The organism is Amycolatopsis sp. NPDC047767 (genome assembly GCF_040704195.1).
Lineage (GTDB): Bacteria > Actinomycetota > Actinomycetes > Mycobacteriales > Pseudonocardiaceae > Amycolatopsis.
This window is the reverse complement of sequence record NZ_JBEYSJ010000010.1, coordinates 224,587-306,771: the sequence shown is the minus strand read 5'-3', so window position 1 is coordinate 306,771 and position 82,185 is coordinate 224,587. Positions and strand designations below refer to the sequence as shown.

Below are 82,185 nucleotides of genomic sequence, written 5' to 3'. Positions count from 1 at the left end.
GGGAGAAAACTTCCGCCGCCGTTCCGGCATTGCACATCCTCCAATCCAGACCAGACCTTATTAGGCCCACTGTCCGAAAAGTGGGAGGCGCGCCAGGTGAGCTTCTGGCCGCCGAGGAAGGGTGGGTTGCCGACGACGGCGTCGAAGCCACCGTTGTCGATCATGACATCGGGGGCCTCGATGATCCAGTGCAGTGGCTTCCAGCGCTCGTAGTCTGTCTCGACCGTCGGCCGGAGACCCCCCTCGATGAGCGATGCGAGAAACGTGCTGTCCGCTTGGCCCTTGTCTGGGTAAGCGGCACGGGCGGAGAGGCGAAGGTTCTCGTACGCCTCGTCGAGTGCCCTGCCCGGCTTTCCACCGAGCGGAAGACCGGCGGCGATGACGCCGTTGGCGAGCTCGACAAGGTCGGAGGTCACCTCGCGGAACTGAGCGAGTTGGCGACGCTTCGCAGCGCTGTTACGGGCCGGGTCACCCTCGTCGATCTCCTCCAGCAGCCGGCGGCGGATCTTGGCGGCTCGGTGAAGGATCGCGTCGACGTCAATGAGGCCGCCGAAGAAGGTCTCAGCGTGGGCCTTGGCCGGATTGATGTGTAGTTTGCGAAGTTGGTCAAGGCTGGTGAGGCCGAGGAGCGAGTTGCCGTGGAAGACCTTGTCATCCACGAACGAAAACGGCAGATCGCGGTCGAGTGATACGAGCCAGAGGGAGAGCTTGCACATCTCGACGGCCATGTCGTTTATGTCGGCCCCGTAGAGGCAGTTCGCAACGACCTGGCGGATCGCTCGGACGTGCAGGTCCTTGCGCTGCGCGTTGGCGGGATCTTCGCTTGTCCAGGCTTCGACTACGCGGTCAGCGAGGTAGCGGGCGGCGGCGACGAGGAAGGCACCAGAGCCGCAGGCGATGTCGGCGACCTTGAGGCCAAGCAATTCGTCGGAGGACTTGAGCCTCCAAGCCGAATCGTCGGCGGACTGGTGCGGGCCTGGCGAATAGCACAGAGGCTGGAGGGCGTGGTGCACGACCTCCTCGGCGAGAGACTTAGGGGTGTAGTGCGCGCCGGCGTTCTTCCGCGAGGGTGTCTCCTTGACCAGGAGCCCGCCCTCCACCACGACGAATGGGTGGTCGCGCAGGTCACGTCGGACGAGTCCGAGCCACGGTTTGATTAGGTCCCGCAAAATGTAGTCGTCGCCGACGGCCTGAGTGAGCGCGCTCACCGCACTCGAGTCCGGGGCAGCACCGACCGCCTTCGCGTACGCGGCCACGGATGATGGGCTCGCCGAGGGTTGGTCCTCAGCAACCCACACGCGGATTGCTGCGGCCAGCTTCTTCGGGTCAGGGTTAGCTGACGCTAGTGCTTCGAGCTTGGCGAGCGGGATCTCGGGCTCGGATCCGGTGGTTCCCTTCAGGCCGAGGTAGGCCTCGTCGACGGTGACGCAGGTGTAGCCGAGCAGTCCTTCGTAGATGTAGCCGATCTGCTCGACGTCGATGTCGCGGAAGGAAATTTGGCGAGCTTCGCCGTTGATGTAGGCGATCTGCACAGAGCGGAGGACGTGGAGCATGACGCGGTCGGACACCGTGACCGCGAGTGTGCCCTGTTCGTTGGTGGCGGTGAGGAACGGGAACCGCGACGGGTCGAACAGGGAGCCCCCATATGCCGGCATCCGGAGGCTCTCGAACGTCGCGCCGTTGTACAGGGCCTGGCTGGTGGCCAGCAGACGATGCCAGGCAAAGAACGTCGAGTCCAAGCCTTCCTGGCCTTCCGACGCGTCTCGATCGGTGAGGTGCCGCAACGAACCTGCGATGCCGTAGCCCTGCTCGAACAGCTCGCCCGAGGGCAGGAGGCCGCGTTCCTCGGCGAAGAGCAAGAACACCACGCGCATCATGACCGTGACGGCCGCCTCGTAGGTGTCATGGGTACGAGCCGGGAGCGGGTCTGGTACGCCGCGACGTTTGGCGTCAGTGGCGGACTCGGAGAAGGACTGGATGAGCAGCTCGACGGCGCGGCGCACCTGGCCACCGAGAGCTTCGGTGATGTCCTCGGCCTCGGCGATGGAATCCTCGAACAGCACCGGCAAGCGTTCGATGGGGTCGCCGCCGATGATGTGCTGGCGACCGACGAGGATAAGGAAGGCGTCTCGGGCGCGGGGTTCCTCGACCCAGGTGAGTGCGTCCACGATGCCGGATGCCGTCAGCTTGCCCTCGCGGGCACAGACCAGGCCCCACCAGCGGCCGTCGGTGACGATGCCGATCTCGACACCGTTCTCGCGCAGCAGCGCTTCGAGCCGATCGACCGGGGTCGCTGCCCACAGGTCGCCGGGAGTCTGCCGCAGTGAGTCGGTCGGGTCGACGACGTGCACGAGCGCCCCGGTGCTGTTCGCACCGACGAGCGTGCCTTGGGCGGTGACCGTGATGGCACGGTTTGGGGACTGCGCCTGCACGCCGGGCACGGTGCCCCATCGAAGCGACTCGTCCCAGCCCACCACGTCGCGCAGGACCGTTTCGACCCAGCTGTCGCGGACGGCGCGGTAGGCATCGAGCCTGGCGTCACTGTCGGGGTTGCGGTCGAGTGCTTCCCACGCCGCCTCGAACTCTTTCCGCGCGTCGACCAGTAACTCGAACCGCTCGGGGTGAGCATTGCGGAAGTCGGGGATGCCGTTGGGCCAGACTCGCCTCAACGGCGGGATCGCGAGGAATGGGCCCTCGATATCGACGAGTTCGAGCCATTGCCGGTGCAACTCGGCGGCGTCTGTCGTGGGGCCGGTGCGGCGTGCGAGGCGGGCCATCAGTTGGTCCATCCTTCGGCGTCGGCGCGGGTGAGTGCAAACACGACGGCGGCCGCGGTGGTGTGGGGTTTGACCTCGGCGTACCGGTCGGTGATCGCGGCGATCTCGCGGGCTTCCTCGTCATCGAGTTCGTCCAGGCGGCGTTCCATCGCGTCGATGTCACGGCGGCGCTGGCGCTGCTGATCGTCGGGCAGCAGCATCGCGGCCGCTTCTTCTTCGGCCTGGCGAAGACGTTGGAGGGAGTCGCGGAGGTTTGTGCGGAAGGCCGCGAAGATCTCGCTTGCACGCTGGATGTCGGCTTCCTGCCGCCGGGCGAGCTGCTCGATCACCAGCTCGTGGCGTCGGGTGGCGCGGGCTTGCATGGACTCTTCCAGCCGGGCACGCAGTGGCGCGTCGGGCACGTTCCACATGTCGCACAGCTGATCACGCACCCGCTCGTGCGCCAGCTGGAGCGTGTCGCCGTCGAGGGCGTGGTCGAGTGCAGCTTCGGCCTTCTCTTCGGCCATTGCCCGACGCCCGCGGAGGCGGACACCGGCGAGGAAGACCTCCTCGTGGAGGCGGATGCCGCCGCGGCCGACCAGCACCATGCGCGTGACAGCGGCGACGAATGACTCAGGCAGGTCGTCGACCACGACAGCGCTGACGCGGCTGAGCGGTGAGTCGACGCTCCACAGCGACCGGCGCAGCAGCCGCTGTGCCTTCTGCACGATCGGGTGCCCGAGATGGACGTACACGACGTCGTTCGTCTTCGCTGCGGCCTCGGGGTCGAACGTGATCGGGCGCACCACACCTGGGTTCAGGCGCGTGTCCAGGCCCTTGAGGGTGGCGTGCCAGCCCGGTGACAAGGTCGGCACGTCAAAGATCTCGGCGTCGGTGTCCTGCGCGAAATCATAGTTGCGCACAAGCGGCGACTGGTGGTTGATGCGCAACGCGGTATCCACCACGCGGCGCAGGTTTGCCGGTTCCAGGTGCATCTCGGTGCGCGAAGCGTCGTACCCCTGCTCCAGCCGGGTCAGGCGGGCGTTGAGTTCCATCCCGCCAGCCAACGCGGTGTTGATGGCCTCGTTCGCGTCCACGCCTTTGGCCTTCGCCCTTACTGGGCCGCGTTTGGCGAAGTGCTGCTGGATGTCGTCACCGATGACCTGGTTGACCGAACCAAGGTCCTGCTCCACATTGGCGACCTTCTTCGCCACGCGGGCCATGAACCCAGCGTCGGCAGCATACGTGGACGACTCGGCGTCGGGCAGGAAGTGGAACACCTGCGGCTCATGGGTCTGCCCGTACCGGTCGACACGGCCGATGCGCTGTTCGAGGCGCGACGGGTTGAACGGGATATCGAAGTTCACCAGGCGGTAGCAGTACGTCTGGAGGTCAATGCCCTCTCCCGCGGCGTCCGTCGCGAGCAGCACGCGCACCGGCTCCTTGACGGGGTGCTCGGTGAACTGTGAGCGGATGTACTCGCGGTCTTCCGGTGACGTAGAGCCCTGGATCACAGCGAGCACATCGGTGTAGCCACGCTGGTTGAGCACACGGGCGAGCCAGTCGACGGTGTGGGCGTACTCGGTGAACACCACCACGCGTTCGTTCGACCAGTGCTTGCCGTCCGGGCAACAGACCGCGTCGAGGAACTTCAGCAGCTCGTCCAGTCGGGAGTCGGCCCGGCTCTCGTAGCTCAGACCCCACTCCATCAGCTGTTCAAGCTGACCCGACTCGGCCGCGACCAGCGGGTCGGAGCCCTTGGACTCACGCAGCCGCTCAGCCTCGTTCTGTTCCCACAGGCCCTCTTCCTCGTCGGCCTGGCCTTCGCCGAAGACGTCGTCGTAGTCGTCCTCGGACAGGCCGCGACCGGCCTTCGAACCCAGATAGTGACTGATGGTCTGCCCGAACGCGAACGGGCTGGACAAGAACCGCTTCTTCAGGAGCATCGTCACGATGTCGCCGCCAGGCTTGGTGCCGTTCAGCTTGGCGCTCTTGACGACGATCTGATCGAGCAGCGCGAACATCTTCTGCTCGTCGTCCCGCGGAGTGAACGGAAGGCTTCGGACGCTTCGAGTTTTGAAGCCCTTGCCCGTCAAGTCGCGCTTGAGGCGGCGGACCGTCACGTCCTTGAGTGCGTTGGAGTCGAGCAGCGCGCCGCGAGAGAACCGGCGCGGGTCGATCATCTCCAGCAGAGCGGTGAACGACTCCGGGTGCCCGTTGTGCGGGGTCGCCGACAGAAACAGCCGGTGCTCGCACTTGTCAGCCAACTGCCGCGCGGCCACCGTGCGCTGCGTGTCGACCGCGTACCCGCGACCGCCCGCGATCACTGACGGGCTCGACGGCGCGACATGGTGCGCCTCGTCGACGATGAGCATGTCGAACGCGAACCGCTTGCCCGTCTTCGGGCTGCTGGCCTGCGCGTACACATCGCGCAGCAACCGCTGCGCACGCACCTGCGGCAGCCAGGCCATCGACACGATCACTCGCGGGAACATCAGGAACGGATTGGCGTGCAGCCCGTGCGTGCGGCGCACCTGCGCCATCAACTCGCTGTTGACGATGACGAAGTTGAGACCGAACTTGTCCCGCATCTCGTCCTGCCACTTCAGCGATAGGCTCGGCGGACACACGATCACCGCCGTCCGCGCACGGTGCCGAAGCAACAGCTCTTGGATCACCAAACCTGCTTCGATCGTCTTGCCCAGACCCACGTCGTCGGCCAACAGCAAGTTCGTACGGGGGGCGCCCAGCGCGCGGCGAAGCGGTTCGAGCTGGTAAGCCTCCACATTGACGCCCGACCAGAATGGAGCCTGATACCGATTCGGGTCTGCCGATGTAACCGCACCCCAACGCATCGCGTCTACAAAGCCCGCAAGCGTCGTCGGGTCGTCAAACTGCTCGGCATAGATCGCCTCTGGCAGCCCTTGCGCAGGTGTGACGGTATGACCGACCTCCAACTCCCACACGACCGAGAGCTGCTCGCCCAGACGGTCCTCATCAAGCGACTGGAGATCGACTACGTGTGAGAGCTGGGCCATCGCCTCGTCCGCTGGACTACGTGGCAGGCCTTGCGCCTGGACGTTGGCCACTGCCCAGGTGGAGCCGCGAACTTCGACAACCAAGCCGGGCTCGGGCAGTAGCGGCGCGACTCCGGACATAGCCGTCACAGACTGCTCTCCTCAGTTTAATGGTCTGAAGGAGTGCATCCTATCCAAATCTGGCCAGTCGAGGCCCGGTTTCAGCACCTGGAGTCGGGCGATCAGGCAAGGAGGGCCCAGGACGCCCTCGTGGCCAGCGACGCAGTCACCGGACATCAACGCCATGGCTGTTCCGGCGGACGGCAAGCAGCCAGAGGCACCTCGGCTGAGAACCCACCGCGATTCGGGCAAAAAGGATGTGATCGGATGACCAAACGGGTTGCACGGTTTGACTACCCCGCTGTGAGTGATCGGTTACTGTGACAGACGGAGTAGCCATCGGATGGGCGGCTCCGACGTGTGGCTGACGTGTGTCAAAACGAGGGGTGCACCATGGCGCAACAGGCGCCTGCGCCAGGTAGCTGGCTGGCAGGTCTGGACTTCAATATCAGCGATGCTTTCGGCGCGGCGGCGGCCGCGGGTGCGGCGGTGGGCGGTGGTGCGGGCGCCGGCGGCGCCGTGGCATCGAGTGGGCAGGGGTTCACGCTCAACCACGATGAAGCGATGACCATGCTCAACAGTGCCCGTGAGATTCGAGACGACCTGTGGAACCTTATCCCCAAGGCCGAACGCCTCACCTCGCTGAAGCCCCCAGCCGACGAGCCTGCAAGCAACGGCTACAACGCGCTCCTCGCCAGCAACGGGGGAAAGCCTGGAGCGTTCGACTACGGGCTGGGGCACATCAAGCTCGAACATCAGTATGTCGTCGAGTTGATCGGCCGGCTTGAAGATGCGCTGCACCTGACGCACTCCAGCGATCAGAGCGCCACTGGTGACATTCAGAAGACCGCGGGTAACGGAGGAGTTCTGGGATGACGGCGCGATCAGCTCTTGTGATCTTCGGCGTCGCGCTAGCAGCTGGGCTCACCGCCTGCAGCTCTGGAAACTCCCCATCCGCACCGAGCTCGTCAGCAAGTGCACCATCGAGCACTTCGCAGGCGTTGCCGCATAGCGGCGCGCCCAAGGTGCCGAACCCAGTCGCGTCGTCGATCCTCGACAATCAACCGTGCCAGAGTGGCCTGACCGCAGCACAGCTGACCGACCTTCTGGGCGAGGCCCCGCAGGGCTCGCCCGACACGACCGCCGGGCTTGGGCCAAGCTGCAACTGGACGAACAGCGAAAAGGGCTCGCACGTCGACGTGGCGTACGACTCTGAGTCGCACGAGGGCTTGAGCGGCTGGTACGAGAACACGAAGCCGAAGGCTGTGGTGTGGCGCGAACTACCTGCTATTCAGGGGTTCCCCGCGGTCGCGCACGTCACGTCAGCCGGTGACCCCAGCACGTTCTGCCAGATCAGCATCGGCATCAACGATCAGACGACGGTCGACGTGTCGGTCGGTCTCGGCCCCGCGAAAAAGGGCACCGATCCGTGTCAGGCGGCCACGATCGCGGCGGGCATGGTCGTCACGAACCTGAAGCAGAAGGCCGGCTCGTAATGGGGTTCTTCGATTGGGTTGGCGACACCGCCAAGGCGGTCGGGCACGGCCTGGAGGATGCAGCCGACTGGACGGGTGACCGGTTTAGTGACGCCGGCAACTGGTTCGGCGATCTTTACCACGGGAGCCTCGGCGAGCAGACCGTGCCAGCGTCGGACCTGGTGCAGAAGGTCATGGCCAGCAAAGGCGCGCCGGACTGGCACAACGGCAGTTCTGACGCGTCTGACCTCGCCTCGGAGCACAGCCAGATTAGCGGACGCGTGCAGCAGCTGAGTTCGAATCTGGAGTCGGTGTGGACTGGAGGCGGAGCGGATGCCGCGCAGGCTCGGATCAGGCCGCTCGCGGACGTATCTCAATCGGCGTCGGAGACGTTTACGTCCAATTCGCAGAACGTGAGCGACCTGGCACACGGGTTCGACGAGATGAAGCAGTCGCTGCAGCCGATGCCGCCGACTCCGCCGCACAAGAATTTCTTCGACGAAGCGGCCTGGTGGCAGACCGACACCGAGAAACAGATCCAGGACTACAACAACGTCGGGCAGCAGAACCTTCAGAAGTACCAGGGGTATGCGACGCACGCGCAGACCAGCGGTCAGGGGCTGAAGATCGACTACGGCCAGCTTGCCGCGTTCGACGGCGGCAAGGTCACGATCGGCTCGGGCCTGCCTGCCACCAGCAAGCAGGCCGAGATTGGCGGCCGCAGCAGGACTGGCAGTGGGCCGGGCAACGGCGGGTCGTCGCCGGCATTCACACCTGGACCAGGTTCGACGGTCCCGGTAACCAACGGGCCTGGCGCGACCACGCCCGTTAGGTTCCAGCCCGGCAGCGGGCCGGGTGACGGGACGACGACCTCGGGGTGGACTCCGCCATCCACGAATCCGACTGGCGGGCCGAGCTGGACTCCCCCGTCGTCGCTGCCGCCCGGCGGCGGCAGCAGCGGCGGCAACTCGTGGTCGCCGGGTGGCGTCAGTGGGTTCGGCCCGACCAGCGGGTTTGGTGGTGGCGGTTTCGGTGGTGAATCGGGCGGCGTGAGTGGTGGTGGCCGCGCGGGCGGCTCTGCCGGCCGGCTGGGCGCCGGTCCCGGAGCCGGTGCAGGTGCTGAGGAATCGGTGGGGCGTGGAGGGGCCGGTGCGGGGGCGCGCGGTGCCGCCGGCGCTCGGGGTTCGTCCGGGATGGGCGGCATGGGTGGTGCCGGTAAGGGCGGCAAAGGTGAGGAGGACAAGGAGCATCAGCGCAAGTACGTGCTGGAGGACGAGTCCGCGTTCGACATCGTCGACGACGAGGACGGCCGGCTGCGCGACCCGTGGACCGGGCTCCCGCCGACCCCACCGACAATCGGCGGCTGAGACACGACGATGACGATCATCGACAAGCCGGTCCGGATGCCACGATCGGCGTTCTTCGTCGCGTGGAAGCTGGCCGAGCTGGGCGATCTCCCGGCTGCGGTCGACCCGGACGACAGTTACTCGACAGCTGAGTTCGCCAAGGAACTCACGAGGCGCTCGCTGTCCCGGTTCACCGCGCTGCGCCTGGCCACAGGTGACGGTCGGCTCACCCCGGAATTCCGCGCGACGCTCAGGCTATTGGCCGTGCCGAAGCGGGAGTTCTACTCGTGGACCGCGTTTGGAAGCCATCCGGAGGACAACGGCGCCGTCTTCGTGGCCACGGCCGGCCCGGACGCGGTGCGGCTGATCACCGACAACCGGTCGATCCAGCTCGACCCGATCCGGCCCCGCGACGTGGCGGCCAGCCTGGTGGACACCTTGCCGGGCTGCGCGCCCGCCCGCATCCAGCAGCTGAGGGTGCCGACTGCCTATCTCGAAGGCACGCATGCTGATCCGATGTCGGAGCTGTCCGGAGTGGCCGACGAGATGCGGTACCTGATGCGCGCCGAGCGCGTAGCGGTGCACAAGCTCTACGCCGCGATCCGCGACGGGGACGGCGACCGCGTCCGCAGCACCCCGTTGACCGTGTACGACCTCGCCCACACGGGCCGAGTCCTGGCATTCACCAGCGACACGAACGACGGTGAGCTGGAAGCCAACATGTGTGCCGGCAGCCGTACCAACCTGATCGACGCGCTCAACCTCACCCGCGACGGCCTGGCCACGGCCCGGTAAAGCCAGCATCCGGCCGGCGCAGTCAACCTGTGCCGGCCGGACCGGCTCGGCTGTTCCGCTCGGATGGTCGCGAGGGGCGCAACGCCGGAACAGCCAAGACTCAACGCCGATTACCGGGCCATAGTGGCGGTCTCCCGTCCCGTGCAATCTCGGCTATCGCAGTCCGAGTTAGCCGTCACGGCCGTCACACGGCCTGTGACAGCGACAAATGCGGGTTGACCTGCGAGAACGCCTGCGTGACGGCTGTGACAGCTCGGTTGGGGTCCCGTCACAACCGTCACGAGCAGCCGTCTTCGGACGGTTCAGCGCATCGGGCCACACCCGTCACAGCGCACCGGATCGGCGGAGCGCGCCGGGCAGTGACGAGTTCAGCGGCTGTGTTCGCGACTGACCGGACTGCCGTCACGTGCTCGGTCAGCCGGTCGAGTCCGAGCGGCGTCAAACGGAGCACCAGGCTAGCTCTCTCGAACCGGGTCTCCACGTATCCGGCGGCGCGCAGGGTCACCAGGTGTGGCGCGAGACTCCGCCCATCCACACCCAGAGCGGTCCCGATCACGACGGCCCTGTGCCAGCGCATATCTACCAGCTGGCACATGACGAACAGCCGGACCGGCAGGAGCAGCAGCGGGTCCAGCTCGCGTTGAAACGCCGGCGCGAGCGGCGGGCTCGGCGTCATCGCTCGATCGCCTGCCGGGCGGCGTCGCCCGGGGTGGGTGCGAGGCGGAGGCAGGTCACGCACGGCATCCCGACCGGGCGTTCCAACAACTCAAGCTCGCCGCGGCCGAACGTTGCGCCGCAATACGCAGTCAGCCGTTCAGGCGCCAGGCCCTCTGCTGAGAGCGGGAAGACATGGACGACGCGGCGGGATTCGCCGACCGTGCCGGGCAGCGGGCGCGCGATGTAGACGGTCATCGGGTCGGCCGCCGGCGATGGTGGTCGGCGGGAGCGGGCGCGCTCGGGGTGCTGCCCGTTCCCGCCGACGTAGTGGTCCGGCTGTCCTGCTCGGGAATGAGCCGCGCGCGTTGAGGCGGGCGCGGCAGCAGGGCGGCCGGAGTCTGGAGACGGCCGAAGACCCGACGCCAGCACGACGGCTTGCGATGGGACGCGGGTTCCGGCGACGGCGTGGCCGTACGGAGCCAGACCAGCGACTTGCAGGTAGCGCACGGCCGACCGGGAGGCATCAGGCAGGAGTGGAACAGCACATCGCGGCCGCAGAGCGTGCGGTAGCGGCCTTCGTGGCGCGCGATGCCATCGGCCACAGCGTCGTCAGTGACGGCGTGGTCCAGGTTGTCGGCCACGCAGCGGTGCCAGGTTACGTACAAGCGCGAGCCGTGTTCGCCGCTGGTCACATCCGCCCCCTGGTCTTTGGATCTGTTGAAATCATCCAAACCGGAGAGGCGGGCATGACCCAGAGCGGAAACGTTGATGTTTCGTGGCGGGGATGCCGCAGTCAGGGCCATTACCTGCAATGACGGCTGCTACGCTGTGATCACGTCAACCGGGGTGAGGTGGTCGAGTGGTCAGCATCCGTCGACGCGAGGAGCTTGTTTCAGCGCGTAAGGTGGCCGGGCTGACTCAGGAGAACCTTGCCGAGGTGATGGGCGTCGACCGCTCGACGGTCATCCGGTGGGAAGCCGGCGACTACGCGCCCCTGCCGTACCAGTGGCCGAAGCTGGCCAAGGTTCTCGGCCGCACCGCGGACGAGCTGCGCGAGCTGATCGGCCTGCGGACGCTGGATGGAACGGCGGAGCTTGGCTCGGCGCTTGAGCCTGCGTTCGGCTGGCTGGATCGGCACGCTGGGTGGTCTCCCGGTACTGCACGCGGACGCGTGGCAACCGCCGCGCCGGTGAAGCCGCATTTCGACGCGCCGGCTGGTCGGAGTCGTGTTGCAGCTGCCTTGGCGAGCTATTACAGCGACTCGGTTCCCGGGCATGTGCTGTATACCGCGCGCTGCGGACAGGTTGAGGTCGCGACCAGTGTCCTGACCCGGCCGGACTGGCTGGACCTTGCTTGCTCGTTGACGGCCGAGAACGACCGGATTGTGTTGTCTGCCAACGAGGATGCGGCACGTAAGCCGGTCGACGAAGTTGGGGCGGTTCGGCGGCTGGCCGAAGCCGCGGCCGACGACGTGCGCATCGCGGACGTGCCGCTGTATCGGCTCACGGACGTGCAAATCCGACCGGAAATGGTCGGCGGCGACGTCCAGGTGGTGCCGTTCGTCGAGTACGCCCTGAGCATGGATCTTCTCGAACGGGAGCTATACGACAGCCGCGCGGTACAACCAGGTCGGATGCCGCTCCGGGACCGGTACCTGCCGGATCTTCAGGCCGTGCTCGACCTTCCGGGACGGCTTTGCGCTGGTGGCGTGCTCGCGTTGACGGCGATCGCACGGCCCGCCGATCCGTTCCGCGGTGAAGCGGACTACCTCCTGTTGGTGCAGGAGCGTTCACGGCACGTGGTGAACGCGGCTCGCAGGCTGGCCGTCATCCCGAAGAGCTTCCACGGGCCGCTCGCCGATCAACGCGCCGACGCGAGGATCGGCGCCACGCTGCGCCGCGAGCTGGAAGAAGAGCTGTTCGGCCGGGGTGACGTCGACCGGACAACCGGCGTCCAGCGGGCCGCCGATCCCATGCACCCGTCCCGGCTCTCGGCGCCGATGCGCTGGTTGACCGAACAGCCCGGCCGGTTGCGGATGGAGTGCACTGGGTTCGGGTTCAACCTGGTCAGCGGGAACTACGAGTTCGCCAGCCTGGTCGTGATCGAAGATGAGGATTTCTGGCCACGGTTCGGCGGTGACGTCGAAGCGAACTGGGAGGCCGCCGGGCTGCGGCAGTACTCGACGCTCGACGGAGACCTGATCACCGAACTGATCGGTGACGAAACCTGGAGTAATGAGGGATTGTTCGCATTTCTCCAGGGCCTGCGTCGACTCTCCGATATCGGCGGTGAGCGGGTGAGGATTCCCGCGGTCGAATTAGGTCGCTGACGGCCAGCGGACGGTCAAGACAACCGAATCCGCCAATGCTTCCCAGGAATGGTCGATTCCCGGGCCCCACATGAGGTAATCGCCCGGGCGGTTCATGACCTTGCTGCCGCCGGTGACCTCGACGCGAAACTCGCCTGAGACGAGCATCACCAGCGTGGTTCGCTGGTCGTCTGAGGTCCACTCGGGACGCTTGTCTCCCACAGGATGGTTGGCCCACTTGACTTCCACGTCTTTGGACGAGCGAACGCCCTGTGACGGATCGATGAAGTGACCGACCAGCCAACCGCGCGTGTCCGCCGCGTCTTCGTTGGCGTTGCCGGCGGTCCAACCGTCAGTCACTGGCTGATCTCCCATTCGATCACAGGTAGTTTCACGCGCTCTCCGCCGATTTCCGCAAGCCGCCTGAGCCCTTGCGACATGGCGAACAATCCTTCGTTGCTCCACGCTACATCACCCAGCAACTCGGTGACGAGCTCGTCGTCGGTAGTCGAATACTGACGAAGAGTTGCGGATTCCCAGTTTGCTTCGACCACTCCCCCGTAGCGTGCCCAAAACTCTTCGTCGTCGATGACGATCAGGCTGGCGAACTCGTAGTTTCCGCTGACGAGGTTCAGGCCGAACCCCGTGCACTCCATCCGCAGCCGGCCGGGCTGCGCCATGAGCCAGCTCATCGGCTCCGTGAGTTTGGTTGAGTGCAGCGGGTCGGCCGCCAGCATGTCGCCCAGGGTGTTGTCGATGTCGGGCCGGCCGAACAGCTCTTCTTCCATCTCGCGGCGGAGTGTCATGCCCACCTGCGCGTCGCGGCGGAGATCGGTCAGCGGCTGATGGAAGCCCTTCGGGATCACCGCGAGCCGACGCGCGGCGTTCAGCACGTTGCCGGACCGTTCTTGGACCAGCAGCAAGTAGTCGGCGTCTCCGCGGTACAGGTCGGCAGGCCGGGCGATCGCTGTCAGCGCGAGGACGCCGCCCGCACAGAGCCGCTCGCCGACGTCGAGCACCGAGCGGAGGTCCGGCAGGTAACGGTCCCTAAGCGGCATGGTCGTCGAGCCCGCGGCCACCGCGTCGACCAGTTCACCTTCGAGAAGGTCGGCCGTCAGCGCGTAGTGCACGAACTGGGACACGCCGAACGTGCCGCGAAGCTGGTGTTCACGGATGTCCGTGCTCGTGAGCCGGTAGATCGGGCTGTCCGTGAGCCGGGTGTTCATGGACAGCGTCTCGGCGAGTCGCTGAACAGCGCGGTCGGCGGCGCGGTCGTCCAGGTCGAGGTCGGCTTCCGGCTGTGCGCTCGGCACCCGGAGCCGGTCATACGGCGGACGAAGCTCGCAATCCAGGTCGAGCCAGTCTGCGCAGGTCAGAACGCTAGTGTTCATGGCGAGATCACCACATTGCGCGGTGTACAGGCCGTGGTCGTCGAGCCGGCTGCCGTAGTAGGCGGTCAGCGCGGCCGCGAGGTCGCGTTGGCTGACCCAACCACGCCGCGTCCCACGGTCTTGAAGCTCTTGGACGTCGATACCGGCGAGGCGATCGGCGACGGCGCGACGCGCGGCGCCCGGCGTCCAGTGCGCGTGACGGTCGAGCCACTCCAGTGCGGCGCCGATGTGAGGGTCGGCGTCCAGGCGTTCGTCAGCCTCGCTCGGTGTGGCCGTCGAGGCGCTGGCCGGCGCGTCGCGGGTCAACGCGCCGAACCGGTCGCGCTCGGCGTCCGACGCCTGCGCCAACGCCGTGTCCAAGACCTGTTGCATGTCTGACTGCGGTCGAAGATCCGGTTTCTTGTGCCACGACCCCACCGTGCGCGCGCTGATTCCCAGGCGTTCGGCGAAGCGCTCTTGACTCAGCCGCAATGCCGACTGCAATGCCGTCGCCGTGCGTCCCGTCCATCCCCCGGCCGGATTCATTGCGCTCCCGAATGTCGGTGATCTGCGGTGGTTGTGCGGTGATGCTGCGGTGCTTGTGCATGGGTTGCGAGGCCGTTCCAGCCTTGAATTGAAGGCATGGAAAAGACCTCGCTAACGCTTCGGCCGGATGTGCTCGACCACGGTTGCCAGGCTCGTTTGAACATCTTCGAGCCGGTCTGTGATCTCGGCCAGCCGCTGTTCAAGCGCGTCCAATCGGGACGCGAGCTCGTTGCCGTCGTCGGCCGGCTCGTCCGGGTGCGGCGGCGTGCGGTTCTGCAGCACGGCCAGCAGATGCCGCGGGTGCCAGCCCAGCGTCGTCGACAGCGCTTCGAGCGTCCGGGCACTGCGGCGCCGCTCGACGACATGATGCTGAAGCTCGCGCACGGTCGCTTGCGACACGTGCGACCGCTCGGCCAGCTCGCGTTGCCGCCAGCCCAGTTCCCGCACGCGCATGTCGATCGCCTTCGCCACCGCCGCCCAGTCCTCCGTCACGTATTCCTCCGCGCTCCGCCTCAGCGCCGAGATTAGCGGCTTTTCAACCGTTCATTAGCGCCGCGGGTGCGTGTTGCCGCGGCGCGCGGACAAACACGTCCGCATAACAGCTGAAATAAACAACATAGTCTTGAAATCAACAGAATGGTTCTCTCATGAACACCAAAACGACCTTTCACACCATTCCCGAGTCCGCGTGGATTCTCGGTGTCTCCCGCAACACGGTCAGCCGGGCGATCCGGACCGGCGCCCTGCGCGCCACCCGATGCCGGACCGGCCTGCGGGTCTCCTCCGCCGAGCTGGCCAAGGCGCTTCAGGACGGAGGTGCGGCATGGACGACCTCCAGCTGATCGGCATCGCGTGGCGGCTGGATCGCTTGCGATGGGTGCCCACCGATGTCCTGACCACCATCGTGACCAGCGATGGAGCCTGCATGAACCCGGCGGCGGGCCGGCCACCCGACGCTCGCGATGATCAGGAGTTCGCCAAGCGCTTGTGCGGTGGCTGCCCGGTCCAGGACGAGTGTCTTGAACTGGAGCTTCGGACGGCCGGCGCCGAGACGGTCGGCGTCTGGGGCGCGATGACCGACGACGACCGGCGCGCGCTGCACCCGCACTGGCTGCGGCGCGGCGAGCGGATCGATCGGGGTGAGCGATGAACGGACTGACCGTGACACCCACGCAGATCCTCGCCGGCGTCGGCGTGCTGCTCGTGCTGTTTTGGGTCTGGCGGGCCGGTGCCCGCCGGGCGAAGGCTGCCGCCGAAGCCGCACGGAGCGGGGCACGGCTCGTGTCGCTGGTCGGGCGGGTGCTATTCAACGCCGGCTTGATCGTCGCCGTCCAGTGGGTGGTGATCGCGCACCCGGGCAGCCCGTGGCTGCTGGTCGCCGTGCTTGCCCTGCCGGCGCTGTTCGCGTCCTACGCGCTGACCCGGGCCATGACCGTGACCACCGTCGACACGCGGAAGCGGGGCGGTCGGCGATGAACCGTGCTCAACGGCTCGCGCAGGACGCGGCCGAAGCCGCGGAGGTGCGCGCCTACCAGACAGATCCGGACGTCGTCGCGCTGCGGATCGAGCGGGTCAGGCGGCAGGTCGATTGGATGTGCTGGACCGGGATCGTGCTCGGACTGGCGTTCACGATGACCAACGTCCAGGGCTTCGCGTCCGCCGGAACCCGGCCGGGCTCGCTGTCGTGGCTGGCCGCGTGGGTGCTTGACCCGACGGTTTCATTGGTCCTGCTCGCGATCCTGCGCGCGGAGCAAGTGACCGCGCGATATCAGGTCCGGACGGGTCCGTGGGTGCGGCGGGCGAAGTGGTTCACCCTTGCGGCCACGTACACCATGAACACTTGGACGCCGTTCGCGGCCGGCGAGCCCGCGTCGATCGTGCTGCACTCGGTGCCGCCGCTGGTCGTGTTCGTCGCGGTCGAAGCGATCACCGATCTGCGCGACAAGCTCACCGACGCCGTGCTCGTGGCTGCTGAACGGCGCCCCGTTCAGCAGGAGGAAGCCGGCCGACGCGTGTTGTTCGCCGACTACCTCGCGATCGCCCGGGAGAGCTGGACGCCGGACGTCGAGATCACGCCGGCGTGGGTGCGGCGGGCGACCGGCTGTTCGCGCGGGCTGTCACCGCGGCTTGCGCGGGCGCTGCGCGCGGAGGTGGCCAATGGCTGACTCATTGCCGGTCAAGGCCGATCCCGTGCTCGACGGCGAGCTGGTCGACGACACGTTGCCTCAGCCGCGTCGGCGTGAGCGACGTCGGAACCGATTCGCGTTGTGGTGGTTGCACTCGCCGCGGGTGCCGTTGTGGCTAAAGAACAGGCCACAGGCGGTGCAGGCGCTCAAGGATGCGGTGGTGTGGCTGGTGCTGTCGCCGTTGCGGTTCCTCGGTGCGGTTGTACGCGGTGTCGTCGTTGGTGCGCGGTGGTGGCGCGGGTGGGTGACGGTCCGGGATTATCGGACGGCCGCCGAGGAGTCGGAGAAGCTGGCAGACAAGTTCATCGAAATCCGAGCGCTGACGTTGTTCCGGTGGAAGGTCAGCGGTGCCGTCACGGTTGTTGTCGCCTTTGCGGTGGCCGCTGTCGATCTGGTGTATGGGGACGATCCACTGTGGATCGGCGGGGTAGCTGCGTCGGTGGCACTCGCCGTTCTCGGGCGCAGGAAGGACGGCAGTCCCGGGCGTAAGCCAGCACTCGCCGGACCACGGACGCTCACGTGGACGATGGACCCACAGGTTTTGGTGGACGCGTTCCGGGACGCGAAGCTGATCGGCAAGGACGAGACGTTGCGGCTCGTCGAGCGCGCGACGCGCGTCGGTGACGGCTGGGCAGTCACCGTCGACCTTCCTGCAACGCGCAAGGCGGCCGACGTCGTGAAGAACCGGGACGCACTCGCATCGGCGCTCGCCGTCGATGAAGTCCAGCTGATCGTCGAGCGGGTGCGCGGCAACGGCGGGCACGCCGGTCGAGTAGCGATGTGGGTGGCCGACGAAGACCCGTACGCATCACCGCCGTTGCGGACGCCGCTGCTCGGCGTGACGCAGTGGGACGCGTGGCGGCCGATTCCGTTCGGACGGGACGCGCGGGATCGGCGGATCGACGTTCCGCTGGTGTGGACGTCACTGCTCGTCGGCGCGATTCCGCGGCAGGGCAAGACGTTTTCCGCTCGGCTCGCCGCTGCCGGGCTCATCCTGGACGCGTGGGTCCGGCTGTACGTCGCGGACTTCAAAGCTGGGAAGGACTGGGACGCGGCCGGTTTGGTGGCGCACCGGTTCATGTCGGGCGACGAACCCGAACACGTACTGGCCTTGGTGGATTGGCTGATCGAGCTGGTCGGCGAGGTTCAGACGCGATTCCGGCGGATGCGCGACCTGGACGACCTCACCTGCCCGGAGTCGAAGGTCACGCCGGAGATGTCCCGGGACAAGGCGTTGAACATGCCGATCACAGCGATCTTCATCGATGAGGTCCAGGTTCCCTTGGAGGACCGCACACCCGTTGACGTGCAGGGAAAGAAGCTTTCCGCGGGTGAGTATGTCGGTGAGCTGCTGACGTGGCTGGCGAAGAAGGGGCCGGCCGCGGGGATCGTGCTCGTGCTCGCGACGCAGCGGCCGGATTCGAAGACGATCCCGTCAGGGCTGCGCGCGGTGCTCGGCTCCAGGTTCGCCTTGCGGGTGATGGACTGGCGCGACTCGAACATCGTGCTCGGCGAGCAGATGAACACGCGAGGATTCGACTCGTCGCGGCTACTGCCCTCGCACAAGGGCGTCGGCATCCTGCGGCCGGACGGCGACACCGCGGCCGGCGCCGACGTGCTGGCCATAACGGTCCGGACCTATTACATGCCGAACGAGGACTGGCGAACCATCTGCGAGCAAGGCCGTGCGCTGCGCGAAGCGGCCGGGACCCTGACCGGGCACGCAGCCGGGCAGGACACCATGCCGGTGCTCGACCACGCCGCGGCAGTCAAGGCAATCAGTGCAGGTCAGCCGGTCGACGCGGTTGAGCTACCCGCGCTGCTCGCGTCGATCGTCGACTACCTGGGCGACGATCTCAGCGAGGACGGCCGGGACTTCGTACCGACGGCCGAACTGCTCGACGCGCTGGAGATGGACCGGCGGACGTTCGCCCAGGAAATGACCGACCTCGGATGTCGGCCGACCCGGGACCGGGTGACCAGCGAAGACGGCGAGATTCGTCAGGTGCGCGGGTATCTGACAGCTGAAATCAGGGACGCAGTCAGCCGAGCGACCAGCGGCGACGAACCGGACGTCGAAGAAGATCAGCCATGAGTACCGATCACTCCGAGCATCGACCGATCCGAGTTATTCTACCTGTGGGATTGCCAAACCTGACGCCTGCTGTCGCGCGCGGCTTGCTGGCCATCCTGATCGAGCTTACCGAGGTGCCGGTACTGGACGGACCGGCGGAGGAGGTGGACCGTGACGGCTGAAATCAGCAATGACCCGTGGTCGACGCTGGACGACATCTTGGGTCTCGAAGTTGCCGACCCGGTCGACGACGGGATCGGAGAGCTGGCCGTCTACGGCCGGTGCTCTACCGAGGACAACCAAGACCCCGAGACTTCCCGCGGCTGGCAGTTCGGGAACGCGCGAAAGTTCGTCGAACCACTCGGCGGCCGGGTCGTGGCCGAGTTCTTCGACATCGGGCAGTCACGTTCGGTGCCGTGGGACCGGCGGACCGAAGCCGCGCGGCTGCTGGCCGAGCTGAAGAACCCACGGCGGACGTGGAATGCCGTAGTGGTCGGCGAGGGCACCCGATGTTGGTTCGGCAACCAGTTCTCGCTGATCGCGCCCCGGTTCGCTGCTTACGGGGTGGACTTGTGGGTGCCTGAACTCGGCGGGAAGTTCGACGCACGGAACCCCTCTCACAAAATGCTCATGAGCGTGCTCGGTGGGATGAGCGAGTCGGAGCGGCAGCACGTCCAGGCTCGTGTCCGCGCGGCGATGGACGCCCAGGTTGTGAACGAAGGACGGCACCAGGGCGGTCGGGCGCCGTACGGATACGTCGTGGTCGACGGCGGGCCGCACCCGAACCCGCGGAAGGCGGCCGAGGGGTTCCGGTTGCGAATACTGGCGATCGACGACGAAGCGGCCGACGTTGTGCAGCGGATCTTCGCCGAGTACCTGGAAGGTGTGGGCGACCGCGCGATCGCGAAGGGGTTGAATGAGGACGGGGTGCCCTGCCCTTCTGAACGTCGACGCGACCAGAACCGACACCGGCTCGCGGATGGCTGGCAGGGCAGCACCGTCCGATCCATTCTGGAGAATCCGCGCTACACCGGGTACGCGATCTTCGGCCGCTGGACCAAGCACGAAACTTTGCTGAACCCAGACGATGTGAGCGCGGGCCATGTCGTGCGATTCCGCCGCGCGGAGCCGGAACGCGTCGTTCGATCGCGCCGGCCCGCCCACCCGGAGATCGTCTCGGTGGAGACGTTCACGCAGGCACAGCTGGTGCGCCGGTCCCGTGCGGCCGGCGGGATGCGTGGCATTGCGAAGCTTGACCGGGATCGGTGCGCCACCAAACACACCTACTTGCTGAAAGGGTTGGTGCGCTGCGAGATCTGTACGCGGAAGATGCAGGGCGCGGCGATTCGCAAAGGCGTGTACTACCGGTGCATCGCGCGGACACTGGCGCCGGGCTCTGCGGCGCTCGCCGACCACCCGAAGACGGTGAATCTGCGAGAGGACGTCGTGACTCCGCCGATCAACGATTGGCTGTGTCAGGTCTTCGACCCGGCCAACCGAGACGAGACGGTGGCCGCGCTGGTCGGAGCGCAGGGCGGCCAGCCAGGCACGGGCCGGGACGCCGTCGAGAAACGGCTTAAGGACGCGGAAGCACGGCTGCGCAGGCATCAGGCGGCGATCGAAGCCGGAGTGGACCCGGCGGCGCTGGTCGACGCGATGAACATCGCTCAGGCCGAGCGACAAGCCGCGAAGGAAGAGCTTCAGCACCTGCCCGAAGCACAGACGCTCGACACGGCGGAGGTCTACGCGATGCTCGACCAACTCGGCGACGTCGAGAGGCACCTCAACTCGCGTAACCCGGACCGGATCATGCAGGTCTACCGAGACCTGGGCCTGCAAGTGGTCTACGACAACAAAAAAGAGGCGGTCGTGGTGACCGCCTCTCCCCGTGTGGGTAACGTGTGTGTCCGAGGGGGGACTTGAACCCCCACGCCCGTTAAGGGCACTAGCACCTCAAGCTAGCGCGTCTGCCATTCCGCCACTCGGACTTGCTGATGAAGAGAGTATACGACCCCTGGAGCGCTGTTTTCAGGGGGGTGTCACCTGATGTTCAAGGGGCGGATGGGATGATCATGTGTTTTGCCCACGACGGTGGCGGTTTAGCGTATTGCCAGGTCAGTGCACCTTTTAGAGAGCCTGTGGGCGGCTCAGCTGGCTCGTGCACCGGGTGATGCTGACGTCCGGGGTGGGTATCGAAGATGATCTACTCGGCGATGGGGACTTCCGGAAGGCATCTTCGGTTTGAGACCTCCCGGCGAAGGCTCCCGGGCGAGGGCAGCGTGCCGGGTGGAGCGATTCGATCCCGGTGTGGGCGTCAAAGGTCTCCACTAACCGGGAGTAGCCGTTGTTGCGAGGGAAGGGGAACGGCCTGCCAGGGTCGCATCGACTCGGTTGGCGCCCTTCTAGCTGCACCCGCGATCCGCCAGCGTCGTCATCCATCGCAACGTTTGAGCAGGTCAGATCAGGGGTCATCAACTGCCGGGACCTCCCCCACAACTGCCTGACTCTCCCCGAAAGTTCCCACTCCCCTGTGTTACTCAGCGTCGCGGGCGGTGAGCGCCTGAGTGACGTCGTCGCCACGGATGACCATCAAGCCGTGCGACTTGGCACAGCGGACGCTGTGCTCGGCCAGGCTGCAGGCGAGCCGGCTGGGGGGCGACCGTCGTATTCGGAGGCGTTGTGGTCGGCGAGCCGCCAGAGCACCTCCGGCGTACGCACCCGCGGCTCGCCACGCGAGACTGGGCGACGTCGGCAAGGTGATCGATCGAAGCTGCTCGGCAGCGGCGGGCTCTCTGCCGTCTTCGGCTACGGGCTCCACCGCGTGCGCGACGACTGGTGATACCTGGTCGATCCCATCTTCGAACGGTGTTTTGAAGGTGCGGATCAGCTCGAACGCGGCGTCCGTGACACCGACGGCGACGCAGGTTCCGCGGTTGACGTTCGGGCGCAGTTCCGTGGCGTGGATGCCGGCCCGGTACTTCCCGGAGCCGAGCGACCCGTCGTTGGCGATCTGGTCGGCGTGGCCGGCCCACCGCCGCCTTCGAGACTGCGGGGCGGATAGCCCAGGCAGGTAAGAGGTTCCGGGCTTCTCGTTCGGAAGTCGCGGGAACCAGAGTGCTCCTAACTGGTCTCAGGCTGGATCCAGGAGCAGGTTCACGTTTTCGCGGACGTCGGGTCTCGGAGCAGTCCGGCGCGGTCGCGGATCGCTTCGAGGGCGGTCGCGGCGTGGGACGAGAACGGGTCTGCAGGGTCGCTGGTGTTGATCCATTCGCGGAGGCCTGCACTGAAGGCCAGGATCAGCATCTCGGCGGCGAGGCGCGCGGTCAGCTCGTCGACGCCGCGGTCTGCGAGCGCGTCGGCCGCCGCGGTCGTGGTCCGTGCGATCTTCAGCAACCCGCGTTCTTGCACGTCCATGTTCGCGTCGGCAATCCGGCGCCGCGCGATGGCCCTGGGGCGCTGGTCGGCTGTCATCCTCGCGTCCGCTGCGTGCAAGGCGGCCAGGAGACAGGTGGGCACGTCGGCTTCCGCCGGTGCGGAGCGGATCGCGTCGGAGAACAGGATGGCGAGCTCGTCCTCTCGGCCGAAGAGGATCTCGCGCTTGTCGGCGAAGTGCCGGAAGAACGTCGCGCGATTCAGGCCCGCGCGCTCGGCGATCTGCGCCACCGTCGTGTTCTCGTACCCCTGAGCTGAGAACAGCTCGAGCGCGGCATCCTCCAGTCGCTCACGCGCATCCGGCGCCCATCGGCTCATGCTCACACGATAGACGATGCGACAGCATCGCATCACGCCATTGACGCGACTGTGTCGCATCAACTAGCTTCGATGCGACACAGTCGCATCACTTGCAGGGAGCATCACATGCGCATCTTCGTCACCGGCGCCTCCGGCTGGATCGGATCCTCAGTCGTCCCCGAACTCATCGGCGCCGGCCACGAGGTCGTCGGCCTCGCCCGTTCCGACACCGCCGCTGCCGTGATCGAGCAGCTGGGCGCCGAAGCCCGCCGTGGCGGCCTCGACGACCTGGGCATCCTCCGAGATGCGGCGGAAGAGAGTGACGGCGTCATCCACCTCGCCTACGCCCACGAACTCGGGCAGATCGGCGGCGCCCCGGCCGATGCCGCCGCCATCGACACGTTCACGAGCGCGCTCGAGGGCACCGACAAGCCGCTGCTCGTCACCGGCGCGACCATCACCGTGCCGGGTCGAGCCGCCACCGAGCACGACGAACTGGTGCCAGAGGGGCCCATCGCCGCGCGCATCAAGAACATGCAGGCCGCCCTCGCCGCCGCCGATCGCGGAGTCCGCGCGAGCCTTGTCATGATCCCGCGATCCGCACATGGCAAGGGCGAGCAGCACGGCTTCATCCCCCAGCTCACCGCCCGGGCAAGGACAACCGGCTTCTCCGCGTATGTGGGCGACGGGATGAACCGCTGGCCCGCCGTGCACGTCAGGGACGCAGCGACCCTGTACCGGCTCGCGATCGAGAAGGCGCCCGCAGGATCGGTCCTGCACGCCGTGGGCGATGAGGGAGTCGCCTTCCGCGACATCGCCGAGGCGATCGCGCGAGGAGTCGGCGTGCCCGCGCAGTCCCGCCCCGCAGAGGAATTCGGCATGCCCCTCGGAGCACTCCTGGGCACCGACATGCCCGCGTCGAGCACGATCACCCGGCAACTGCTCGGGTGGACACCGACGCACCCCGGCCTCATCGACGACATCGAAGAGGGGCATTACTTCGCCTGACGACCCGCAACCGGAGGAGCCGAGGGGCTGGCGCCCCTCCGCACCAGCGCCACGACTTGCCCCTCAGGTGTGCCAGGAAAGCACTGCTGGAACTCCGTCACCGCCAACTGCTGTCCGATGTCCGGCGACCTTCCCGGCTGGGTCCGCACGCTCCTGGGCATGACGGTCGTTGTCACGGTAGCTGCAGGTCAACGGGGAATTGCAGGTGTGTAGACAGCGTGCAAGATCGTCCTCGGACAATCACCGTAACTCCATAAGCGCGGATCGAGCTCAGTCTCGATCCGCGCTGGTCGTTTTCCGGCGTAGTCGCCGAGTCGACGGTCGCTCGTGCTTGCGCTGCATCCGGCGGCCGCAGACTCCACGGTGCAAGAGGCCGCTGAGTGGGTCGCGCCAGTAGGCAAGTTTCATGGCGGGTCAGACCAGCGGGATCCTCGAAGGAATCGGGGCCGGACCGATTCCTTTCCAGACCCGGCCGAGTCCAACCACCCATGACGACGCACTCTTCGCGGCGCCTGGTGCTCAGCACCCTGGTGTCGCTCAACGGCGTGATCAGCGAACCCTTGGCGTGGGCCGGGCCCTACTTCGGCCCGGGCAGCGCGGCGGCTTCGCTGGCGGCGCTGCGCGGCTGCTCGGCGATGCTGATGGGCCGGCGGACCTACGACATCTTCTCCCGGCAGTGGCCGGACACCCCCGGCGACTACGCCGCCCACCTCAACGCCATGCCGAAGTACGTGTTCTCCTCGACCCTGCGAGACCCACACTGGACCAACACCACCGTGCTCGACACCGAAGTCGCCGGCACCGTCGCCGCGATGAAGCGGGAGCCGGGCGGGGACTTGATCGTCTACGGCCACGGCCGGTTCGGTCATACGCTCGCCGCGGCCGGGCTGGTCGACGAGCTGGCGGTGACCGTCGTGCCCGTGACCGTCCCCGGCGGCGCCTCGTTTTCCCACCCCGGCGACGCGCCGAGCAGCTGGGAGGTGCTCAGCGCGGGCCCGGGCGCCGATCCGGGGCTGGTTTCCTTGCGCTACCGGCCACGACGAGGATGACGGACATGCCGGAGACATGGGACGGTCTCGAGGAGTACCGGCCGGAGCTGGTCGCGTTGTGCTACCGGATGACGGGTTCGGCGCACGAGGCCGAGGACCTGGCGCAGGAGACCTACCTGCGAGCGTGGCGCAACCGGGCCTCCTTCGAGGAACGCGCGTCAGTGCGCACCTGGCTGTACCGGATCGCCACGAACGTTTGCCTCACGGCGTTGCAAGGGCGGGGCCGCCGGGTGCTGCCGGCCGGACTCGGCTCCCCGGGTGAAGATCCGGACGTCCCGCTGGCCGCGGCCGAGGTCCTCTGGGTCACGCCGTGGCTCGGCGACCCGGCCCACGTGGCCGAACGACGCAGGATGCTGCGGCTCGCCCTGGTCGCCAGCGCGCAGTACCTGCCGCCGCGGCAGCGCGCGGCGTTCCTGTTGCGCGAAGTGCTGGCCATGCCGGCCACCGAGATCGCCCAGGTGCTGGACACGAGCGTGCCCGCGGTCAAGAGTGCCCTCCAACGCGCACGCGCCCGGCTCGACGAACTGACGCCGGCGCCGGAGAACTTCGCCGAGCCGGACACCCCCGCGGCGCGCGACGTCCTGAACTCCTACATCGCCGCCTTCGAAACCGCCGACGTCGCGGCCCTGACCCGCCTGCTGCGCGACGACGCGACCCTAGAGGTGATCCCGTCCGGGTTGTCCCTGTCCGGGAAACGCTCGTGCGTTCCGTTCCTGGCCGAGCACGTGCTCACGGCGCCCGGGCTGTACCGGATGTTCCCGACCGTCGCGAACGACCAGCCGGCCGCCGTGGCCTACCACCGGGAGCGGGCCGACGCGCCATTCCGGCCCTTCGGGCTGGCCGTGCTGACCACGGACACCACGCACCTGGCTTCGATCACGACCTTCCTCGACCCGGACCTGGTCGGCGCGTCGGGCTTTCCCGACGACCCCGACCGGGTGCAGTTACCGCACGAGAACAGTCACGCCGCACGGGACAGCAGTCATCCGGCAGCGTCGGCGCGGTAACCGCCGGGGGTGGTCGCGTGCTCCCGCCGGAAGGCCTTGGCGAAGGCGAACGGAGAGCTGTATCCGGTGGCGGCCGCGACTTGCGCCAGCGTCTTGTCGGTGGTGCGCAACAGCCGAGCTGCGGTGGCCATCCGCCAGCGCGTGAGGTACGTCAACGGCGGTTCGCCCACCACGGAGGCGAACCGCCGGGCGAACGCCGCGCGCGAAAGCCCGGCGACCCCGGCGAGCTGCTCCACCGTCCACGCTCGGCCGGGCTCGGCGTGCATGGCCGCCAGCACCCGGGACGTCACCTCGTCGGTCAACGCGGCCGACCAGCTCGTTGCGGTGTCTTCGGAGCCGGACATCCACGCGCGGAGCAGATACACCAGCAGAGCGTCCACAAGCGACGGTGCCACGGCCGCGGCCCCGGGCGGCGCCTCGTGCAGCTCGGCGCCGAGCAGGTCCACCATCGCCCGCAGACCCGGATCACGTCCGGGCGCGGCGGGCAGGTGGACAACCTCCGGCAGATCCCGCAGCAGCGGATGAGGACGGCGGCGCACCAGCTTGTACGCGCCGCACACGATCGTCGACCGAGCCCCGGACCCGGGCAGCGCGAACCGCCCGAACGATCCGCCCGGCGTGTCACGGACCGGCGCGAACGGAGTGAGGTCCACACCCGGTGTGGAGACGATCGCGTGCGGAGTACCCCGGCCGAGCAGCACCACATCACCGGGCCCCAGCTGAACCTCGGCGAACGCGGCCCCGTCCAGCGAAACCAGCTGACAACTGCCTTGCAGCACAACGTGGAACGCGGCACCGAGGACCTGGTCGAAGCGCAGTCCCCACGGCGCGTGGACCTCGGTGAGAGCGGCGACCGGCCGGCCCGCTCGCATCGCCGTCAGGATGTCGGCCAGCACGTCCATGCCGAGCAGTCTACGTGTCCACGTCCGCGAGACGCTGAGACAAACAATGGCGACGATCAACCATTTTCCGTCTCTTTGACTCGCCATAACCTGGCGCCAGAGTTCATTGACCGCGAACTGGAGATGACCATGAAGACGGTATGGGTAGAAGGCGCCACAGGTAAGGCGGGCAAGCGCGTTGCGGCTGCGCTCGCCGCAGCGGGCGTTTCGGTGCGGGCGGCGACCCGGCATCCGGGTGCACCCACAGAGAACGTCACCCCGGTCCTGTTCGACTGGGCCGACGAGTCCACGTGGGCGGATTCGGTCGCCGGCGCCGACGCCCTGTTCCTCAAAGGACTCGACGTGCTCGACGACGCGGCCTCGTTGTTCGCACGGCTCATCGCCGCCGCCCCGCAGGCGGACCACGTGGTCCTCATGTCCGCTTTCGGGGTCGACAAAGCACCCGCGGCCGCTCCGCGGGCGCGAGTCGAACAGGTGGTGCGGGAGTCGGGCCGGAACTGGACCATCCTGCGCCCCAACTGGCTCATGCAGAATTTCGACGAGGACGACGCGGTGTACGCCAGGGCGATCCGCGACGACAACGAGCTCTACGCCGGAAGCGGAAGCCACCGCGCCGGCTTCGTCGACACCCGCGACGTCGCCGACGCGGCCGTCGCGGCCCTGACGACCGACGGCCACCACGGCCACAGTTACGACCTCACCGGCCCCGAAACCCTGACGTTCGCGGAGGTGGCCGACACGCTGTCCAGCGCGTCGCGGCGGACCATCCGCCACATCGACGCCGACCTCGAGACGCACCGGGCGCATTTCGCCCGCTCGGGACGCCCGAACGCGTGGGTCGACCACATGATGGATCTGTTCGTCTTCGTGCGCGCCGACTTGTTCGACGCCGTCACCGACGATGTGCAGCGGCTGACCGGCCACGCTCCGCGCTCTCTGGATGAGTACGCGCGGGAGATCTTCACGTCGACGTCTCCTGCGCCCTCGACGTCCATCGCCTGACCGGCACAGGTGTGCCCGGCAGGCGCGCGATCAACGCGGGCTTGCCGGGCGTGTCGTGGCAGGAGAAATTCGCTGTGGTGTGTTGCCGACGACGTGCGAACGCGTCGACCCCGTCCCGCGGCCACCGCTACACCTTTAATGATTCTTTACTTTCTCGAACGGCGAAGCCATACTGACCGTGAGGGGAGTACTTCCGCAGGGGCTGCCCGGTCAATACGGACATCCCGGTGATGTCCTCGGGAGCCCGCCCAGGTCGGTGACACGGGGGTGTCGGCGGCACAGGGTGAAGGAGACCTCGAACCCGCGCCGGCGTGCGCTCGTTCGAGGAGGTCCTGTGCCCGCGGAAGTTGTTGTGGCGGCTCCGACGGAGTCCGTCGGGTCGCTTTGGCTGTGGTTGATCAGCATCGCGGTCCTGGTTGTGCTTCTGGTCGCCGACTTCATGGTGACGCGGCGTCCGCACGAGGTGTCGATGCGCGAGGCCGTCGGCTGGTCGGTGTTCTACCTGGCGCTGCCGGTGGTGTTCGGGGGCTGGCTGTGGGTCGCGTACGGGAGCGGCCAGGCGGTGGAGTTCCTGACCGGCTTCGTCGTCGAGAAGTCCTTGTCGGTGGACAACCTGTTCGTGTTCATGCTGCTGCTGGCCGCGTTCGCGGTTCCGCCGGCGTTGCAGCAGCGGGTTTTGCTCTACGGCATCGTCGGCGCACTCGTGCTGCGCGGGGCGTTCATCGCGGCCGGCGCCGCACTGCTGGCGGCGGGAACCTGGGCGTTCCTCGTGTTCGGGCTGGTCCTGTTCCTCTCGGCGGTGAAGATCCTGCACCAGGCACTCACCGACGCCGATGCCGAGCCGGACCCCGCACGGATGCGGTCCGTGCGGCTGCTGCGCAGGTTCATCCCGATCACCGACGACTACCAGGGAGCCCGGTTGACCGTGCGCGAGCACGGGCGGCGGGTGTTCACCCCGCTGGTGGTCGTGGTGGTGGCGGTGTTCACCACCGACGTCGTGTTCGCGATCGACTCGGTGCCCGCGGTCTACGGCATCACCGAAGACCCCTACCTGGTCTTCGCCACCAACGCCTTCGCGCTGCTCGGCTTGCGCGCCCTGTACTTCGTGCTGCACACCGCGCTGGCGAAACTCCGCCACCTCAACCACGGCCTGGCCGTCATCCTCGCGTTCATCGGGGTGAAACTCGTGCTGCACTGGGCCCACGGTGTCTGGCCCGCCGTGCCGCAGATCCCCACCCCGATCTCGCTGGCGGTCATCGTGCTCGTCCTGGCCACGGTCACCACCACCAGCCTCCTGCCCCGCCGCACACCCGAGCCCGCTGACCACCGACGGGACTGAGCCATGGCAACCGAACTACTCGTCAACGCCCTGCTCGAATTCTTCCTCACCCTGCTCATCCTCGCCGCACTGGTGATCACCTGTGCGGCATTGACCCCACCACGCGGCCCAGGCTCCTGAACCCGGCGATCCACGCGGCGAAGCAGCGGGCAGAGGGCAGCGGGCGTGCCGACGGTGCGTTGTAGCGGCATCACGCCGTCAACCATGAGGACCCAGTCGAGGTCGAGCTCGCGTCAGGCCGGCGACGTCCCCTCGTCCAGTAGCGGACCGTAGAGCCTCATGAATATGCCGCCCACTTCGCGAATGTCTTCGTCGGGGCTGATCAGTGCGCGGTCGACTAACATGCGGAGCGGTTCCCATGTTTGTACGTGTGCGAGCATCTCCGCATAACAGCGGTAGAGATCGTACGGGGCGATGTCGGTGTCTGCTTCGTCCAGCAGCCGAGGCAGGAGCGCTACAAGCCGGGGTGACAATTGTTTTCGAGAGATCCACATCAGTGAGTCTCTGACTCGTGCGCGAGACCGAGGTCGGTTGCCAACCACATGATCTCCGGGAGCAATTCGAGAGCGTCGTCGGGAACGTAGCGCAGATAGGCCAATGCAGTTCCGCGGTGACTGCCGCGGAGTTCACGTTGCAGCACGCGTAACCGTTCTTGGTCGGGCCGCGCGCGCCTCAAATGATCTTGGGCGCGTGACTGCGCCACGCCAGCGGTGGCCAGTTCCGTCCAGAGAGTTTCGACGTCAGGTTCCATCTGACGTCACCTGATCTTCCCCCATTGTTCCCATCCCAGGTAGGCAAACTGCTCGGCAAACGCGTCGAAGGGTACATCGCAGGTCGGGTAGCGTTTCGGCCGTTACTCACCCGGAAGTAGCAGTCACTCGCCGAGCCAGCCGGGACGGACCAGTCCGGTCTCGTAGGCGAGCACGACAAGTCCCGCGCGGTCGCGGACCGAGAGTTTGCCCATGATGCGGGAGACGTGGGTTTTCGCGGTCAGCGGGCTGACGAGCAGGCGGGCGGCGATGTCCGCATTGGACAGTCCCGCGCCGGCGAGGGTGAGGACTTGGCGTTCCCGCTCGGTCAGGGCGGCGATGGCCGCCGCGGCTACCGGAGCCGGCTTCGTGCGCGCGGCGTATTCGGCGATCAGCCGGCGGGTGACGCCGGGGGCGAGCAGGGCGTCCCCGGCCGCGGCGGCGCGGACGCCCCGCGCGAGCTCGTCGGGTTCGCTGTTCTTCACCAGGAATCCGGCCGCGCCCCGCCGCAGTGCTTCGAACACGTACTCGTCGAGGTCGAACGTGGTGAGCATGACGACGCGGGTCGCGCCGCACGTCGGGTCGGCGGCGATCCGCGCGGTCGCGGCCAGTCCGTCGAGGCCGGGCATGCGGATGTCCATCAGGACGACGTCGGGCCGCAGCTCCCGCACGAGGGCGAGGGCGGTTTCGCCGTCGCCGGCTTCGCCCACCACGACGAGGTCCGGGCGGGTCTCCAGAAGCACTCGGATACCGGCGCGCACCAGTGCCTGGTCGTCGGCGAGGACGACCCGGATCGGGCCGGGCGCGGTCACGGGGCGCCGCCGATCGGCAGGACGGCGGCCACCCGGTAACCGCCGCCGGGTACCGGCCCGGTCGTGAGCAGGCCGCCGAACGCGGTGGCGCGATCCCGCATCCCGGGCAGGCCGTTGCCGCCTCCGGCGGTCCGGCTGCCGGGCCGTCCGCGTCCGTCGTCGGTCACGGTCAGCTCCAACCGTCCATTAGCGCAGGCCACGCGAAGCCCGAGAGTCGCGCCCGCGCCGGCGTGCCGGATCGCGTTGGTGACCGCCTCTTGCGCGATGCGGTATGCGGCCTGGTCGACCGGCGCAGGCAGGACCGGCAGCGGGCCCGCGGTGTCAGTCGTGACGCGCAGCCCCGCCGCGCGCGCTCCGTCGAGCAGTTCGGCGAGGTCGCCGGGCTGGGAAAGCCGAGGGCTCGAACGGTGCGGAGCGGCCCCGGCGCCGGGCGAGCGGAGTGCGTCCAGTGCCGCGCGCAGCTCCCCGAGCGCGGAGTTGCCTGCGTCCTTGATCGCCGTCAGCGCCTGCTCGACGGCTCGCGGATCGCGCGGGAGCAGAGTGAGCCCGGCGTTGGCCTGAACCGTGATCAGGGCCAACTGATGAGCGAGGACGTCGTGCAGATCGCGCGCGATCCGCAGGCGTTCGTCCCCGGCGCGGCGCAATTCCTGCTCCTGACGCGTCCGCGCCGCACCCGCCAGTTCGGCCTCCCGGGCGCGGCGCGCCTGCCGCCGCACCCGGACGAGTTCCGCGGCAACGGCCAGCACGAGGAACCACGCCGCCAAGCCGCCCCCCGACGCCACACTCGGCGGGTCCCAGCCCGGCACGGGAACGAACACGGCCAGCGCATACCCGGCGATGAGAACCGCGTAGGCGACCGGCCTGCTGCCGAGCACCACCGCGGCGGCGAACGTGACGATCAGCGGCAGGAACACCGGCGCGGGGGCCACGCCCGACGCCAGATCCGCTACGTACGCGGCGAATCCGATCACCACTGCGCGCGTCGGCCGCACCCGCGACCACGCCACAGCCGCACCGGCCGCCGCGGCCGTCACGCACCCGACGGCCCACGGCCCGCTCTGAAACGCGGCCGCCACTCCCGCCGCGGCCGCGGCGAAGGCCAAGCCGAGCAACGGGTTACCAACGCCCGGCAGACGGCGGCGCCCGGCGATTCCACGGCGAAGTGCCACCCGGCCATCGTCCGCGCGCCGGCGCGCTGACGCGTCCGCCTGGAAGCGCAAGTCGCGCTACGCCCCTGGACGTACTCCCGGAGGAGCAGCCGGAGATACGCCTGCGACGCGACGCGGACCAGCCACGGATCACCGCATGATGCCCGCCATGACCACTTTTCGAAGGATGTTCCGCGCCGGGCTCGCGGCAACCGCGGCCGCAGCGCTGCTCGCCTGCCTGCCCGGCTCGGCCTCGGGCGAGACGGCCGGCCCCGATCTGGTGCAGGTCCACGACGGACAACTGCGCGGCGTCGTCACCGGTGACCACCGGACGTTCGCCGGGATTCCGTATGCCGCACCCCCGGTGGGCGACCGGCGATGGCATGCCCCCGCGCCGGTCCCGCGCTGGCACGGGGTCCGGGCGGCCACCGCGCCGGGCAACCCCTGCCCGCAACCCGGATCCGATCCGGCAGGCGGGCCGACAGTCATCGGCGACGAGGACTGCCTGTATCTGAACGTCACGACGCCCGTCACGTCCGGGGACCCGCGCCTGCCCGTCCTCGTCTGGCTTCCGGGCGGCGGATTCGTCAACGGCGCGGGCAGCGACTACGACCCGTCCCGGCTGGCCGTCAGCGGCGACGTCGTGGTCGTCACCGTCAACTACCGGCTCGGCGCGCTGGGATTCCTCGACGAGCCCGCACTCGACGACGCCTGGGCCGGCAATTACGGGCTCGCCGACCAGCAAGCCGCGTTGCGCTGGGTCCGGGAGAACATCCAGGCCTTCGGCGGTGACGCCCGCAACGTCACGCTCGCCGGCCAGTCCGCGGGCGCGTTCAGCGTCTGCGCCCAGCTCGCCGCACCGGCAGCACACGGGCTGTTCGACAAGGCCATCGTGCAGAGCGGACCGTGCGGCAACAGCTTCGTGTCGCAGCCGGACGCGCAACGACGCGGTGAGCGCACCGCGGCGAGCCTCGGCTGCACCGCACCCGCCGACGTCGCCGCCTGCCTGCGCGCCATTCCGGCGGCCGACCTGGTCGGGCTGGACACCGACGTCGCCTTCCGTGCGATCAACGGGCTCCGCGACATGCCCTGGAGCCCCGTGGCCGGCAGCCCGGCACTCCCCCGGCAGCCGCTCGACGCGCTCCGCGACGGCTCCGCCGCGGGCATTCCGATCATCCAAGGCACCAACCGCGACGAGATGCGCCCGTTCGTCGCGCTCGACAACGACGCCCACGGAACACCCGTGACCGCCGCAGGTTACGCGGCCGCGCTGCGGGAGATCTTCGGCCCCGACACCGACCGGGTGCTCGCGGAGTACCCGGCCGACCGGTTCCCGACGCCCGGAATCGCGCTGGCCACCGTGCTGACCGACCGGGGAGCGAAGCTCGGTGCGTGCCCGGCGGCCCTCGCCGATCGGGCAGCCGCCCGGTACGCGCCCGTCTACGCCTACGAATTCGCGCAGGACGACGGACAGTTCATCCTGAACTTCCCCATGGGCGCGGCGCACGGCGCCGAACTGCCCTACCTGTTCGACGGGACTTTCGCCGGACCGCCCGCCACCCCGCCGAACGCCGGGCAAATCTCCTTGTCCCACCAGCTGATCGGGTACTGGGCCGCCTTCGCCAGAACCGGCGATCCCAACACCGACGGCACTCCGCGGTGGCCGCGCTACCAGCCGACCACCATGCCGGCCTTCTCCGCCGCCGGCACCGAGCAGATCGACTTCGCGACCGAGCACCACTGCGCGTTCTGGCAGACCGTCCGCCGGTAGCGCTCGGACCATCCGAGGAGCTCTGCCGCTCGGGATCCCGGTATCGATCTCCTGCGGCGTGCTTCCGGCAACCCGGAGACGTCTTTCAGAACACCGGCAACCGCCCACCGGAACCAAGTGGTCGCCATCTCGATGTGGAGTGCAAGAATCCTCCGCCTGAGACGAAGGATCGACACTGCGGGCTGCGACGTCGGCCCGCCTGCCGCGGGCTGAGGGGACGATGTGGGATCTGCTGCACGCATGGCGTGAATGGTTCGCCGGCCACGACACCACGCAGCTGCGGGTGTTCGGGATCGCGGTCCTGTGGTGGGGGCGGCTCGGGAAGACACTCGAGTTCGCGGGCGGTCTCACGGTCGTCATCGATCTGCTGGGCCGCACGAAAATGGCGGCATTCCACGCCATCCTGCGGACCAGGCGTACCCAGTTGATCTCGAGGTTGCGACGCTGGCTCACTCCCCGCCGGAAATCCCCCGTTCGACCGGTGAGGTCGACGCCCCTCCGTCCGCCTGGGCTTCAGGCGTTCCACCGCGCCGGCGCCGTTGCCGCGGCGGTGCTCCTCTTCATGCGGTATCTCGACGGCAGCGATGATCCCCTCGCATCGACCGTGGTCGCGCTGCTGTGCCTTTCGTTCGCCGCCTTCCTGGCCGGTATCGGGCTCGGCGAGGCCGGCTATCTGATCACCTTGGTGCTGCTCACAGCGCTGGTCGCGGCGACGCTCCACCTGCTCGGGCCCCGCGAAAGCCCGGCCGTCACCAGGATGGAGGCGTTCCACGCCACACTGCGAGACTGCCGCGCTCAGTTGCACGCCCGCTGGCACGGCGCCCGCACACCCGGCGAGGAACCCCCGGCGCCGCAACCAGACCCGCCGCGAGGCGACACTCCGGCCTTCCGGGCGTTCGTCATCGCGGGCACAGTGGTGATGGGCCTGTTCCTCTTCGTGTCAGCGCACTACCAATACGCCCCGCCCAACGACCCCATGCCCCTACCCGTCCTCGTGGCGCTGATAGCGATCCTCTCCCCCACCATCGGCGGTGTCGTCCTGGGTGGCGGCGGATACCTGCTCAGCCTGCTGGTACTCGAAGGCCTGGTGGTGACCACTCTTGGGCACCTCCGAACCCGCGCCGGCCTGGAGTCCCGGCTGAAATGGATCGGCCTGGGTGTCTTCGTCGTCGGCTTCTCGATGGACCTGCTCTCCTCGTGACCACCCACCGTCGCCACCATCTGGCACAACCAGGCGGCTATGGATGCGCTGAGGTTGACGATCGGGCCGCGGAGGGCCTATGCGGGTTTGCCGGCGTCGATCCAGTCGCGGAAAACGGCGACACGCTCGGCCGGCCATGCTCCGTCGCAGGGCATTGTGCCGGCCTCGAGCCGGCCGAGGATGGCGTCGGCGTGGGTGGAAACATCGTCGAGGGACCAGAGATCGAAAGCGAAGTTCATCGCGTCGCGGTCGCTCTCGCGAAACAGTGGCTTGATGTGATCCTCGAAATGCATGGGCTCGCCCTCCGTTGTGGTTGCGCCTGCGTCGCCAGGACGGTCAGGTTCCCCGCGGAGCTCGGCGGTCTTTCCGCTGGGCGAGCTCGGCCTCGTCCACCACGACCAGCATCGGCTTACCGGGTTCGCACAGCATCGTGACGGTGAACCGCAGCGGGACGTCCTCGCGGTTGTTGCCGTCCTGGTAATGGATGACATCGCCACCCGGCTCCCAGAACGCCTCTCCGGCGTGCACGACCCGCTCCGGTTCGCCTTCCACCTCAAGCACCATTTCGCCGTCCAGTACGTAGCCGAACGCCGGCCCGGGATGCCGGTGCGGCGGCGCACCAGGATCGCCGGGTGGATACTCGACGACCACGGTCATCGCGTGGGCCCCCGCCGGGATGAACGGCGGGTCCGCCTCCTGCAGCGTGGTGAACGCCGTCTGCCACGCGGTCGATCGCTGCTTCTGCCCGGCCGGATCTGTGTTCGTCATGTGAATCTCCTCCGCGTTGGATGGGCGGTCGAGTGGCGGCGTTGCTTCCCGGTCCGGCCGGGCCCTGGCCGACCCTTCTTCTCGCGGGCCCGCAGCCCAGCGTCCCGCACCCCCGCTCGGCGCTGAAGGGTCTTTCTTTCACCGTGGCCGCCGTCGCCGACGGCGACCTGCATGTCGTGCTGGTATCCGTCAATGAATCCGTGCACACCCCGGCACCTTTGCCTCAGGTCGGCTTCAACCGGACGATGAGAAGCGGTGACCAACACGAACAACGCCACGAGGGCAAGCAAGCCCCCGGAAACGCCCAGGAGGCACCCGCCATGACTTCTCCCGACTTTCCCTACCCGCAAGAGGGATTGCTGCTCACACACTTCCTCACCGTCTCCGACGTGGCCCGATCCAGGGTCTTTTACGCCGACATCTTCGGAGGACAGGTGGTGCTGGAAGAAAACCCGTGCATCGTCAAGGTCGCCAACAGCTGGATCATCATGAACCCCGGCGGCGGCCCCACACCGGACAAACCCGACATAGTCCTGCGTCCCCCCGAGGCCACCGACCCGGTCTCGACGTTCCTCAACGTGCGCGTGGCCGACATCGCCACCTTCTACGCCAACGCGCGCAGCAAGGGCGCGGAATTCCTCACCGAGCCGCTCGACCGCAAAGCCGAGATCCGGTGCTACCTGCGCGACCCCGACGGCTACCTCATCGAGATCGGCCAAGCCACCGGCATGGTGAAAGGCATCTTTGCCGATCCATCCCCAGGCTCGAAGTAACAAGACACCCGATGAACGCCGCGAGGGTGACCAGACTCGAAGCGATCCCGGGCAAGGTCAGAACTCGTAGTCCCAGTCGACTTCCCACAGCAGGACCGAGCCGTCCGAGGTGCCGGTGACCACGTGGTGGCCGCTGGGGGTCATGGCCGCCGAGGCGACGTAGGTCAGCTGGGCCTGGTGCAGGCAGCGGCCCTCGACCAGGTCCCACCAGCGCAACGTCCGGTCCTCGCCACCCGACAGGGCGTGGCGGCCGTCAGCGGTGATGGCGACCGCGTTGAGCTGGGCGGTGTGCCGTGCCGGTAGCTGCCGGACCTCGCCGGTGGGCAGGTTCCAGGCGAAGACCGCGCCGGTGGTGCTGCCGGACACGGCGTGCCGGCCGTCCGGGGTGACCGCGACCGCGCTCACGCCACCACTGTCCGGAGTGGACGTGCGGAGGCACTCACCGGTGGCCAGATCCCAGTAGCGCAGCGTGTGGTCGGCGCCGCCGGACAGGGCGTGCCGGCCGTCGGCGGTGACGGCCAGCGCGTTCACGTGTGCTTCGTGGCCGGACAAAGTGCGCACGGCCTCGCCGGCGCGCAGGTCCCACAAGCGCACCAACCGGTCGGTGCCCGCGGACACGGCCCGGCGGACGTCGGGCGTGATGGCGACGGCGAAGGTCATCACGTCGGCATCGAGTGGCAGCGCGGCCAGGAGCTTCCCGCGGTTGAGGTCCCACCAGTGCACTTTCTCGTTGCCGACGGACACGGCGTGCCGGCCGTCCGGGGTCGCCGCGGCGCTGAACGCGAAGCCGTCGCCGGCGTCGAGGGTGTGCAGGCACTGGCCGGTGGTCAGGTCCCACCAGCGCAGCAGTGTGTCCGCGGTCGAGCTCAACGCACGCCGTCCGTTCGCCGTGATGGCCACGGCCTTCGTGAGGTGGGCCGGGGTCGCCAGCCGGCGGATCTGGCGACTGGCGATCACCGTGGTGCGCCGTCCGCCGTGGCCGGACCGGCGCCACAGCTCACCCAGCTCCGGATCGTTCTCGAATCCGGCGACGGCCCGGGCCGCCCGCAGTTCCCGCGCCGCGGCGGGTGCGTCGCCCCGGTCGAGCAAGGCCCGCGCCGCCTCGATCCGGCCGTGGAACCGCTCGGCCTGGGCACCGAGGTCCATTGTGGAGCGTGGACGGCTGTACCGCCACGGCGCCGGACGGCCGGGGGCGAGGTCCCACCAGCGCACGGTCTGGTCGAAGCCACCGGACAGCGCGGTCCGGCCGTCGGCGCTCACCCGCAGCGAGTTGAGCGGGCCGCCGACGGCGACGGTCCAGAGGCAGCGGCCGGTGGCCAGCTCCCACCAGGTCAGCTCGCCGTCCCCGTTGCCGACGACCACGGTGCGTCCGTCCGGGGCGACGGCGACCGCGAAGATGGCGGTGGATAACATGTCCAGCACGCGGTGGTGGTAGCTGAGCACCCGCAGGCACCGGCCGGTGGCCAGGTCCCAGTACCGCACCGCGCCGTCGTGGCCGGCCGAGAGGAACCGGGTGCCGCCGGGCAGCGGCGCGAGTGCGTAGACGGCGCCGCGGTGGCCGGTGAACTCGCGCAGCTGATCGCCGGCCTCCAGGTCCCAGCAGCGCACGGTGCCGTCCTCACCCGCCGACAGGACCAGCGCTTCGGACAGCACCGTGATCCGGTTGATCCCGCCCTCGTGCCCGCCCAGGGTGTGCAGGCAGCGGCCGGTGGCGAGGTCCCAGCACCACAGGGTGCCCGTGGCGTCGCCGGCGAAGGCCCGCTGTCCGTCCTCGGACAGCGTGACGGACCGGAACGGCACGCCGTCCTGGCCGGTGAAGGTCCGCAGAGCGGTGCCCTCGACCAGGTCCCACCAGCGCACCGTGCCGTCCATGGCACCGGACAGGGCGCACGCGCCGTCCGTGGACAAGGCCACCGCACCGACCAGTCCGATATGGCCGGTCAGGGTCCGCAGGCACTGGCCGGTCTCCAGGTTCCACCAGCGGACGGTCCGGTCCTCACCGCCGGAGACGGCGTGCCGGCCGTCGGCGGCGAAGGCCGGCGGGCAGGTCTTGCCCTCCTGCGGGGGCAGGACCAGCGTCCGCTGCCGTACCGGTACGGCAGCGGCCACGGCCGCCCGCGCGGCGGCCACTTCCTCGTCACCGGGCGCGGCCTCGGCTGCTTCGGCGAGCTGGGCCTCGGCCTGCACGAGGTCACGGCGTTCCCAGTGGACCGCGCCGAGCGCGTAGGCCAAGCTCGCCCGTCGCGGGTCGGCTTCGGGCAGCGAAAACCGGAACCGCTCCAGCTCCTCCACCAGCTGGACGTCGGTCAGCCCGCCCTCGTGCCACTGTCCGAGCTTGCTGTTGACGGTGGCGTCGAGGTGCTGGGGGTCGGCTTCCAGGGCTTGGTCCCAGAACTGCCGGGCCTGGTCGGTCCGGCCGAGGTCCAGCAGGGACAGTGCCTTGTTGTTGAATCCGTCGGCCCGCACGGCTATCGAGCTGGTGTCCGTGCGCGGGTAGGAACGTCCGATGTGGACTTGATACGCGTCGGCCAGTCGATCGGCCAGCGCGCCGAGGTCCGACGGGCGCGCGGCCGGGTCAGCGGTGAAACACTCCCTCAGCAGGGTGACGACCTCGGGTGGCATCGCCGCGCGGCCCGGCGCGGTCCCCCGCGCGAGGTATTCATCCAGCGCCGCCGCGGCGAACGCGCCGAGCGTCCAGGTCACCCCGCCGGTGAACAGCTCCAGCACGGTCACCGCCCAGGACCACACGTCAGCGGCCCGTCCGGCGCGCTCACCGCGGTACTGCTCCGGCGACGCGTACGCGGGGGTGAGTCCGCGGTGGGTGACCAGGATCGACTCGGGCTCCGCCACTTCGTCCGCTCCGGAGGACCGCTGCTGAGCCCTGGCCAGCCCGAAGTCGGTGACCTTGAGCAGCCCGTCTGCGGTGAGCAAAGCGTTGCCGGGCTTGACATCCTGGTGCACCACCCCGGCCTCGTGCGCGGCCCGCAGGCCCCAGGCCAGCTGGATCGCGACGTCGAGGATGTCCGGCAGCTCCCGCAGCCGCCCTGCGGCCAGCGCCTCCGCGACCGTGCCGCCGGGCACAAGCTCGGCGAAGATCCGCGGCACGCCGCCGAGCACACGCACGTAGTGGCAAGTGCACAGGTGTGGATGCGGCGGAAGGCCGACCCACACCTCGGCCTCGTCGACGAACGCCTGGACGCCGGACAGCCACAGCCGCCGCAGCGGGCTCTTCACCGCGAGGTCCAGCCCCCAGCCCAGGTGCCGCACCCGGTGCACCACACCCATGCCGCCAGCGCCGAGCTTCTCCTCGACCCGGTACGTGCCGAGCACCGTTTCCCCGACGCCCCAGGAGGCCTCGCCGGGCGGCCGCTCGTCGGGGCCGACCAGCGTCGACCGGGCCTGCACGCCCTCGTCTCGCGGCGGGTTTTTCCTTCGCCACCAAGGCATCCTCGGCTCACCTCATCCGCGGGGCTCGTGGTCCCAGTCGATCGCCCAGACGAGCACCGTCCCGTCGCGGCTGCCGGTCACCGCGGACCAGCCGTCCGAGGCGACGGCAGCCGCGCAGACCTCGTCCTCGTGCCCGGTGAGCACGCGCAGGCACCGCCCGGACCGCACCTCCAGCCAGCGCAGCGTCCGGTCCGCGCCCGCGGTGAGCGCGTGCTCGCCGTCGCCGGTGAGGGACAGGGCGAGCATCGGCCCCTCGTGCCCGGCCTGCGCGTTGATCCAGCGGCCCGAAGGCAGCTCCCACCGCTGCAGATTCCCACAGTCCTCACCGGACAGTGCGGTACCGCCGTCCGCGGTCACCGCCACCGCGCGTGAGCCGCATTTGTGACTGCGCAAGGTTTCCACGCACTCGCCGGTGCCGATGTCCCACCACCGCGCGGTGGCGTCCACGCTGCCGGACAGGGCGTGCCGCCCGTCGGCGGCCAGCACGATCGAATTCACCGGGGCGGTGTGTCCGGAAAGGACTCGCAGGCACTCCCCCGTCCGCGGGTCCCACCAGCGCAGCGTGTGGTCGGCGCCGGCCGACATCACGTGGCCCGAGGCGGCCACCGCGACCGCGGTCACCTCGTCGGCGTGCCCGGACAGCACCCGCAGCGCGACGCCCGTGGCCGGATCCCAGACCCGGACGGTGTGATCGGCGCTCGCCGAAACCGCCGTCCTGCCGTCGGGCGCGAAGGCGATCGAGGTGACCGCCTCGGCGTGGCCGTGCAGTTCCCGCAGGCGCTCCCCCGTTTCGAGGTCCCAGTGGCGCAGCCCGTAGTCCCAGCCCGCCGTGAGCACCCGGCGGCCGTCCGGCGCGAGCGCCAGCGCGGTGAGCCCGGCCGGGTCTTCGATCGTGCGGACGCGGCGGAAGTCCATGAACGCGGTCCGCCGGCCGGACCGGCCCGCTTCGCGCCACAGGTCCAGCACCTCCGGATGCCGCGCGTAGCCGGGGATGGCCCGCACCTGGCGCAGCCGCCGGGTCGCGGCCGGGGCCGCCCCGTTGGCCAGCAGGTAGCGCACCTGGCTCAGTTCGGACCGGGTTTCCCTCGCCCTCGACGCGAGTTCGAGCGCCCCGCCGGTCGGGCTGAAACTCCACGGGGCGGCCACGGATCCGGCCTGGTCCCAGACCCGGAGCTTGCGGTCGGTGGCGGTGGAGACGACCCGGCGGCCGTCCGCGGACGAGTCCACCCCGAGGACGAGGTACTCGTGGTCGATCGTGCGCAGGCAGCGTCCGGTCGGCAGGTCCCAGCAGCGGACCGTGCGGTCCATGCTGCCGCTGACGCCCCGCCGTCCGTCGGCCGAGAGGCCCACCGAGGCGATCGTGTTGTGGTGACCGGTGAGCGTGCGCAGGCATTCGCCGGTGCGCAGGTCCCACCAGCGGACCTCCCGTTCGCCATCGGAAGACAGCGCGTACCGGGCGTCCGGCGTGACGGCCACCGAGTAGACGTCGCCGGTGTGGCCGGTAAGCGTGCGCACGCCGCGGCCGGACCGGACGTCCCAGCACTGCAGGAAACCATGGTTGCCGGCCACTGCGGCGAACCGGCCGTCCGGGGTCAGGGCGACCGAGATGAGGCCGACCTTCTCCTGGGTGAGCGTGCCCGTCTGCCGTCCGGTGGTCAGGTCCCAGGTCAGGACCAGGCCGTCCTCGGCGCACGAGACCGCCGTCCGTCCGTCGGCGCTGACCGCGACCCCGCGCACGCGCTGCCGGTGTCCGTTGAGGACATACAGGCACCGGCCGGTGGCCAGTTCCCAGCAGCGCACCGTGGTGTCGGCCGAGCCGGACAGCGCGAGCCGACCGTCCTGGGTCACCGCGACCGCCCAGACCTCGTCGGTGTGCCCGGTGAACGTGACGACCTCGCTGCCGTTGAGGTCCCACCAGCGCACTCCACCGTCGTCCGCGCCCCAGACGGTGTGGCGCCCGTCCGGGGTCAGCGCCACGGCGTACAGCCAGCCGGCCGGGGTACGGGCGGTCTGCGGCGGGTCGGCTTCCGGACCGGGCCGGGGCACGCCACGCTCGGCATCGGCCAGCCCGGCGAGCCGCGTGACCTGGTCTTTCTGGAGGCTCGCCTGTCCCGCGGCTTGCAGGCGGCGCATCATCTCGTCGTCGGGGATGCGGGCCGCGCGCCATTGCCGGAGGCCGAGGTTGAAGGTCGATTCCGGATGCCGCGGGTCGTCGCGCAGGGCCCGTTCCCAGTACTGCTCCGCCTCCGCGTGCTCGCCCGCCAGGGCCAGCGAGACCGCGCGGTTGTTCCACTCGTTCGCGAGCGGCTGCACGGATTCGGGGGCTTCACGGGGGTAGGCGGTGCCGGTCCGCTCGGCGTGGAGGGCGATGAGCCGGTCCGCGAACTCCCGGGCGGACGACAGGTTCCCGACGAGCGATTCGGGCGGGTCTTCGAGCAGTTCCCGCACGACGGATGCCAGTGCACGGAGGTCTTCGTCCTGGGTGGCGGGCTGGCGACTGAACCCGCCGAGCCGCACGACACCGTCCTCGGCGAGCACGGCGTTGGCCGCGGTGACTTCGCCGTGGGCCAGGCCGGCCTCGTGCACGGCCTGCAGGGCCCAGGCGAGTTGGACGCCGGCGTCGAGGACCTCGCCGGCGGTGCCGAGCCGTCCGTTCTGTGCGGCTCTCGCCAGGTCCTCACCGGGCAGGTCCTCGGCGACGACCTGCGGATGGCCGTCGACGATGTCGAGGTGGAAGCAGGTGCGCAGGTTCGGGTGCGGTGGCAGGTCGAGCCAACCGCGGATGCGCGACAGCAGGATGGCGGTTTCGGCTTCCCGATCGGCGGCGGGGCCGGCCGCCAGGACGTCGGCCGGGGTGTGTCCGGATCCAGGCGCGGCGTCCGGTCCGGCGTCGGCAGGCCGAACCCCGCCCCGGTCCGGCTGGGTGTTCCCCCGGCTCTTGCGGCCGAACAGCCGCCAGTCCCTGGACAACCCGGTCCTCCCCACCCTCGACAGCCGGCGCGGCCCGCTTCGCCGCGGCCCGGGAACGAGACTGCCATGCCGGCCCGGGACCGGTCCCGCCCCGGCTTCACTTGCTGTCCCCCGCGTCAGCGGAGCCCCGCCCAACAACACTGGCGCGACACGTGACCTCCGCCGTGCAACGGATTGAGCGCTGCGCTCCGTCTCCCCATCACCGGCGGCCCAGGGCTGATACCGACGGCGCCGGCGACGAGCCAACTCGCACGAACCTGACGGAGGGCGGAAGGCATGAACGTTCCCACAGCTGACGGCACGGTCCGCATGCTGCTGCTCGCCGCCGACGTCGACGAGCCCGGCACCGTCCAGCTCGACACCGTCATCCCCTACCACCTGGGCGCCGACGGCATCGTCTACTGGAACGCACCCTGCGAATCCGGGCTGACCTTCGTGCTCCTCAACCTCGACCCCACCGGCCTGCCCAGCGGCGTTGTCCACCAGCGACCCGACGGCTCCGAAGTACTGCGCACGATCGACGGCTACCGCCTGGAGGTCGACACCGGAAACGGAGTGGCGGTCTTCGCGCCGAACGGGCAGCGTCGATCGATGACCGGCATTTTCCTCGTCAAGCCCTAACTGCCGCTCGAAGGGGTCCGTCGACGTCGAGTAATAGCAACGGCCGGCTCATGGAACCCCTGGCTTCGCTCTCTCGATTTACTGCGTCGCCGCAGCGTATCCGGCTCTTCACAGACGGGGGTGTAGTTGCGGCCTGAAGCCGCCGGTCTCGAGCAGGGACCTGGCGATGTAGTTGGTGAGTTGCGGAGGCCGAGAACGGAAGCAGCCGGGACGCCGGCTCACTACTGTGAATTTGTATGACCGACACCGAGATCGGGATCACCGCAGACCTGGTCCGCGACCTGCTGCAGGAGCAACATCCGGACCTTGCAGGGCTGGCCATCCGTGAGGTGGCGGGCGGCTGGGGCAACCAAATGTGGCGCCTCGGGGACGAGCTGGCGGTGCGCATGCAGCGCATGCACCCCACCCCGGAGCTCCAGCTCAAGGAGCGTCGGTGGCTACCCGTGCTGGCCCCGCGCCTGCCGCTCCCGGTGCCGACCCCGGTGCGGTTCGGCGAGCCGTCCGAGCGCTTCCCCAAGCACTGGACCGTGATGACATGGGTTCCCGGCGAGCCGCTGGACCACGGCACGATCAGCCGCGGCGCCCACGCGGCCGACACACTGGCGGGCTTCCTCCAGGCGCTCCATGTGGAGGCGCCTGCTGAGGCGCCGATCGCCACAGACCGCGGAGCCCATCCCAGGAATTGCACGGGCGGCTTCGAGAACTTCCTCCGGGCCGTTGTCCCCGACGACATCGCTGCCGACGTCCGGGCCGTCTGGGACGACGCCGTTGCGGCCCAGGCGTGGGAGGGCCCGCCGATGTGGGTGCACGGGGACCTCCATCCCGCGAACGTCGTCGTCTCGGACGGAACGCTCTCGGGCATCGTCGATTTCGGTGACATGTTCGCCGGCGACCCGGCGTGGGATCTCGCTGCCGCATGGGTGCTGCTACCCACGGCCACGGCCGCACGGTTCTTCGACACTTACGCGCACGCAGACGAGGCAACGATCCGGCGCGCCCGCGGCCTTGCTGCTATGAAGAGCCTCTTCCTGATGCTCATGGGGAAGAACGGAGATCAGGGTCTCCCCGGCGGCAAGCCTCACTGGGGACCTCTGGGCCGGGCGGCACTTGATCGTGTTCTGAAGGGTGTTTGATGCACGCTTCTTCGGACTTCTCTGAAGTTGCAGCAAACATGATCTTGATCGAGCTATAACTGCAAGGTAGACGCGGCGCTGGGCTCCGGTGATGCGTCTTGAGGAGCCCGTGCGGAGCGTCTGCCGATTGGCTGGATTGGATGATCGCCCGGCGCAGTCGGTGGACGGGCCGCCGGCACGTCAACCGGCCACGGATGAACCCCGCTCCGCTGGGCCGGGGTGTGGCGTAGCCGGTGGCCCAGTTCCCACAGGGCCGTGCGGTTGGAATCCCATTGCACGGCCGCCGCTGCGTCGGCCACGGTGAACCACGCGAACTCCGTGTGCTCATGCGACAACGTCACCTCGGTGTCCTCGGCACGGACACCGAACGCGTACTCCGGGATCACCAGCACGTCCGGACCCCACGTGAACTCGCCCGTCACGTTGACGACCGGGATCGTGGCCCGCGCGTCCAAGGCGACGAACTCGCGGTCACCGACCAGCCCGGCCTCCTCGGAGAATTCCCGCCGAGCGGCCTGCACCGGGGACTCGCCCGCCTCACCACCGCCGGCGACACCTTGCCAATAGCCGACATCGGCCCGTCGGAACAAGGCGTACACCGTGCCCTGCGCGGTATGCCGGTACGGCAACACCAGGACCTGAAACGCGGCCCGACCATCCGCAGAGTCGCTCACCCCGCCAGCGTAAGAGGCGCGCGGCCGATCGCCGAACCGGCAGACGGCACGGGAGGATCTCGGTGGCGGGGTGGATCGCCATCATCATCGCCGTCGATGCGGGCCTTGCCGATCCGTCCGATCACGACGACCCAGCTGCCACGGTTCCTCTGTGGCGCCCACATCAACTCCGACGGCCGAGTGACCGGTCTCGACGGCCGCCACCACCGTCGCGCAGGGCGTGCGCAGGGACGGCGAGCAGGCGACGGAGCTGTTCCCGCCACGAGAACGCCCTGACCGCGGTTCCCCCGGCCACCTCTCTTGAAGCGCGTGCACAGAATGATGCGGAGAACGCAACAGATTTCCCGGATCAGTGCGTTGCGTATTTCAATCGCGGGCGCCAGTGTCGATGCGTGCGGACTTTCAGGGACTCGGCGGCCTCTCTCGGTGCCGCACGGTCGGCGGTCGAACCCGTCGGCGAGTCCGGCTGATTGATCGCCGGCCACGGCGGGACCCGGCCGGTGGCGAGTGTGCTCTGTGGATCGACGAACGCGGGTGTCCGCGATGCCCGCGGGGTTCCGTCGTGCCCGGAGCCGTGGATTCCGGCGGTTCGCGAGCGCCGCCGGTGAAGGACACCCAGGAGGATCAGTGACGATCGATCATCACCCGTGCGCGGTGGCGCGCCACCGCCGGTTCGACGGGATCCTGTCATGAGGCCGGCCGGACGAGCCGCAGTCGTGACGGGGGCGGCGCAGGGAATCGGGCTCGCGATCGCGACGCGGCTGATTGCCGACGGCGCCGCGGTTCTGCTCACCGATGTGAACGGAGACGCCGCGCAGCAGGCCGCCAAGACGCTGCGCGAGCAAGGCGGTACCGCGGAGGCGTTGCAGGTCGACGTGACCGACGAGGCTCAAGTACGTGCCCTTCTGCCCCGCGCCGAGGAGCTGCTCGCGCGACCGGTGGACATCGCGGTGGTCAACGCCGGGCGGCAGACGTTCAACGAGCTGCTCGACGTCACCAAGCAGGAGTGGGACGCGGTCTTCGACGTCAACGCCTGGGGCGCGTTCCTCACGGCCCGGGAAGCCGGACGGCACCTGCGCTCGGCGGGCCGGGGCGGCAGCATCGTGGTCATCGCGTCGCGCTCGGCGCGGCTCGGGACGCCGCATTCGCCGCACTACGCCGCGTCGAAGGCGGCGGCGCTGAACATCATGAAGTCCTGTGCGCTCGAGTTCGCGCCGGACGTGCGGGTCAACGCGATCGCGCCGGGGATGATCGACACGCAGCTGTGGGCGCGGGCCGATGCCTTCGAGTCCGAATTGGACGGTAGCGCGGCGGGAACCGCGCGGGCCGCCAGGATCCGGCAGATCCCGGCCGGCCGGCCCGGCAGCCCCGCCGACATCGCCTCGGTCGTGTCGTTCCTCGCCTCCGACGACGCGGGTTACCTCACCGGCGAGTGCCTCCACGTGTCCGGCGGCGACTACATGCTCTGACCGCCCACCCGACCACCGAAGAAACGGAGCTGACGGAAAGTTGACGAACACAGCCTCACCAAGCCTCACCGGCAGCGAGCAGCGAGGAGCGGCCTGATGTCCCACGATTCGCTGGTGCTGAGCCAGGGGTCCTTTTTGGACCTTTCCACCCCCGAGTTCCTGAAGGTCTGCGCAGACTCCGGCATGGCCGCGAGCGTGTGGGACATTCCGGTCCACCACGACAGCGTCGACGTGGTCGCGAAGGCCGCCGAAGACCTCGGCGTCGAGGTCTTCAGCCTCTGCCGGCTGGGCTACTTCACCGAGGACGACCACGACGACGCGCGGTGGCGGTCGAACCTGGCGGTGCTCGACACGGCCGCACGGCTGGGCGTCGAGACGGTCGTCGTCGTGGTCGGCGGTGTGACGACCACCTTCGCCGAGGCCGAAAGCCGCATCCGGGCGGGGCTCGCACGGATCCTCCCGGAGGCCCAGGCCCGCGGGGTGCGGCTGGCGATCGAGCCGTTCCACCCGATGCTGGTCGCGGAGCGCTCGTCCGTCTCCCGGCTCGCCCAGGCGACGGCGCTGGCCGAGGAGTTCGCCTCCGAGTGGCTGGGCATCACCCTCGACGTCTACCACGTGTGGTGGGACCCGGATCTGACCGAGTCCGTTCGCGCGGCCGCCCCCCACCTCATGGCGGTCGACCTGTCCGACTGGCTGGTCCCGACGACGAACCTCCTGCGCGGGCGCGGCCGCCCCGGTGACGGGGTGATCGACCTGCCGGGTTTCGTGCGGCTGGTCGACAGCGTCGGCTACACGGGCCGCTGGCAGGTCGAGGTCCTCAGCGACGAGCCGCGGCCGGGTTCCGATCTCGACTACGCCCTGGACCTGCGGGAGCGGACGGCACGCCTGCTCACGACCGCACGGTGACCCGCGGCCACCGCGTTTCCCTCATCAACCACTCCTCCCGGAAGGCAGTTCGCATGGCCGACTCGATCACCCTCAAGCTCCCGCGTCCGGACGGCACGGCGGAGCAGCACACGATGGGCCCCGCCCGCGAGTTCCCCGCGCCGGCCGCCCCGTTCGCCCAGCGTGACGTCTTCGCGGCGCCGCACGTCGTCGCCGCTGCGCTCGGCGAGTACACGCCGGGGGTCGAGCCCCCGGTCGACTGGGACGCCACGATCGCGTTCCGCCGCCACCTGTGGCGCTACGGCATCGGCGTGGCCGAGGCGATGGACACCTCCGAGCGCGGCCCGGGTGGCTTGACCTGGGCGCAGACCAAGGACCTGATCCGCCGCTCCAGCGAGGCCGCCACCGAGGCCGGCGGTGAGATCGTCTGCGGCGCGGGCACCGATCAGCTCGACGTCACCTCGCCGACGCTGGACGACATCGCCGACGCCTACCTCGAACAGCTCGACTTCATCCAGGGCCTCGGCCGCGGCGCGGTCCTGCGGGCCAGCCACGTGCTCGCCCACGTTGCGACGGGTCCCCAGGACTACGCCTACGTCTACGACCGGGTGCTGGAACGCGTCGAGACCCCCGCGCTGGTCCACTGGATCGGCGAGGTGTTCGACCCGGCTCTGCGGGGCTACTGGGGACACACCGACGTGGACGAGGCCCTCAAGGCGGTCGTCACGCTGGCCGAACGCCACGCGGAGCGGCTGCGCGGGTTCAAGTTCTCCCTGCTGGACGTGGAACGCGAGGAGCGCCTGCGCCGCGAGCTGCCCGACGGGGTCGTCGTCTTCACCGGCGACGACCACGACTACCCGAAGCTGATCCGCGGCGACGGCGAGCACCACAGCCACGGTCTGCTCGGGGTCCTCGACCCGCTGGCGCCGATCGCGTCCGTCGCCTTCCAGAAGCTGGACGCGGGCGATCCCGACGGTTTCACCGCCGACATGGAGGCCACGCTCACCCTCGCGCGCCGGCTGTTCGAGCACCCGGCCGGGGAGTACAAGACCGGGGTCGTGTTCCTCGCCTACCTCTCCGGGCACCAGGACCACTTCCGGATGGTCACCGGCCGGGAAGGCATGCGGTCGGTGAACCACCTCACCGACGTCTTCCGGCAGGCCGACGCCCTGGGTCTGCTGCCCGATCCGGCGCTGGCCGCCGAGCGCATGCGAGCGGTGCTGACCGTCGCCGGGTGGGACGCGGCGAGCTGAACGCGGCGCACCGAGACCGACCGCGAACCCGAATCGGATAGCCGCGAAGGAGCGACTTTGTCCACAGAATCAGCGATCACGTACGACCTCGTCGTCGTGGGCGGCGGCGGCGCGGGCCTGGCCGCCGCCACCCAGGCGGCCGAAATGGGCGCGAGTGTCGCGCTCCTGGAGAAGAACGCCGAGCTGGGCGGGACCACGAGCCGGTCGATCGGCTCGTTCTCCGCCAACGGCACCCGGCTGCAGCGCAAAGCCGGCGTGGCCGACGCGCCGAGCGAGCACTTCGAGGACATGGCGAAGTTCGCCGGTCCGCTTGTGGAGCGCGACAACCTCGCGTTGCGGCGGGTGTACGTCGACAACTCCGCGGACACCCTGCACTGGGTCCAGGACCACGGCGTCGCGCTCTTCGGCCCCATGCCCGAACCGCCGCACCGCAGCCCGCGCATGCACAACGTCCTGCCGAACTCCTCGGCCTACATCTACTGGTTCGAGCGAGCCGCGCGGAAAGCGGGCGTGCGCATCCTCACGAACACGGCGGCGCGCCACCTCGTCGTGGAGGAAGGCCGTGTCGTCGGGGTCGAGACCGAGACCACGAGCGGCGCCCGGCGCGTCATCCGGGCCCGGCGCGGAGTCGTGCTGGCCGCGGGCGACTTCAGCTCGAGCGTGGAGATCAAGACCAGTCAGTTCGCCACGGCCCGGGCGGCGCGGGTCGAGGGCATCAACCCGACCAGCACCGGTGACGGGCTGCGGCTCGGGATGGAGGTCGGCGGCCGCATCCTCAACGGCGACCTCGCGGTCGGCCCCGAGATGCGGTTCGTGGCTCCGCCGCGCAAGCTGCTGCTGCAGAAGCTGCCGCCGTGGCCGATCCTGACCACGATCATGCTGCTGGCGCTGCGGTGGCTGCCGGACGCGATCCAGCGGCCGTTCATCATGTCGTTCGCCACCTCCTACCTCGCGCCGTCGCCGAACGTCTTCAAGCAGGGCGCGATCCTGGTCAACGCCGACGGCGAGCGGTTCACCGACGAAAGCGCGAGCCCGGAGCTGGAGCTGCCGGACCAGCCCGGCGGCGAGGGCTACCTGGTGATGGACGAGGCCACGGCCACCCAGTTCAAGAAGTGGCCCAACTTCATCTCGACCGCGCCCGGTGTCGCGTATGCCTACATCGACGACTACCGCCGCAACCGGCGCGACATCTTCCACAGCGCGCGGATGGTGGCGGACCTGGCGGCCAAGATCGGCGCCGATCCGCGCAAGCTCGCCCTCTCGCTCGGGCAGTCCGCCGGCGGCGAGCAGAACTTCGTGGCGCTCGGGCCGCTCAAGAGCTGGATCGTGCTCACCGAGGGCGGGTTGGCGATCGACACGGACATGCGCGTCCTCGACCAGCAGGACGACCCGGTCCCGGGGTTGTTCGCGGCCGGGTCCAACGGACAGGGCGGTCTCCTGCTGGAAGGCCACGGCAACCACGTCGGCTGGGCGTTCATCTCCGGCCGCATCGCAGCCAAACGCGCCCTGTGGTCGGCGACGAAAGACGAGGAGTGACCCCGTGAGCACCTCCACCGAGCCCCGCCGCGGCACCCCGAAGCTCGCCGACCAGCTCGACGGCCACCGGATCCTGGTCACCGGCGCCGCCGGGGACATCGGGTCCGTCGTCGCGCGCACGGCCGCGGCCCGCGGCGCCGAAGTGCTGCTGATGGATCTCGACTCGCCCGCGCTGTCCGGGCTGTCCGCCGAGCTCGGCTCGGCCGCAGCCGCCGCCAACCTGCTGGACACCCCGGCGACGTGCGCGGCGATCGAGACCCTCGCGGACGGCAAGCCCATCACCGGGCTGGTCAACGTCGCCGGGGCCCACAACCGCGAAGCCGCGCTGGAGTTGTCCGCCGACGACTGGGACCGGGTCCTGGCCGTCAACGCGCGCAGCACCTTCGTGGTCACGCAGGCCGTGGCGCGGACGATGGCCGCCACCGGTGGCGGCGCGGTCGTGAACTTCGCCTCGATCGCGGCGTGGCAGCCGCGGGTCAACCTCGCCCACTACTCCGCGGCCAAGGCGGCGATCGTCGGTCTCACGTACTCGCTGGCGCTCGAGCTGGCCGAGCACGGGATCAGGGTCAACGCCGTGGCCCCGGGCGTGATCTCGACCCGGTTGACGGCCCCGACGCTGGAGGAGCCGGTGTCCCGGGCGGAGCGGCTCGGCAAGATCCCGCTCGGCCGGTTCGGCCGGCCCGAGGATGTGGCCGAAGCCGTGTGTTACCTGCTGTCCGACAGCGCGTCCTTCGTCAGCGGCCACGTGCTGACGGTGGACGGCGCCCAGTCGGTGGTCTGATTCCACCCGGCTGACGCCGCGCACCGGAAAGGCCGGCCGGACGGGAAACCCCCGTCCGGCCGGCCTTTCCCCGTGCCCGGTCGCGCGGTCGCGGCGCGGTGACGATGACATGCTGACCGGGGACAGGCCTGGACCGGGCAAGCCCCGGCTCGGTTCCCGGTGCCGGACACCCGGGGCGACCTGCGAGCGGAGTACGAAGGACCATGGCCGTCGACGACGTCACCCTGCACCAGATCCGCGTGTTCCGCGAGGTGGCCAGGACACGCAGCTACACCAGCGCCGCTCGTCACATGAACCTGTCGCAGTCGACGCTGAGCCGTTCGGTTTCGCAGCTCGAGCGCACGCTGGGGGTGACGCTGCTGCAGCGGGACACGCGCAACGTCGTCGTCACCGCGGAAGGGGAGGAGTTCCTCAAGGTCGCCGACCAGCTCATAGACACGCTGTCGGTGGGGCTCGAGCGCTTCGACCGCTACGCCAAAGCGCAGCTGGGCACGCTGGCGCTCGCCACCCTCGCGTCGTTCGCGGCGGCGGTCCTGCCGAGGCTGCTGAGCGCGTTCTTCAGCGGCAACGAGGCACTCGACTTCCACCTCGTCGACGGCGGGAACGACGACGTGCTGCGTCACCTGGAACAAGGCACGGTCGAGGTGGCGATCACCGCCGACGTCGAGGTGCCGCAGGGACTCTGGGTCACGCCGGTGCTGGAGGAGAAGTTCTACGGCGTCGCCCCAGACGACCACCCATGGGCCGACCGGGACGCGGTCACCTGGAGCGATTTCGACGCCGAGCGGTACGTGGCCGCGCGGCAAGGCACCAGCATCCGGGCCATCACCGATCAGGCGCTCGCCGACGCGGGAGCGGAAGTCCGCCTGCGGTTCGAGGTCGCCAACATCGCCACACTCGGCGGACTGGTTCGCGCCGGGTTCGGCGTGTCCGCCCTGCCGGCGCTGGAGTTCATGGGTTACCGGCTCGACGATCTGACACGGGTGCCGATCGTCGGGCCGGGCCCACATCGGGTGCTGGCCGTTATCTCCCGGCCCTACACCGAGCTGTCACCGACCGCCCGCCGTTTCCGGAAGGTCGCTGCTCAGGAACTGCGGAGAATGAGCCTGCCCACCGGGATCAGCGTGCTCGCCGCCGAGCCGTGAGCCTTGCGCCACGTTCAGCCGGCGCATCGTCAGCAGCGTGGCGATGCCGATCAGACTGACCCCGAGCACGAAGAAGTACGGCGAGCGCAGGTTGCCCGTGGAGCTGACCAGCCAGGTACAGATGTAGGGCGCCGTTCCGCCCGCGATGACCACCGACACGTTGGTCACGAGAGCGGTGCCGGTGTAGCGGACCTCCGGCCCGAACAGCTGGGGCGTGAGGGTGTAGTTGCCCGCCTGCGCCGTCGCCATGTTGACCGCGACGACGAAGTAGCCGACGCCGGCGAGGAAGAGGTTGTTGAAGTCCATGATCACCAGCGCCGGGTACGTCACGATCGCGTAGGTGGCCAGGCCGATGATCGTCACGTTCACCGAGCCGATCCGGTCGACCAGCCGGCCCGCCAGCGGTGTCATCAGCACGCCGAAGAGGGTGCCGCCCGCGGTGATCCAGTAGACGGGTGTCTTCGCGTAGTGCAGGCTGGTGATGAGGTAGATCGACAGGAAGGTCGCGCCGACGTACGCGGTGCCCTGGACGCCGATGCCGAGCAGGATGCCCTTGATGAGCGGGCCGGGGTACGACCGGAACGCGGAGACCAGGGGGAACCCGTGCCGGGGGCTCTTGTCGTCGTCGATGCGGGGCAGGAAGCGCCGGGCGAGGAAGCAGACGATGGTCAGGGGAAGCCCGGCCCAGAACGGGATGCGCCAGGCCCACTCGTTCATCGCACTGGTCGTCACCAGACCCGACACCAGGCCGACGGCGGCGGAGGCGATGGCGAACCCGCCGTTGGTGCCGACGGGGACGAACGACGCGTACCAGCCCTTTTTGCCCGGCGGTGCCGCTTCGGTGATGACCGTGGCCGCGCCGCCGACCTCACCGCCGGCGAAGAAGCCCTGCGCGATCCGGACGATCAGCAGGAGGATCGGCGCCAGCACACCGACGCTGGCGTAGGTCGGGAGGAACCCGATGGCCGTGTTGGCCAGGCCGATGCCGACCACGGTGACCAGCAGCGCCGGCCGCCGCCCGAACTTGTCGCCGAAGGCGCCGAAGAAGATCCCGCCGATGGGGCGGATGACGTAGGACAGCGCGAACACGGCCAAAGTGGACAGCAGCGCCGCCGTCGGGTCGTTCCCGGGGAAGAACAGCGGCGCGATGATGGCCGCGACGTACCCGTAGAGGGCCCAGTCGTAGTATTCGATCAGCGTGCCGAGGCTGCCCGCCAGCACGATCTTCCGGATGCTTCTCGCGTCTCCCTGCGACGCTGCAGGACTGTGAGCGCTCATCTTCCTACTTTCTCTGGTTCGACGGTGATGGCTACGGACAACTCAGGACCACTGGGGCCCGTTTCCCCCGCGCTCTCGATCCGATTCGGATCCGATCACCCCCGCGTTCTTCAGCGCCGCGATGCGCTCCTCGGCCAGGCCGGCCGCCGTGAAGACTTCTTCGTTGTGCTCGCCGATCTTCGGCGGGACCGCGCGCAACCGGGCCGGGGTGTCGGAAAGGGTGATCGGCATGCCGATCCACTTGACCCGGCCCACCCCGTCGACGTCGCCTTCGATCACCAGCTCGTTGTGCACGACCTGAGGATCGGTGAACAGGTCGTCGTAGTCGTTCACCGGGGCGACGAGGACGTCCTCGGCTTCGAAGCGCGCCATGATCTCCTCGCGCGGGAACTTGGCGACGGCTTCGGCGAGCAGCTGCCAGGTCTCGCGAGTGTGCTCGAGCAGTCCTTCGACGGTCTGGAAGCGCGGGTCGTTGACGTCCTTTTCGGACAGTCCACACGCGCGGGCGGCGCGCTGCCACGGATGATCGACGAAGTACTCGCCGATCAGGGTGAACCACAGGCCGTCCGCCGCCTCGTAGTAACCGTAGAGCGCGGTGTTGCCCGGGTGCGCCACACCGGCGGTGGGCCTCGGGAAACGCCGTCCGGTGTTCAGGTAGGTCGCGGCTTCCTGCAGGTGGCTGGTGATCGCGGCGTTGAGCAGGTTGGAGTCGACGACCTGGCCGCGGCCGGTGCGTTCCCGCGCGGCGAGGGCGATCATCATCCCCTGGGCGAACTGCATGGACGCGAGGTAGTCGATCATGAACGTGCCGGTCGGCACCGGGCCCGTGTCCTGGGTGCCGGTGAGCGCCATCAACCCGCTGACCGCTTGCGCGGCCAGGTCCTGGCCGCGGCGGTGCGCATAGGGACCCGACAGGCCGTAGCCCGTCGCGTAGGCGACGATGATCCGCGGGTTGACCGCGGACAGCTGCTCCCAGCCCAGGCCCAGGCGGTCCATGACCCCCGGGCGGAAGTTGCTGGCGACGATGTCGGCGTCCCGTGCGAGGCCGAGGATCAGCTCGCGCCCGGCATCGCTCTTCACGTCGACGGTGATGCTCTTCTTGTTGCGGTTGGTGGCGGACCAGTGCGGGCTGAACCCGGCGGCCAGCAGCGGCTGCTGGTTGCGGCCGATCTCGCCCACGTCGATGCGCTCGATCTTGATGACCTCGGCCCCGAAGTCCGCGAGGACCTGGGTGGCCGAAGGGCCCTGTTCCAGCTGGGTGAAGTCGAGGATCCGGATTCCCTCGAAGGCGTCTGTCACGGTTCCCCTTCGGTTTCGGTGCGGGCGGGTGGTGCGGGCGGTGGTGCGGATCAGGTCATCAAGTCGCCGCCGCACACCTTCAGGCACTCGCCGGTGATGTAGGAGGCGTCCGGTGAGGCCAGGAAGGTGATCGCGGCCGCGACTTCCTCGGGACGGCCGAGCCGGCCCAGGGGGTTGTCCTTGATCCGGCGTTCGAGCGCGAGGCCGGCGTCCTGCCCGGTCAGCCGGCCGATCTCGGCGTCGGCATGGTCCGACATGCCGGTGGCGATGCGGCCGGGGGCGACGGCGTTGACGCGGATGCCCCGCGGCGCGAGCTCGGCGGCGAACGACTTGGTCAGGCTCGCGACGGCGGCCTTGGACGCCGCGTAGTGCGCCGACAGCGCGTTGGGCAGGAACCCCTGGATCGACGCCAGGGCGACGATGGCGCCGCCGTCGCCCAGGCACCGCGCGGCGAGCTGGAGGGTCAGCAGCGTCCCGCGCCCGTTGACCTCCAGTACACGGTCCCAGTCCTGCGGGTCCAGCTGCGAAGCCGGGCCGAACAGCTGGATGCCGGCGTTGGCGACCACGACGTCGAGGTGTCCCGCGCGGTCGGTCGCGGTGGCCATCGCCTCCGCGGACGTCACGTCCAGGGGGAACGCCTCGGCTCGGCCGCCGTCCGCGCGGATGCCCTGCGCGGCCGCCGAGGCCAGGTCCGCGTCGATGTCGGCGATGAGCACGTCGGCGCCGAAGCTGGCGAAGCGACGGGCGGTGGCCAGCCCGATGCCGCGGCCGGCGCCCGTGACGAGCACCCGGCGGCCGGCGAAAGGAGTCCCGTTCATTCGGCCGGCCCCCAGTGCGCGACACCGGTTTCACGGTGCCGCCGGTTCTCGATCCCGACGACCCCGGTTTCCTGGAGCCGGGCGACTTCGGTGGACGTGAAGCCGAGGCTGGCCAGGACTTGCTCGTTGTCCTGCCCGACGGTCGGCGGGGCGTTTCGCACCCGAGCGGGGGTGGCGCTGAGCTTCACGGGCGGGCCGACCAGCTTCACGGTGCCGGCGTGCGGGTGCTCGGCGGTGACGACCAGCTCGTTGTGGAGGACTTGCGGGTCTTCGAACAGGTGCGGGTAGTCGTTGACCGGGGCGGCGAGGAGGTCCTGCTCCTCCAGCGCTTTCAGGGCCTGGTCGAGCGACAGGCCGTCGAAGGCGTGCTGGAGCAGCGCGTGGGTTTCCTCGACGTGCTCGGCCAGCCCGCGCGTTGTGGCGAAGCGGGGGTCGTCGCGGTGTTCGGTGAGTCCGAGCGCGTCGCAGACCCGTTGCCACGGCTGGTCCACGAAGTACTCGCCCACGAGCACGAGCCACCGGTCGTCGGCGGTGCGGTATCGCGCGTACAGGGCGGTCGAGTGGCTGTGTGCAATGCCTTCTGCCGGGCGTGGGTACTCCCGCCCGGTGTTCAGGTAGGTCGTGGCCTCCTGCAGGTGCAGCGCCACCGCGGAGTTGAGCAGGCACGAGTCCACGACCTGCCCCTCCCCCGTGCGCTCCCGTGCGGCCAGCGCGAGCATGATGCCCTGGGCGAAGTGCATCGCGGCGACGTAGTCGATGGCGTACGTGCCGGCCGCGGTGGGTGAGTCTGCGGATCCGGTCAGGGCCAGGACCCCGCCCATGGCCTGCGCGGCCAGGTCCTGCCCGCGACGCTCGGCGTAGGGGCCGGAGCGCCCGTAACCCGAGGCGTACGCGCAGATGATCCGCGGGTTGATCGCGCGGAGGTCGTCGTAGCCGAGGCCGAGCCGCTCCATGACCCCGGGCCGGAAGTTGCTGGCGACCACGTCCGCCGTTTTTACCAGGCGTTCGAGGACGTCACGCGCTCCCGGGGCCTTGAGGTCGAGGCTGAGGCTGAGCTTGTTGCGGTTGTTGGCGGCCCAGTGCGGGCTCATGCCGTTGACCCGCGGGCTGTGGTCGCGGCCGATCTCGCCGATGTCGTGGCGTTCGATCTTGATGACCTCGGCGCCGAAGTCCGCGAGCACCTGCGTGCCCGACGGTCCCTGCTCCAGCTGGGTGAAATCGAGAACGCGCACGCCCTCGTACACCTCACGCAGTCCTGCGCCGCCGCTCATCGCGCGGGTTCCACGGCCTGGTGCTCCGTCGAAAGCAGCGCATCCTCCGGTTCGGTGTGCAGGAGGATCGCCTTGCGCCCACTTTGGACGACCTGGCCGTGCTGGTTGACCAGCTCCACGGCGAAGGTGACCACGCCCTGGTCGGGGCGCTTGGTCCGGCGGCGCAGCTCGTCCACCACGAAGCGGACGTGGATGGTGTCCCCGAACCGGATCGGGGCCTTGAACGACCAGTCCGAGATTCCCAGGAACGCGATGGCGGTCCCGAACAGCAGGCCACCGCCCAGCATCAGCCCGTGCGCCATGGACAGGCCCAGCAAACCGTGGGCGATCCGTTCGCCGAACTCGGTCTTCTCGGCGTAGGCCCGGCTCACGTGGACTTCGGAGTAGTCGCCGGTCGTGCCGGCGAAGGTGACGACGTCGCCTTCGGTGATGGTCCGGGTCGCCGATTCGAACTCCTGGCCGACGTACAGCTGACTCCAGGTGAGACCACGTGCTGCCACGGTGTTTCCTTTCCTCGCGCCCTGGGGGTTGCCGTGACGCTAAGGCGAGGTGACGGCGGGCATCAATTCATCTGCCGCCTTCATCTGTTGAGTCTTGTGCGGCCACTGTTGCCAACGTCGCAAGAATTCCCTCGAACCAGTGCGTTGCATGCCTGGATGGCACCGGTCAGAGTCGAGTCACCCGAAGCACTTCTGGAGAAGGACGGCGATGGCGACTCTTCGTTCCCGGACCACCACCCACGGCCGCAACGCGGCGGGCGCGCGCTCGCTCTGGCGCGCGACCGGGATGACCGACAGCGACTTCGGCAAGCCGATCGTCGCGATCGCCAACTCCTACACCCAGTTCGTGCCCGGCCACGTCCACCTCAAGGACCTCGGCGAGATCGTCGCCGAGGCCGTGAAAGAGGCCGGTGGCATCGCACGCGAGTTCCACACGATCGCCGTCGACGACGGCATCGCGATGGGCCACTCGGGCATGCTCTACTCGCTGCCCTCACGCGAGATCATCGCGGACTCCGTGGAATACATGGTCAACGCGCACCAGGCCGACGCCCTCGTCTGCATCTCCAACTGCGACAAGATCACACCCGGCATGCTCAACGCCGCCATGCGCCTGAACATCCCCACCGTGTTCGTCTCCGGCGGACCGATGGAAGCCGGCAAGGCCGTGGTCGTCGGCGGCGTCGCCCAGGCCCCGACCGACCTCCTGACGGCAATCGCCGCGTCGGCCTCGAAGGACGTGGACGACAACGCGCTCACGGCCGTCGAAGAGGTCGCGTGCCCGACGTGTGGTTCGTGCTCGGGCATGTTCACCGCGAACTCCATGAACTGCCTCACCGAAGCTTTGGGACTGTCGCTGCCCGGCAACGGTTCCACGCTGGCCACCCATCGTGCCCGTCGAGAGCTTTTCCAGGAGGCCGGCCGGACGGTGATGGCGCTGTGCAAGCGCTGGTACGGCGAGGACGACGCCTCCGCCCTGCCCCGCTCGATCGCCACCCGCGAGGCCTTCGAGAACGCCATGGCGCTCGACATGGCCATGGGCGGCTCCACCAACACCGTGCTGCACATCCTCGCCGCCGCACAGGAAGGCGAAGTCGACTTCACCATCAGCGACATCGACGCCATCGGCCGCCGCGTGCCCTGCCTGTCAAAGGTCGCACCGAACTCCGACTACCACATGGAAGACGTCCACCGCGCCGGCGGCATCCCCGCCATCCTCGGCGAGCTCTGGCGGGCCGGGCTGCTCCGCGAGAACGTGCACACGGTCCACGCCGCGTCGCTGTCGGACTGGCTGTCCACTTGGGACATTCGCGCCACCTCGCCGTCGGCCGCGGCCGTCGAACTCTACCACGCGGCGCCGGGCGGTGTCCGCACCACACAAGCGTTCTCCACGGACAACCGCTGGTCCTCACTCGACACCGACGCCACCGGCGGCTGCATCCGCGACCTCGAGCACGCGTACACCAAGGACGGTGGCCTCGCGGTGCTGCGCGGCAACCTCGCCGAGAACGGCGCCATCATCAAAACCGCCGGCGTCCCCGAAGGCGTTTTTCATTTCGAAGGCCCCGCGCTGGTCGTCGAAAGCCAGGAGGAGGCGGTGTCGGTCATCCTCACCAAGACGATCAAACCCGGCGACGTGCTGGTCGTCCGGTACGAGGGCCCCGCCGGCGGCCCCGGGATGCAGGAAATGCTCCACCCCACGGCGTTCCTCAAAGGCACCGGCCTCGGCGCCCGGTGCGCGCTGGTCACCGACGGCCGCTTCTCCGGCGCCTCCAGCGGAATCTCCGTGGGCCACGTCGCGCCCGAAGCCGCCGCGGCCGGCACCATCGGCCTCGTCGAAAACGGCGACCGGATCATCATCGACGTCCGCGAACGCCGCCTCGAACTCCACGTCCCCGCCGAAGTCCTGGCCGAACGCCGCGCCAAGATGGACGCATCGGAGCGACCGTGGACTCCTCAGGATCGCGACCGTCCGGTCTCGAACGCCCTGCGCGCCTACGCCGCCATGGCAACCTCCGCCGACACCGGCGCGGTGCGCCGCATCCCCAGCCCCGCGCGGTCACGCTCCGCCGAGGCGCACTCCCCGGCACGGCAACCCTGATCACCGACGGCCGCGCCGCAGGACCGTTATTCCGCGGCCGCCGGTACCTCGGTGGACGAGCGGCGGCGTCTGGACCGCGACCGGCTCGCCCAGTAGACCCACCCGAAGATCATCAAGAAATCGACGAGTCCGATCACGAGGCCGACGATGAAGTCGACCTCATCGGGTCGATGCAGGTCCACCGCCGCTGCGGGGTCGGCGACTACGTCGACAACCGAGCTGGCTTGTCGCCGTTCACGGCCACGATGCCGTGCTGCCCGTCGGGCGTGACGACGGCCAGGGCGTTGCGCGTGTACCTGCTCGGTGGCGTGAACTGTTCGGCGGTCCAGTGGTCGGTGTAGCCGGTTGCGGTCGCCCGCACGTGCACGCCGCGCGTCTCCAAGATCAGCCCGTCGACGGCGGCGAGTCCGGCCATGAAGATCATCACGATGTGTATGCCGGCGACGAAGACGCTCAGCAGGATGAACACCCCGTCACGGGCGAGGATCGCCGGGATCACGAGGATCAAGGCGGCGCTGATCCAGATCAGCAGAGTGCCGCCGCCACGGTGGAACACGTCCAGCACGACACCGAGCCAGGTCACCGCGGCCAGCACCAGCGTGGCCAGCACCGTGCGCACCCAGATCATGGGCGAATGGTAACGGCGGGTGAACCGGGACGCCCGGCGTTTCGCCCGGTCGGGTTCGCGTGGATCTCGGGCGATTCGATCCGGTTGTCCCGTTCAGCGGGTTGGGGGCCTGCGGGAATATCGCCACTGTCGCCACGGTTCGAGCCGTCATGGGCGTTGCGGCGGGATGTGTCGGTCCGGGAGCGGGGCCGTGATGTCCGAGCGCCACGCGCCTTTCAGGGTGGGGCTGGTCGTCCCGTTGCAGGGGCCGGCGGGGATCTACGGGGCGTCCTGCGTGCTGTGTGCCCGGCTGGCGGTCGAGGAGATCAACAGTGCGGGCGGGGTCCTCGCTCGTCCGGTGCAGCTGCGGATCGTCGACGGCGGGGCGGGGGTGGATCGGGTCGCGTCCGAAGTGGATCGGCTGATCAGCGCCGGACAGATGGACGCCGTGGTGGGTTGGCATCTCTCCGCGGTGCGCCAGCAGCTGGCGCCCCGGATACGCGGACGGGTTCCGTATGTCTACACCGCACTCTATGAAGGCGGTGAGTCGACGCCCGGGGTGTTCGCGATCGGTGAGACCCCCGAAATCCAGCTGCTTCCCGCCCTGACCTGGATGGCCGACGAGATCGGCGTGCGGCGATGGTTCGTGATCGGCAACGACTACGCCTGGCCGCACCGCTCCACGGCACTCACCCGGCAGTTCCTCCACGACCAGGACAAAGTGCGGATCGACGGCGCCGCGTTCGTGGACCTCGGTACGTCGGCCTTCGACGCCGTCCTGCGGCAGATCGAGCGCAGTGCCTGCGACGGGGTGCTGATGTTCCTGGTCGGGCACGACGCGGTCGAGTTCAATCGGCAGTTCGCCCAACGCGGCCTGCACGACCAATGCGCCCGGTTCTCCACACTCATGGACGAGAACATGCTTCAGGCGATAGGTGCCTCGTCGGCGCAGGACATTTTTGTCGCCTCAGGTTACTTCGAAACGTTGCCCACGGCCGAGAGCCTCCAGTTCGGAGCCCGGTACGTCCGCCGGTTCGGTCCCGAGGCTCCGGTGCTCAACGCGCCCGGCGAATCCTGCTACGAAGGACTGTGGATGCTGGCCGAGCTGGTGAACCGAACCGGCTCCGGCGACGTCGACCAGTTGCACGCGACCGCCGAGCATTCCCGCTATCGCGGCCCCCGCGGGAACATCCTGGTCGATCCTCAACGGACCGAGCAGACGGTGTATCTGGCGACCGCGGACCACACGGGCTTCGACATCCTGGCCAGCATCTGACGATCCGCGCCCGACATCCGTGGCCTCAGCGTGGGTCGATCGGCGTGCAGGTACCGGCCCGGGCCTCGATCACGGCCGCGGCATCCAGAATGCCCTCTTCGTCGAAGCGTCTTCCCAGGAGCTGGACGCCGGTGGGCAGGCCCTCGACGACGCCGGTCGGCACCGAAACCGCGGGGAATCCGAGGAGGGGGATCGCCACCATCGAGGACTGTGCGGCCATCACGCGTCGCATGCTGTCGACGCTCGCGATGTCGGTGTCGTGCTCGAACGCCTGCTCGGCCGAGACGGGGAGGAGAACCGTCGGATACCGCTCGAGGAACTCGGCGAGCGCGCGGACGAGCGTGCCCCGCCTCGCGTAGCCGTTCATGTAGTCGGTGAGGCTGGGCTGCTGTCCCCACCAGGCAGCGGCGCCGGCGTACAAGCCGGCGGCGGCCTTCTTCATTCCCTCGTCACCGACCTCCTCGACCAGGGGCATGATCTGGCGGAACTCTTCCATGCACAGCAGGTACCAGAGCCGGTAGGCCTCGGCCAGAACGGGCAGCTCGGTCTCCTCGACGACGTAGCCCGCGTCACGAAGCCAGTCGGCGGCCCTGTCGAGCGCGCTGTTGACAGCCGCCGTCGGAGTCGCGACGCCGTGATCACGGATCAGCGCGACGCGCAACGGATTCGCCGCCGGCGGCGCCACCGGGGCACCCGGGACGTGGAAGGGATCACGGGGGTCCGCGCCGGCAAGGCCACGCAGTGCCAGGCGGACGTCGTCGACCGTCCGCGCCAGTGGCCCCTGCACCAGCATCGACTGCATCGAGAGAGCGGCATCCGCGTCAGGGGGACCGTAGAGACCGGCCACCTTCCCCACCGTGGGGCGCAATCCGACCACGCCGCACACGTACGCCGGATACCGGATGGAACCACCGACGTCGTTGCCGTGGGCGACGGGAACCATGCCGGACGCGACCGCGGAACCCGCGCCGCCACTCGATCCGCCGGGCGTGTGTGCGCTGCTCCATGGGTTCAGGGTGCGTCCGTGCAGATCGTTGTCCGTGAACCAGCGAAAGGAGAAGGCCGGGGTGTTGCTGCGTCCGACGAAGATCGCCCCGGCGCGTCGGAGGTTGGCCACGTGCGGGCTGTCGACGGTCGCGAGGTTGTCCCGGAATGCCACGACCCCGTCGGTGGTGGCGTGCCCGGCCTGGTCGGAGTTGACCTTGATGGCCACGGGGACGCCGTGGAGGGGGCCGAGCTCGTCTCCGGCGACGGTGCGACGGTCGGCCTCGTCCGCGGCATCGAGTGCCTCGGCGTGGCTCACCTCGACCAGCGCGTTCAGCTCGGGATTGACCGCGTCGATCCGGTCGAGGCAGCTCTGCACCGCCTCGCGGGCCGAGATCTGTCGCGTGGCAATCCCGTGGGCAATCCGGCCGGCGGACCAGCGCCAGAGATCGGCGGTGTCGCCGTCCGCAGTTGCCGGGGTCGTCGCGGTCATCGGAGTCCTCCGTCTGCCGGTCCGGGCTTTGCGGGGATCGCTTCCCGGAACTCTGATCGGCGACGCTAGGGCGGTCGTGGCGGGGCCGGTATCGGTCAGCTGACCGAACTTCGCGCCTGCTGCCGGCCCGCGCTCTCGGCGGCCCGGTCCGGCGACTCGAACACCGTCTCGACCGCCGTAGCCCGTGTAGCCTGCCCCGACAACGGAGGACGTTCGCGATGAAGCGGAGGAGGTTCGCGATGAGCGAGCACTATCCGGAGACGGACACGTCCCCCGCCAGGCTTCTGGACGATTTCCTCGATCAACTGCGCGTGCAGGTCCCCTACACCGGCGCGATGATCACCGTTTATGACGTGATCAAGCATCGACACGCCGCAGTCGTGAATCGCGGATACGCTCCGGAACTGGTGTCCTACGTCGTGAGCGATTTTCTCGCCCCCAGCCCGACCTTCCAGATCGTGGCCACCAATCCCGGGGAGATCTTCCACTGGGACACCCTGGCCGGGTTCCGGCACAGCGAAATCGCCGCGGAGTTCCTCGTACCGGCCGGATTCCGGCAAGGAGCCTCGATGGTCCTCGACGGCGGGCCCGGGAGGATTCTCGGTTCGTTCCATCTCAGCCTCGACGAATCAGTGGTGACACCCGCGAACCTCGCGGCACTGGGAATGGCCCGTCGTACGCTCGTCCCGCTCACCGCAGCCCATCGGATGCGGCTCGCCACTTCCCTCTCCCCGCGCGAACTCGACGTTCTCGCCCTCATCTGCGCCGGAATGAACAACAACGAGATCGCCGCCGAATTGTGGGTGAGCCGCCGGACCATCGCCACCCACGTCGAACGCATTCTCCGCAAGCTCGGCGCCACCAACCGCGTGCAGGCCTCCGTCCGTGCGGTCCGGCTGGGTCTGGTCGCCTCCGAACCGCAGCCCCGTACCGGCTGAAGCGCCGTAGGGCGACCGGGCGCGGCATGTAGCTCGGTGCCGATGAGTATCGTCTCAATGATTGAGAATCACCTTCAGGCTGCGTGAGCCGCGGCCGCATCCTCGTCGTACAGCCGATGACGAGCGAGGTGCATCGATGATGGCGGCTTCCCCGGCCACGACGGTCGAACTGGTGGTGGCGGACAAGCGCGACGTGGCCGCCGGCGTCACCGAGCTGACGTTGCGGCACCCGCGCGATCGGCGACTACCCGACTGGGCACCGGGCGCGCACATCGATCTCGTGCTGCCGAACGGCATCACCCGCCAGTACTCCCTGTGCGGGGATCGCTGGGACGCCTGCAGCTATCGGGTCGGGGTGCTGCGTGAGCCGCGGAGCCGGGGCGGCTCGTCGTATGTGCACGATCGGTTGCGCACGGGTGACCGGGTAGCGGTCGGCGGGCCCCGGAACAACTTCCGGCTCGTTCCGGCCCCGCGATACCTGTTCGTCGCGGGCGGGATCGGCATCACGCCGTTGCTGCCGATGGTTCACCAGGCGGAGCTGCTCGGGGCGGACTGGCGGCTGCTCTACGGCGGCCGGTCGCGCACCACCATGGGGTTCGTGGACGAGCTCGTCCCGTACGGCGACAAGGTCACCGTGGTGCCACAGGACGAGCAAGGCTTGCTCGACTTGCCGGCGTGGCTGCCGGAAGCCGGTTCGCAGGCGAAGGTCTACTGCTGTGGCCCGGAACCGTTGCTGGCCGCCGTCGAGCGCTCGTGTGCGAGCTACCCGGCCGGACAGCTGCGCACCGAGCGTTTCGTCCCCAAGGAGCAGCCGGCCCCGGTGCGGGACGAACCGTTCGACGTCGAGCTGCGCAGGTCGGGCAAGACCGTGCAGGTGTCACCGGGACAGACGGTGTTGCAGGCCATCAACGACGTCGGAATCCAGCTGCTGTCGTCCTGCCGGCAAGGCACTTGCGGCACGTGCGCGACGACCGTGCTGGCCGGGCTGCCGGATCACCGCGACTCCCTGCTGGACGACGACGAGCGCGCGGTGGGCGACTGCATGTTCGTGTGCGTGTCCCGCTCGTGTTCCGACCGGCTTGTCCTGGACCTGTGATCGCTCACCCGGAGGAAACATGACCACCACACTGACCCCCTCGGACCTGCCGACCTCGGCGGTGGATCCCTTCTCGCACGAGGTGCTGGAGGATCCGACCGGATTCCAGGCGGAACTGCGCGATGCCGGGCCGCTGGTCCACCTCAGCCGCTACGACGTGTTCGCAATGGGCCGGTACGAGCAGGTGCACGCGGCGCTGATCGACTGGCAGAGCTTCCAGTCCGGCGCGGGTGTCGGCCTGAGCAACTTCCGGTTCGAGAAGCCGTGGCGCCCGCCGAGCCTGCTGCTCGAGGCCGATCCACCCCGGCACGACGCACCCCGTGCGGTGCTGTCGAAGATCCTCGGGCCACTCGCGCTGCGCAAACTGCGCGAGCACTGGATGGCCGACGCCGACCGGCTCGTCGCGCGGGTGCTGGCCGAGACGGAGTTCGACGCGGCACGAGACCTCGCCGCGGCGTTCCCGCTTCGGGTGTTCCCGGACGCGGTGGGTATTCCCCAGGAGGGCAGGGAGAACCTCCTGCCCTACGGCGATCACCTGTTCAACGCCTTCGGGCCGCCCAACGATCTGGTCGAACAGGGCAACGGGCGGGTCGCCGAGCTGTCCGGCTGGGTCAACGCGCAGTGCGCGAGGGACGTGCTGGCCCCGACCGGGTTCGGTGCCGACATCTGGGCCGCCGCCGACCGCGGCGACATCACCTTCGAGCAGGCCCCGCTCGTCGTGCGCAGCCTGCTCTCCGCAGGGGTGGACACGACGGTGCACGGCCTGGCCGCCGTCCTCTACGCCTTCGCCACGCACCCCGATCAATGGCAGCGGCTGCGCCGGGAACCGACGCTGGCGCGGGTCGCGTTCGACGAGGCCGTGCGGTGGGAATCGCCGGTGCAAACCTTTTTCCGCACCGCCACCACCGACATCGAGGTCGGCGGGAAGACGGTGCCGGACGGTCGCAAGATCTTGATGTTCCTCGGCGCGGCCAACCGCGATCCCCGCCGCTGGGAGAATCCGGACGCCTTCGACCTGTCGCGCGACCCGTCGGCGCACGTCGGATTCGGCATGGGACTGCACCAGTGCGTGGGCCAGCACATTGCGCGGCTGGAAGCCGAGGCTCTGCTCGTGGCGCTGGCGCGGCGGGTGGAGACCATCGAGTTGGCCGGCGCGACGAGACGCCACCACAACAACACGTTGCGCGCCTGGGAATCGCTGCCGGTCCGGGTACGGCCCGCACGGTGAGCTGAGCCGACGTGACCTGGCCGGGGCGACGAGGACGCCGCTCCGGCCAGGTGGTGCGTCAGCGCGTGACCTGGGGTTGCTTCGCAGCGGGTACGGCGGCGACGGCGTCGGCGAGCTCCTCGATGCGCGAGGCGAAGGGCGAGTGGGCCGAGTCGAGTTCCACGACGTGGTCGGCCTGCTGCGCCATGCCGCGCTGGGCTTCGGGCGGAATCGCGCCGTCCTGGTTGCACACCACGTAGGTGCTGGGGATGGTGTGCCAGCCGGACGCCAGTTGCGGCTGCTGGAACGACGCGGTGGTCTGCGCGCCGAGACGTGCCGACCACTGCGTGGCCAGCTCTTCGTCGACGTCACCGTAGAACGCGGTTCGCGCGTCGTTCACGGTGATCAGGCCCGCTTCGTCATCGACGTCCCACCACGGCGGAATTGCGCCACCGAGCACACCCGTGAGGGACTGGCCGGTGTCCAGCATGAAGGCACAGACGTACACCAATCGCGTGACGTGGGCCAGGCCCGCGGTGGCCTCGGACGTCGGGATGCCCGCGTAGGAGTGCGCCACCACCACCGTCGGCTCGGTCGATCCCCGCACCGCCGCGCGCACCGCGCCGGCATCATCGCGCAGGTCGCCGGCTCCCTTGGTGCTGGGCAGTTCGACCGTCACCGGGTCGAACCCGCGGGCGCGCAGCGCGGGCAGGATCGGCTCCCACGCCCACGCGCCGTGCCATGCGCCAGGAACCAGTACCAACCGCTGTGCCATAACTCCTCCTTGAGTCTTGGACGGCGCGGAAGCACACGCGGGCCGCACGTCGCGGCGGCCGAGATCACCGTGTCCTCCCCCGGAATCGGGTTTCTCCGAGGATGCGGATTGCCTGCGTTCAGGAGAAGGACGTTCTCAATGATTGATACTACGGATGCGAACTGTCGGCGCTCGGTCCGTTCAGCGCGCGGGTGATGCCTCGCGCGGCGGTGCGCAGGACGGGGACGACCGCGTTGGCTTGCCTGTTGTTCGGGACGATCGCCGAGAGGGCGGCCACGACGGTGCCGTCGTGGCTGATCGGCACGGCTGTCCCGGTCGCGTCGGGATGAAGGTGTCCGTTGGTGATGACGTAGCCGTCTCTGCGGATGCCGGCCAGCACGGTCCGCAGGCGCCCCGGTCGGGTGATCGTGTGGGTGGTGAACTGCTTCAGCGGTCCGGTCAGGACTCGTTCCTGCAGTTCGCCCGGCGCGAATGCGAGCAGCACCAGGCCGGACGAGGAAGCGTGCACCGGGAGCCGCCCGGCGATCTGGGTGAAGTTGATGACGCCGCCCCGCGCCGAGAGCCGCTCGATGAACAGCACCTCGGTGCCGTCGAGCACACCGAGCTGCACGTGGTGCCCGACGATGTCGTGGACATCTTCCAGGAACGGCATCGCGGCTTCCCGCAGCGACAGCGTGGGCGATGCGCGCTGGGCCAGTTCCCACATCCTGATGCCGATCTGCACCCGGCCGTCGGGGGTTCTGACGAGCAGGCCGTGCTCGACCAGCTCGGCGACCAGCCGCGACGCCGTGGCGACGTGCAGCCCGGCGCGGCGCGCGATGTCCGTGATCGTCACCGCACGCTGCGCCGCGGTGAAGACATCGAAGATCCGCACGGCCCGCGCCAGAACCGACTCACCCGTGCTGACACGAGGCATTGCGCCAGTCTCGCACAGGGACGGGGAAGACGAAGGAAACCGGCGGCACCCCCTGCCGCGCCTCGTCCGAGCGAAAGCTGCGACATGCACGGCCTGGCGTTTGGGCACGGACCAGGCTTCAGCTTCGATGATCCCGTCCGGATCGTCGCAGCGACCGCAGGGAGATGATCGCGGTGACCGCAGGAAGCTCCACACCGGCGACTGCCGCGGTGACAGCGCTCGTCACCGACCTGGCCCGGCGGCTGGCGAGCGAAGGCCTGCCCGAGCACGCGGCCGACCTGCGCAATGCGCACCCGACCGCGCCGGTCAGGCCGGCAGCACCGAGCGCCGCCCTGCCCGCCCTGCGCCACCTGCCGAAGGCCCTCCGCATCGCGCGGGCGAACGACGTGACCGGACTGGTGCAGGCGCTGACGTCCGCGCGGTGGACGCAGACCAGCACCTACGTGAGCAATCCACCCCACGAACACTTCCTGCCCGGCTACGCGCACTGCACCCTGCTGGGTTCCGCCGCCGCGCTACCCGTCGCCGTAGACCCCGCCGGCCTGCTCACGCTCGGCGTTCTGCTGCTCGGCCCCCACCTGCACTACCCGCCTCACCGGCATCCAGCCGACGAGGTCTACGTACCGCTCACCAGGGCCCGCTGGTCCACCGACGAATCCCCCTACGTCGCACGCGAACCCGGCACAGTCCTGCACCACACCCCACCCGACCGCACGCCATCCACACCGACGCCATCCCCCTCCTGGCGCTCTACCTCTGGCGCGGCGACCTCCACACACCGGCCCGCCTCATCAACCCACCCGGCTGAACCCCGGCATCAACGCGGAACGGGGTGCGATGACGCGAACGAGACGCTGATGGACGCGATGCCCGAGGACTCATCCCTCCCCTCCGCAGTGTGACAGCTCGTCGACCCCGTTCGGTAGCGCTGCTCAAGGAGGGACGTCGAGGTGGGTTTCCTGCACCGGAGCTGAGCGGACGCCAGGCCTGTTAATCCAGGCGAAATCGCACGTTGCTGACCTGTGCCGGCGAGGGGACACTTGACCGTGGAAGATCCACACGGCTCAGCAACACGGCATGGGGAGGTGCGTCGCGTGGCGCCGGCCGATGGCGGTGGGTCGCGGCGTACCGTCATCCGGCGGAAGCTGGCGTCGCCGGTTCTCGGTGATCGTCTGGTCCGGCGGGAGCGGGTGACCGCCCGCGTCCGCGCGCTGCTCGAGCGGGCGAACGTGCTGACCGTGTATGCGGCAGCAGGGTCGGGCAAGACCACGGCCGTTGCCCTGGCGTTGCGGGACCTCGACCGGCCGGTGGCGTGGCTGTCGCTCGACGGTACGGAATCGGCTGCGGGACGCCTTCTGCTGTACCTCGAGGCGGCGGTCACGCCGCACGCCCCCGAAGCGAGTGGCGCGGCGACCGACGCGCTTGCCGCCGGGATCCTGGTCGGTGAGGCGGCGGGGCTGCTCGCCGAGAGCTTGCACGGCACCGGAATCGTGCTCGTCTGCGACAACGCCGAGCGGGTCTGCGGCAGTGACGAGGCGCTCGCCGTGCTGTCCGCACTCGCCCGGTACGCGCCCGCGGACGTCGGGATCATCCTCATTTCCCGGACGGCCTTGCCGCTGGACACCGGGTCGACCGGAGAACTGGGCCGGATCGCGGAGCTCACTGGTTCGGACCTCGCCTTCGATCTCGACGAGGCCGCGGAAGCGTTGCGCCTGGCCGGGCGATCGGCGTCGGACGCGGCTGAGGCCATTCGCGTCACCGGCGGGTGGGTGGCGGGAATCCTCTTCGCCGATGGGACCCTCGCCGACGCGCCGCACCGGCTTCGTGACTACCTCTCCACGCACGTCCTGTCCGGACTGTCCGAACAGGAGCGCCGGTTCCTGGTGTACACCAGCCTGCTGGACGAGGTGACCGTCGACGACGCGCTCGCGCTCCGGCTCGAAGACGCACCCCGGATCATGGCGGCGCTGCGCCACCGTCACCTTCCGGCGACCTGGCCCGACGACCGGACGTTGATCGTCAGCCCGCAACTGCGTGACCACCTGCGCGAACTCCTTGCGGAGCAGGAGCCCGGCGAGCTGAAGCGGATCCGCCTGCGGCACGCCCGGCTGCTGGTTCGCCGCGGCGAGCAGGAGGAGGCCGTGGACGCGCTGCTCGGCGTCGGTGCGGTCGACGAGGCGTGGGTACTGGCGGCCGAACTGCTGCCGCGGCTGATCGAGCGGATGGACTTCGGGCCCGCGGCGCGGTGGCTCGACGAACTGCAGGCCTCCGAGCGTCCGCTCAGCCCTGCGATCGGCGGGATCGTGCTGCGCGTCGCCTTCGCCCTCGAACAGGCCGGGCGGGCGGTCGAGCTCTACGACCGGCACGGCCGGGGCTGGATCACCGAACTGGCGGCCGACGGCTCGGGGGAAGCCCTGGTCCTGCTGGTGTGGTGTTTGTGGCACGCGGGCCGCATCGCCGATGCCGGGCAAGTAGCCGAGGTGATGTCACCGGGGCGAGCCAGGGACATCGCCTTGACCGTGCTCGCACTGAGCCGCGACGAACCCCCTCCCCCGTTCCCGGCGTTCGCGACCACCCCGTCGGGACCACTGGACGGGATGCTGATGCGGCTGGCCTTCATGCGCGGGCGGCTGGCCGGCCTGGACGACCCCGGAACACACGGCCCGTGGCGCAGCGTTCTCGGTGCGCCGTGGGTCATCGCCGGCCTCCGCGCGACGGGGCGGATCGAACAGGCGATGGCGCGCTACGAGGCGCACCGCGAAGCACCTCAGCCCCTGTGGCTGCACGCGCTGGACGCCGTGGAGCTCATGATCGACCTCGGGCGCGCCGAGGACGCGTGGCAGGCCCTGCAGCGCGGCCACGAACTCGTGGCGGCGACCGGATCCCAGATCTACCGGGTGCTGCTGCACCTGATGGAGGCGAAGTTGTGCCTGCGCCTTCATCACGATCCGGAAGCCGCGCATCGCGCGCTGGACGAGGCGGAGACGAGCGGCTCACGCCGGCACGCGTTCACCCGCGAGCTGGCCTTGCTCTGGCGAGGGCTCGCGTTCCTGCTGCGCCACCGTGACACCGAGGCCAGCGACGTGCTGCAACGGAGTCTGCGGAGCATGCGCGCCGCAGACCGCATGCTCGAGATCCCGACTGTGGCGTGTTACCTGGCCGAAGTCCAGTGGCGGATGGGCGCGGAGGATGCCTCCGACGAGTCGGCGGCACTGGCGATCGGTATCGCGGAGGAACGGGGTTCGGTGCATCTGCTGCTCAACGCACTGGCGGACGTACCGGCCGTGGCCGTACGCGGCGCGGACACCGAATCGGACCGGCTGTCGCACTGGCACGAGCTGACCGCGTCACTCGCGAACGGCCGCCGGATCACCGCGGCCGGCCGGGCGCCGAGGCTGGTGCTCGAGGATCTGGGTGAGCCGGAGCTGCGGGTGGACGGCTCGCCGGTGACGCCCCGGCTGCGCAAGAGCATCGAGCTGCTCGCCTACCTGTTGGCCACCCCCGGTCACGAGGCCAGCCGTCAGGAACTGCTCGGCGCACTGTTCGACTCGAACAACGAAGCGGCCGGGCGCAGCTACTTGCGGCAGGCGCTGTATCGCCTGCGTGAGGTGGTGCCGGACGAACTGTCGCCCGTCGTGCGGGAAGACCGGTTCCGCCTCCCCGGTCCCGACTTGGTCAGCAGCAGCGCGGCCGAAGTCCTGGAGGCGTTCGCGCAGGCCGATCACCAGAACGGGGAAGCCCGGCTGGACACGTTGACCGCGGCGCTGGCCCGGACCGAGCGAGGCAGATATCTCGGCGACCTGTCCGGTGCGTGGGCGGACGCGCGCCGCGTCGAACTCGACGAGCGCATCGTCCGGGCCCGGCTGGACGTCGCCCGGGTCGCGTTCCGGCTCGGCCGGTATCGGGATGCGGTCGCCAACGCGGACACAGTGCTGCGCCTCGATCCGTACCGCGAGCAGGCTTGGCTGCTGCGGATCACGCTCGCCCAAGCCAGCGGCAACGACGACGACGTGCTCGCGCTGTACCAACGTTATGTGGCGACCATGCGAGAGCTGGCCGTCCCGCCGTCGGCGGAGGTGCACCGCCTGGTCACCCGGCTGCGGAGCTGACGCACCGATTTCGCGGGCGATAACGAACCCGGTGGCACGCTGGTTTTCGGCCGACGTCACCCGCGTGCTCCCCTGGAGGTAGCAATGGACAGCGTGAAGCATCTTGCCGTTCCTGCTGATACGGAGAATGGGGTTTTCCGTTTCCGCCAGGCCATTTCCCGGTTCAGCACGGGGGTGGCCGTGATCACCACCCGCACCGCGGACGGGCCCGCCGGGATGACCGCGAGCGCGGTGGCCTCACTGTCGATGGACCCGCTGCAGCTGCTCGTGTGCATCGGCTCGAATCTTCCGACCTGCAAGGCGATCACCGAGTCCGGCAATTTCGCCGTCAACGTCCTCGGCGAAGACCACGAACACATCGCGAAGCACTTCGCGACCCGCCGCAAGGACAAATTCGCCGGCATGAAGCTGCGGACGGACAGTGACGTCCCGGTTCTGACCGACGCGATCGCGCACTTCGTCTGCTCCGTCGCGGATACCTTGCCGGGCGGTGACCACACGATCGTGGTGGGCGACGTGCTGAAGTGCGATCATGTCCCGGGCACGAACCCCCTGGTGTACTTCGCCAGTGCTTTCGGCAGTCTCACCGGCCCGGCCACTCCCAGCGGGACGACCGGGAGCTGGCACTTCGCGTCGGCGATGTGACCGCACCCCGAACGCGGTCGGCCGTCGTCGTCCGGACCCGGCTGCGGCCGCCTCCCCCGCACCCGGACGACGTGCGCCGCGCGCGGCTGCTGGCCCGGCTGGACGCGGTCAGCGAACCGGTGATCCTGGTGGCCGCGCCTCGCGGCGCCGGGAAAACCGTGCTGCTGGCCCAGTGGGTCGCCTCCCGGCGGTGCGCCTGGGTGAGCCTGAGCAGCCATGACGACACCCCGGCGGGCGTGTGGTCCGCGGTGCTCGAATCGGTACGGCCCTACTGCGCCGACGTCCCGGCTCCCCCGGCGGCACTGCTCGACGACGAGCCGACCCTGTTCACGGAGATCATCCCCGAGCTGCTCAACGCTCTGGCTTCGACCGGGTCCTTGGCGCTCGTGCTCGACGGGTTGGACGTCGTCGAGCACCCGGTGACCCGGGCCGCGCTGGACGAGTTCGTCCGCCGGGCTCCCGACACAGTCCGGGTCCTGCTGGCCACCGCGCGCCCGCCGAGTGGGCCGATCGCCTCGCTTCGCGCGGCCGGTCGCCTCGCCGAGTTCACCGAAGAGGACTTGCGGCTTGACCTGGCCGAGACCCGGCAACTGCTGTCGGCCACGGCCGGCTGCCCGGTCGACCGCGCGGAAGCGGCCGCGCTGCGGCACGGGTACGCGGGCTGGGCGACCGGTCTGCGGCTGGCCGGCATGGCCCTGCGGAACCAGCCGCTCGGCGCTGCCCTGCCCCATCCCGTGCCCTCGGTCGAGGACTTCTTCCGCGCCGAGGTGCTCGAACGCGTCACGTCGCGCCAACGCCGGCTGCTGTTGTACAGCAGCGTGCTGACGGAGCTGACGCCCGAACGTTGTGCGGAAGTGACGGCGCTGCCCGCTGCCGGCGAGACGCTAAACGCGCTGGCCGAGTCCTCGCTGCTGCTGCGGCGCACCCGGGCGGGTCTGCGATGCCACCCGGTGCTGCGGCTCGTGCTGAGCTCCGTGCTGACGGCGGAACAACCCGATGCCGTCGCAGCTCTGCACGCCCGCGCGGCAACACGCCTAAGGCAGGAAGGCGATCCCGACGCCGCCTACGAGCACGCCCGAATGGCCGGGCTGCCCGACGTCGCCATCCGGACAGCACTCGAGACGTGGCCGGCGGCGCACCCGCGGACCCTGCTCGCACGCCTCGACGAGGCGCCGACGATGCCCGCCGAGGCGCACGCGATTGCCGCGGCGGCGGAGCTGGCCTGCGGGCACCCCGCCCGCGCGGCGACCCGGCTCGCCGGGCCGGACGATGGCCCGGCGCTTGCCGTGCGGGCGTGGCTGGCCCTGCAACGCGGCGATCTGGCCACCGCGCAGTGCGCCGCCACGCGGGTGATCACCGCCCACCGACCGGCGGGAGCCCGGCCCTGGTGGTTGCTCATGGCTCACGCCGCGCTCGGCACCGCCGGGGTGTGGGAGGGTCGGGCAGCCGGGGTCGTCGACCAGCTCGCCGTGACGGCTCGTGACGCGGACGGGCTCGGCTACCGGGATGTCTCGGTGCGGGCACTGGACGCGCGCACCGCCGGGTTGCTGCTCACCGGCGACACCACAGCCGCGCTCGCCTCGGCCACGCAAGCGGCCGCTCTGCACGAACTCGATCCGACGCGGTGTGCGGCTCCCGTCGTCGCGGTGGCGTGCCTGGCGGCCGCGGACCGCGGCAGGACTGCGCCCCCTACGGCGGCTTTGGTACCCGCCGCTCCCCATGCGGAGGCCTTCTCCGCTCTCCTCCACGCGCACTCGACGTCCACTTCCGGGGACGCTCGGCACCGGCGGCGAGCCCACGCACAGGCGCGCGCCGCGCTCGCCGGCCTCCGGTACGGCCCAGTGCTGGCCGCCTTGTTCGAGGAGCAATGGCCTTGCGGGGTCCCGGATCTCCGCCCGGCCGTGCTGTCCGATCGGGAACGCGCCGTGCTGCGTGCCCTGTCCGGGCCGCTGACGCTGCGCGAGATCGCCGCCGAACTGCACGTCTCGCACAACACCGTGAAAACCCATGTCCGGTCGGTGTTCCGCAAGCTGGGTGCCCACGATCGCGCCGATGCCGTCAGCCGGGGAGCCGCAGCCGGTTCGGCCACCGGTCACGCCACGCCCACCGGCGGGGCGTGACCGGCGCCGGCCTCACCGAGCCGATGACAGCGCGGCTCACTCCCCGGCTTGGTGGCGGCCCGAAACGGCCGGGTGGTGGGCACCGGCCGTCCCGAGCCGCGGTCTGGCGGTCAGTGGGCGCGTGCGTCCTGCCGGCGGGCGTAGCCGGCTTGCCCGGCGTACTCCGTCCTCCCGTCGTCCTTCGGCGTTGCCGGCTCGATCCCGGCGATCTTCCGCGCGAGGTCGGTCAGGGGGCCCGACGGTGCCATCTCCGCGCGGTTCATGGTCAGCATGCGCACCGCCAGCAACGGGGTTCCGTTGAAGTTCTCGAACACGCTGATCCGATCGCCCCAGTCCGACAGGTACAGGTCCCGGATGACCCGGCTGATCTTGAGCCGGTCGTGCGGCCGCCCGATCGGACCCGTCTGCAACGGCTCGAGCCACCGGCGCAGCTCCGGCTGGTTCCACTGCTTCTCGGTGGGAAAGATCAGTGATGCGCGTCCCGCCAGATCGACCAGTTCGTTGACCATCCGGGGCACGTTCTCCAGGTAGTAGGCCCGGCCGAAGTCGAAGAGCAGCACACTCGGCTTGTACAGCCCGCCCGGTGTGGTGAACCCGTCTTCCTCACAGGCCAGCAGGTGGGCGCGCAGCGTTTGGTGGAAGCCCACGAGCTGAGCCAGCCGAGCCTGAACCGGCGGCAGCTGATAGGTCCCCACGTGCTCGGTGATCAGCAGGGCCAGGCCGACCATCACCTCGGCGCGGATGGTCTGGCGCACGAGCGCCTGGTAGTGCAGCCAGTCGAACACTCGCTGCGGGTAGAACGAAGCGTGCTTCGGGTTGCCGATGTGAAAGACCTGGTTCCACGGGATGAACACGTCGTCGAAGAGGATCGTCGTGTCCAGCTCGTCGCCCTTGGCGGCCAGCGGGTGCTCTTCGTACTGGCCTTCCTTCACGGTGCTTTCCCGGCAGACCAGGGTGACGCCGGGAGTGTTCGCCCGGACCGCGCCGAAGATGACCTGTTCGCTGGTGATCCCCGGCCGGAAGAACACCCCGATGTGGATGAAGTCGGCGAACGCCGCACCCGTCGCGATGGCCTTCACACCGCGCACGACGATGCCGTCCTCACGGGTCTCCACGATCCGCAACGCCGGCGACTCGGCCTGGGCCGACTCACGCGACCGGTCGGTCTGCGGGTCGACGAACGCCGGAACGGCGTTGAGATCGCCCTCGACCATGAGGTCCCAGAACTCCCGGATTCCCACCGTCAGGTCACGCCCGCCGGTGCCCTGCGACTGCTCACTCCACGGCACAGGATCGTCCTTGTAGGTGTGCAGCACGTAGTTGTTGACGTCCGGCGTCCTCGGCACGGCGCCGCCGTCGAGCTCGCGGATCACCGTCTCCAGATAACGGCGCTTGCGCTTCAGCTCGTCCTTCGTCGTGTGACGGAACCAGGTCATCGAACGACGCTCACCGTCGTCGTCGACGTAGGTCATGACATCGCGCAGGTCGTCGCGGTGGTGCAGGTCGTAGAAGTCCGCGATGCGCTTCGCGTAGTCCCGCGTCTTCGGATGAGTGGCCACGTTGTCGACCTTTTCGTCCCCGACCCACACCACCCGGCCGTCGTCCAGTGCGTCCAGGTATTCCTTGCCGGTTCGCAGCACAGATCGCTCCTTCCGCTCGGTGGCGCGTCTCGATGCGCCGGTGTCCACCGTGCAGCGGAAGGGGGTGAGACAACCCTGAGCTCGCGGGGTGAATCCGAGGTAACACCGGATTTCGCCGCGGCTAACGCACGTCCGGCTACCTTTCCAGCACAAGTGCGAGGAGGAAAAAATGCTGGACCCGGACGAAAAAAGCATTACCGAAGCGGTGCTGCAGACACTGGCGGACACGCCCGACGCGCGAATCCGCACAGTGCTGTCCAGCCTGGTGCGGCATCTGCACGACTTCGTCCGCGATGTCGACCTCACCGAGGCCGAATGGGCGTATGCGGTCGGCTTCCTGACCCGGACCGGACAGAAATCCGACGACCGGCGACAGGAGTTCATCCTGCTCTCCGACGTGCTCGGAGTGACCATGCTCGTCGACACGGTCAACCACCGACGGAGCACCGGCACGACCGAAAACAGCGTCCAGGGCCCCTTCTACCGCCAGGTACGGCCCGAGTTCGCCGACGGCGCCGACATCTCCAACGGGCTGCCCGGCACACCACTGCTGTTCCACGCCACCGTGGTCGACACCGCCGGCGCCCCGGTGCCCGGGGCCGAATTCGACGTGTGGCACGCCGACAGCCACGGCCACTACGACTCCGACGTACCCGGCCTGGACGCCGCCGCGATGCGCGGCCTGTTCCGCACCGGCCCGGACGGGACGGTCACGATCCGCAGCATCGCGCCGGCCCCCTACCCGATTCCGGACGACGGGCCGGTCGGCGAGCTGATGCACGCCACCGGGCGGCCGGTCATGCGTCCCGGGCACATCCACGTCCGGATCGCGGCACCGGGCTTCTCGACCGTGACGACGATGCTGTTCCGCGACGACGACCCGTACCTCACCGACGACCCGGTGTTCGGCACCAAGCAGTCGCTGCTGTACCGGCGGGACCTCCGAGAGGGACCGGACGGGCCGTACGATCTCGTCGAGCGCACCTTCGTGCTGGACCAACCGCGCTGAGACCCTCAGGTGAGAACACGGGTGGGTCAGCGGAACCGGAGCGCGCGGGCGGCATCGGCGGCGTCCGCGAGACTCGCTTTGTTCTTGATCATCCTGCGCAGCCGCAGGAAGGCCTTCGGGGAGTTGACCGACAGGACACCGGTGAGCGTGCCGCTCTCGCCGGTGAGGACGAGGAACTCGGGTTGCGGGCCGTCGAGGTCGACGACCGGCACTCGCTCCCGGCCCGGCCGTCCGGCGAACTGGATCGACGTGTCGTACTGGTCGGACCAGAAGTACGGGACCGAGGCGAACGGTTTCCGGTCCTCGGGCGCCGCGAGCAGGTTCCGGGCCGCCGCGGCCCCCTGCTCGGTCGCGTTGGACCAGTGCTCGACCCGCATGCGCGTGCCGAAGAGCGGGTTGTCCCAGCGCGCGAGGTCGCCGGCGGCATAGACACCCGGCGGCCAGGTACGCGTCGCACGCGACACCGTCGGTCGCGTCGAGGCCGCTGCCGGCGAGCCAGTCCGTGGCCGGCGTCGCACCGATCCCGACCAGAACCGCGTCGGCGTCGAGGACGGTGCCGTCGCTGAGCTCGACACCCCCGACCCGAGCGGCGCCGAGAACCCGGCTGATCGTCTGCCCCAGGCGGAACTTCACGCCGTGCGCGCGGTGCAGGTCCGCCAGCGCGGTACCGATCCGGTCGCCGAGCGCGGCCTGCATCGGGACGGGCCAAGGCTCGACCACGGTGACGTCCGCGCCCAGGGCCCGGGCGGCCGCCGCCACCTCCATGCCGATGAACCCCGCGCCCGCCACGACCAGGTGGCCACCGCCGAGCAGAGTCTGCCGCAGGGCCCGGCTGTCCTCGTCGGTCCGCAACGTGTGCAGCCCCGGCCGCGCCGTCTCGCCGCGCAGTGATCGGGCCGTGCAGCCGGTCGCGAGGATCAGCCCGTCGTAGGGCAGGTCGAGGCCGGCGTCGGTCGTCACGATCCCGCGCGACACATCGAGTGCGGTCGCGTGCACCCCGAGGTGCACTTCGGCCTGTAACGCTGCGAGCTCTTCGCTGCTGCGCAACGCCGCGCGGTCCAGCGGCCACTCGCCGGTGAGGACCTGTTTGGACAGTGGCGGCCGGTCGTAGGGCGCTCGCCGCTCGGCGCTCACCAGCGTCAGCGAGCCGTCGTACCCGGCCGCACGCAGCTCCTCCGCGGCGTGCAGGCCGGCCAGCGAGCCGCCCACGATCACGACGCGGCGCGGTGTCGGCGAGCGGTCGGTCATGGTCTCTCCCGTCTTCGGTGGGTGGGGAACGCCGACGGCGGTGCGCGCCGGAACCGGACGCGCACCGCCGTCGGCGGCGTGGAGGGTCAGGACTGCTCGATGCCGATCTCCCGCACCGCGGCCGCGACCGCTTCACGGACCGCGGCCCGCGTTTCGGCCGGATCGAGCGCAGCGACCGAAGTGGACAGTGGCGCCGAGGCGTCGACGACCGCGTCGGTCACCGCCGGCAGGGCCTCATTCACCCAACCCGAGATCAGCCCGAAGTTGTCCGCCGCGCCTTCGATCGCCGTGCGGGCGAGCGCGACGGACCAGCGGACGCTGCGCTCCGAGTCCTGCTGCAGGTGGCGGTGCATCATGGCCGTGAGCCCGTCGCCGTGCGCTTCGGCGGCTTCGGCGAGCCGCACGTTGAACACGGCGTCGACCGCCGGCTTGACGACGAAGTTCAGCGACACGAACGCCTTGCCCCAGTCCTTTTCCACCAGCTGCAGCTCGAGCACCTTGCGCAGCGGTTGCCAGGACGCTTCACGCTCCCAGCGGACCCGGTCGTCGCCGAACCCGAACTCCGGGTGGTGGAGCTGCAGCTGCCTGGTCTGGTAGGCGATGCGCTGGATGCGGCGCAGCTCGTCCCCGCCCTGGAACGCGACCGCGTTGCTGATGTAGCTCGACGGCGCCATCGACATCACGTAGGTCGCCGCCATGAGCAGGGCGTGGCCGGCATACCGGAAGGGGGTGTACCCGGACCGCAGAGCGCCCAGCCACGGTTGCGGCAGCGTCGCGTAGGCCGCGCGGTCCTCGTGGTCGTCGATGAGGCCGTCGACGTAGTTCTCCGCCTCGTCCTGCATCTTCACGTAGGTGCGGTACACCAGCATGTCCGGATCGCGGAAGCGGTTCCAGTCCGGGCAGGTGAAGGGCGAGTCGTTGCGGTTCTCGATGTACCACCGGTTCCACACGTGGTCCGGCGCCATCTCCCACGGCGGCTGGCCCGGCTTGTAGTGCCAGTGCAGGTCGTGCGACACGAACTCGTACTCGGTCGGCACCTTGCGATCCGTGTACCGGCTCCACGTCCGGCGGCGCCGGGTTCCCGGCGTCACGTCACTCGTCATCGTGCTCCTCCTTCGACCGGAGCCGGGCGTCCGGCGCTCTGCCCGGTGCGCCAGACGATCTCGTCGGTGGTCGTGGTGATGTGGCCGGCGAAGAACGCCATGTGCGGCTCGACGTCCCCGATCCGCAGCGGCCGGCCGGCGAGCTCGCTGAGGGTCCGGCGGGTCAGCCGGCAGATGCCGGGCGTGTGGATGCGGATGAACGATCCCTGGTCCCGGACCAGCACGTCGGCTCCGGGGTTGTCCTGGGCGATGGCGTCGGCGACCAGCTCCGCCATCTCCCCGGCCTGCATGATCGGCCCGACCAGCGCCGCACCTTCGGGTGGCGCGGGGTCGCGGGTCGTGTCGGTCTGGGTCATCGGTGACACACCTTTCCTGGTTCGGCGGCCGGCACCCGGACGAAGACCTCGCCGGCCCGGATCTCCACCGGGTACTCCCTGAGCCTGGTGTTCGCCGGGTTGATGCCCGCGCCGTCGGTGGCGTCGAACTCCCACAGGTGGGCGGGGCAGGTGATCACGCCGGCGTCGAAATCGGCGTCTTCGAGCGTGTTCTCCTGGTGCGGGCACATTCCTTGGTAAGCGCGAATTCGTCCGTCCACATTGACCAGCAGGACGGGGGTGCCTCCGGGCAGCTGCCAGTACGACATCTCCCCCGCCCAGAGGTCTTCTTCGGCGCCCGTCGAATGCCAGCTCTCGGCCGGCTTCTCGTGTTCGGTCATCGGATCACGAGTCGGCGTAGGAGACGATGACCTCGTCCATCGGTTGCACGCCCGCTTCGGCCGCCGACCTGGTGGGCTCCAGGAACCGGCCCGCGTGCTCGACGCGCAGGGCGCGGTCGAGCACCGGTACCCGCCGGCCGACCGAATGAGCGGCGCACGCCTGCGCCACCTGCTCGATGGTGTCGGTGTCCTCGATCAGGACCAGGTTGTACAGGAAGTCGCCACGGAAGTGCGCGACCACCGGCATGGGTGAACCCATCGGGTGTTCTCCTCCTCGGTCAGGCCGTGCGGGCCCAGGCGTAGTCCAGTGCGTCCTTGCCGGCCACGCCGGGGGTGATGCCCATGTACGCGAGCGCTCCGTCGAGATCGGGCGGCTGGATGTGCCCGGCGACGAACCGGTCGATCAGCGAGAGGTGACCCCGGTACTTCGCGGGTTCCTTTTCGAAGATCCACTGGCAGGGCTCGGAGCAGAACCGGTACCGGCGCCCGTCCAGCTGCACGGTCCGCAGCGGGGCGGCGTGGGCGTTCCACACGGTCATCGGGAGGTGGCACATGTTGCAGGTGACCGGCAACGTCGACGGCAGGGTCAGGTCCTCGCGCCCGGCCCTCGCGTTCTCGGTGATGACGTCCCACTTGGGGCCCCAGGTCTCCTCCCACTTGGGGTACTTCACCGCGAGCCACTCCCGTTCCTGCGGGGACACCCCGGCGGCCGGGTCCCACCACAGCGTCGGCCGGTAGGTCCACGAGCCCAGGTGCATCGAGTGGTGGAAGTTGTCGACCTCGTCGAGCAGCTGGTCCCAGTACCACGGCAGCTTGAGTCCCGAGTCCAGCATGTACTTGCTGAACTGGTCGAGCACCATCTCCTCCATGAACTCCTTGAAGGAGTGCACGCGGTGTTCCAGCGGCATGTAGTAGTCCATGGGCATGCCGGTCAGCAGCGTGAAGACCTTCCACGTCCGCCACACCGACTTGTCCACGACGTACTGGGCGTGATCGGGATCGTGTTTGCGCAGCACCTCGATCACGGCCGCGCCCTGCTGTGAGTGCCGCGCCTCATCGGTCTGGATGGACTGCAGCAAGGAGGAGAACTCGATGTCGCCCGCTTTGAGCGCGTCCGAGGCCATGCCCAGGAACTGGAGGTTGGTGAACGCGGTCTCGAACACGAACGTCTCCGCGATCGCCGCGTCGACCGCGCTGCCGGCCAGGAACAGGTCGCTGAACATCGACCGCGCGGCGATCGTCCCCCACTCGTTGGTGTGGTACATCTTCTGCGCCCAGTCGAACTGCTCGTCCAGCTTCACATACGAGTGCGGGAAGAACAGCTGGAGCTGGCCGTGGCGGATCTCGTCGAGCATGCCGAGCGTGGCGACGGTGCGCCACGAGGCCGACGGCGCGAAGCGCGCGAGCTTCGCCTCGGACAGCCCGGCGAAGTACTCCGCGACGGAGGCGACGCCGTAGTGCTCCTTGATGATCGCGCGCCAGCGGGGGTCGGCGCCCTCGACGTAACGAGCACGCCCCACCGCGGTCTTGACGCCGTAGAGTCCCTCGTCCTTCTGCCGCTGAATGTCGACGTACTCCCGGTAGGAGACCTTGTACGGCTCGTCCCACTCTTCCCAGGCCTCGCTCGGCAGCGCGGACTCGTCGGTGGCGAACTCCGGGAAGAGCTCGTCGCGGGTCACGTACTCGGGTGTCCAGTCCAGCCGGCGACCGAGATCGAACCAGTCCTCGCGCTTGAGGTGTGGCATGCGTTCTCCTTTGAACTCACTTCGTGCTGCTGTGAACCAGGATGTGCGCGGGCGGCCGCCGGACCAAGGTCGAATCCGGTCACAATGATCCCGACGGCGTCGCTCCGGGATCTGTCTTGAATCTGTCCGGAAAGGACGGTCGGGCACCTACCGCGCTCCGCGCACCGGCACGAGTTCGCAGTCCTCGGTCCGGGGGCTCTCCCGGCCGCACCGCAGGATCGCGTCGACCAGCCGCACCACGGCCTCGCGCCGCTCGTCGGCGCGCCACACCATGCTGATCTCGATGCCGGCTTCCGGAGTCACCGGACGGTGCACGAGCCCCGGACCGAGCAGGTCGACGGGCACGGGCAGGAGGCTGATCCCCAGACCCGCCGCGACGAGGTTCAGGATCGCCGCCGTCTCGCCCGCTTCGTAGGCGAACCGGGGCCGGAACCCGGCTCGCGCACAGGCTTTCTCGGTGACCTCGC

General features: G+C 69.3%; 73 protein-coding genes, 1 tRNA gene and 1 pseudogene (1 of these 75 only partly in view). 39 read left to right on the top strand and 36 right to left on the bottom strand.

Annotation, left to right across the window (positions count from 1 at the left end):
* A partial coding sequence (locus tag AB0878_RS21040; RefSeq protein ID WP_366581918.1) for a DNA methyltransferase occupies positions 1-2,777 on the bottom strand: 2,777 nt, incomplete at its 3' end.
* Positions 2,777-5,914 carry a DISARM system SNF2-like helicase DrmD gene (drmD, locus tag AB0878_RS21035; RefSeq protein WP_366581929.1) on the bottom strand — a complete coding sequence of 1,046 codons (3,138 nt, stop codon included), beginning with the start codon at positions 5,912-5,914 and terminating at the stop codon, positions 2,777-2,779. The genes drmD and AB0878_RS21040, both read right to left, overlap by 1 nt.
* Before the next feature lie 372 nt (positions 5,915-6,286).
* Here drmD and AB0878_RS21030 point away from each other — a divergent pair, with 372 nt between their 5' ends.
* Genes AB0878_RS21030 through AB0878_RS21015 form a run of 4 tightly spaced genes read left to right on the top strand, consistent with a single transcriptional unit; the run spans position 6,287 to position 9,509 of the window.
* Positions 6,287-6,769: a hypothetical protein gene (locus tag AB0878_RS21030; protein WP_366581917.1), complete on the top strand. Its 483-nt coding sequence runs from the start codon at positions 6,287-6,289 to the stop codon at positions 6,767-6,769.
* Positions 6,766-7,389: a DUF3558 domain-containing protein gene (locus AB0878_RS21025; protein ID WP_366581916.1), complete on the top strand. Its 624-nt coding sequence runs from the start codon at positions 6,766-6,768 to the stop codon at positions 7,387-7,389. The genes AB0878_RS21030 and AB0878_RS21025 overlap by 4 nt, the downstream gene beginning before the upstream one ends.
* A complete protein-coding gene (locus tag AB0878_RS21020; protein WP_366581915.1) occupies positions 7,389-8,735 on the top strand; it encodes a hypothetical protein in 1,347 nt (448 codons plus the stop codon). The genes AB0878_RS21025 and AB0878_RS21020 overlap by 1 nt, the downstream gene beginning before the upstream one ends.
* 9 nt (positions 8,736-8,744) lie before the next feature.
* On the top strand, positions 8,745-9,509 hold the full coding sequence (locus AB0878_RS21015) for an ESX secretion-associated protein EspG (RefSeq protein WP_366581914.1): 765 nt from the start codon (positions 8,745-8,747) through the stop codon (positions 9,507-9,509).
* A 277-nt stretch (positions 9,510-9,786) separates the two neighbouring features.
* Here the strand turns inward: AB0878_RS21015 and AB0878_RS21010 are convergent, their stop codons facing one another.
* The gene (locus tag AB0878_RS21010) at positions 9,787-10,185 is read right to left on the bottom strand and encodes a helix-turn-helix transcriptional regulator (protein ID WP_366581913.1); all 399 of its coding nucleotides are present in this window, start codon (positions 10,183-10,185) and stop codon (positions 9,787-9,789) included.
* Positions 10,182-10,421 (bottom strand): hypothetical protein, encoded by a 240-nt coding sequence (locus AB0878_RS21005; RefSeq protein ID WP_366581912.1) that lies wholly within the window; start codon positions 10,419-10,421, stop codon positions 10,182-10,184. The genes AB0878_RS21010 and AB0878_RS21005 overlap by 4 nt, the downstream gene beginning before the upstream one ends.
* Positions 10,422-10,699: 278 nt before the next feature.
* Here AB0878_RS21005 and AB0878_RS21000 point away from each other — a divergent pair, with 278 nt between their 5' ends.
* Together AB0878_RS21000 and AB0878_RS20995 are read left to right on the top strand one after the other, a co-directional pair.
* Complete coding sequence (locus AB0878_RS21000; protein WP_366581911.1) at positions 10,700-10,981, top strand: hypothetical protein; 282 nt, start codon at positions 10,700-10,702, stop codon at positions 10,979-10,981.
* Positions 10,982-11,025: 44 nt separating this feature from the next.
* Positions 11,026-12,495 carry a helix-turn-helix transcriptional regulator gene (locus AB0878_RS20995; protein WP_366581910.1) on the top strand — a complete coding sequence of 490 codons (1,470 nt, stop codon included), beginning with the start codon at positions 11,026-11,028 and terminating at the stop codon, positions 12,493-12,495.
* Here AB0878_RS20995 and AB0878_RS20990 read toward each other — a convergent pair.
* From AB0878_RS20990 to AB0878_RS20980, 3 genes are all read right to left on the bottom strand, one after another.
* Complete coding sequence (locus tag AB0878_RS20990) at positions 12,484-12,834, bottom strand: cupin domain-containing protein (RefSeq protein ID WP_366581909.1); 351 nt, start codon at positions 12,832-12,834, stop codon at positions 12,484-12,486. The genes AB0878_RS20995 and AB0878_RS20990 overlap by 12 nt on opposite strands.
* Positions 12,831-14,390 carry a transcriptional regulator gene (locus AB0878_RS20985; protein WP_366581908.1) on the bottom strand — a complete coding sequence of 520 codons (1,560 nt, stop codon included), beginning with the start codon at positions 14,388-14,390 and terminating at the stop codon, positions 12,831-12,833. The genes AB0878_RS20990 and AB0878_RS20985 overlap by 4 nt, the downstream gene beginning before the upstream one ends.
* 111 nt (positions 14,391-14,501) lie before the next feature.
* Complete coding sequence (locus AB0878_RS20980; RefSeq protein WP_184778382.1) at positions 14,502-14,882, bottom strand: helix-turn-helix transcriptional regulator; 381 nt, start codon at positions 14,880-14,882, stop codon at positions 14,502-14,504.
* Between the two features lie 155 nt (positions 14,883-15,037).
* Between AB0878_RS20980 and AB0878_RS20975 the strand changes: the two genes are divergently transcribed.
* The 7 genes from AB0878_RS20975 to AB0878_RS20945 are packed head-to-tail and all read left to right on the top strand — an operon-like array spanning position 15,038 to position 20,573.
* Positions 15,038-15,232, top strand: a complete 195-nt coding sequence (locus tag AB0878_RS20975; RefSeq protein WP_204089415.1) for a helix-turn-helix domain-containing protein — start codon at positions 15,038-15,040, stop codon at positions 15,230-15,232.
* Complete coding sequence (locus AB0878_RS20970; protein ID WP_366581907.1) at positions 15,214-15,540, top strand: WhiB family transcriptional regulator; 327 nt, start codon at positions 15,214-15,216, stop codon at positions 15,538-15,540. Before AB0878_RS20975 ends, AB0878_RS20970 begins: the two co-directional genes overlap by 19 nt.
* A complete protein-coding gene (locus AB0878_RS20965; RefSeq protein ID WP_366581906.1) occupies positions 15,537-15,866 on the top strand; it encodes a hypothetical protein in 330 nt (109 codons plus the stop codon). The genes AB0878_RS20970 and AB0878_RS20965 overlap by 4 nt, the downstream gene beginning before the upstream one ends.
* Positions 15,863-16,555, top strand: coding sequence for a hypothetical protein (locus tag AB0878_RS20960; protein WP_366581905.1), 693 nt, complete (start codon positions 15,863-15,865; stop codon positions 16,553-16,555). Before AB0878_RS20965 ends, AB0878_RS20960 begins: the two co-directional genes overlap by 4 nt.
* Positions 16,548-18,671 (top strand): cell division protein FtsK, encoded by a 2,124-nt coding sequence (locus AB0878_RS20955; protein WP_366581904.1) that lies wholly within the window; start codon positions 16,548-16,550, stop codon positions 18,669-18,671. Before AB0878_RS20960 ends, AB0878_RS20955 begins: the two co-directional genes overlap by 8 nt.
* A complete protein-coding gene (locus AB0878_RS20950) occupies positions 18,668-18,832 on the top strand; it encodes a hypothetical protein (protein WP_366581903.1) in 165 nt (54 codons plus the stop codon). The genes AB0878_RS20955 and AB0878_RS20950 overlap by 4 nt, the downstream gene beginning before the upstream one ends.
* Positions 18,822-20,573 (top strand): recombinase family protein, encoded by a 1,752-nt coding sequence (locus tag AB0878_RS20945; RefSeq protein WP_366581902.1) that lies wholly within the window; start codon positions 18,822-18,824, stop codon positions 20,571-20,573. Before AB0878_RS20950 ends, AB0878_RS20945 begins: the two co-directional genes overlap by 11 nt.
* Here the strand turns inward: AB0878_RS20945 and AB0878_RS20940 are convergent.
* Together AB0878_RS20940 and AB0878_RS20935 are read right to left on the bottom strand one after the other, a co-directional pair.
* A tRNA-Leu gene (locus tag AB0878_RS20940) sits at positions 20,555-20,638 on the bottom strand. The two genes, AB0878_RS20945 and AB0878_RS20940, sit on opposite strands and share 19 nt — an antisense overlap.
* Before the next feature lie 1,165 nt (positions 20,639-21,803).
* Positions 21,804-22,400, bottom strand: coding sequence for a helix-turn-helix domain-containing protein (locus AB0878_RS20935; protein WP_366581928.1), 597 nt, complete (start codon positions 22,398-22,400; stop codon positions 21,804-21,806).
* 108 nt (positions 22,401-22,508) lie between these two features.
* Between AB0878_RS20935 and AB0878_RS20930 the strand changes: the two genes are divergently transcribed.
* The 3 genes from AB0878_RS20930 (at position 22,509) to AB0878_RS20920 (ending at position 25,446) form a co-directional block, all read left to right on the top strand.
* A complete protein-coding gene (locus AB0878_RS20930; protein ID WP_366581901.1) occupies positions 22,509-23,390 on the top strand; it encodes an SDR family oxidoreductase in 882 nt (293 codons plus the stop codon).
* Positions 23,391-23,878: 488 nt separating this feature from the next.
* On the top strand, positions 23,879-24,439 hold the full coding sequence (locus AB0878_RS20925; protein WP_366581900.1) for a dihydrofolate reductase family protein: 561 nt from the start codon (positions 23,879-23,881) through the stop codon (positions 24,437-24,439).
* A gap of 5 nt (positions 24,440-24,444) precedes the next feature.
* Positions 24,445-25,446, top strand: coding sequence for an RNA polymerase subunit sigma-70 (locus AB0878_RS20920; RefSeq protein ID WP_366581899.1), 1,002 nt, complete (start codon positions 24,445-24,447; stop codon positions 25,444-25,446).
* Here AB0878_RS20920 and AB0878_RS20915 read toward each other — a convergent pair.
* The gene (locus AB0878_RS20915; protein ID WP_366581898.1) at positions 25,422-26,348 is read right to left on the bottom strand and encodes an AraC family transcriptional regulator; all 927 of its coding nucleotides are present in this window, start codon (positions 26,346-26,348) and stop codon (positions 25,422-25,424) included. The genes AB0878_RS20920 and AB0878_RS20915 overlap by 25 nt on opposite strands.
* Before the next feature lie 129 nt (positions 26,349-26,477).
* Here AB0878_RS20915 and AB0878_RS20910 point away from each other — a divergent pair, with 129 nt between their 5' ends.
* Complete coding sequence (locus AB0878_RS20910) at positions 26,478-27,350, top strand: NAD(P)H-binding protein (protein WP_366581897.1); 873 nt, start codon at positions 26,478-26,480, stop codon at positions 27,348-27,350.
* A gap of 334 nt (positions 27,351-27,684) precedes the next feature.
* Positions 27,685-28,689, top strand: a complete 1,005-nt coding sequence (locus AB0878_RS20905) for a TerC/Alx family metal homeostasis membrane protein (protein WP_366581896.1) — start codon at positions 27,685-27,687, stop codon at positions 28,687-28,689.
* Positions 28,690-29,182: 493 nt separating this feature from the next.
* Here AB0878_RS20905 and AB0878_RS20900 read toward each other — a convergent pair whose 3' ends face one another.
* The 3 genes from AB0878_RS20900 to AB0878_RS20890 form a co-directional block, all read right to left on the bottom strand.
* A complete protein-coding gene (locus AB0878_RS20900) occupies positions 29,183-29,440 on the bottom strand; it encodes a hypothetical protein (protein ID WP_366581895.1) in 258 nt (85 codons plus the stop codon).
* Positions 29,441-29,563: 123 nt separating this feature from the next.
* Entirely contained in the window at positions 29,564-30,250 is a 687-nt protein-coding gene (locus tag AB0878_RS20895; RefSeq protein ID WP_366581894.1) for a response regulator transcription factor, read from the bottom strand.
* On the bottom strand, positions 30,247-31,419 hold the full coding sequence (locus AB0878_RS20890; RefSeq protein ID WP_366581893.1) for a sensor histidine kinase: 1,173 nt from the start codon (positions 31,417-31,419) through the stop codon (positions 30,247-30,249). The genes AB0878_RS20895 and AB0878_RS20890 overlap by 4 nt, the downstream gene beginning before the upstream one ends.
* A gap of 148 nt (positions 31,420-31,567) precedes the next feature.
* Here AB0878_RS20890 and AB0878_RS20885 point away from each other — a divergent pair, with 148 nt between their 5' ends.
* The gene (locus tag AB0878_RS20885) at positions 31,568-33,169 is read left to right on the top strand and encodes a carboxylesterase family protein (protein WP_366581892.1); all 1,602 of its coding nucleotides are present in this window, start codon (positions 31,568-31,570) and stop codon (positions 33,167-33,169) included.
* A gap of 220 nt (positions 33,170-33,389) precedes the next feature.
* The gene (locus AB0878_RS20880; RefSeq protein WP_366581891.1) at positions 33,390-34,370 is read left to right on the top strand and encodes a hypothetical protein; all 981 of its coding nucleotides are present in this window, start codon (positions 33,390-33,392) and stop codon (positions 34,368-34,370) included.
* 77 nt (positions 34,371-34,447) lie between these two features.
* Here the strand turns inward: AB0878_RS20880 and AB0878_RS20875 are convergent, their stop codons facing one another.
* Positions 34,448-34,663, bottom strand: a complete 216-nt coding sequence (locus AB0878_RS20875) for a hypothetical protein (protein ID WP_366581890.1) — start codon at positions 34,661-34,663, stop codon at positions 34,448-34,450.
* A 43-nt stretch (positions 34,664-34,706) separates the two neighbouring features.
* Positions 34,707-35,138, bottom strand: coding sequence for a cupin domain-containing protein (locus tag AB0878_RS20870; protein WP_366581889.1), 432 nt, complete (start codon positions 35,136-35,138; stop codon positions 34,707-34,709).
* Positions 35,139-35,281: 143 nt separating this feature from the next.
* Here AB0878_RS20870 and AB0878_RS20865 point away from each other — a divergent pair, with 143 nt between their 5' ends.
* The gene (locus AB0878_RS20865; RefSeq protein ID WP_366581888.1) at positions 35,282-35,911 is read left to right on the top strand and encodes a VOC family protein; all 630 of its coding nucleotides are present in this window, start codon (positions 35,282-35,284) and stop codon (positions 35,909-35,911) included.
* Positions 35,912-35,968: 57 nt separating this feature from the next.
* Here the strand turns inward: AB0878_RS20865 and AB0878_RS20860 are convergent, their stop codons facing one another.
* Positions 35,969-39,358, bottom strand: coding sequence for a protein kinase (locus AB0878_RS20860; protein WP_366581887.1), 3,390 nt, complete (start codon positions 39,356-39,358; stop codon positions 35,969-35,971).
* A gap of 12 nt (positions 39,359-39,370) precedes the next feature.
* Positions 39,371-42,328 (bottom strand): hypothetical protein, encoded by a 2,958-nt coding sequence (locus AB0878_RS20855; RefSeq protein ID WP_366581886.1) that lies wholly within the window; start codon positions 42,326-42,328, stop codon positions 39,371-39,373.
* A gap of 276 nt (positions 42,329-42,604) precedes the next feature.
* On the opposite strand from AB0878_RS20855, the gene AB0878_RS20850 reads away from it, so the two are divergent.
* Both AB0878_RS20850 and AB0878_RS20845 read left to right on the top strand, forming a co-directional pair.
* Entirely contained in the window at positions 42,605-42,949 is a 345-nt protein-coding gene (locus tag AB0878_RS20850; RefSeq protein WP_366581885.1) for a hypothetical protein, read from the top strand.
* A gap of 236 nt (positions 42,950-43,185) precedes the next feature.
* On the top strand, positions 43,186-44,082 hold the full coding sequence (locus AB0878_RS20845; protein WP_366581884.1) for an aminoglycoside phosphotransferase family protein: 897 nt from the start codon (positions 43,186-43,188) through the stop codon (positions 44,080-44,082).
* A 53-nt stretch (positions 44,083-44,135) separates the two neighbouring features.
* Here the strand turns inward: AB0878_RS20845 and AB0878_RS20840 are convergent, their stop codons facing one another.
* Positions 44,136-44,756 (bottom strand): NUDIX domain-containing protein, encoded by a 621-nt coding sequence (locus tag AB0878_RS20840; RefSeq protein ID WP_366581883.1) that lies wholly within the window; start codon positions 44,754-44,756, stop codon positions 44,136-44,138.
* A 716-nt stretch (positions 44,757-45,472) separates the two neighbouring features.
* On the opposite strand from AB0878_RS20840, the gene AB0878_RS20835 reads away from it, so the two are divergent.
* The 6 genes from AB0878_RS20835 (at position 45,473) to AB0878_RS20810 (ending at position 51,825) form a co-directional block, all read left to right on the top strand.
* Positions 45,473-46,225, top strand: a complete 753-nt coding sequence (locus AB0878_RS20835; RefSeq protein WP_366581882.1) for an SDR family NAD(P)-dependent oxidoreductase — start codon at positions 45,473-45,475, stop codon at positions 46,223-46,225.
* 96 nt (positions 46,226-46,321) lie between these two features.
* On the top strand, positions 46,322-47,131 hold the full coding sequence (locus AB0878_RS20830) for a sugar phosphate isomerase/epimerase family protein (RefSeq protein WP_366581881.1): 810 nt from the start codon (positions 46,322-46,324) through the stop codon (positions 47,129-47,131).
* Between the two features lie 53 nt (positions 47,132-47,184).
* Positions 47,185-48,363, top strand: coding sequence for a DUF993 family protein (locus tag AB0878_RS20825; RefSeq protein WP_366581880.1), 1,179 nt, complete (start codon positions 47,185-47,187; stop codon positions 48,361-48,363).
* 57 nt (positions 48,364-48,420) lie between these two features.
* Complete coding sequence (locus AB0878_RS20820; RefSeq protein ID WP_366581879.1) at positions 48,421-49,899, top strand: FAD-dependent oxidoreductase; 1,479 nt, start codon at positions 48,421-48,423, stop codon at positions 49,897-49,899.
* 4 nt (positions 49,900-49,903) lie between these two features.
* Complete coding sequence (locus AB0878_RS20815) at positions 49,904-50,680, top strand: SDR family NAD(P)-dependent oxidoreductase (protein WP_366581878.1); 777 nt, start codon at positions 49,904-49,906, stop codon at positions 50,678-50,680.
* Positions 50,681-50,883: 203 nt separating this feature from the next.
* Positions 50,884-51,825, top strand: coding sequence for a LysR family transcriptional regulator (locus tag AB0878_RS20810; RefSeq protein WP_366581877.1), 942 nt, complete (start codon positions 50,884-50,886; stop codon positions 51,823-51,825).
* On the opposite strand, the gene AB0878_RS20805 is transcribed toward AB0878_RS20810, so the two are convergent.
* From AB0878_RS20805 to AB0878_RS20785, 5 genes are read right to left on the bottom strand one after another with little or no spacing between them, the layout of a single operon-like run.
* The gene (locus tag AB0878_RS20805; protein ID WP_366581876.1) at positions 51,730-53,103 is read right to left on the bottom strand and encodes an MFS transporter; all 1,374 of its coding nucleotides are present in this window, start codon (positions 53,101-53,103) and stop codon (positions 51,730-51,732) included. The genes AB0878_RS20810 and AB0878_RS20805 overlap by 96 nt on opposite strands.
* A 42-nt stretch (positions 53,104-53,145) precedes the next feature.
* A complete protein-coding gene (locus tag AB0878_RS20800) occupies positions 53,146-54,402 on the bottom strand; it encodes a CoA transferase (RefSeq protein WP_366581875.1) in 1,257 nt (418 codons plus the stop codon).
* A gap of 50 nt (positions 54,403-54,452) precedes the next feature.
* Positions 54,453-55,220 carry an SDR family NAD(P)-dependent oxidoreductase gene (locus AB0878_RS20795; protein WP_366581874.1) on the bottom strand — a complete coding sequence of 256 codons (768 nt, stop codon included), beginning with the start codon at positions 55,218-55,220 and terminating at the stop codon, positions 54,453-54,455.
* Positions 55,217-56,491 (bottom strand): CoA transferase, encoded by a 1,275-nt coding sequence (locus AB0878_RS20790; protein WP_366581873.1) that lies wholly within the window; start codon positions 56,489-56,491, stop codon positions 55,217-55,219. Before AB0878_RS20790 ends, AB0878_RS20795 begins: the two co-directional genes overlap by 4 nt.
* Positions 56,488-56,991, bottom strand: coding sequence for a MaoC/PaaZ C-terminal domain-containing protein (locus AB0878_RS20785; RefSeq protein ID WP_366581872.1), 504 nt, complete (start codon positions 56,989-56,991; stop codon positions 56,488-56,490). The genes AB0878_RS20790 and AB0878_RS20785 overlap by 4 nt, the downstream gene beginning before the upstream one ends.
* Positions 56,992-57,199: 208 nt before the next feature.
* Between AB0878_RS20785 and ilvD the strand changes: the two genes are divergently transcribed.
* Positions 57,200-59,092, top strand: coding sequence for a dihydroxy-acid dehydratase (ilvD, locus tag AB0878_RS20780; protein ID WP_366581871.1), 1,893 nt, complete (start codon positions 57,200-57,202; stop codon positions 59,090-59,092).
* A gap of 202 nt (positions 59,093-59,294) precedes the next feature.
* On the opposite strand, the gene AB0878_RS20775 is transcribed toward ilvD, so the two are convergent.
* Positions 59,295-59,720: a hypothetical protein gene (locus tag AB0878_RS20775; RefSeq protein ID WP_366581870.1), complete on the bottom strand. Its 426-nt coding sequence runs from the start codon at positions 59,718-59,720 to the stop codon at positions 59,295-59,297.
* A gap of 193 nt (positions 59,721-59,913) precedes the next feature.
* Here AB0878_RS20775 and AB0878_RS20770 point away from each other — a divergent pair, with 193 nt between their 5' ends.
* Complete coding sequence (locus AB0878_RS20770; RefSeq protein WP_366581869.1) at positions 59,914-60,975, top strand: substrate-binding domain-containing protein; 1,062 nt, start codon at positions 59,914-59,916, stop codon at positions 60,973-60,975.
* 25 nt (positions 60,976-61,000) lie between these two features.
* Here the strand turns inward: AB0878_RS20770 and AB0878_RS20765 are convergent, their stop codons facing one another.
* Positions 61,001-62,452, bottom strand: a complete 1,452-nt coding sequence (locus tag AB0878_RS20765) for an amidase family protein (RefSeq protein ID WP_366581868.1) — start codon at positions 62,450-62,452, stop codon at positions 61,001-61,003.
* A gap of 239 nt (positions 62,453-62,691) precedes the next feature.
* Here AB0878_RS20765 and AB0878_RS20760 point away from each other — a divergent pair, with 239 nt between their 5' ends.
* From AB0878_RS20760 to AB0878_RS20750, 3 genes are all read left to right on the top strand, one after another.
* A complete protein-coding gene (locus AB0878_RS20760) occupies positions 62,692-63,390 on the top strand; it encodes a LuxR C-terminal-related transcriptional regulator (RefSeq protein ID WP_366581867.1) in 699 nt (232 codons plus the stop codon).
* 139 nt (positions 63,391-63,529) lie between these two features.
* The gene (locus AB0878_RS20755; protein WP_366581927.1) at positions 63,530-64,486 is read left to right on the top strand and encodes a PDR/VanB family oxidoreductase; all 957 of its coding nucleotides are present in this window, start codon (positions 63,530-63,532) and stop codon (positions 64,484-64,486) included.
* Between the two features lie 19 nt (positions 64,487-64,505).
* A complete protein-coding gene (locus AB0878_RS20750) occupies positions 64,506-65,714 on the top strand; it encodes a cytochrome P450 (protein WP_366581866.1) in 1,209 nt (402 codons plus the stop codon).
* A gap of 58 nt (positions 65,715-65,772) precedes the next feature.
* On the opposite strand, the gene AB0878_RS20745 is transcribed toward AB0878_RS20750, so the two are convergent.
* Positions 65,773-66,468: an alpha/beta hydrolase gene (locus AB0878_RS20745; protein WP_366581865.1), complete on the bottom strand. Its 696-nt coding sequence runs from the start codon at positions 66,466-66,468 to the stop codon at positions 65,773-65,775.
* 148 nt (positions 66,469-66,616) lie between these two features.
* Positions 66,617-67,384, bottom strand: a complete 768-nt coding sequence (locus AB0878_RS20740) for an IclR family transcriptional regulator (RefSeq protein ID WP_366581864.1) — start codon at positions 67,382-67,384, stop codon at positions 66,617-66,619.
* Between the two features lie 173 nt (positions 67,385-67,557).
* Between AB0878_RS20740 and AB0878_RS20735 the strand changes: the two genes are divergently transcribed.
* The 4 genes from AB0878_RS20735 to AB0878_RS20720 all read left to right on the top strand — a co-directional run bounded on the left by AB0878_RS20735 (position 67,558) and on the right by AB0878_RS20720 (position 74,258).
* Positions 67,558-68,286, top strand: a complete 729-nt coding sequence (locus AB0878_RS20735; RefSeq protein WP_366581863.1) for a dimethylsulfonioproprionate lyase family protein — start codon at positions 67,558-67,560, stop codon at positions 68,284-68,286.
* Positions 68,287-68,574: 288 nt separating this feature from the next.
* A complete protein-coding gene (locus AB0878_RS20730; protein ID WP_366581862.1) occupies positions 68,575-71,493 on the top strand; it encodes a BTAD domain-containing putative transcriptional regulator in 2,919 nt (972 codons plus the stop codon).
* An 84-nt stretch (positions 71,494-71,577) separates the two neighbouring features.
* The gene (locus tag AB0878_RS20725; RefSeq protein ID WP_366581861.1) at positions 71,578-72,138 is read left to right on the top strand and encodes a flavin reductase family protein; all 561 of its coding nucleotides are present in this window, start codon (positions 71,578-71,580) and stop codon (positions 72,136-72,138) included.
* Positions 72,135-74,258, top strand: coding sequence for a LuxR C-terminal-related transcriptional regulator (locus AB0878_RS20720; RefSeq protein ID WP_366581860.1), 2,124 nt, complete (start codon positions 72,135-72,137; stop codon positions 74,256-74,258). Before AB0878_RS20725 ends, AB0878_RS20720 begins: the two co-directional genes overlap by 4 nt.
* A 110-nt stretch (positions 74,259-74,368) precedes the next feature.
* On the opposite strand, the gene AB0878_RS20715 is transcribed toward AB0878_RS20720, so the two are convergent.
* The gene (locus AB0878_RS20715; protein WP_366581859.1) at positions 74,369-75,898 is read right to left on the bottom strand and encodes a 4-hydroxyphenylacetate 3-hydroxylase N-terminal domain-containing protein; all 1,530 of its coding nucleotides are present in this window, start codon (positions 75,896-75,898) and stop codon (positions 74,369-74,371) included.
* 169 nt (positions 75,899-76,067) lie between these two features.
* On the opposite strand from AB0878_RS20715, the gene AB0878_RS20710 reads away from it, so the two are divergent.
* Positions 76,068-76,907 (top strand): dioxygenase, encoded by an 840-nt coding sequence (locus tag AB0878_RS20710; RefSeq protein WP_366581858.1) that lies wholly within the window; start codon positions 76,068-76,070, stop codon positions 76,905-76,907.
* Between the two features lie 26 nt (positions 76,908-76,933).
* Here AB0878_RS20710 and AB0878_RS20705 read toward each other — a convergent pair whose 3' ends face one another.
* From AB0878_RS20705 to AB0878_RS20670, 8 genes and pseudogenes are all read right to left on the bottom strand, one after another.
* Positions 76,934-77,371, bottom strand: a complete 438-nt coding sequence (locus AB0878_RS20705; protein WP_366581857.1) for an oxidoreductase C-terminal domain-containing protein — start codon at positions 77,369-77,371, stop codon at positions 76,934-76,936.
* 34 nt (positions 77,372-77,405) lie between these two features.
* Positions 77,406-78,155, bottom strand: a pseudogene (locus AB0878_RS20700) (NAD(P)/FAD-dependent oxidoreductase); the annotation flags it as partial.
* Positions 78,156-78,241: 86 nt separating this feature from the next.
* On the bottom strand, positions 78,242-79,258 hold the full coding sequence (locus tag AB0878_RS20695) for a hypothetical protein (protein ID WP_366581856.1): 1,017 nt from the start codon (positions 79,256-79,258) through the stop codon (positions 78,242-78,244).
* Positions 79,255-79,614 carry an MmoB/DmpM family protein gene (locus tag AB0878_RS20690; RefSeq protein WP_366581855.1) on the bottom strand — a complete coding sequence of 120 codons (360 nt, stop codon included), beginning with the start codon at positions 79,612-79,614 and terminating at the stop codon, positions 79,255-79,257. The genes AB0878_RS20695 and AB0878_RS20690 overlap by 4 nt, the downstream gene beginning before the upstream one ends.
* Positions 79,611-79,973 (bottom strand): Rieske 2Fe-2S domain-containing protein, encoded by a 363-nt coding sequence (locus tag AB0878_RS20685; protein WP_366581854.1) that lies wholly within the window; start codon positions 79,971-79,973, stop codon positions 79,611-79,613. Before AB0878_RS20685 ends, AB0878_RS20690 begins: the two co-directional genes overlap by 4 nt.
* Positions 79,974-79,977: 4 nt before the next feature.
* On the bottom strand, positions 79,978-80,232 hold the full coding sequence (locus AB0878_RS20680) for a toluene-4-monooxygenase system B family protein (RefSeq protein ID WP_366581853.1): 255 nt from the start codon (positions 80,230-80,232) through the stop codon (positions 79,978-79,980).
* 19 nt (positions 80,233-80,251) lie between these two features.
* Entirely contained in the window at positions 80,252-81,718 is a 1,467-nt protein-coding gene (locus AB0878_RS20675; RefSeq protein ID WP_366581852.1) for a YHS domain-containing protein, read from the bottom strand.
* Positions 81,719-81,865: 147 nt separating this feature from the next.
* Positions 81,866-82,185, bottom strand: partial view of a LysR substrate-binding domain-containing protein gene (locus AB0878_RS20670; protein WP_366581851.1) — the end only. The gene runs 613 nt beyond the window's last position; only the last 320 of its 933 coding nucleotides appear in the window; its start codon lies beyond the right edge, outside the window — the gene reads right to left on this strand; it ends in the stop codon at positions 81,866-81,868.

Coding starts and splice junctions, on each gene's coding strand:
- drmD (WP_366581929.1), bottom strand. CDS start 5,914: ATGTCCGGAGTCGCGCCGCTACTGCCCGAGCCCGGCTTGGTTGTCGAA.
- AB0878_RS21030 (WP_366581917.1), top strand. CDS start 6,287: ATGGCGCAACAGGCGCCTGCGCCAGGTAGCTGGCTGGCAGGTCTGGAC.
- AB0878_RS21025 (WP_366581916.1), top strand. CDS start 6,766: ATGACGGCGCGATCAGCTCTTGTGATCTTCGGCGTCGCGCTAGCAGCT.
- AB0878_RS21020 (WP_366581915.1), top strand. CDS start 7,389: ATGGGGTTCTTCGATTGGGTTGGCGACACCGCCAAGGCGGTCGGGCAC.
- AB0878_RS21015 (WP_366581914.1), top strand. CDS start 8,745: ATGACGATCATCGACAAGCCGGTCCGGATGCCACGATCGGCGTTCTTC.
- AB0878_RS21010 (WP_366581913.1), bottom strand. CDS start 10,185: ATGACGCCGAGCCCGCCGCTCGCGCCGGCGTTTCAACGCGAGCTGGAC.
- AB0878_RS21005 (WP_366581912.1), bottom strand. CDS start 10,421: ATGACCGTCTACATCGCGCGCCCGCTGCCCGGCACGGTCGGCGAATCC.
- AB0878_RS20985 (WP_366581908.1), bottom strand. CDS start 14,390: ATGAATCCGGCCGGGGGATGGACGGGACGCACGGCGACGGCATTGCAG.
- AB0878_RS20975 (WP_204089415.1), top strand. CDS start 15,038: ATGAACACCAAAACGACCTTTCACACCATTCCCGAGTCCGCGTGGATT.
- AB0878_RS20970 (WP_366581907.1), top strand. CDS start 15,214: ATGGACGACCTCCAGCTGATCGGCATCGCGTGGCGGCTGGATCGCTTG.
- AB0878_RS20965 (WP_366581906.1), top strand. CDS start 15,537: ATGAACGGACTGACCGTGACACCCACGCAGATCCTCGCCGGCGTCGGC.
- AB0878_RS20960 (WP_366581905.1), top strand. CDS start 15,863: ATGAACCGTGCTCAACGGCTCGCGCAGGACGCGGCCGAAGCCGCGGAG.
- AB0878_RS20955 (WP_366581904.1), top strand. CDS start 16,548: ATGGCTGACTCATTGCCGGTCAAGGCCGATCCCGTGCTCGACGGCGAG.
- AB0878_RS20950 (WP_366581903.1), top strand. CDS start 18,668: ATGAGTACCGATCACTCCGAGCATCGACCGATCCGAGTTATTCTACCT.
- AB0878_RS20935 (WP_366581928.1), bottom strand. CDS start 22,400: ATGAGCCGATGGGCGCCGGATGCGCGTGAGCGACTGGAGGATGCCGCG.
- AB0878_RS20930 (WP_366581901.1), top strand. CDS start 22,509: ATGCGCATCTTCGTCACCGGCGCCTCCGGCTGGATCGGATCCTCAGTC.
- AB0878_RS20925 (WP_366581900.1), top strand. CDS start 23,879: ATGACGACGCACTCTTCGCGGCGCCTGGTGCTCAGCACCCTGGTGTCG.
- AB0878_RS20920 (WP_366581899.1), top strand. CDS start 24,445: ATGCCGGAGACATGGGACGGTCTCGAGGAGTACCGGCCGGAGCTGGTC.
- AB0878_RS20915 (WP_366581898.1), bottom strand. CDS start 26,348: ATGGACGTGCTGGCCGACATCCTGACGGCGATGCGAGCGGGCCGGCCG.
- AB0878_RS20910 (WP_366581897.1), top strand. CDS start 26,478: ATGAAGACGGTATGGGTAGAAGGCGCCACAGGTAAGGCGGGCAAGCGC.
- AB0878_RS20900 (WP_366581895.1), bottom strand. CDS start 29,440: ATGGAACCTGACGTCGAAACTCTCTGGACGGAACTGGCCACCGCTGGC.
- AB0878_RS20885 (WP_366581892.1), top strand. CDS start 31,568: ATGACCACTTTTCGAAGGATGTTCCGCGCCGGGCTCGCGGCAACCGCG.
- AB0878_RS20880 (WP_366581891.1), top strand. CDS start 33,390: ATGTGGGATCTGCTGCACGCATGGCGTGAATGGTTCGCCGGCCACGAC.
- AB0878_RS20875 (WP_366581890.1), bottom strand. CDS start 34,663: ATGCATTTCGAGGATCACATCAAGCCACTGTTTCGCGAGAGCGACCGC.
- AB0878_RS20870 (WP_366581889.1), bottom strand. CDS start 35,138: ATGACGAACACAGATCCGGCCGGGCAGAAGCAGCGATCGACCGCGTGG.
- AB0878_RS20860 (WP_366581887.1), bottom strand. CDS start 39,358: ATGCCTTGGTGGCGAAGGAAAAACCCGCCGCGAGACGAGGGCGTGCAG.
- AB0878_RS20850 (WP_366581885.1), top strand. CDS start 42,605: ATGAACGTTCCCACAGCTGACGGCACGGTCCGCATGCTGCTGCTCGCC.
- AB0878_RS20845 (WP_366581884.1), top strand. CDS start 43,186: ATGACCGACACCGAGATCGGGATCACCGCAGACCTGGTCCGCGACCTG.
- AB0878_RS20830 (WP_366581881.1), top strand. CDS start 46,322: ATGTCCCACGATTCGCTGGTGCTGAGCCAGGGGTCCTTTTTGGACCTT.
- AB0878_RS20825 (WP_366581880.1), top strand. CDS start 47,185: ATGGCCGACTCGATCACCCTCAAGCTCCCGCGTCCGGACGGCACGGCG.
- AB0878_RS20810 (WP_366581877.1), top strand. CDS start 50,884: ATGGCCGTCGACGACGTCACCCTGCACCAGATCCGCGTGTTCCGCGAG.
- AB0878_RS20805 (WP_366581876.1), bottom strand. CDS start 53,103: ATGAGCGCTCACAGTCCTGCAGCGTCGCAGGGAGACGCGAGAAGCATC.
- AB0878_RS20795 (WP_366581874.1), bottom strand. CDS start 55,220: ATGAACGGGACTCCTTTCGCCGGCCGCCGGGTGCTCGTCACGGGCGCC.
- AB0878_RS20790 (WP_366581873.1), bottom strand. CDS start 56,491: ATGAGCGGCGGCGCAGGACTGCGTGAGGTGTACGAGGGCGTGCGCGTT.
- ilvD (WP_366581871.1), top strand. CDS start 57,200: ATGGCGACTCTTCGTTCCCGGACCACCACCCACGGCCGCAACGCGGCG.
- AB0878_RS20775 (WP_366581870.1), bottom strand. CDS start 59,720: ATGATCTGGGTGCGCACGGTGCTGGCCACGCTGGTGCTGGCCGCGGTG.
- AB0878_RS20770 (WP_366581869.1), top strand. CDS start 59,914: ATGTCCGAGCGCCACGCGCCTTTCAGGGTGGGGCTGGTCGTCCCGTTG.
- AB0878_RS20765 (WP_366581868.1), bottom strand. CDS start 62,452: ATGACCGCGACGACCCCGGCAACTGCGGACGGCGACACCGCCGATCTC.
- AB0878_RS20760 (WP_366581867.1), top strand. CDS start 62,692: ATGAGCGAGCACTATCCGGAGACGGACACGTCCCCCGCCAGGCTTCTG.
- AB0878_RS20755 (WP_366581927.1), top strand. CDS start 63,530: ATGGCGGCTTCCCCGGCCACGACGGTCGAACTGGTGGTGGCGGACAAG.
- AB0878_RS20750 (WP_366581866.1), top strand. CDS start 64,506: ATGACCACCACACTGACCCCCTCGGACCTGCCGACCTCGGCGGTGGAT.
- AB0878_RS20745 (WP_366581865.1), bottom strand. CDS start 66,468: ATGGCACAGCGGTTGGTACTGGTTCCTGGCGCATGGCACGGCGCGTGG.
- AB0878_RS20740 (WP_366581864.1), bottom strand. CDS start 67,384: ATGCCTCGTGTCAGCACGGGTGAGTCGGTTCTGGCGCGGGCCGTGCGG.
- AB0878_RS20725 (WP_366581861.1), top strand. CDS start 71,578: ATGGACAGCGTGAAGCATCTTGCCGTTCCTGCTGATACGGAGAATGGG.
- AB0878_RS20710 (WP_366581858.1), top strand. CDS start 76,068: ATGCTGGACCCGGACGAAAAAAGCATTACCGAAGCGGTGCTGCAGACA.
- AB0878_RS20695 (WP_366581856.1), bottom strand. CDS start 79,258: ATGACGAGTGACGTGACGCCGGGAACCCGGCGCCGCCGGACGTGGAGC.
- AB0878_RS20690 (WP_366581855.1), bottom strand. CDS start 79,614: ATGACCCAGACCGACACGACCCGCGACCCCGCGCCACCCGAAGGTGCG.
- AB0878_RS20685 (WP_366581854.1), bottom strand. CDS start 79,973: ATGACCGAACACGAGAAGCCGGCCGAGAGCTGGCATTCGACGGGCGCC.
- AB0878_RS20680 (WP_366581853.1), bottom strand. CDS start 80,232: ATGGGTTCACCCATGCCGGTGGTCGCGCACTTCCGTGGCGACTTCCTG.
- AB0878_RS20675 (WP_366581852.1), bottom strand. CDS start 81,718: ATGCCACACCTCAAGCGCGAGGACTGGTTCGATCTCGGTCGCCGGCTG.